The 115,343-nt window shown below is 32.7% G+C and carries 128 protein-coding genes (1 of these 128 running past the window's edge); 98 read left to right on the top strand and 30 right to left on the bottom strand.

Translation table 11 applies throughout. The annotated features are described in order from the left end of the window. On the top strand, positions 1–614 hold the 3' end of the coding sequence (locus KA824_RS05035; RefSeq protein ID WP_107385091.1) for an amino acid permease. Its footprint begins 775 nt before the window's first position; 614 of the gene's 1,389 nt are visible here — the last part of the coding sequence; the start codon falls outside the window, past its left edge; its stop codon occupies positions 612–614. Positions 615–840: 226 nt separating this feature from the next. After that, the gene (locus tag KA824_RS05030) at positions 841–2,280 is read left to right on the top strand and encodes an alkaline phosphatase (RefSeq protein ID WP_107385090.1); all 1,440 of its coding nucleotides are present in this window, start codon (positions 841–843) and stop codon (positions 2,278–2,280) included. A 129-nt stretch (positions 2,281–2,409) separates the two neighbouring features. Here KA824_RS05030 and KA824_RS05025 read toward each other — a convergent pair whose 3' ends face one another. The 5 genes from KA824_RS05025 to KA824_RS05005 all read right to left on the bottom strand — a co-directional run bounded on the left by KA824_RS05025 (position 2,410) and on the right by KA824_RS05005 (position 7,141). Beyond that, on the bottom strand, positions 2,410–3,285 hold the full coding sequence (locus tag KA824_RS05025; protein ID WP_107385089.1) for a MurR/RpiR family transcriptional regulator: 876 nt from the start codon (positions 3,283–3,285) through the stop codon (positions 2,410–2,412). Between the two features lie 3 nt (positions 3,286–3,288). Continuing rightward, a complete protein-coding gene (locus tag KA824_RS05020) occupies positions 3,289–4,728 on the bottom strand; it encodes a PTS transporter subunit EIIC (protein ID WP_107385088.1) in 1,440 nt (479 codons plus the stop codon). Positions 4,729–4,771: 43 nt separating this feature from the next. Continuing rightward, the gene (murQ, locus tag KA824_RS05015) at positions 4,772–5,659 is read right to left on the bottom strand and encodes an N-acetylmuramic acid 6-phosphate etherase (RefSeq protein WP_107385087.1); all 888 of its coding nucleotides are present in this window, start codon (positions 5,657–5,659) and stop codon (positions 4,772–4,774) included. A 6-nt stretch (positions 5,660–5,665) separates the two neighbouring features. Further along, complete coding sequence (locus tag KA824_RS05010) at positions 5,666–6,715, bottom strand: MupG family TIM beta-alpha barrel fold protein (protein ID WP_107385086.1); 1,050 nt, start codon at positions 6,713–6,715, stop codon at positions 5,666–5,668. 96 nt (positions 6,716–6,811) lie between these two features. Beyond that, entirely contained in the window at positions 6,812–7,141 is a 330-nt protein-coding gene (locus KA824_RS05005) for a hypothetical protein (RefSeq protein WP_107385085.1), read from the bottom strand. Positions 7,142–7,257: 116 nt separating this feature from the next. Here KA824_RS05005 and KA824_RS05000 point away from each other — a divergent pair, with 116 nt between their 5' ends. Further along, positions 7,258–7,989 carry a CPBP family intramembrane glutamic endopeptidase gene (locus tag KA824_RS05000; protein ID WP_107521366.1) on the top strand — a complete coding sequence of 244 codons (732 nt, stop codon included), beginning with the start codon at positions 7,258–7,260 and terminating at the stop codon, positions 7,987–7,989. A 31-nt stretch (positions 7,990–8,020) separates the two neighbouring features. On the opposite strand, the gene KA824_RS04995 is transcribed toward KA824_RS05000, so the two are convergent. After that, positions 8,021–8,713, bottom strand: a complete 693-nt coding sequence (locus KA824_RS04995; RefSeq protein WP_019468333.1) for a helix-turn-helix transcriptional regulator — start codon at positions 8,711–8,713, stop codon at positions 8,021–8,023. Between the two features lie 528 nt (positions 8,714–9,241). Here KA824_RS04995 and KA824_RS04990 point away from each other — a divergent pair. From KA824_RS04990 to KA824_RS04960, 7 genes are all read left to right on the top strand, one after another. After that, a complete protein-coding gene (locus KA824_RS04990; protein WP_107385139.1) occupies positions 9,242–10,033 on the top strand; it encodes an inositol monophosphatase family protein in 792 nt (263 codons plus the stop codon). Between the two features lie 122 nt (positions 10,034–10,155). Further along, positions 10,156–11,115 carry an LCP family glycopolymer transferase gene (locus KA824_RS04985; protein ID WP_308811669.1) on the top strand — a complete coding sequence of 320 codons (960 nt, stop codon included), beginning with the start codon at positions 10,156–10,158 and terminating at the stop codon, positions 11,113–11,115. Positions 11,116–11,384: 269 nt separating this feature from the next. After that, positions 11,385–14,339 carry a formate dehydrogenase subunit alpha gene (gene fdhF, locus KA824_RS04980; protein ID WP_107385141.1) on the top strand — a complete coding sequence of 985 codons (2,955 nt, stop codon included), beginning with the start codon at positions 11,385–11,387 and terminating at the stop codon, positions 14,337–14,339. Beyond that, the gene (locus KA824_RS04975; RefSeq protein ID WP_107385142.1) at positions 14,339–14,803 is read left to right on the top strand and encodes a helical membrane plugin domain-containing protein; all 465 of its coding nucleotides are present in this window, start codon (positions 14,339–14,341) and stop codon (positions 14,801–14,803) included. Before fdhF ends, KA824_RS04975 begins: the two co-directional genes overlap by 1 nt. A 125-nt stretch (positions 14,804–14,928) precedes the next feature. Further along, a complete protein-coding gene (locus KA824_RS04970; protein ID WP_181187396.1) occupies positions 14,929–15,213 on the top strand; it encodes a hypothetical protein in 285 nt (94 codons plus the stop codon). A gap of 26 nt (positions 15,214–15,239) precedes the next feature. After that, positions 15,240–16,016, top strand: coding sequence for an N-acetylglucosaminidase (locus KA824_RS04965; protein WP_107386434.1), 777 nt, complete (start codon positions 15,240–15,242; stop codon positions 16,014–16,016). A 116-nt stretch (positions 16,017–16,132) separates the two neighbouring features. Next, positions 16,133–17,257, top strand: coding sequence for an FAD-dependent monooxygenase (locus KA824_RS04960; RefSeq protein WP_107384155.1), 1,125 nt, complete (start codon positions 16,133–16,135; stop codon positions 17,255–17,257). A gap of 386 nt (positions 17,258–17,643) precedes the next feature. Here the strand turns inward: KA824_RS04960 and KA824_RS04955 are convergent, their stop codons facing one another. The 5 genes from KA824_RS04955 to KA824_RS04935 form a co-directional block, all read right to left on the bottom strand. Beyond that, positions 17,644–18,600 carry a 2-hydroxyacid dehydrogenase family protein gene (locus KA824_RS04955; protein ID WP_181187381.1) on the bottom strand — a complete coding sequence of 319 codons (957 nt, stop codon included), beginning with the start codon at positions 18,598–18,600 and terminating at the stop codon, positions 17,644–17,646. Between the two features lie 163 nt (positions 18,601–18,763). Further along, positions 18,764–19,081 (bottom strand): DMT family transporter, encoded by a 318-nt coding sequence (locus KA824_RS04950; protein ID WP_107384153.1) that lies wholly within the window; start codon positions 19,079–19,081, stop codon positions 18,764–18,766. Continuing rightward, the gene (locus KA824_RS04945; RefSeq protein WP_107384152.1) at positions 19,081–19,401 is read right to left on the bottom strand and encodes a DMT family transporter; all 321 of its coding nucleotides are present in this window, start codon (positions 19,399–19,401) and stop codon (positions 19,081–19,083) included. The genes KA824_RS04950 and KA824_RS04945 overlap by 1 nt, the downstream gene beginning before the upstream one ends. A 269-nt stretch (positions 19,402–19,670) precedes the next feature. Continuing rightward, on the bottom strand, positions 19,671–20,138 hold the full coding sequence (locus KA824_RS04940; protein WP_107384151.1) for a CHAP domain-containing protein: 468 nt from the start codon (positions 20,136–20,138) through the stop codon (positions 19,671–19,673). A 313-nt stretch (positions 20,139–20,451) separates the two neighbouring features. Beyond that, positions 20,452–20,814, bottom strand: a complete 363-nt coding sequence (locus KA824_RS04935) for a DUF4870 domain-containing protein (protein WP_107384150.1) — start codon at positions 20,812–20,814, stop codon at positions 20,452–20,454. A gap of 253 nt (positions 20,815–21,067) precedes the next feature. On the opposite strand from KA824_RS04935, the gene KA824_RS04930 reads away from it, so the two are divergent. Together KA824_RS04930 and nhaC are read left to right on the top strand one after the other, a co-directional pair. Continuing rightward, the gene (locus KA824_RS04930; RefSeq protein WP_181187382.1) at positions 21,068–22,138 is read left to right on the top strand and encodes an NAD/NADP-dependent octopine/nopaline dehydrogenase family protein; all 1,071 of its coding nucleotides are present in this window, start codon (positions 21,068–21,070) and stop codon (positions 22,136–22,138) included. 37 nt (positions 22,139–22,175) lie between these two features. Next, a complete protein-coding gene (gene nhaC / locus KA824_RS04925) occupies positions 22,176–23,576 on the top strand; it encodes a Na+/H+ antiporter NhaC (protein WP_107384148.1) in 1,401 nt (466 codons plus the stop codon). Between the two features lie 806 nt (positions 23,577–24,382). Here the strand turns inward: nhaC and KA824_RS04920 are convergent. Next, on the bottom strand, positions 24,383–25,117 hold the full coding sequence (locus KA824_RS04920; protein WP_107384147.1) for a CHAP domain-containing protein: 735 nt from the start codon (positions 25,115–25,117) through the stop codon (positions 24,383–24,385). A gap of 499 nt (positions 25,118–25,616) precedes the next feature. Between KA824_RS04920 and KA824_RS04915 the strand changes: the two genes are divergently transcribed. From KA824_RS04915 to KA824_RS04900, 4 genes are all read left to right on the top strand, one after another. After that, complete coding sequence (locus KA824_RS04915; protein ID WP_107384146.1) at positions 25,617–26,669, top strand: LLM class flavin-dependent oxidoreductase; 1,053 nt, start codon at positions 25,617–25,619, stop codon at positions 26,667–26,669. Between the two features lie 13 nt (positions 26,670–26,682). Then, positions 26,683–27,042: a DoxX family protein gene (locus KA824_RS04910; RefSeq protein WP_107384145.1), complete on the top strand. Its 360-nt coding sequence runs from the start codon at positions 26,683–26,685 to the stop codon at positions 27,040–27,042. Between the two features lie 614 nt (positions 27,043–27,656). After that, the gene (locus tag KA824_RS04905) at positions 27,657–28,001 is read left to right on the top strand and encodes a transcriptional regulator, SarA/Rot family (RefSeq protein ID WP_107384144.1); all 345 of its coding nucleotides are present in this window, start codon (positions 27,657–27,659) and stop codon (positions 27,999–28,001) included. A 174-nt stretch (positions 28,002–28,175) separates the two neighbouring features. Then, positions 28,176–29,258 carry a PTS sugar transporter subunit IIC gene (locus tag KA824_RS04900; RefSeq protein ID WP_210133242.1) on the top strand — a complete coding sequence of 361 codons (1,083 nt, stop codon included), beginning with the start codon at positions 28,176–28,178 and terminating at the stop codon, positions 29,256–29,258. Positions 29,259–29,606: 348 nt separating this feature from the next. Here KA824_RS04900 and KA824_RS04895 read toward each other — a convergent pair whose 3' ends face one another. From KA824_RS04895 to KA824_RS04880, 4 genes are read right to left on the bottom strand one after another with little or no spacing between them, the layout of a single operon-like run. Beyond that, positions 29,607–30,308: an amino acid ABC transporter permease gene (locus KA824_RS04895; RefSeq protein WP_107384142.1), complete on the bottom strand. Its 702-nt coding sequence runs from the start codon at positions 30,306–30,308 to the stop codon at positions 29,607–29,609. A gap of 12 nt (positions 30,309–30,320) precedes the next feature. Then, complete coding sequence (locus tag KA824_RS04890) at positions 30,321–31,007, bottom strand: amino acid ABC transporter permease (protein ID WP_107384141.1); 687 nt, start codon at positions 31,005–31,007, stop codon at positions 30,321–30,323. Next, the gene (locus KA824_RS04885) at positions 31,004–31,858 is read right to left on the bottom strand and encodes an amino acid ABC transporter substrate-binding protein (protein ID WP_107384140.1); all 855 of its coding nucleotides are present in this window, start codon (positions 31,856–31,858) and stop codon (positions 31,004–31,006) included. The genes KA824_RS04890 and KA824_RS04885 overlap by 4 nt, the downstream gene beginning before the upstream one ends. After that, positions 31,848–32,603, bottom strand: a complete 756-nt coding sequence (locus KA824_RS04880) for an amino acid ABC transporter ATP-binding protein (protein WP_107384139.1) — start codon at positions 32,601–32,603, stop codon at positions 31,848–31,850. Before KA824_RS04880 ends, KA824_RS04885 begins: the two co-directional genes overlap by 11 nt. 149 nt (positions 32,604–32,752) lie before the next feature. Between KA824_RS04880 and KA824_RS04875 the strand changes: the two genes are divergently transcribed. The 4 genes from KA824_RS04875 to KA824_RS04860 all read left to right on the top strand — a co-directional run bounded on the left by KA824_RS04875 (position 32,753) and on the right by KA824_RS04860 (position 36,570). Beyond that, a complete protein-coding gene (locus KA824_RS04875) occupies positions 32,753–33,904 on the top strand; it encodes an acyl-CoA dehydrogenase family protein (RefSeq protein ID WP_107384138.1) in 1,152 nt (383 codons plus the stop codon). Positions 33,905–34,131: 227 nt separating this feature from the next. Beyond that, the gene (locus KA824_RS04870) at positions 34,132–35,049 is read left to right on the top strand and encodes an ABC transporter substrate-binding protein (protein ID WP_107386202.1); all 918 of its coding nucleotides are present in this window, start codon (positions 34,132–34,134) and stop codon (positions 35,047–35,049) included. A 189-nt stretch (positions 35,050–35,238) separates the two neighbouring features. Next, on the top strand, positions 35,239–35,787 hold the full coding sequence (locus tag KA824_RS04865) for a biotin transporter BioY (RefSeq protein WP_107386203.1): 549 nt from the start codon (positions 35,239–35,241) through the stop codon (positions 35,785–35,787). A gap of 30 nt (positions 35,788–35,817) precedes the next feature. Beyond that, complete coding sequence (locus KA824_RS04860) at positions 35,818–36,570, top strand: GNAT family N-acetyltransferase (protein WP_107386204.1); 753 nt, start codon at positions 35,818–35,820, stop codon at positions 36,568–36,570. A 319-nt stretch (positions 36,571–36,889) separates the two neighbouring features. Here KA824_RS04860 and fdhD read toward each other — a convergent pair whose 3' ends face one another. Further along, entirely contained in the window at positions 36,890–37,678 is a 789-nt protein-coding gene (gene fdhD, locus KA824_RS04855) for a formate dehydrogenase accessory sulfurtransferase FdhD (RefSeq protein ID WP_107384134.1), read from the bottom strand. 167 nt (positions 37,679–37,845) lie between these two features. Between fdhD and KA824_RS04850 the strand changes: the two genes are divergently transcribed. From KA824_RS04850 to KA824_RS04805, 10 genes are all read left to right on the top strand, one after another. After that, positions 37,846–38,862 carry a LacI family DNA-binding transcriptional regulator gene (locus KA824_RS04850; RefSeq protein WP_107384133.1) on the top strand — a complete coding sequence of 339 codons (1,017 nt, stop codon included), beginning with the start codon at positions 37,846–37,848 and terminating at the stop codon, positions 38,860–38,862. Positions 38,863–38,961: 99 nt separating this feature from the next. Next, positions 38,962–40,122: a galactokinase gene (locus KA824_RS04845; protein WP_107386205.1), complete on the top strand. Its 1,161-nt coding sequence runs from the start codon at positions 38,962–38,964 to the stop codon at positions 40,120–40,122. 29 nt (positions 40,123–40,151) lie between these two features. Then, positions 40,152–41,144, top strand: a complete 993-nt coding sequence (gene galE / locus KA824_RS04840; protein ID WP_107384131.1) for a UDP-glucose 4-epimerase GalE — start codon at positions 40,152–40,154, stop codon at positions 41,142–41,144. Between the two features lie 3 nt (positions 41,145–41,147). Further along, positions 41,148–42,638: a UDP-glucose--hexose-1-phosphate uridylyltransferase gene (gene galT, locus KA824_RS04835; protein WP_107384130.1), complete on the top strand. Its 1,491-nt coding sequence runs from the start codon at positions 41,148–41,150 to the stop codon at positions 42,636–42,638. Between the two features lie 106 nt (positions 42,639–42,744). Then, the gene (gene modA / locus KA824_RS04830) at positions 42,745–43,530 is read left to right on the top strand and encodes a molybdate ABC transporter substrate-binding protein (RefSeq protein WP_107384129.1); all 786 of its coding nucleotides are present in this window, start codon (positions 42,745–42,747) and stop codon (positions 43,528–43,530) included. 12 nt (positions 43,531–43,542) lie between these two features. Then, positions 43,543–44,214 (top strand): molybdate ABC transporter permease subunit, encoded by a 672-nt coding sequence (modB, locus tag KA824_RS04825; protein WP_107384128.1) that lies wholly within the window; start codon positions 43,543–43,545, stop codon positions 44,212–44,214. Further along, positions 44,214–44,819 carry an ATP-binding cassette domain-containing protein gene (locus KA824_RS04820; RefSeq protein ID WP_107384127.1) on the top strand — a complete coding sequence of 202 codons (606 nt, stop codon included), beginning with the start codon at positions 44,214–44,216 and terminating at the stop codon, positions 44,817–44,819. Before modB ends, KA824_RS04820 begins: the two co-directional genes overlap by 1 nt. Positions 44,820–44,898: 79 nt before the next feature. Beyond that, positions 44,899–45,729: an MBL fold metallo-hydrolase gene (locus KA824_RS04815; RefSeq protein WP_107384126.1), complete on the top strand. Its 831-nt coding sequence runs from the start codon at positions 44,899–44,901 to the stop codon at positions 45,727–45,729. Positions 45,730–46,005: 276 nt separating this feature from the next. Next, on the top strand, positions 46,006–47,010 hold the full coding sequence (locus tag KA824_RS04810) for a ThiF family adenylyltransferase (protein ID WP_107384125.1): 1,005 nt from the start codon (positions 46,006–46,008) through the stop codon (positions 47,008–47,010). Positions 47,011–47,021: 11 nt separating this feature from the next. Then, positions 47,022–47,522, top strand: coding sequence for a MogA/MoaB family molybdenum cofactor biosynthesis protein (locus KA824_RS04805; RefSeq protein WP_107384124.1), 501 nt, complete (start codon positions 47,022–47,024; stop codon positions 47,520–47,522). A 62-nt stretch (positions 47,523–47,584) separates the two neighbouring features. Here KA824_RS04805 and moaC read toward each other — a convergent pair whose 3' ends face one another. Further along, a complete protein-coding gene (moaC, locus tag KA824_RS04800) occupies positions 47,585–48,064 on the bottom strand; it encodes a cyclic pyranopterin monophosphate synthase MoaC (protein WP_107384123.1) in 480 nt (159 codons plus the stop codon). A gap of 64 nt (positions 48,065–48,128) precedes the next feature. Between moaC and KA824_RS04795 the strand changes: the two genes are divergently transcribed. The 7 genes from KA824_RS04795 (at position 48,129) to KA824_RS04765 (ending at position 53,033) form a co-directional block, all read left to right on the top strand. Further along, the gene (locus KA824_RS04795) at positions 48,129–49,388 is read left to right on the top strand and encodes a molybdopterin molybdotransferase MoeA (RefSeq protein WP_210133241.1); all 1,260 of its coding nucleotides are present in this window, start codon (positions 48,129–48,131) and stop codon (positions 49,386–49,388) included. After that, positions 49,385–49,870: a molybdopterin-guanine dinucleotide biosynthesis protein B gene (gene mobB, locus KA824_RS04790; RefSeq protein ID WP_107384121.1), complete on the top strand. Its 486-nt coding sequence runs from the start codon at positions 49,385–49,387 to the stop codon at positions 49,868–49,870. Before KA824_RS04795 ends, mobB begins: the two co-directional genes overlap by 4 nt. Beyond that, the gene (locus KA824_RS04785; protein ID WP_107384120.1) at positions 49,871–50,317 is read left to right on the top strand and encodes a molybdenum cofactor biosynthesis protein MoaE; all 447 of its coding nucleotides are present in this window, start codon (positions 49,871–49,873) and stop codon (positions 50,315–50,317) included. It begins immediately after the preceding gene. Between the two features lie 2 nt (positions 50,318–50,319). Continuing rightward, positions 50,320–50,553 carry a molybdopterin converting factor subunit 1 gene (gene moaD, locus KA824_RS04780; protein WP_019468087.1) on the top strand — a complete coding sequence of 78 codons (234 nt, stop codon included), beginning with the start codon at positions 50,320–50,322 and terminating at the stop codon, positions 50,551–50,553. A gap of 7 nt (positions 50,554–50,560) precedes the next feature. Further along, positions 50,561–51,169, top strand: a complete 609-nt coding sequence (mobA, locus tag KA824_RS04775; protein ID WP_107386208.1) for a molybdenum cofactor guanylyltransferase MobA — start codon at positions 50,561–50,563, stop codon at positions 51,167–51,169. Between the two features lie 12 nt (positions 51,170–51,181). Further along, positions 51,182–52,204, top strand: a complete 1,023-nt coding sequence (gene moaA, locus KA824_RS04770) for a GTP 3',8-cyclase MoaA (protein WP_107384118.1) — start codon at positions 51,182–51,184, stop codon at positions 52,202–52,204. Between the two features lie 481 nt (positions 52,205–52,685). Beyond that, on the top strand, positions 52,686–53,033 hold the full coding sequence (locus KA824_RS04765; RefSeq protein ID WP_019468084.1) for a transcriptional regulator, SarA/Rot family: 348 nt from the start codon (positions 52,686–52,688) through the stop codon (positions 53,031–53,033). Positions 53,034–53,314: 281 nt separating this feature from the next. On the opposite strand, the gene KA824_RS04760 is transcribed toward KA824_RS04765, so the two are convergent. Both KA824_RS04760 and KA824_RS04755 read right to left on the bottom strand, forming a co-directional pair. Continuing rightward, positions 53,315–54,523 (bottom strand): MFS transporter, encoded by a 1,209-nt coding sequence (locus tag KA824_RS04760; RefSeq protein WP_181187383.1) that lies wholly within the window; start codon positions 54,521–54,523, stop codon positions 53,315–53,317. Position 54,524: 1 nt separating this feature from the next. After that, positions 54,525–54,959: a MarR family winged helix-turn-helix transcriptional regulator gene (locus KA824_RS04755; protein WP_107386332.1), complete on the bottom strand. Its 435-nt coding sequence runs from the start codon at positions 54,957–54,959 to the stop codon at positions 54,525–54,527. 228 nt (positions 54,960–55,187) lie between these two features. On the opposite strand from KA824_RS04755, the gene KA824_RS04750 reads away from it, so the two are divergent. The 3 genes from KA824_RS04750 (at position 55,188) to KA824_RS04740 (ending at position 60,904) form a co-directional block, all read left to right on the top strand. After that, positions 55,188–55,949 (top strand): VOC family protein, encoded by a 762-nt coding sequence (locus KA824_RS04750; protein WP_107385094.1) that lies wholly within the window; start codon positions 55,188–55,190, stop codon positions 55,947–55,949. A gap of 365 nt (positions 55,950–56,314) precedes the next feature. Further along, complete coding sequence (locus KA824_RS04745) at positions 56,315–57,565, top strand: lipid II:glycine glycyltransferase FemX (RefSeq protein WP_107385096.1); 1,251 nt, start codon at positions 56,315–56,317, stop codon at positions 57,563–57,565. 168 nt (positions 57,566–57,733) lie between these two features. Then, entirely contained in the window at positions 57,734–60,904 is a 3,171-nt protein-coding gene (locus tag KA824_RS04740; protein ID WP_107517933.1) for an efflux RND transporter permease subunit, read from the top strand. Positions 60,905–61,216: 312 nt separating this feature from the next. Here the strand turns inward: KA824_RS04740 and mspA are convergent, their stop codons facing one another. Both mspA and KA824_RS04730 read right to left on the bottom strand, forming a co-directional pair. Continuing rightward, positions 61,217–61,534 (bottom strand): membrane stabilizing protein MspA, encoded by a 318-nt coding sequence (mspA, locus tag KA824_RS04735; RefSeq protein ID WP_107386330.1) that lies wholly within the window; start codon positions 61,532–61,534, stop codon positions 61,217–61,219. Positions 61,535–61,597: 63 nt separating this feature from the next. After that, a complete protein-coding gene (locus tag KA824_RS04730; RefSeq protein WP_019468077.1) occupies positions 61,598–61,774 on the bottom strand; it encodes an SE1832 family protein in 177 nt (58 codons plus the stop codon). Between the two features lie 146 nt (positions 61,775–61,920). Between KA824_RS04730 and KA824_RS04725 the strand changes: the two genes are divergently transcribed. Next, positions 61,921–62,829: an AEC family transporter gene (locus KA824_RS04725; protein ID WP_107383911.1), complete on the top strand. Its 909-nt coding sequence runs from the start codon at positions 61,921–61,923 to the stop codon at positions 62,827–62,829. Positions 62,830–62,946: 117 nt separating this feature from the next. Here KA824_RS04725 and KA824_RS04720 read toward each other — a convergent pair whose 3' ends face one another. The 3 genes from KA824_RS04720 to KA824_RS04710 form a co-directional block, all read right to left on the bottom strand. Next, on the bottom strand, positions 62,947–63,738 hold the full coding sequence (locus tag KA824_RS04720; protein WP_181187385.1) for a glucose 1-dehydrogenase: 792 nt from the start codon (positions 63,736–63,738) through the stop codon (positions 62,947–62,949). A gap of 84 nt (positions 63,739–63,822) precedes the next feature. Continuing rightward, positions 63,823–64,680 (bottom strand): RhaT/GlcU family sugar-proton symporter, encoded by an 858-nt coding sequence (locus tag KA824_RS04715; RefSeq protein ID WP_019468635.1) that lies wholly within the window; start codon positions 64,678–64,680, stop codon positions 63,823–63,825. Between the two features lie 190 nt (positions 64,681–64,870). Further along, positions 64,871–65,740: a GNAT family N-acetyltransferase gene (locus KA824_RS04710; protein WP_107383909.1), complete on the bottom strand. Its 870-nt coding sequence runs from the start codon at positions 65,738–65,740 to the stop codon at positions 64,871–64,873. A gap of 122 nt (positions 65,741–65,862) precedes the next feature. On the opposite strand from KA824_RS04710, the gene KA824_RS04705 reads away from it, so the two are divergent. After that, positions 65,863–68,001, top strand: a complete 2,139-nt coding sequence (locus KA824_RS04705; RefSeq protein ID WP_107383908.1) for a DNA topoisomerase III — start codon at positions 65,863–65,865, stop codon at positions 67,999–68,001. 111 nt (positions 68,002–68,112) lie between these two features. Then, entirely contained in the window at positions 68,113–69,447 is a 1,335-nt protein-coding gene (locus KA824_RS04700; RefSeq protein WP_040029981.1) for an NCS2 family permease, read from the top strand. A 129-nt stretch (positions 69,448–69,576) separates the two neighbouring features. Here KA824_RS04700 and KA824_RS04695 read toward each other — a convergent pair whose 3' ends face one another. Further along, entirely contained in the window at positions 69,577–69,969 is a 393-nt protein-coding gene (locus KA824_RS04695; protein ID WP_107383907.1) for a hypothetical protein, read from the bottom strand. A 351-nt stretch (positions 69,970–70,320) separates the two neighbouring features. On the opposite strand from KA824_RS04695, the gene rpsJ reads away from it, so the two are divergent. The 36 genes from rpsJ to KA824_RS04515 all read left to right on the top strand — a co-directional run bounded on the left by rpsJ (position 70,321) and on the right by KA824_RS04515 (position 90,302). Next, positions 70,321–70,629 (top strand): 30S ribosomal protein S10, encoded by a 309-nt coding sequence (gene rpsJ / locus KA824_RS04690; RefSeq protein WP_002482611.1) that lies wholly within the window; start codon positions 70,321–70,323, stop codon positions 70,627–70,629. Positions 70,630–70,656: 27 nt separating this feature from the next. Continuing rightward, the gene (rplC, locus tag KA824_RS04685; RefSeq protein WP_019468640.1) at positions 70,657–71,316 is read left to right on the top strand and encodes a 50S ribosomal protein L3; all 660 of its coding nucleotides are present in this window, start codon (positions 70,657–70,659) and stop codon (positions 71,314–71,316) included. A 27-nt stretch (positions 71,317–71,343) separates the two neighbouring features. Beyond that, on the top strand, positions 71,344–71,967 hold the full coding sequence (gene rplD / locus KA824_RS04680; RefSeq protein WP_019468641.1) for a 50S ribosomal protein L4: 624 nt from the start codon (positions 71,344–71,346) through the stop codon (positions 71,965–71,967). Next, entirely contained in the window at positions 71,967–72,242 is a 276-nt protein-coding gene (gene rplW, locus KA824_RS04675; RefSeq protein ID WP_019468642.1) for a 50S ribosomal protein L23, read from the top strand. Before rplD ends, rplW begins: the two co-directional genes overlap by 1 nt. Positions 72,243–72,270: 28 nt before the next feature. Then, positions 72,271–73,104 carry a 50S ribosomal protein L2 gene (gene rplB, locus KA824_RS04670; protein WP_107383906.1) on the top strand — a complete coding sequence of 278 codons (834 nt, stop codon included), beginning with the start codon at positions 72,271–72,273 and terminating at the stop codon, positions 73,102–73,104. A 64-nt stretch (positions 73,105–73,168) separates the two neighbouring features. Beyond that, positions 73,169–73,447, top strand: coding sequence for a 30S ribosomal protein S19 (gene rpsS, locus KA824_RS04665; protein WP_019468644.1), 279 nt, complete (start codon positions 73,169–73,171; stop codon positions 73,445–73,447). Positions 73,448–73,474: 27 nt separating this feature from the next. Continuing rightward, positions 73,475–73,828, top strand: a complete 354-nt coding sequence (gene rplV, locus KA824_RS04660; protein WP_019468645.1) for a 50S ribosomal protein L22 — start codon at positions 73,475–73,477, stop codon at positions 73,826–73,828. A gap of 23 nt (positions 73,829–73,851) precedes the next feature. Continuing rightward, positions 73,852–74,505, top strand: a complete 654-nt coding sequence (gene rpsC / locus KA824_RS04655; protein ID WP_019468646.1) for a 30S ribosomal protein S3 — start codon at positions 73,852–73,854, stop codon at positions 74,503–74,505. 2 nt (positions 74,506–74,507) lie between these two features. Next, positions 74,508–74,942 (top strand): 50S ribosomal protein L16, encoded by a 435-nt coding sequence (gene rplP / locus KA824_RS04650; protein ID WP_019468647.1) that lies wholly within the window; start codon positions 74,508–74,510, stop codon positions 74,940–74,942. Beyond that, a complete protein-coding gene (gene rpmC, locus KA824_RS04645; RefSeq protein WP_002482620.1) occupies positions 74,932–75,141 on the top strand; it encodes a 50S ribosomal protein L29 in 210 nt (69 codons plus the stop codon). Before rplP ends, rpmC begins: the two co-directional genes overlap by 11 nt. A 26-nt stretch (positions 75,142–75,167) precedes the next feature. Continuing rightward, complete coding sequence (gene rpsQ / locus KA824_RS04640) at positions 75,168–75,431, top strand: 30S ribosomal protein S17 (protein ID WP_019468648.1); 264 nt, start codon at positions 75,168–75,170, stop codon at positions 75,429–75,431. A gap of 30 nt (positions 75,432–75,461) precedes the next feature. Further along, positions 75,462–75,830, top strand: a complete 369-nt coding sequence (gene rplN, locus KA824_RS04635; RefSeq protein ID WP_019468649.1) for a 50S ribosomal protein L14 — start codon at positions 75,462–75,464, stop codon at positions 75,828–75,830. 41 nt (positions 75,831–75,871) lie between these two features. Then, a complete protein-coding gene (gene rplX, locus KA824_RS04630; protein WP_107383905.1) occupies positions 75,872–76,192 on the top strand; it encodes a 50S ribosomal protein L24 in 321 nt (106 codons plus the stop codon). A 22-nt stretch (positions 76,193–76,214) separates the two neighbouring features. After that, positions 76,215–76,754: a 50S ribosomal protein L5 gene (rplE, locus tag KA824_RS04625; protein WP_026034769.1), complete on the top strand. Its 540-nt coding sequence runs from the start codon at positions 76,215–76,217 to the stop codon at positions 76,752–76,754. A 21-nt stretch (positions 76,755–76,775) separates the two neighbouring features. Then, positions 76,776–76,961, top strand: a complete 186-nt coding sequence (locus tag KA824_RS04620; protein WP_002482625.1) for a type Z 30S ribosomal protein S14 — start codon at positions 76,776–76,778, stop codon at positions 76,959–76,961. A 31-nt stretch (positions 76,962–76,992) separates the two neighbouring features. Next, entirely contained in the window at positions 76,993–77,391 is a 399-nt protein-coding gene (gene rpsH, locus KA824_RS04615; RefSeq protein WP_019468652.1) for a 30S ribosomal protein S8, read from the top strand. 27 nt (positions 77,392–77,418) lie between these two features. Then, positions 77,419–77,955: a 50S ribosomal protein L6 gene (gene rplF / locus KA824_RS04610; RefSeq protein ID WP_019468653.1), complete on the top strand. Its 537-nt coding sequence runs from the start codon at positions 77,419–77,421 to the stop codon at positions 77,953–77,955. Between the two features lie 31 nt (positions 77,956–77,986). Then, positions 77,987–78,349, top strand: a complete 363-nt coding sequence (gene rplR / locus KA824_RS04605; protein WP_107383904.1) for a 50S ribosomal protein L18 — start codon at positions 77,987–77,989, stop codon at positions 78,347–78,349. Between the two features lie 20 nt (positions 78,350–78,369). Beyond that, entirely contained in the window at positions 78,370–78,867 is a 498-nt protein-coding gene (gene rpsE, locus KA824_RS04600) for a 30S ribosomal protein S5 (protein WP_181187386.1), read from the top strand. 16 nt (positions 78,868–78,883) lie between these two features. Further along, positions 78,884–79,063: a 50S ribosomal protein L30 gene (rpmD, locus tag KA824_RS04595; protein ID WP_002482630.1), complete on the top strand. Its 180-nt coding sequence runs from the start codon at positions 78,884–78,886 to the stop codon at positions 79,061–79,063. Between the two features lie 16 nt (positions 79,064–79,079). Beyond that, positions 79,080–79,520, top strand: coding sequence for a 50S ribosomal protein L15 (gene rplO, locus KA824_RS04590; RefSeq protein ID WP_019468656.1), 441 nt, complete (start codon positions 79,080–79,082; stop codon positions 79,518–79,520). Next, a complete protein-coding gene (secY, locus tag KA824_RS04585) occupies positions 79,520–80,812 on the top strand; it encodes a preprotein translocase subunit SecY (RefSeq protein ID WP_107383903.1) in 1,293 nt (430 codons plus the stop codon). The genes rplO and secY overlap by 1 nt, the downstream gene beginning before the upstream one ends. 17 nt (positions 80,813–80,829) lie before the next feature. Beyond that, complete coding sequence (locus KA824_RS04580; protein ID WP_019468658.1) at positions 80,830–81,480, top strand: adenylate kinase; 651 nt, start codon at positions 80,830–80,832, stop codon at positions 81,478–81,480. 173 nt (positions 81,481–81,653) lie between these two features. Then, positions 81,654–81,872: a translation initiation factor IF-1 gene (gene infA / locus KA824_RS04575; protein WP_001118443.1), complete on the top strand. Its 219-nt coding sequence runs from the start codon at positions 81,654–81,656 to the stop codon at positions 81,870–81,872. Positions 81,873–81,903: 31 nt separating this feature from the next. Further along, positions 81,904–82,017: a 50S ribosomal protein L36 gene (gene rpmJ / locus KA824_RS04570; protein ID WP_002482634.1), complete on the top strand. Its 114-nt coding sequence runs from the start codon at positions 81,904–81,906 to the stop codon at positions 82,015–82,017. Positions 82,018–82,038: 21 nt separating this feature from the next. Continuing rightward, positions 82,039–82,404, top strand: a complete 366-nt coding sequence (gene rpsM, locus KA824_RS04565) for a 30S ribosomal protein S13 (RefSeq protein WP_210133240.1) — start codon at positions 82,039–82,041, stop codon at positions 82,402–82,404. Between the two features lie 23 nt (positions 82,405–82,427). Beyond that, positions 82,428–82,817 (top strand): 30S ribosomal protein S11, encoded by a 390-nt coding sequence (gene rpsK / locus KA824_RS04560; protein ID WP_019468660.1) that lies wholly within the window; start codon positions 82,428–82,430, stop codon positions 82,815–82,817. Positions 82,818–82,893: 76 nt separating this feature from the next. Next, positions 82,894–83,838 carry a DNA-directed RNA polymerase subunit alpha gene (locus KA824_RS04555; RefSeq protein WP_019468661.1) on the top strand — a complete coding sequence of 315 codons (945 nt, stop codon included), beginning with the start codon at positions 82,894–82,896 and terminating at the stop codon, positions 83,836–83,838. Between the two features lie 18 nt (positions 83,839–83,856). After that, entirely contained in the window at positions 83,857–84,225 is a 369-nt protein-coding gene (rplQ, locus tag KA824_RS04550) for a 50S ribosomal protein L17 (RefSeq protein WP_019468662.1), read from the top strand. A 626-nt stretch (positions 84,226–84,851) separates the two neighbouring features. After that, a complete protein-coding gene (locus KA824_RS04545; RefSeq protein WP_019468663.1) occupies positions 84,852–85,664 on the top strand; it encodes an energy-coupling factor transporter ATPase in 813 nt (270 codons plus the stop codon). Then, positions 85,661–86,524, top strand: a complete 864-nt coding sequence (locus KA824_RS04540; RefSeq protein ID WP_107383901.1) for an energy-coupling factor transporter ATPase — start codon at positions 85,661–85,663, stop codon at positions 86,522–86,524. The genes KA824_RS04545 and KA824_RS04540 overlap by 4 nt, the downstream gene beginning before the upstream one ends. Continuing rightward, positions 86,514–87,320, top strand: coding sequence for an energy-coupling factor transporter transmembrane component T family protein (locus KA824_RS04535; RefSeq protein WP_107383900.1), 807 nt, complete (start codon positions 86,514–86,516; stop codon positions 87,318–87,320). Before KA824_RS04540 ends, KA824_RS04535 begins: the two co-directional genes overlap by 11 nt. 3 nt (positions 87,321–87,323) lie before the next feature. Next, positions 87,324–88,130 carry a tRNA pseudouridine(38-40) synthase TruA gene (gene truA / locus KA824_RS04530; RefSeq protein ID WP_107386077.1) on the top strand — a complete coding sequence of 269 codons (807 nt, stop codon included), beginning with the start codon at positions 87,324–87,326 and terminating at the stop codon, positions 88,128–88,130. A 202-nt stretch (positions 88,131–88,332) separates the two neighbouring features. After that, entirely contained in the window at positions 88,333–88,770 is a 438-nt protein-coding gene (rplM, locus tag KA824_RS04525; RefSeq protein WP_107383898.1) for a 50S ribosomal protein L13, read from the top strand. A gap of 19 nt (positions 88,771–88,789) precedes the next feature. Further along, a complete protein-coding gene (gene rpsI, locus KA824_RS04520; protein WP_019468668.1) occupies positions 88,790–89,182 on the top strand; it encodes a 30S ribosomal protein S9 in 393 nt (130 codons plus the stop codon). Between the two features lie 247 nt (positions 89,183–89,429). Further along, positions 89,430–90,302 carry an alpha/beta hydrolase gene (locus tag KA824_RS04515; RefSeq protein ID WP_107383897.1) on the top strand — a complete coding sequence of 291 codons (873 nt, stop codon included), beginning with the start codon at positions 89,430–89,432 and terminating at the stop codon, positions 90,300–90,302. Between the two features lie 79 nt (positions 90,303–90,381). Here KA824_RS04515 and KA824_RS04510 read toward each other — a convergent pair whose 3' ends face one another. Next, complete coding sequence (locus tag KA824_RS04510) at positions 90,382–91,377, bottom strand: LLM class flavin-dependent oxidoreductase (RefSeq protein ID WP_107383896.1); 996 nt, start codon at positions 91,375–91,377, stop codon at positions 90,382–90,384. A gap of 143 nt (positions 91,378–91,520) precedes the next feature. On the opposite strand from KA824_RS04510, the gene KA824_RS04505 reads away from it, so the two are divergent. The 6 genes from KA824_RS04505 to KA824_RS04480 all read left to right on the top strand — a co-directional run bounded on the left by KA824_RS04505 (position 91,521) and on the right by KA824_RS04480 (position 96,959). Continuing rightward, positions 91,521–92,528, top strand: a complete 1,008-nt coding sequence (locus KA824_RS04505; RefSeq protein WP_107383895.1) for an NADP-dependent oxidoreductase — start codon at positions 91,521–91,523, stop codon at positions 92,526–92,528. Positions 92,529–92,545: 17 nt separating this feature from the next. Next, positions 92,546–93,553 carry a zinc-binding alcohol dehydrogenase family protein gene (locus KA824_RS04500; protein WP_107383894.1) on the top strand — a complete coding sequence of 336 codons (1,008 nt, stop codon included), beginning with the start codon at positions 92,546–92,548 and terminating at the stop codon, positions 93,551–93,553. A gap of 342 nt (positions 93,554–93,895) precedes the next feature. Beyond that, positions 93,896–95,488, top strand: coding sequence for a BCCT family transporter (locus KA824_RS04495; RefSeq protein WP_107383893.1), 1,593 nt, complete (start codon positions 93,896–93,898; stop codon positions 95,486–95,488). Between the two features lie 116 nt (positions 95,489–95,604). After that, positions 95,605–96,141, top strand: a complete 537-nt coding sequence (amaP, locus tag KA824_RS04490; protein WP_107383892.1) for an alkaline shock response membrane anchor protein AmaP — start codon at positions 95,605–95,607, stop codon at positions 96,139–96,141. A gap of 12 nt (positions 96,142–96,153) precedes the next feature. Next, the gene (locus KA824_RS04485) at positions 96,154–96,393 is read left to right on the top strand and encodes a DUF2273 domain-containing protein (RefSeq protein WP_019468675.1); all 240 of its coding nucleotides are present in this window, start codon (positions 96,154–96,156) and stop codon (positions 96,391–96,393) included. 59 nt (positions 96,394–96,452) lie between these two features. Next, positions 96,453–96,959 (top strand): Asp23/Gls24 family envelope stress response protein, encoded by a 507-nt coding sequence (locus KA824_RS04480; protein ID WP_107383891.1) that lies wholly within the window; start codon positions 96,453–96,455, stop codon positions 96,957–96,959. Positions 96,960–97,031: 72 nt separating this feature from the next. Here the strand turns inward: KA824_RS04480 and KA824_RS04475 are convergent, their stop codons facing one another. Beyond that, complete coding sequence (locus tag KA824_RS04475; RefSeq protein WP_181187387.1) at positions 97,032–98,981, bottom strand: IucA/IucC family protein; 1,950 nt, start codon at positions 98,979–98,981, stop codon at positions 97,032–97,034. A 100-nt stretch (positions 98,982–99,081) separates the two neighbouring features. On the opposite strand from KA824_RS04475, the gene KA824_RS04470 reads away from it, so the two are divergent. The 7 genes from KA824_RS04470 (at position 99,082) to KA824_RS04440 (ending at position 107,905) form a co-directional block, all read left to right on the top strand. Beyond that, positions 99,082–100,257, top strand: a complete 1,176-nt coding sequence (locus KA824_RS04470; protein ID WP_107383889.1) for an MFS transporter — start codon at positions 99,082–99,084, stop codon at positions 100,255–100,257. Continuing rightward, on the top strand, positions 100,254–102,011 hold the full coding sequence (locus KA824_RS04465; protein ID WP_107383888.1) for an IucA/IucC family protein: 1,758 nt from the start codon (positions 100,254–100,256) through the stop codon (positions 102,009–102,011). Before KA824_RS04470 ends, KA824_RS04465 begins: the two co-directional genes overlap by 4 nt. Positions 102,012–102,013: 2 nt before the next feature. Then, a complete protein-coding gene (locus KA824_RS04460) occupies positions 102,014–103,075 on the top strand; it encodes an alanine racemase (protein ID WP_107383887.1) in 1,062 nt (353 codons plus the stop codon). Between the two features lie 94 nt (positions 103,076–103,169). Beyond that, positions 103,170–104,180: an ABC transporter substrate-binding protein gene (locus tag KA824_RS04455; RefSeq protein ID WP_107383886.1), complete on the top strand. Its 1,011-nt coding sequence runs from the start codon at positions 103,170–103,172 to the stop codon at positions 104,178–104,180. A gap of 12 nt (positions 104,181–104,192) precedes the next feature. Further along, positions 104,193–105,227, top strand: coding sequence for a FecCD family ABC transporter permease (locus KA824_RS04450; RefSeq protein WP_107383885.1), 1,035 nt, complete (start codon positions 104,193–104,195; stop codon positions 105,225–105,227). Further along, on the top strand, positions 105,224–106,186 hold the full coding sequence (locus tag KA824_RS04445; protein ID WP_107386484.1) for a FecCD family ABC transporter permease: 963 nt from the start codon (positions 105,224–105,226) through the stop codon (positions 106,184–106,186). The genes KA824_RS04450 and KA824_RS04445 overlap by 4 nt, the downstream gene beginning before the upstream one ends. Before the next feature lie 345 nt (positions 106,187–106,531). Further along, a complete protein-coding gene (locus tag KA824_RS04440; RefSeq protein WP_107385332.1) occupies positions 106,532–107,905 on the top strand; it encodes a YjiH family protein in 1,374 nt (457 codons plus the stop codon). 98 nt (positions 107,906–108,003) lie between these two features. Here KA824_RS04440 and KA824_RS04435 read toward each other — a convergent pair whose 3' ends face one another. Together KA824_RS04435 and KA824_RS04430 are read right to left on the bottom strand one after the other, a co-directional pair. Then, complete coding sequence (locus KA824_RS04435; RefSeq protein ID WP_107385333.1) at positions 108,004–108,321, bottom strand: heme oxygenase; 318 nt, start codon at positions 108,319–108,321, stop codon at positions 108,004–108,006. A gap of 184 nt (positions 108,322–108,505) precedes the next feature. After that, positions 108,506–108,766: a SunI/YnzG family protein gene (locus tag KA824_RS04430; protein ID WP_107385334.1), complete on the bottom strand. Its 261-nt coding sequence runs from the start codon at positions 108,764–108,766 to the stop codon at positions 108,506–108,508. Between the two features lie 176 nt (positions 108,767–108,942). On the opposite strand from KA824_RS04430, the gene KA824_RS04425 reads away from it, so the two are divergent. The 6 genes from KA824_RS04425 to KA824_RS04400 all read left to right on the top strand — a co-directional run bounded on the left by KA824_RS04425 (position 108,943) and on the right by KA824_RS04400 (position 114,908). Beyond that, positions 108,943–109,443: a metal-dependent hydrolase gene (locus KA824_RS04425; protein ID WP_107386485.1), complete on the top strand. Its 501-nt coding sequence runs from the start codon at positions 108,943–108,945 to the stop codon at positions 109,441–109,443. Between the two features lie 115 nt (positions 109,444–109,558). Then, the gene (locus KA824_RS04420) at positions 109,559–110,746 is read left to right on the top strand and encodes a UTP--glucose-1-phosphate uridylyltransferase (protein WP_107385228.1); all 1,188 of its coding nucleotides are present in this window, start codon (positions 109,559–109,561) and stop codon (positions 110,744–110,746) included. An 18-nt stretch (positions 110,747–110,764) separates the two neighbouring features. Continuing rightward, the gene (gene trhA / locus KA824_RS04415; protein ID WP_181187389.1) at positions 110,765–111,448 is read left to right on the top strand and encodes a PAQR family membrane homeostasis protein TrhA; all 684 of its coding nucleotides are present in this window, start codon (positions 110,765–110,767) and stop codon (positions 111,446–111,448) included. Between the two features lie 248 nt (positions 111,449–111,696). Next, a complete protein-coding gene (sdrM, locus tag KA824_RS04410) occupies positions 111,697–113,040 on the top strand; it encodes a multidrug efflux MFS transporter SdrM (RefSeq protein ID WP_107385226.1) in 1,344 nt (447 codons plus the stop codon). Positions 113,041–113,226: 186 nt separating this feature from the next. Then, complete coding sequence (locus tag KA824_RS04405) at positions 113,227–113,682, top strand: SepA family multidrug efflux transporter (protein ID WP_107385225.1); 456 nt, start codon at positions 113,227–113,229, stop codon at positions 113,680–113,682. Positions 113,683–113,843: 161 nt separating this feature from the next. Further along, complete coding sequence (locus KA824_RS04400) at positions 113,844–114,908, top strand: Mrp/NBP35 family ATP-binding protein (protein ID WP_107385224.1); 1,065 nt, start codon at positions 113,844–113,846, stop codon at positions 114,906–114,908. The last annotated feature ends 435 nt before the right edge of the window (positions 114,909–115,343 follow it).

The following is a 115,343-nucleotide window of genomic DNA, read 5'->3' as shown; positions in this document are numbered from 1 at the left end:
CTTGGGATGAATTAGGAAATATCGGCAGTCCATTCGTTGCAACATTTGCAAAAGTAGGTATTACATTTGCAGCAGGACTCATTAACTTTGTAGTTTTAACGGCAGCGATGTCTGGATGTAATTCTGGTATATTTAGTGCTAGTCGAATGACGTTGAACTTATCTCAAAAAGGAATGTTACCTAAGTTTTTCCGTAAAGTTATGAAAAATGGTGTTCCTATTTGGACAGTAACTGCAATAGCAATTGGTATTTTAATTGGCGCATTATTGAACGTTATTTTGCCTTTATTCATTAAAGGCGCGGACAGCATTTTTGTTTATGTATACAGTGCCTCAATTTTACCAGGTATGGTACCGTGGTTTATGATATTAATTAGTCATTTAAGATTCAGAAAAAATCACAGTGAAGAAATCAAGAATCATCCGTTTAAAATGCCAGGCGGTGCAATAACAAATTATATTACAATGGCGTTCTTTATCATGGTGTTAATAGGCATGTTATTTAATAAAGAAACAGTCGTTTCAGTTGTTATTGGTATCGTATTCTTAGGTTGTATGACATTGTTCTATTACCTGAAGGGCTATCATAAATTAAGTGATGATAAGCAAATTTAAATAGTAAAACAAAACGTAAAACAGTAGGTCGTTTTACAATCAACTTTTAAAAAGCCATAAATGATACATTAACTTGTATCATTTATGGCTTATTTTGTTATCGACAATATCGTAAATATGATTACACTAATGTTTTACAAAAAATTAACAATATAAAAATACTCACTCAAAACTCGTGCTTTAGAATAAAGTTGAGGTCATAATACATATCTAAAGGAGTTATTATATGAAAATACTTAATAAACTAGCTACTGCTACAATTGCAGGGACGATTATTGCCGGTTCATCATTAGGGAGTGGACAAGGGATTTATGCAGCTGGGAAAAAAGATGAGACTAAAGATGCAAATCAGAATTCTGATGTAGCTTACATGGGCAATACAAAAAACCCTAAAAACGTCATCTTTTTAGTTGGAGATGGTATGGGTCCTTCGTATAATGCTGCTTATCGCTATTTTGCAGACAATCCTGATACTAAAGAAATGGATCAAACTGCTTTTGATAAATATCTAATAGGTAGTCAGCGTACAAATCCAAATGATCCAAAAGAGAATGTTACTGATTCTGCAGCCGGTGCAACCGCATTTAGTTCAGGACAAAAAACATATAATGGTGCTATTGGTGTCGACGCTAATAAAAATAATGTTAAAACGGTTTTAGAACAAGCTAAAGAAAATGGTAAATCAACTGGTTTAGTATCTACTGCTGAAATCACAGATGCTACACCTGCTGCATACGCATCACATGTAGATGATCGTGATAAAAAGAATGAAATTGCTAAACAATTTTACAATGACAAAATTAATGGCAAACATAAAGTAGATGTACTTTTAGGCGGGGGTGCTGAGTATTTCGGTAAAGATAACGGCAACTTAAAAAATAAATTTAAAAAAGATGGTTACGATGTAGTTACTAATAAAAATGAACTACAAAACTCTAAAAATAAACAAGTATTAGGATTATTTGCAGATAATGATATGCCGTTACAGATAGACGCACCAGATAAAAATCCAAAATTAGTGGATATGACAGATAGTGCTGTAAATAAATTAAAACAAAATGACAAAGGGTTCTTTTTAATGGTAGAAGGCGCTTCTATTGATAAATCAGGCCATCCAAATGATGTAACAGGGGTAATGTCTGAAATGTCTGGATTTGAAAAATCATTTGAATATGCTATGAATTATGCAAAAGACAATCCAGATACGCTTGTGGTAGCTACTGCAGATCATTCTACAGGTGGGATGTCTATAGCGAAAGGTAAAGATTATGTTTGGAATCCAGATGCCATTCACCAAATGAAACATTCAGGTAAATACATGACTGAAGAAATCAGCAAGGGTAAAAATGTGGAGAAAGTGATTAAAGATGGTTATGGTTTTGAAGTTTCACAAGATCAAATTGATAAAATAAAAGACGAAGCTAAAAAACTTAAAGATCTTAAAAAAGACGAAAAAGCATATGAAAGTCAATTACAAAAAGTTCAAGATGCTGTACAAAAACCGATAAATGACAAATCTAATACTGGTTGGACTACAAATGGTCATACAGGAGAAGATGTAAATACTTATGCATATGGTCCTGGTAGTGATAAATTTAAAGGAAATATTGATAATACTGATAATGCCAAAAATATTTTCGACTTTTTCCAAAAAGATGTAAAATAATGATGTAATAAACAAATAATGTTAACTTCAGATTAAAAAAAGAGAACGACCTAGAAATCCTTTATAAAAATGCGATTTCTAGGTCGTTCTTGTTTATTATGTTATTTAAAATGTGATGTTAGCATTGTTTTAGTGTTTAAATTGGATTTTAGATAAATGTTTACGGTAATTATCAAGCGCCATTTTTGACTGTGTGATTGAATCCAATGAGCGTTGATAATTTAAAGCGATAAATCGATAATACAGAATATCTACAGTGAAAAGTTGTGCAAACAAAGATGTTGTTGCGGCCATGCGCAGTTCATTTTCATCTGTTTGACCATAAATTAAAGTATAATCAGAAATTTTAGCTACAGGGTTATTGTTCGAACTTGAGATCGTAATGATAGGTATATTATAGTCGGTAGCAACTTTTGCCATAGATTGCATTTCACTATGACTACCTTGGTTGGTCACGAAAATAATACAATCTTGTTCATCATGTGTAGCCATGGTAGTCATTAATAAATGCGTTTCTTGTATTAAGCGCACATTTAAACCTATTCGAGACAATTTTTGATATAAATCTGTGACAATGACGAGTGATGCGCCATAACCAAATAAGAATATAGTACGCGCATGTTTCAATGTATCGCAGATGTCATCGATATGAGGTTGCTCAATTTGTGACGCAACACAACTCATTGTGTCGGTTGCTCTAGCTAACATTTTAGATTTGATAATATCGACTGATTCATTATCAATTAATTCCATATGATTATTGTTAATTGCATCTTCAGGCAAATAACGTGAAATTGTAATTTTAAGTTCTTGAAAGCCTTTTTCTGTGATTTTTTTGCTAAAACGTACAATTGAAGCAGTACTTGTATTAATTTCATTTGAAAGATCTTGGACAGACATATTAATAATACGATGCGGTTCATTTAAAATAAAATCAGCAATTTTCTTTTCACTTTTTGTAAAAGTTTCATAGATATTATCAATTTTATAAAGTACGTTGGTCATAGTTTAACCACCTAAGTTATCAGATTCTCTCATTGATTTTGTTGTACCTAAAAAGAAGGTGAAGAGGAAACCACCGATGTAAGCAGCGATTAATCCTGCAATATATCCTAAGTACATATGATCTGAAATCAAAGGTAACAATGAAATACCACTTGGTCCAATAGCATTGGCACCGATGTGTCCAATACCACCAACTACTGCGCCACCAATACCTCCACCAATACATGCTGTAAAGAATGGTCTACCAAGAGGTAACGTAACCCCATAAATTAAAGGTTCACCAATACCGAGGAAACCAACAGGAAGTGCACCTTTAATTGCATTTCTCAAAGTAGTATTTTTCTTACATCTTACCCAAAGTGCTAATGCGGCGCCAACTTGTCCTGCCCCTGCCATGGCAGCAATAGGTAATAAGTAAGTAGCACCAGATTGATTTATCATCTCAATATGAATAGGCGTAAATATATGATGTAATCCTAACATAACTAATGGTAGGAAGAAAGCACCAATGATAAAGCCACTAAAGACGCCACCGATATCAATAACACCATTGACTACGGATACTAAACCATCAGAAACAAAGCCAGCTAATGGCATGATGATAAAGATTGTTGATAAGCCGATAACGAACAAAGTAATCGTAGGTGTTACGATGATATCTATGGCATTTGGTACAATTTTATGTAATCTCTTTTCTACGAGACTTAATAACCAAACTGCAAAGATAACACCTATTATACCACCTTGTCCTGCTTGTAAAGGTTCACCTGTGAAAATATTAGTAATCATATTTTCTTCCGTTAAACCTGTTAATAACGTTGTCCCTCCAATAACACCACCTAAACCTGGTGTTGCACCAAATTCTTTTGCAGCGTTTATACCCGTGAAGATTGCTAAATAAGCTAACATACCATCTTTAATTACATTAAAAACAGTGACAAGTTGTGTGATCCATGCGCCAGATATGACCTCGGCCGCAAGTAAATTGCTTAAAACTGCACCAATACCACCAATTAAACCTGCACCAATAAATGCTGGAATCAATGGGATAAATATATTTGCGATTGTTTTTAATAGTTTATTGAACTTACCGCGTTTTTGTTTGCTTTGAAAAGCCGCCTTGTTTTCTTTAGCTCTTGCTTCAGTTTCAGCTTTATAATTTTTATCATGGTGTGAAATGGTTTCACCTAAACGCACACCACTCATTTCAGATATATGGTCAGCTACCTTATTAACTGTGCCAGGCCCAACGACAACTTGTACACGGTCGTCTTTGACCACACCTATAACGCCGTAAGTAGATTTTAATTTATCATAGTCAACTTTATTTTCATCGTGCACTTTAATTCTAACGCGCGTCATGCAATTTATAACATTTTCCATGTTCTCTAAACCGCCAACTGCATTTACAATGTTTTCTGCAAGTTTTTGTTCTTTAGTCATCGTAAAACCCTCCTATATACATAAATTATTTTAAGTACTTGGTTTAATCTCTGATTGCTTGCTTAACGATGTGGTTATTGTTGTCTAAACGCTGTTTTGCGTCTGCTTTTGATGTATCACACATATGCATAACGATAGCAACTTTAAGGTTATGATCTGCGGCATTATATAGCTTCTCAGATTGTTGATATGATGTGTCACAGATATCTTGTACGATGCGTATAGAACGGTCAATTAATTTTTGGTTTGTAGCTTTTACATCGACCATGAGATTATCATATACTTTACCGGCACCAACCATTGTGATAGTTGAAATCATATTAAGTATCAATTTTTGTGCTGTTCCTGATTTTAATCTAGTGGAACCTGTTAATACTTCAGGGCCTACATTAACTTCAATTGCTTTTGTAGCTATTTTACTTATTTTAGTATTTGTATTGCATGCAATTGAAACGGTGTGTGCACCAATGCTATTTGCATATTTTAATCCTCCGATAACATAAGGTGTATTACCACTTGCAGCAATACCGATCACAACGTCTTTTTCATTAAGGTGAATATGATGTAAATCTTCTTCTGCCAAAGAAGTGCTATCTTCAGCACCTTCAACAGCAACTGTCATTGCTCTTTGACCACCTGCAATTAATCCAATCACTTCATCTGGGGACGTATTGAAGGTGGGGACACATTCAGCAGCATCAAGCACACCTAATCTTCCACTCGTTCCAGCCCCCATATAAATTATTCGACCACCAGCTCTAAATTGTTTTGTCGTGATTTCTATGACTTTAGTTAATTCTGGTATGATTTTTCTAATTTGTTGAGGAACCTTTTGATCTTCATCATTCATTGTTTTAAGAATTTCTGTAATAGACATTTCATCTAAATGCATTGTAGCTTTATTTCTGGATTCAGTAGTTAAATCACTCATTAATTTCTACTCCCTTGTTTTAATAATAAATTTAAAAGTATCATTTGGCTTCATGCAATGAACCAATCTGCGCTCAGACTCACAAATTTTACCTATAACATTAACATGCGGATGCGCTGGTAAGTCAGCTTTCAAGAGTTGTAATTCTCCTTGATAGCGTCCGTTCAGTTTATTATCAATTGTCACAGTACCTGTATCTCGATTTGTCGTATTAAAAGTATTCATTTCACTTGTACAATAGTGTCTAGCTTCTTGTGATCGAATTACATCTTGTGGGTTGTCTGAGCGTACAGTGTGCGTTTGCTGTAATATCGTAGTCGCTTGAATATCAAATAAATCAACTGTGAATGTGAATGTTCTATGGCATAATACATTCATTAATTGTTCGTCTAGTGGCGTATTAAGTTTAGAATCGCCAATCAAAATTTGTGTTGTCTGATGATCTAATAGTAGTTGTGCACTTTCAATAGGGTGTTGTGTTCTTGTTGATTCTATAGTTGGTAAACCTTTGAATAAAGGTCCACGCTTTGTTGTACCTGAGATAAAACCGTAAATTGTTGCGTTTGGATTATACTTTAAAATTAGTGAGTTTTGATGATGTGCAAATTTAGTTGTTAAACCTGTATCTGGCCGTGGGTAATAATTATGGCAGTAACATAAATGCGTAAAGTCTTCGAGTTTTTCATAGAGTTGTTGAAGTAGTGATTCGGAAAGTATGCTTGCATTTAAACAACAGTCAAAACCGTGTTGAATGATGTCATTAATAATTTCTATAGAAGTACTGTGATCAATACGAATCATAAATTGAGCATGATGATATGATTGCAGGAATTCATAAAAAGAATGATTCAGCAATGAAGGATTGATATCAATCATATACGTAAGATGTTTGTCTGATAAATAATTTAAAAGTTCTCCCAAATAGCGATATTTAGATGCTTCATCTTCCTCTGGAATTTGAACAGATGTGAAAATGGTAGTATATCCTAAAGCAATCATTCGTCTAATATACGATTTATCAATGGGTTGTCCTAAATAAATGGAAAAGCCATGCATGTTATCACTCCTATATTGCTGTAATCGATTTCATTTTACAATACATGAAAAAGTATTACAATTTTAAATTTAAAAAAATATCATTTTGAAATATTATTACAAAAATGTTTGTAATAACTTGTGTGTTTCTAATAATTGATTTTGTAAGGTATCAAGATACTTAATTGTATTGCCGATAGTGAGTTCTTCAATAGGGCTCTGATCATGTATTAAAAGGAATTGGTAATAATTATAATGTGGCAAAGAAAAGCGTTGTAAGGATATGTCTGAGAATAGGATGAGCTCGTCTTCAATAAATTGTTGGATATCTTGTTTGTATTGTTGTTTCTTTTTATTTTGAGTAACGATGGCAAATTTATATGTTTCAATTAAATTGAGTAGTTTATGAATGTGTTGAGCGAGTTGATGATATTCTAAGTTATACATAAAACGGATCCTTTCATATAAAATTTAAAATGATGAATATGATTTTCTGGAATTGTTAAGAATGGTAGGATATACAATATAAAATTTAAAAATGATTTTAAAGGGAGCTGTTGAAAGTGGAAAGAACAAAATATCGTTTTAAAGATATTGTGTGGAAAGACTTTTCTCTGATTGCGATTTTAATTGTAAGTATGATTGTTTTTACATTGGTTGGTATTTTATTTAGTTTCGTTTATGTAGATCATTTAACAGAAAAAATAGTGATAAAGTTAAGTGTTGTTATACAACTACTCTCATATGTTGTCACTGTGTTTAGTTTTTATTTTTTACATATTAAAGACTTTAAAATGCATTTGAAGAAAAATACAGCATTTATAAAGCAACATTATTTATTTCTGATTACAGTAACAATTATAATGATGATTTGTAGTGCAATTTATAACATGACTATGCAAATGTTACCTGATGACATTGGTTTTAATGAAACTCAAAACGAGCTAGAACTAATGAATTTGTTTGATCAACCTTCATTTTTGCCATTTACATTTTTATTGATTGTAATTGGAGCGCCATTAGTGGAGGAAATATTTTTTAGACATTTACTGATAGGTGAACTAGGGAAGAAATTTAATGCTATTGTTATGGGGATTATTTCAGCTATTCTATTTTCATTAATGCATGTGATGGGAGCGGAATCTCCATTAGAAATAGGGAGTTATATAATTTTAGCAATTGCTATGGTATATGCATACATCAAATCAGGATTTAAATTAATAGCAAGTGTAAGTATACACATGCTTAATAATTTAATTTCATTTATTTTTACGCTTATTACGTTATATACATAATGTGAACCCTTGAAAAAATCCCATTGAGTTTTTAGGACTCAGTGGGATTTGAAAATTGTTGATAGTTATTGATAGTAATATCTTGTGTTTTTATTTTTTTCTCAAAAGAATATGAAATATCATGGATATCAACAATAGGTATTTCATTTGTTTTACCGAGACCAATTTCAAAAATAACTGCTTTCCATAATCCGTCTGTACATAATAATCCGATAAAAATTACATTTTCAGTAATAATGTCGTTATCTTTATTATACTCCATTGCCATCACATTTCGTTCAGTGCAATAGATTAAAACCTCTGAAAAGATGGGTGGCAAGTCAACATGCGTTTGTTGATTAAATTTTATATACCGGTCGAGCTTTTTAAGCGCTCGTCTCATTTTCGTATAAGGTAAATTTAAACATTTTTTTATAATTGCGTTTATCTCTTCTTTATATGGAAGTGTTGTATATGATTGACTTTCATTCAATACTAAGAATAAAGCAGTAAGTTGATTGTCAGTTAATTCAAGCTCATAACTATTAGGTGTTTCTTGAAGTTGATAACCGCCTAATTTGCCATGTTTTGCTAGAATTTTTACCCCTTGATCTTCTAAATCTTGTATATCTCTTAAAATCGTACGTTTTGATACATCTAAGTCTATCGCAAGTTCTGAAGCGGTAATTTGCTTATTTTGCTGTATTGCTTGTACCAATTTATTTTGCCTTTCGCGTTTATTCATTAGAAAGTCACCTCCCAAATGATTACATATTACATTCATTATAGCATAAAAGTGACAATGACGACATTTATAAAGTTTTAAAAAAAGTTATAGAAAACGCTTACATTTTCTGATTGTTTATGTTAGTATAATAATTAGTAACAAGGGGGTAGCGAAAAGATAACAAAGGGGTAGGCTATTACATATAGTTTTGTTAATATCTTTTTCGTACGAGTTACTAAGCAAACATCTTCAATATTTATTACTTACTTTCCTTTCTATTTAGAGGCTGGGGCAAATTAATTGTCTCAGCCTCTTATCGTTTTATTGGATTTCATCTTTGTCAGGATGATTGCAATGAAATGATTTTAAAATAAATTCGATTTCAGTCCTATTCCTTTATTTATGGTATTGAGTCTATATTGAACAATAATTAATGGTAAAGGTTTGTTACTGTAATTATATTTATATGATAAAATAAAACAAATTATACATATTAAATAATTAAAATGAAAAAATTTATTGATTCGTTTAAAGAGGGGGTCTCAAATGAATAAAGAAGCGTTATTAAACATTGATAATTTAGTAAGAGATTGGCTAACAACATTAGATGATATTATTCCACAGTTAATCAAAGAAATGGTTACTTCAACGAAACAAAATCGATTTGATTTAGTGACCAATGTAGATAAATCTATTCAACAAAATTTCGAACAATTTTTACAGCAACATTTTCCAAGCCACCAACTCTTCGCTGAAGAAAAATCAAATGATGACATCTTAGCAAAAAAAGGACATGTATGGGTCATGGATCCGATTGATGGTACTACAAATTTGGTTAAGCAACAAGAAGATTATTGTATTATTTTGGGCTACTTTGTCGATGGGGAACCTGCACTATCATATATCTATGATTATCCACACGGCAAACTTTATAAAGCAATCAAAGGGCAAGGCGCATATATGAATGGTAATTTATTGCAACAGCCTGAAGCTATTCAATTAAAAGATGCAATTATTTCATTTAATACATTGGTGATGAATGATGATACGATTCATGAACTCAATGATGCTTCTTTTGGATATCGTTTCATTGGCTCATGTGGTTTAGATTCCGTGCGTGTGATTTTAGGGCAATTTGGTGCGCATGTAAATACTAATCCCAAACCATGGGATATTGCTGCACAATTTTTATTCGCTGAAGAATTGGGATTAAAAATGACGACATTAAATAATACAACTTTAGATTTTGCGAAAGCAGGACCTTTTATTATTAGTAATAAAGCTTGCCATAAAGAAATGTTGACGATTCTAAATTCAGGATCTGGATATCAAAAATAATTATTTAAAATTATTAATTATTTAACAATAGGTCTTAAGCACCATGTTTATTAAATAAGTTTACTATATAATTTATAATTAATTGAAATAGAAAATCGAATACAGAATGGAGAATGAAAAAGGTGAATCGTTCTAACAAATATAATAAAAAGAAAATGGGGTTGCCCACGAAAGTATTTTTGTGGTTCTTGGGTATATTGCTAATCTTAGCAATTTTAGCCGTTGTTTATTTAGGGTTTAAAATATTTTCTGTTGGTGGGGCAATACATAACCCATTAGATAGAGATAAATCATCTTTGAGAGAAGAAAAAGCTAATCTTAATAATGGAGATCCTTTTACGATTGCTTTATTTGGCGTAGATTCAGATGCTAAAAGGGATGCTGAAGGTGGGGGACAACGTAGTGATACGATTATGGTGTTATCTATCAATCCTGAGAAGAAATCCTCTGAAATTGTGAGTATACCTAGAGACACTCAAGCGGATATTGTAGGTAAAGGTACAACTGAAAAAATTAATCATGCGTATGCTTATGGTGGGCCTGACATGGCTGTGAAGTCAGTAGAAAAACTATTGAATGTGCCAATAGATCACTATGCAACGGTAGATATGGACGGCATGAAAGATATGATAGATACCGTGGGTGGTATTGATGTCACTAGTAACGCTACTTTCTCATATGATGGATTCCAATTTAATGAAGGACAAAAGTCTCATATGGAAGGAAAAGAAGCAATGGCATTTATAAGAAGTCGTAAAGAAGAAGGCGCTGGTGGCGACTTTGGTAGACAAGAGCGTCAGCAATTAGTGATACAAGGTCTAGCCAACAAATTAACGAGTATCAGTTCAGTTACACATTTTAATTCGTTGATGAATCACGTTGAAGACAATATGAAAACAGATTTGACTTTAGGAGAGTTAAACAAAGTTAGAGGTAATTATAAAGATGCAAACGATAACGTGCACCGTCATCAATTAGAAGGTCAAGGCGGGATACAAGATGATGGGCTTTATTACTTTATACCTAGCCAAAGCTCGTTATCTGAAATAGAAAGCGATATAAAAGATAATTTAGGTATTTAGTTTAATAAATACACGCAATCAATTACATTGGTTGCGTGTATTTTTATTTTTGTCATTAAAATAATCAATACTCAGCGAAAATATTTAGCACTATAAAATAATATTTATATTAAGCAGGCGAAAAATAGTGGAAAGCCTTAACATTTTATTGATTTACATATACAATATAAATAACATTACCAAAAAGTGTGGGGCTTTTAGGATGGAATGTTATCAAACATCTTTGATTCATAAACATGGGCTTTATAAAATTAATAGGGGTGAATAGTATGCAAGAACATTTAATTATTACATTAGATGGCAAAGATTATCTTGTGGAACCCGGAACAAACTTACTACAATTTATTAAATCACAAGATACGTTTGTACCTTCTATATGTTATAACGAATCGCTTGGTCCTATAGAAACTTGTGATACGTGTACAGTAGAAATAGACGGTGTGATGCAACGTGCTTGTAGTACGACGATAGATAAACCAATGATTGTTAATACACAAAATGATAACGTACAAACAAGTCAAAAAGAAGCTTTAGACCGTATTTTAGAAAAACATATGCTTTATTGTACAGTATGTGATTATAATAATGGTGATTGTGAAATTCATAATACAATGGATCAGTGGGGTCTCGAACATCAAACATATGAATACAAGGAAAAACCATATGAAAAAGATTATGGTCCGTTCTATCGTTATGATCCAGACCAATGTATTCTATGTGGGCGCTGTGTTGAAGTTTGTCAAGATGTCCAAGTCAACGAAACTTTAACGATTGATTGGGAACGTCAACAACCGCGTGTCATTTGGGATAATGATACAACAATAAATGATTCATCATGCGTTGGGTGTGGTCAGTGTGCGACGGTATGTCCTTGTAATGCAATGCTAGAAGTCAACATGGAAGGTAACGCTGGCTATATGACAGATTTAGAGCCAGGATCACTTGCTGCGATGATCGATTTAACTAAAAAAGCAGAACCAGGTTATGGACCGCTATTTGCGGTATCTGATTCGGAAGCAGCGATGCGTGAAGAACGCATCGAAAAAACTAAGACTGTATGTACATATTGCGGTGTTGGTTGTTCATTTGACGTTTGGACAAAAGGTAGAGAAGTATTGAAAGTACAACCTCAACATGAATCTCCAGCAAACAAAATTGCAACGTGTGTGAAAGGTAAATTCGGTTGGGATTATATTGATTCAGAAGAAAGATTAACTAAACCATTAGTACGTAAAAATAATCAATTCGAAGAAGTAGAGTGGGATGAAGCACTACAAGTGATTTCTGATAACTTTAACAAGGTAAAAGCTTCTCACGGCTCAGATGGTCTAGCATTCATTTCTTCATCTAAAGCGACAAATGAGGAATCATATTTAATGCAAAAACTTGCGAGACAAGTGATTGGTACAAATAACGTGGATAACTGTTCTCGTTACTGTCAAGCCCCTGCAACCAAGGGATTATTTAGAACGGTAGGACATGGCGGTGACTCTGGTTCAATCGAAGATCTTGAAATTGCTGACATGGTTGTTTTAATAGGGACAAACACTGCAGAAGCGCACCCAGTCATCGCTTCTCGTATTAAACGTGGACATAAATTATATAATAATACTTTAAATGTGTTTGATATACGTAAACATGAAATGGCTGAAAGAGCTGATAACTTCTATCAACCTAAACCAGGTACTGATTTAGTATGGTTATCAGCTGTGACAAAATATATTATAGATAATGACTTACACGATAAAGCTTTTGTTGATGAATGGGTAAATGGCTTCGATGAATATCATAAATCTTTAGCTCCATATACGATGACATTTGCCGAAGATACAACAGGTATTTCGCAAGAAGCGCTCATTGATTTTGCGCATCAAATGGTTAATGCTGAAACAGTGTCAATTGCCTGGGCTATGGGTGTAACACAACAAGATATTGGTAGTGACACGTCTACTGCAATATCCAACTTATTATTAGCTACAGGTAACTATAGAAAACCAGGTACTGGTGCATATCCGCTTCGTGGTCACAACAACGTACAAGGATGTAGTGATATGGGGAGTATGCCTGATCAATTCCCTGGTTACCAAAAAGTGGTAGATGATGAAATCCGCGCTAAATTTGAAAGAGAATATGGTGAAACATTACCAAGTGTTCCTGGCAAAGATAACCATCAAATGATGGAAGGCATTCATGCTGGTGAAATTGACGCTTTGTATTTATATGGTGAAGATACAGGTATCGTTGATTCAAATATTAATTATGTACAAGCTGCACTTGAAAAAGTTGGTTTTTTAGTCGTACAAGATGAATTTTTCACTTTCACTGCTTCATATGCAGATGTAGTTCTACCGGCATGTCCATCACTAGAGAAGACGGGTACTTTCACCAATACTGAACGTCGTATCCAACGCTTATATCAAGCACTTGAACCTAAAGGTGAATCAAAACCAGACTGGGTCATTATCCAAGATGTAGCTAGAACATTAGGTTATGATTGGAATTACACAAATCCAAGTCAAATCATGGATGAAATTGCTAAATTAACACCATCTTATTCAGGTGTTAATTATGACAGATTAGATGGATACAATAGTTTACAATGGCCTGTTGCTGAAGACGGCACAGACCAACCAACATTGTATTTAGATGGATTTAACTTTGAAGACGGTAAAGCGAATTTCTATCCTTTAACATTTGATAATTTCTTTAAAGTTAATGAAGAATACGATTTACATGTTAACAACGGACGTTTATTAGAGCATTTCCACGAAGGAAATATGACATATAAAGTACCAGGTCTTGCGTATAAAGTTCCTCAACCGTTCGTAGAGGTATCTCCAGAACTAGCAAAAGAAAGAGATATTCATGAAGGGGCAGAGGTTAAGTTGATTTCAGACAGTGGTGAAGCTGAATTGATCGCACACGTAACAGATCGAGTGAAAGGGAAAGAAATTTATATTCCATTAAATAACAATGCCATGATTAATGGCGATCAAGGCGCTATTAACTTATTGACAAATAGTGATGTGGATAAAGATACAGATACACCTTCTTATAAACGTACAAGTTGTCGAATGGAAGTTAAAACACGCAGAGGAAAATCACCATTGAACCCAACAAACTTCCGAGTAAATAAACAAAGACAACCACAGTATAGTGTACGTGTTGAAGACAAATGGAAACGTGATGATTACACTTTCCCAGGAAGTCAGGTGAATAAATAATGGCTGAGAGAATAACGAAAATTAAACGCATGCAAAAGTCTGAAGAACAAATTAAACAAGAAAGTTTAGCAGAAGTTACCGATGCAATTGCAGCAAATAAAGATAGTATCATGAAAGCTATTAATATTATTAGCACGTTAGACGATGCCAAAATACTAGATGCGCTATCAGGTATCGTCAATAGTCGAGGTGTTATCGCTAATAAATTCGCAGTTGAATTAAATAAAGAACAATACACAGGATTGATTACCAATATGGCATCACTTGTTTTCCTTTTAGGTGATTTGAATGTCAAAGATTTGAGCATTATGTTAAATAAAGTAAATAAAGGCTTAAGTGTTGCAAATCAAGCTAGTCCAAACCAAAAAACATCTATTACTGGTTTAATGAGTGTACTTAAAGATGATGAAATGAATCGTAGTTTAACTTATATGTTAAATATGCTCAGAGGTATGTCTAGATAATAAAATGAAGTGCATATATTATATGAAAAAGCTCTTATTGTGAATTTTATTCACATAAGAGCTTTTTGCTATTATAAATGACATATTGAAAATTAAGTAAATATGATACAATTTCAATGAATAGAATGATTGATTTAGAATTTAGTTACAAGGAGTGGAGACTTATTAATCCGAAATTAATTAAAACCATGGCTATTATTTCAAATATATTTTTAGTCATTGGTATTATATTTTTAATTACTTTAAATGTTGTGATGGCAATTACAATGTTTGTTGTTTCTTTGACAATTAGCTTAGTAATTTTCAACACATTATTTAGAAATCGAAAGGGCATGCGTATTGCAATTAACGTTTCCTTTATAATCGTTCTTATTGCGGTTATTTTTGCCTATTTCACATTAACTCAATAAAATGCAATGCAGGGAGATTTTAAAATATGAATGAGCGTGTTAAGCAACGTATACCGTTAATATTATTAATATTAATTATCGCTATATTTGTGATTTTATTAATAATAAATGAAACATCTTTATTTGAGAAACAAAAGACCCATACTTTTAATGAAGCGGTAGATAAACAAGTAAGCTCAGATGCATTAAATATGAAAGAACAAGAAGGTAAATTTATTAAAGCTTCTACTGCAGATGTGAAAAAAGCAATGGAAGTTAATAGTGATCAAGACGATTTAAATCATATGGATATTTCTGAAAAAGTATCTATGTCCGAAGACGAGATAAATAAAATTTTAAAAAATAAAGGTATATTAAAAGGGAAAGGTAAAACTTTCCTAAAGGCACAAGATAAGTATGATGTTAATGTTTTATATTTAGTGAGTCATGCCCTAGTTGAAACAGGTAATGGTAAATCAGAATTAGCAAAAGGTATTAAAGATGGAGATGAAAGATATTATAACTTTTTTGGTATAGGTGCATTTGATGAAAATGCAGTACATACTGGTAGTAGCTTTGCAAAAAAACAATCGTGGACATCCCCTGAAAAAGCAATTATGGGTGGTGCTCAATTTGTAAGGAAAAATTACTTTGATAATAAACAAATATCACTTTATCAAATGAGATGGAATCCTAAGACACCTGGTGAGCATCAATATGCAAGTGATGTGGATTGGGATGACAATATCGCTTGGTTTATGAAACATTTTTATAAAAATTCAGGCATTAAAAAAGATGACATCAACAAAGATTATTATTTGTAGTGACATCAACAAAGATTACAACCACAATTTTTAGAAACTTACATTACATTTTGTTATGTTATTATACAAATGTGAATATAATATTAAAAGATTAGGGAAAGTTGGAGTGAATAAAGATGAAAATAGCCATCGTCGGTGCAGGTATAGGTGGTTTAACTGCAGCAGCTTTATTAATAGAGCAAGGTCATGATGTAAGTGTATTTGAAAAAGAAGATACAGTATCTGAATTAGGTGCTGGTATTGGCATTGGTGGTAATGTCATTGAAAAACTAAATGGTCATGATTTAGCAAAAGGACTGAAAAACATTGGACAAGTTATTGATGTGATGGAAGTTCGGGATGAAAAAGACAAACAATTATCAAAACTTAAGTTGAAAAAAAACACTGTTAATTTAACAATGTCACGCCAAAGTTTATTAGATGTGATTAAATCTTATGTGCCTGATAGCGTAATTTTCACAAATCATAATGTAACAGGAATTGAAAATGGGGACTTGAAAGTGACCTTACAATTTTCTGAACAAACTTCACAATCATTTGATTTATGTATCGGCGCTGATGGTATCCATTCAAATATAAGGCAAGCATTAGTACCAAATAGTAAACCAATTTATCAAGGATACACAGTATTCAGAGGCTTAGTTGAAGATATTGATTTAAAAGATAACCACATTGCTAAGGAATTTTGGTCTACAAAAGGTAGAGTGGGTATTGTGCCATTATTAAATAATCAGGCTTATTGGTTTATTTCAATTTCTGCCAAAGCACATGATACTAAAATACATGCTTTTGCGAAACCACATCTACAGGCAAGATTTAATCATTTTCCTAATGAGGTTAGACAAGTTTTAGATAAACAAAGTGAAACAGACGTATTATTACATGATATGTATGATTTAAACCCATTGAAATCATTTGTTTATCAACGTGTTGTGCTTTTAGGTGATGCTGCTCATGCAATGACACCTAACATGGGGCAAGGTGCTGGTCAAGCAATGGAAGACGCTATTGTTCTCGCGAATTGTGTGCAATCATATGATTTTGATTTAGCTTTGGAACGCTATGATAAATTACGTGTGAAGCATACAAAAAAAATAGTGAAGCGCTCTAGAAAAATAGGGAAAACTGCGCAAAGAACAAATAAATTTGTCGTTAAAGTGAGAAATAAAATTGCTAAAATCCTTCCTGATCGATTACTATCCAATCAGACAAAATTTATTTATAAATCGAAAGAAAAGTAAAACATATATTTAGAACAAAACGCTCAATATCATAAAGGCCGTAAATGTATTTTAGAAAAATACATTTACGGCTTTTTATCTAAATTGACTATTATTTTGTTAACTTTACTAAGGTGATAATCTAGTTTGTCATTTTCAATGCTTAAATTATGTCATATAGAACTATCTGATTAAATTTAATTTGCTCTTAATTTTTATTGCATAAACAACCTTGCAAATAGAAAAACACTTCCGTGCTATTCATTTAAATAAATAGCACGGAAGCGTTTTTATTTTAATCCTATTAATTGCGGGAGTTTATAACTGTTTTCAATAGAAACTGGTATTTAAACATAAGTCAAAAATGAAGATATCTCAGTGTCTATGTTTTGTTAAATAATCAGTGATTAATTAACGACAAATTTAGGTTCTTCACCATTAAGTTTACTTATTGTGTCATTAGCTACAATTTTTGACATCATATCACGAGATTCAAACGTAGCATTACCAATGTGAGGTGTAATAACAACATTATCTAATGATTTCAGTTCATCATTAATTTCAGGTTCAAATTCAAACACATCTAATGCCGCGCCTTCGATATCTTTATTTTTCAATGCTTCTACTAAAGAGGCTTCATTTACGATAGGGCCTCTAGCTGCATTAATGAGATAACTTGTTGGTTTCATTAATTTGAATTGTTCAGTGTCAAATAAATGGTGTAAATCAGGATTATATGCAGCATTAATTGTAATAAAATCTGAGTGCTGTAAGAGTGTATCAAAATCAACATATTTAGCGCCTATTTCACGTTCTTTATCAACTTTTTGATGAGGTCCTGTGTAAAGTACGTTCATATCAAATGCTTTCGCACGTTTTGCCACTGCGCTTCCAATTTCTCCTAAACCAATGATTCCTATTGTTTTACCAGAAACTTCTCTGCCACGGAAGAATAATGGTGCCCATCCGTCAAATCCGGTTGTACGACATAATTTATCGCCTTCAGGAATACGTCTCGCTACAGCTAATACAAGTGCGAAAGTTAATTCTGCTGTAGAGTTTGTTGAAGCTTTTGGTGTATTTGTTACATCAATTTGCTTTTGGCGTGCGTGTTCAACATCTACGTTATTGAAACCAGCGCCATAGTTTGTGATGATTTTTAAGTTTGAGCCTGCATCAATCACATCTTTATCAACATTAGTAGATAGAAGGCTGATTAAAGCGTCGGCATCTTTAACGCCTTGGATCAATGTTTCTTTATCAATAATTCCTTTACCTTCATACATATCGACTTCATAATCTTGTTCTTTTAGCAAGTTATACCCAACTTCTGGTATTGGGCCTGCAATGAAAACTTTTACCATGTATAATCACTTCCTTTACCTAAAGTATAGTAAATTTTATATAAGTAAACAAACTTTTACATTGCTCTCAATTATAACAAAGTACATATTACATATAATTATAGTTCTAAAATAAAGTGATTATTTTATTATCGTAGATATTGCGTTAATTTAAAAAGTTATTTTAGCCAACAATTTTCAAACCAACAATTGCTAAAACAATGATAACAATAAAGAAAATACGTTTGATATTTTTAGATTCATTATAGATGAGCATGCCAGCTAGCGTGCCACCACCTGTACCGATACCGCTCCATACAGCATAAGCAGTCCCCATAGGTATACCCATTGTCATCGCTAGTTTAAGTGTGCTGAAACTACAAATAAAGGCAACTGCTAAAAGCACAACGAATGCTTTCTTTTTAGTACGAGCAATTTCATTTAGAATAATGACACCAATAACTTCTAGTAAACCAGCCATAAATAGTATGATCCATGCCATTATTGTTCAGCCTCCTCTGTAGTTAATTTAAGACCGATAATTCCAATTACAAGTAAGATAACTAATGCTATTTTCGCAATGTTAAAATGGTCTCCGAAAAACATCATATCAACCAGTACCGTTCCAATTGCACCAATACCTACAAATACAGCATAAACAGTTCCAACAGGTAACGATTTACAAGCTGAAATGACTAAATAGAAACTCAATATTAAAATAATAATCGTACCAGCCCAACTCAAGAATGAGTCAGCAGTGTTTAATCCAGTAACCCATAATATTTCTATAATTCCTGCTACGATAACTTTAAGCCACTGCATTTGGTTCAACCTCCTTTTTGCATGAAACGCTATTATTTTCTCAAACTTTTAATTAGCCTGCAATATGTAGACATCATTTCAATATAAAAAAGCCTAAGACATTAAAGAATGTCTTAGGCTTTTATAAGTTACTACTTATTTATTGAAAACGAATTGCTATTGGCATTTTTAACATAAACAACCATATTTATCATACGTATAAAGTCGCCATTTAAGCACATGACTTTATATTACATATGCCTCCCAATAGTGATTATTTAATGGCAATATTAGTTAAGGTGGATATAATTATATGAACTAGCTTCGCCAGCTGAAATTGTACGTTCACTTACTGAGTATGGTCCACCATTATAGTTCATTTCAGAAACATTTACAGAACCATCACTGTTTACATTTTCAACGTATGCTACGTGACCCATGCTACCTTCACTAGATTGTAAGATAGAACCTGCCTCTGGAGAATTGTTAACTGTATATCCTGCTGAAGATGCTGCAGAAGCCCAATTATTTGCATTTCCCCATGTAGAACCGATTTCGCCACCTGTTTTATCAAATACATACCAAGTACATTGTCCAGCAGTGTATAAGTTTGCACTTGAACCTGATGTAGCTTGTGTTGTGTTTTGATTAGCTTGTGTAGTTTGTTCAGCTGCATTTGCTTCATTTCCGTGATCTAAACCTACAATTGCTGCGCCGATACCTGCTGTCAATGTTGTTGCTGTTACTATTTTTTTCATAATAAAAAAGTCCTCCCAAATTTAATTCATCTATTATTTTAATAAAATTTATTTTTATAATTACTGCGTTAGTTTCAACGACAATTTATACAATAACAGAAGATCATCACTTTGTGTGGATTGTTACGTATTTGTAAAACAATTAAAAAGACCTCACATATTGTTGTAATAAACAACACGTGAGGTTACAAAAGCGAATATTGTTGTAATATGGTAAAAAATGCGCAAGTATAAGGTTTAAATACATAATATACACATCTGCTGGATTTGTATATTACAATGAGTGTAAAGAATCACAAAATTTTGATTAAAATTATTTGAAAAATCTAATAGATAGCGGTGGTAAATAATCTTCACCATTATACGCTTTTACTGCTGCTACAATTGTAAAAATAAAGTTTAAAATTGCGATGATAGGAAATAGAATAAATCCTATGAGAATGAACATCAAAATAGTTGAAACGGTTAACCAAATAACATATGAAATTAGGAAATTAAAATAATTTTTACCTGCTCTATCAACGAATGCTGAGTCTTCACGTTTAATAAGCCAAATGATTAGTGGTGCTAAAAATGTAGTGAAAAAACTAAGTACATAAATTAATGTTGCCATCAATCTTGAATCACTATTAGGTTCTTGATTTAATACTTCACGATTTGAGTAAGCTTCAGTCATTATTATTCCTCCTTTTAACTTACTATTACTATAACAAAACCAAAAATGAGTTGTACATTATTTGAAAAATTTTATAAAAAAGACTGTTTACAATGTTGCGATATTGTTAAAATATAGAAATGCACATAAACAAGTATTTAATTGAAAAAATTAAATAGGTTGTATGCCAGTGTTTATCATTTTTCTTAATAGGTTATACATGAGAGTAATGTTTAACACGAAAAATTTGATGTTTAAAGAAAGAAGGGTGTTTATGAAGATAGCTATCGTAGGATCAGGTAATGGTGCTGTTACTGCAGCACTAGATATGGTTAGCAAAGGACATGAAGTCAAGTTATATTGTAGAAATCAATCTTTAGATAAATTTGATAAAGCCATTGAACAAGGTGGTTTTACATTTAATAATGAAGGTGAAGAAACCTTCGTAAAATATACTGACATAAGTGACGATATGGAATACGTACTTGAAGGTGCTGATGTTGTACAAGTTGTTATACCATCATCATTCATTGAACATTATGCACATACTATGGCACCATTTATCAAAGCACATCAATTAATATTCTTTAATATTGCTGCTGCAATGGGATCAATACGTTTTATGAATGTACTAGAAGATATGCACATTGATGTAATGCCTAAGTTTGCTGAAGTAAATACATTAACTTATGGTACACGTGTCGATTTTGAGGCAGCGCGTGTCGATTTATCTTTAAATGTTAGAAAAGTACATTTTTCAACATATGATAAAGAAGAGTTAAGTGATAGCTTCGATACAATAGAAAAATTGTATCCTTATATTGTAAAAGAAGAAAGCTTGTGGAAAACAAATTTAGAAAATGGTAACCCTGAAGTTCACCCTGGGCCAACGTTATTAAATGTAGGAAGAATTGATTATGCTGACACGTTCGCTCTGTACGAAGAAGGGATTACGAAACATACTGTGCGCTTATTACATGCAGTAGAGTTAGAAAGACTAACATTAGGACGTAAATTAGGATTTGAGTTATCATCTGCAAAAGAAGCTCGAATTGAACGTGGTTATTTAGAAAGACAAGATGAGGATGAACCACTTAACCGTTTGTTTAATACGAGTCCCGTATTTTCTCAAATTAAGGGACCTAATCATGTGAAGAATCGTTATTTAACAGAAGATATTGCACATGGTTTAGTACTTTGGTCAAGTTTAGGACGGGAAATTGATGTACCAACGCCTAACATTGATGCGATTATTATTATTGCATCTACAATATTAGAACGTGACTTCTTTGAAGAGGGATTAACGATAGATGAGTTAGGAAAAGATAAGTTAGGATTGTACTAATTATAATATTCATTCATATAAATAAGGGGAAATGTGTATGAAAAGACAACCAACTTTTTTAGAATCAATTTCAACGATCATAGTGATGATTATTATTGTAATTACTGGTTTTGTTGTGTTTGATATTCCAATTCAAGCATTACTTATTCTTTCTTCAGCTTATGCTGCAATTATTGCGAGACGAGTAGGTTTAAAATGGAAAGATTTAGAAGAAGGCATTACCAATCGCTTAGCAACAGCAATGCCAGCGATATTTATTATATTATCTGTAGGTATTATCGTAGGTACTTGGATGTATTCTGGAACAGTACCTGCACTGATTTATTATGGTTTAGAGTTTTTAAACCCTAATTTGTTTTTAGTATCAGCATTTATTATTTGTGCAATTACCTCAGTTGCTACTGGAACGGCATGGGGGTCAGCATCTACGGCAGGCATAGCACTGATGGCGATAAGTGCACAACTAAATATTCCAGCTGGGATGGCTGCAGGTGCAATCATTGCAGGTGCAGTATTTGGTGATAAAATGTCACCACTATCAGATACGACCAATTTAGCAGCATTGGTAACTAAAGTAAATATCTTCTCACATATAAGAGCGATGATATGGACAACGGTGCCAGCATCTATAATTGGATTAATTGTATGGTATTTTGCTGGTTTACAATTTAAAGGTAGCGCGAATACTTCGCAAGTTAATGCGATGCTTAAGGAGCTATCAACGATTTATAACATCAACTTTTTTGTATGGTTACCCTTAATCATTATCATTGTATGTTTATTGCTTAAAATTTCCACGGTGCCGTCGATGTTAATTTCCAGTGTAAGTGCGATTGTTATCGGCGCATTTAATAATGGGTTTAATATGACAGATGGCTTTAAAGCCACTTTTGATGGATTTAATAAAAGTATGGTACCCAATTTACACGGCTCATTATCCGATAAAGCTGTTAATTTAATAGAACAGGGCGGTATGATGAGTATGACTGAAATTGTAGTTACTATTTTTTGTGGTTATGCCTTTGCTGGTATAGTGGAAAAGGCAGGATGTTTAGATGTGATATTGAAGAAAATATCTAGTAATATCAATTCAGTGGGTACTTTAATTCTTGCCACAGTTTTAGGTGGATTAATGATGGTGTTAGCTGCAGGTGTTGCTTCTGTGGTAATAATTATGGTTGGTGTATTAATGATGGATATGTACAATAAAATGGGCTTGGATCGGTCAAATTTATCCAGAACATTAGAAGATTCAGGTACAATGATTATACCATTGATACCATGGGGCACTTCTGGCATTTATTATACTCAACAATTAGGTGTTTCTGTTGATCAGTTCTTTATTTGGGCTGTACCTTGTTATTTATGTGTCCTATTTGCGATATTTTATGGCTTTAGTGGCATTGGCATAAAAAAAGCTAAAGCTAGCGAAGGATAAAAATTATATATTAGCAACATGCTAAAATATAATAAAGCGTAGTAATATATTCAAACTTTAAACTTGTTTATATTACTACGCTTTAGATAGATTTAAGTGAAATTAATAATAATATGTTTATGGGATAGATAATTCGGCTAAACAAAACTATGGATGAGGTGGTTCCGTATTAAATATAGTGTTTATTGTAGCGATAATACTTTATTTTAAGGAATACATCAATATTTCAATATAGGTAAAGATTTTAAATATCCTTCTATTATCTATTTTATAGTCGGTTTTATATTGTATATTGTAGCGATGGTACAGTATAAAACCGATTTATCTGGAAAATACAATAATGATATATGTATCGTTACATGTCAATAAGTAAAGTATTAATTGAAAATTTTTATGACTATACTTCAGTTTAATCTATAATGATAGTAATGTTATATTTACAAAAATATAGGTTTGAATGAAATTGCTAAATTGAGATACTATTCGATGAATAAATGTTTTATTGCTTTTAAAGTGTCTGGGACGAATCAATGATGTCCTAGACTTTTTTTATTTTGTTGCTTATATTGTAGAATGCTTCAATGTCAAAATAGTTTCATTTTATAAAACACCTGAGTCGTCAGCAATTTTAAAACCGTTTTAAATGAAGACATTGTTCAAATATATATCACGAATGCCATTATGTTATCGAAACAATATCTAAAAGTGAAATAAGAAAGCGCCAATTTCTATATTATTACAATAGAAATTGACGCTTATTTTTAGCCAGTGATTTTGTATCCTACCCGCTTATATATTTACGATTATTAGTGAATGTAGTTATAGCTTGAAGCTTGGCTAGCTGAAATTGTACGTGAAGTAACAACACCAGGACCTTGGCCATAGTTCATTTCAGATACACGGATTGAACCGTCACTGTTTACACTTTCAACATATGCTACATGTCCCATAGCACCAGTTGAAGATTGTAAGATTGAACCTTGTGAAGGTGAGTTATTTACTGTGTAACCTGAAGCAGCTGCAGCGCTTGCCCAGTTGTTAGCGTTACCCCAAGTTGAACCAATTTTACCGCCAACTTTATCAAATACATAATAAGTACATTGTCCAGAAGTATAAAGGTTGCTAGAAGAACCTGAAGTACTTGAAATAGAACTTGATGAACTTGATGGTGCGCTAGTTGTAGTTACTTTGATGTTGCGGTCTGAAGTTGAGTTTGAAGCAGCTCCACCGCCACCTGTTGTATTGTTAGCTGTATATGATTGAGTTGAATTACCATATGTAGAACCGTAATTACTGTTTTGACCATTATTTGTAGCACCATTATTATTTGAATGAGCTTGGTCAGCTTGACTTGGATTCCAATTACCTTGCCAAGTATAGTGGTAATTACCTTGTTGATCTATAGTATATGAATAACTATAAGAAGTTGGATCATTAGGGTTATAACCATTATTGTTTTCAGCAGCATCTGCTTCGTTTTGTGCAAATGCAAAAGTAGCGATTCCTGCAGTAGCGATTGTAGCTGTAGCGATTTTTTTCATTGTAAAATATCCTCCTAATAATTATAAAGCATTTAATTTATTATCTCAGTCTCTAAATGACAATAGTTTAATATAGTTTTTTTCGTTGTTTTAACGACAAGCAATACTTTATCAGATAATGGTCGATTTGTGTGCAATGTTATCATTTTGTAATTTAACTCTAATAATTAATCATTAGATGTAACAAAAAACATTAACTTTTTATAGGCCTAAATGCCCATTATAATCGTATTTTACGGTCATTTAAGTGTAATATTGCACTCTAATTTATTACAAATCTGTAAAATAACAGAAAATTACAAATGCTAATAAATGCTAAAATTTAGTTATTTAAATAATATATTATTTTCTAAAGAGAAAGATTATTTATTTTTGAAAGAATTGAGAATAATTGATACAAATGTTTGCATGATATTAATGAGCAATGATATTGACAGTTTATTTGAAAGGTTTTAAGATAATGAGTATAAAAAATATACTTGATAAGCGAGGTGAATGAATGAAAATTGAGATTGGCTTAACATCTTTTGCTGATAATAGTGAAATTTTCACCGATAAAGGTAAAGAACCTGCAATTAGTAATGCTCAGAGGATAAGGAATATAATAGAAGAAATTGAAATTGCAGATCGTTATGGTCTTGATGTTTATGGATTAGGAGAACACCATCGACCTGATTATGCTGTTTCTGATCCAGTTACAGTATTAGCTGCAGCTTCTAGAAATACAAAGCAAATTAAATTGAGTAGTGCTGTTACTGTATTATCCTCAGATGATCCTGTAAGAGTTTATGAAAGGTTCTCAACATTAAATGCAATTTCAAATGGTCGTGCTGAAATAATGGTAGGAAGAGGTTCATTTATAGAATCATTTCCATTATTTGGATATAACTTAAATGACTATGAACAGCTATTTAATGAAAAGATTGAATTATTGATGCAAATTAATCAAAATGAAATTGTAAATTGGACTGGTCAACTGAGAGCGAACATACAAAATTTAGGTGTGTATCCTAGAGTTGAGCAAGGTGTTTTACCTATTGCTATAGCCACAGGTGGAACGCCAGAATCTTCATTGAAAGCAGGAGCATTAGGATTACCTATCACTTATGCTATAATTGGCGGTGACCCTAAAAGATTCCGTAGAAATATTGATATGTATAAATCGATAGCTGAATCTTATGGTCACGATGTGAGTAAATTACCGATTGCTACACATTCTTGGGGTTACATTGCTGAAACGGACGAACAAGCTTTTCGTGAATTTTTCCCTTCAGTAAAAGCAAGCCATGATGTATTAGCTAAGGAACGTGGGTGGCCACTATATGATGAAAATAGCTTCATACGTGAAGCAGGACCGCATGGGGCATTATATGTTGGTAGTCCAGAAACTGTAGCTAATAAAATTATTGAAACTGTTGAAACATTAGGTTTATCTCGCTTTATGTTGCATACCCCTGTGGGCTCAATGCCTCATGAAAATACAATTAACACCATTAAATTATTAGGTGAGCGGGTAAAACCTATTGTAGATAAATATTTTGAAAACAAATAGAAGGAGAGTAAAAATGATATTACGTTATTTAACAAATTTAAAATTAGCAAAAGAATTATATGGTGCGGCAAAACCTAAATTAAAAGGTGACAAATCTATGAAAGATACCTTTACTGAAGTGTTTAATTTGCCAGCAAATGCAGTACCTTTAGCTGGTGCTTTAGAAGGATTAAGTGCAGTATTTTTCGTATTAAGCTTTGCAAGTAAAAGACTATCACGCATTGCTTCACTATTAACTATTACAGTGCTAGGTGTAGCAGCGTATAAACACTTTGAAGCTGGTCATGGTAAAGCAGGTGCAAAACATGCACTTGATTTAACAGGATTAGCAGCACTTAGCTTATTAGATACTTTAGATTGTAAAAAGAAATAATTAATCATTAAAATATCAGCTGGATATGGATATAATAAAGCGTTTCGTTTTAAATGAAAAAGTAAAAATGATAGTTAACACAACTTGGGACTTTAATAAATGTCTCAAGTTGTTTTTTATTTATCGGCAGACGCCTAGTGAGAAAACGCTTGTACATAGTGATAGTAGAAATAGTAAAAAGCGAATCGTTCAATTTGAAAATGATTATTTGATAGTTATGCGTTTAAAATGAGTATATGCTACATATAGATGCATTACGTTAGACTTGTTGATTTAAATTTAGTTGGTTGTCTTATGTAACCATATTTGTAATTGATATTTCAAAGTATATTTAGTTTGCTTTTGTGGAGTTCAATTTATTAAATTAACGTCAAATACTAATAATTTTAAAAATTTATAAGAGGTATTAATGAATTTTTAGTAACAAAAAGGATATATGTAGCACTAAATTTTAATAATAAAAAGTGGTATTAAAAAAATAGTAGCAATTCCTAATATTTTTCATAGTAAGCCATATTGAATTCAATAGCCTAAATAGGATAAAATTATATTACATAAAGACAGGCACACTTTGAAATATATTAACATCATGAAAAAACATAAGGAGTGGTTTTATGGAAAAATTAAAAGAACTAAATGAACTAATAACTTTGTATCAAAAAGGAAAGCAGTTTTTCAAAGAAACTAAAAAATATCACAAATTAAATTATGAAGAAATATTTATTTTGAATTATATACATGAATGTCAATCTTATGAAGTTACTGCGAAAGAAATTGCACAATATTCAGAGTTAAAACCGTACTATTTAACGAAGGCACTACAAAAATTAATTAAAATGGGCTATTTGAGTAAAAAGAGAAGTGATATTGATGAACGTACAGTTGTTGTATATATAAATGAAGCGCAACATCAAAAAATTGAACATATGATAAAAACATTACAAGATTATCTCAAGTAACTTGTTTTGGAAAATGAGTCGTGTTACATATATAAAAAAACGAATATTCTGAAAAGTGTAATTTTATTTTATTAATTATATATTGAACTAAAATATTATTTGAGTAAAACTTTAAATGTGATATACTAATATTTGTTAAATGAAAGCGCATACAAATATTAGAAGGGTGTTATTATGAATTTACTTTTAGGGGTTATATTTTTAGGTATTGTTTTATGTTTGTTTACACTTTTTACTAGTAAGGCTCCAAATGGTGGAAAAGCAATGGGAGCCCTGGCAAATGCTGCAATAGCTTCTTTTTTAGTGGAAGCATTTCATAAATATGTTGGTGGCGATTTACTAGGGATTCCATTTTTAGGCCAGTTAGGTGAAGCGGCAGGCAGCTTAGGTGGTGTTGCTGCTGCTGGTTTGGTTGCTTTAGCAATGGGTGTATCTCCTGTATACGCATTTGTTATTGCAGTTGCATGCGGTAACATGGATTTACTACCAGGTTTTGTTGCAGGTTACATAGCAAGTTTTGGTATGAAATGGATAGAGCAAAAATTTCCGGATGGTTTGGATTTAATAGGTTCAATTATTATCATTGCACCTATTACACGAATTATTGCAATCGGTGTAGCACCTGTTGTAGATGCAACATTATTGCAAATAGGTAATATCATTAAAGAATCGACAACGTCAAGCCCAGTACTAATGGGGATAGTACTAGGCGGCATTATAACAGTAGTAGCTACTGCACCTTTAAGTTCGATGGCATTAACTGCATTATTAGGACTAACAGGTACACCTATGGCAATTGGAGCATTGGCAGTTTTTGGGTCATCATTTATGAATTTTGTTTTGTTTAAGCGAATGAAGTTTGGTGATCGAAAAACAACGATTTCTGTCGCTATTGAGCCATTATCACAAGCGGATATTGTTACTGCAAATCCTATTCCTGTCTATGCGACTAATTTTATAGGCGGTGCAGTATCAGGCGTAATTATCGCAATGTTTGGACTCGTTAATGAAGCTACAGGTACGGCTACGCCAATTGCAGGTTTAATGGTGATGTTTGGCTTTAATAATGCATTAACTGTGATAGTTGTTGCGTTATTATGCGCGATAGGTAGTGCTATTTGTGGTTACTTAGGATCGATTGTATTCAAAAATTATCCTATTATTACTAAAGATGAATTACAAAACGGTACAATGCCTAAAAAAGTTAAAAATTATTATAAAAGAAAAAGACAGTATGCCGAACGTTTGGCAATGTAGTTGTCTAATGATTTAGGTATGCTAAAATCCAAAAATTTAAATAAGACTGAAATATCAATCTCAGTATCAAGCCCGCTAATACATTATTTTTAAAATGTATTAACGGGCTTTTTTCATGTTCATGTTTTTTATCCTTATAGAGTAGCAACATCTCGACGTTGTTTGGTAGAACAGAACATCGAGCGTCTCTCCTGAAATATTCACTTTACATATGATTAACTTATATATTTACTTATAACAAATAAGACACTTCGTATTACATACGTTAACTTTAAAAGTATAGCTAAGTTAACGTAGTATTGAAAATTGATAAAATGACAAATCTAAATGAGTATACAATTTCGTAATTTATGCTGAAGTTTTTGCATACATATATTGAGTTGAACGGTTTTCTATTTTTGAAAATATCAATTCTAATACAATGGCAAGTAACCAATAAAATATTGCAGCTACACTATATACTGTTATAAATCGGTAGCCTTCATTGGCGATAACATGACTGACTGCCATAATTTCAGTAACTTGTACCGCAAATGCTAAAGAAGTCCCTTTGATAAGCATGATAAATTGATTTTCAATATTGGGAAGTGCATAACTGAATGCTTGTGGTAGTATAATTTCTTTGTACGTTCTTATTGTTGAAAGCCCTACAGTTTGAGCGGCTTCAATTTGGTCAGTGTCGACTGAAAGTAATCCACCTTTAATAGATTCTGACAAATATGCAACAGCATGTAACGAAAAAACAATAAAGGCAATAATTAACGGTGAGAAAATATCAGGATTAATTGTCAATGTGAATTTTTCATTACCCCACATCACTAATTTTGGTAAGCCGTAATACATAATAAATAATTGAACAATAAGCGGTGTGCTCCTAAAAAAAGAATTATATATCACTACAAGTTGAGAGATTAATGGAATATTTTTGGTTTGAATAAAGGCAAATAAAGTGCCGATGATTAAACCTACGATCATTGCTACAATTGAGATGATGATTGTATTAGGTACACCTTTAAGTACTTCTGAAAAAGTATAAAGTATAAATGACAAAATAATGCCTCCTTAGATGCGATATGGTTTTTGGGCGTGTTTATTGATGAGTGCAAATATAGTTTGTATGATAAGGGCGATAATCCAGTAAATAATGGATATAACGATATAAACTTCTAACATACCTAGCCCATAATTATTTCCAATAATTAATTTAACTTGGCCCATCATATCAATAATCCCAATTGTAAAAGCTAAAGATGTGTCTTTGATCAGTTCAATAACTTGTGTCGTCAAGTTTGGGATGCTATTACGCAACGCTTGAGGAATAATAATTTCCTTTAAAATCCGTGGATAAGATAAACCGACAGAAAGTCCTGCTTCAATTTGACTATAATCTACTGATTGGTATCCAGCCCGTATAATCTCTGATAGGTAAGCACCTGTATGTAATGTAAATGCTAAAATTACAAAAAACAGTCTACTGAAATGATTAATATCGATTTGGATGAATAATAATAATTGTGGCAATGCAAAATATGCCAAAAAAAGTTGTAAAATTAAAGGCGTACTTCGAATAAAAGACAGATAAATCCGGACAATAGGTGATAATATTTTCACTTTTTTGATACGAATTGTTGCTAGTAAGCATCCCAGTATTAAAGCGAAAAAGAGTGACAATATAAAGATTAATAATGTTATGGGTAATTGCTGTAAAACTTGTCTAAATAAATCGACCCAATCAACAGAATTTGTCATGATTGCACCTCCAATTTATCTTTTTGCTTGTTTATTTCATCCAAATCATCAAATACATTAACATCAAAGTACTTTTCAGAAAGCTTCTGTAATTTGCCTTCATCTATCAGTTCTTGAGTAGCTTCGTCAATATCGTCATGTAATTTTTGATGTTTTTTATTATAGACGATATGCAATGATTCTTTTTTTATGATGCCACCAATTTTGACATCAGCATTGATTTGTTTTTGAATTGCATTATAAGTGTTCCAGTTTAAAATCATGGCATCACGTCTGGCATTACTAACCATTTTTAAATTATCCCCGTTAGAAGGCTCTTGAATGGTATCAATATCAATTTTTGGAGAATGTGTATTATTATACTGAGATAATATAGAATATAACCCGCCACTCGGTGCCATCGGTGTTAATTTTTTTTCAGGTAGGTCATTAAGTGTATGTATATCAGAATTATTTTGGTGAACAACAATCAAAGGTAAGGCGTAACTATAAGGGACGTCTTGGTAGAGAAACTGTTTTTCGCGTTCAGGTGTTTTAAAAAACCAATTAATTCCCATATCAAACTTTCCGGCGCCAATACCTACAAGATTAGATTCTTCTTCACCAACTTCATATTTAAATTGGTATTGAGGTAACTTTTTTTCTAGTAGTTTTAGATAGTCTATATCTAAACCAGCAAATTCATTTTGTTTATTTGTATACAGATAAGGTGGATTAACTTCTGCAGATATTGCTACTTTGATTTCTTCTTTTTTATTCTGATTTGATGATTTTTGCGCTTGACTACATCCGCTGAATAATACCGTAATCAAAAGTGTAATCATTAAAAAGCGTAACTTATTATTTTTCATAAAAGTCACGCTCCATTTCTACGGTGTTTAAGAAACGGTTAATTCTTTTGGAATCTGAAGACGCTAAAACAGATTGTGGTGTACCTTGTTTTAATATTTTACCTTCATCTATAAATAAAATTTGATCAGCAATCGCTTTAGCAAATTGTATTTCATGAGTGACAATAACCATGGTCATCCCCTCTTGTGCAATAGACTTGATAAGCGACAATACTCCTTGAATTGATTCAGGATCTAATGCAGATGTAGGTTCATCTAATAACAATACATCTGGATTAAGCGCTAAAGCACGGATAATCCCTATACGCTGACTTTGACCTCCAGATAGTTGAGAAGGGTATTTATCCTTTTGATTTAATAAATTAAAACGTTCTAAATAAGAGATGGCTATTTCATTTGCCTGCTTAACGGGCATTTTTTTACCATGTATCAAACCAACTGTAATATTTTCAAGTATTGTTTTGTTTTTAAATAAATTATAGTTTTGGAATACCATCGCAGATTTCTTTCGTAACTGTGAGATGTCTTTTTTTGAATGTTTATCGGCGACAAATCTTTGGTTGTCAATTTGAATTGTGCCTGATTTTGGTATGGCTAACGCGTTCAATGTTCTTAGCAGTGTCGTTTTACCTGATCCACTTGGACCTATAATAGCTGTCACAGTACCCTTATTTTGTGAAAAGCTAACGCCATTTAGAACAGTATGGTCTTTATATTTATGTATTAAATGTTCAACTGTAATCATTTTAAACCCCCAGAATATCAATAAATACAAATTATCACATTAATCCTTATCGGTAAAGTAAGATTTTAGATAGTTTAAAGACTTTTATTCGTTATAAGCGAGTGTTACACTAAGATTAATAGATAAAAGTCTAAAATGAGGTGGACACTGTGAATTATTCTGCATTAATACATACAGAGATACAAAAAAAATGGATAGATAAATTTGATTCAATAAAAGAACAATTTAAAGAAAAAGCTGAGTATAATGATAAACATTCAAGATTTCCATATGAGAATATTGATTGGTTGGTAAAAGAAGGCTATACGCTATTAACGTTGCCTAAAGCTTATGGTGGTGAGGGTGCGACTGTTGAAGATATGGTTGTACTACAGACGTATTTAGGAGCAATAGATGGAGCAACTGCACTTTCAGTTGGTTGGCACCTTAGCGTTGTTGGACAATTATATGAACAACATGCTTGGGAACAAGATATGCTAGAGCGCTTTGCAGTAGCAGTGAAAAAAGGTGCATTAGTTAACAGAGCTGTCAGTGAAGCTGAAACAGGCAGCCCTACACGTGGGGCAAGACCTGCTACACATGCAATAAAAAAAGACAAAGGTTTTGTGATTAATGGGGTCAAAACATTTACTTCAATGAGTAGAAGGTTAAGCCATTTTATTGTAAGTGCCTATTATGAAGAAATAGATACTGTTGGGTTTTTCTTGATATCTGAAGATACGCCTGGTGTTGAGATTGCAGACAATTGGAATATGGTGGGTATGCGTGCAACTGAAAGTCATGATTTGATTTTAAATGATGTTTTCATTCCAGAAGAAAATTTTGTTGAAATAAGAGGCGCTGGTGGTAAAAAACCTAATGGTTGGATATTACATATTCCTAGTACTTATTTAGGTATTGCACAAGCAGCGAGAGACTATGCTGTTGATTTTGCAAAAAATTATAGCCCTGCAAGCATTGATGGTGTGATTGGGGATATATCGACCGTACAGCAAAATGTCGGTAAAATGGAATCCTTACTATTGTCAGCTCGTCACTTTTTATGGAGTACTGCAGCTTTATATAATCAGCAACAAGACATACCAATTTGGAATGAAACTTCAGCAAGTAAAGTGTTGGTGATGAACCAAGGTTTAGAAGTGATAGACATTGCCATGCGTATAGTGGGTGCTAAGAGTTTAGAGATGGAGCGTCCATTACAACGTTACTATAGGGATATGCGAGCTGGACTCCATAATCCACCTATGGAAGACATGGCTTATACTAATATTGCTCATAGTGTATTAGGTCACTTCAAATAAATATAGAAAACATGGCCTGTTTTTAAAGTAAATGAATACTTTGAACAAGCTTTATATTTTGGAATGAGTATAAAAATCAATTATTATAGTTGATTTTATAACTCATTCCTTTTTTTATTTTTTAAAATAATAAAAATTTTAGGTTTTCTTAGGTTTTCTATTGTACAAATTTTATAATCATTATATAATTCAATGGTAATGATAATCATTTTCAACGGAGGGACCTTATGAAAAAATTAATATTTCCAATTATTGTAATGGTTTTAATATTAGCTGCTTGTGGGAAACAATCTGAAAGTGGCTCAGATAGTAAAAAAGAAGATACAAAAGCTTATAAATTAGATAGCGGAAAGAAAATTGATATACCTAAAAATCCAGAACGTATTGCAGTTGTTGCACCTACATATGCAGGTGGAATTAAATATTTAGGAGGCAATATTGTAGCAGTAAATGAGCAAGTCGATAGCAGTAATATTTTAAAAGATAAATTTAAAGATGTTGAAAAAGTTGGAGAAAATGATGTTGAAAAAGTTGCTAAAACAAAACCGGATTTAATCGTAGCTTACTCTACAGATAAAAACATTAAAAAGTATAAAAAGATTGCACCGACAGTAGTTTACGATTATGGTAAGCATAAATATTTAGACCAACAAAGACAATTAGGTAAATTACTTGGAAAAGAAGATAAAGTAAAAAAATGGGAAGAAAAATGGAAATCACAAACTGAAAAAGATGGTGAAGCAATCAAAGAGAAAATTGGTAAAAATACAACAGTATCAATTTTTGATGAATTCGATAAAAAACTTTACACATACGGTTCTAACTGGGGTCGTGGTGGTGAAGTCATTTACCAAGCTTTTGGATTAAAAATGCCTGATAAACTTAACGAATTAGTTAAAAAAGAAGGCTGGGCTGAAATTAAACAAGAAAAAATAGCGGATTATGCTGGTGATTATATTGTTTCTACAAGCGAAGGTAAATCAAAACCAGGTTATAAAAAAACCGATCTTTGGAACAATTTATCTGCAGTTAAAAATGATCATGTCATAGAGGTACAAGCAGAAACTTATTGGTATAACGATCCTTATACATTGGAATTTATGAGAAAAGATTTGAAAGAGAAATTTTTGAAATCTAACTCATAAAGCGTTGATTATAGTAATTTTTTAAAGGTTTAATTAGATATCATCAAAATAAAACATGAGTTTTGGACGAAGTAAAGTTGTCCAGGCTCATGTTTTTGTTTATTAAAAGGGTATAGTTTTATTGTAAACTTTTTGTTTTTAATAGTTTACATTTGTGGTATAATTTTTTTCATTAAAGGAGGTTTGATGATGTCAACGAAATATTTAGTTTATACTGCTTTAATGACTGCAATTATTGCAGTTTTAGGTTTTGTACCTGCAATCCCGTTACCAATAATGCCTGTTCCAATCGTTTTACAAAATATTGGTATATTTCTAGCTGCTATTCTATTAGGTCGTAAATATGGAACATTGAGTATTGTTGTTTTATTACTTTTAGTAGTTGCTGGCTTACCGTTGCTATCAGGTGGTCGTGGTGGTATTGGTGTATTTGCAGGGCCATCAGCAGGTTTTTTATTTATGTATCCTGTTGTTACATATCTCATTGGACTTGTAAGAGACTTATATTTGAAAAGAATCAACTTTATTGTATTATTGATAACGACAGTAGTGATAGGGGTCGTTTTATTAGATATTGTTGGTACGATTATAATGGGACTTATAACGAATTTACCGATTTCTAAATCTATTATGCTTTCTTTTGTATTTATGCCTGGTGATATTATTAAAGCTCTGATTGCCAGCTTAATTGGTAATATCATGTTAAATCATAGTCGATTTAAACAATTACTTAAGTAGAATCAGTTTCGATAAAGGGGAGTGAAAATGATGGCAAACATTACTTTAAACAATATTTTCCAACCCGGGAATATTTATGCTGAAGATGAAGATAAAGTAATTTATTTAACTCCTCAAATTCCTTTAGTATTTGATGCAAATAAATGGGTGTACAAACAAATGCCTTCAATTAAACAATGGAAAGCAGATATTGCTACACAAACACATATGCATAAGCAACAGAGTTCTAATCATTTAACCTTTACTTTTCCTGAAAATATAGAATTGGATCAACAATGGATAGCATTAATTAATCAAGAACAATTTGAATTAGGTCTAATGGAGTTATATGCGATTGAACCTCAAAATTTCGAAAAATATGTAGATTCTGAAATCGAAGTTAAAGTGGTGGATGAGAATACCATAGATGATTATATAAGTGTTCATAGCCAGTTCGCAGCACCATATGGTGAGGAATATGTCAGGGAAAGTTCTAATATGATTAAAAACCAATATATTAATGATGCTAAAACACGTCTTATAGCTTATAAGCAAGGTGTTCCGGCTGGTATATTAGATTTGATTATAGATGAGACAACTGTTGAAATTGATGGTTTTGGCGTATTAGCATGTCATCAAAGGCAAGGTGTTGGTAGCGTGATGCAAAGTTTTGTCGCAGAATTAGCCATGCAAAAACCATTGATACTGATTGCCGATGGAGAAGATAGTGCTAAAGAAATGTATGTGAAGCAAGGTTATGTATTTATAAGCTTTTGCTATCATATTGTAAAAGAAGATATTTGAATAAGCTCCAATGTTTTTTACTATAATATAAAAAGTATTTTCACATAGTGAAGATATTAGCGTGTCGACAAAGTCTCCAACTTTGTCGACATTTTTTATGCACGATTTCTGAAGGCATAGCTTCATACTTTCATATTTGACTAATGCTTTTTTGTATGTGTCTGCACCAATTCACACTCAATATTTTAATAGTGAATGAGTATACGTGTTTTATAATATTGCATAACTCAATGGATAAAAAACAAACCTTAGGTGACATATCACATAAGATTTGCCTGTAATTTGATATTTTCACATAGTGAGGAATACTTTTTAATCATTATGATGTTATGCGTTCTGGATGGCTATAAACATTAAAATTACCATCCCGAATAAAACCAATTGCTGTAATATTTAAATCATTGGCAAGCGTTACAGCTAATGTAGTTGGTGCGGATTTAGATAAAATAACACCAACGCCAATTTTCGCAGCTTTAATAAGAATCTCAGAAGATATGCGCCCACTAAAAATTAATACTTTATCTCGCACAGGTATATGTCGTTGTATACAATAACCATAAAGTTTATCTAAAGCATTATGTCTACCAATATCTTGTCTGTGTTCAAAAAATGTCTCTCCATCACTAATGGCAGCATTATGTAGGCCACCAGTTTGTTTGAAAATTTTACTTGCGCTTTGTAAACGTGTCATCATATTAAGTACTTGGTGAGGGGTAAGTTTAATTTTAGACATAGATGTTTTCGCTATAGCAGCATCATTGTGGAAATAAAATTCACGACTCTTACCGCAACATGATGCAATCATACGTTTAGTAGAGTATTCAAAACGGTCATTAAGTGATTTAGTTAATTCTACATGGGCAAACCCTTTACTGTCGTCTATTTGGATAGATTTTAAATCATCACTTTTTAAAATAGCACCTTCTGAAGCTAAAAAACCTAAGACTAATTCTTTCATATGATTTGGACTGCAAATGACTGTAGCAAATTCTTCTCCATTGACCATGATTGTCAGTGGGAATTCTGTGACGTAGTGATCTGTTGTTTCAATAAGTTTGCCGTTTTCATATCTAACAATATGTTGATTTGTCAAAACATCTTCATTCATAGTATTTATCCCCCAGTTCCTATTCACTAACTATTTTAGCGTATTTTTTGTTGCAAAAAAAATAAACTGTATTCATAAACATACTTATAACTATAATATATGTTTGATATATATCATGCTTAGAAGTAAACTTATAGTAAACACGAAGTTGAGAGGTGACTCGATGAATGGCTAGTATAAGAGATATTGCGAAAGAAGCAAAGGTCAGTCCAGGTACGGTTTCTCGTGTGTTAAATAACGACCCTACCTTATCTGTCGCTAAAGAAACGAGAAAAAGAATATATGATATAGCAGATAATTTTCAATATAAAAAGTCTGAAAGAAAAAATAAAAGTATACAAATTATTACTTATGCATCACGAGCCAAAGAAATGTCTGATCCGTATTATCGTGAGATTAGACTTGCCATTGAAGCGGAGGTGAAACGTTTAAATCTATCATTAAAAAGAACGCTTCGTATTGATAGTGAACATGATCCTATTGATTTCACTAAAATAACAAAGGCTGGTGCAATTATTGTTGTGGGGAATTTTGCTTCAGAAGCTATTTTAGAATTACAGAGTTACAATCAGAATATTGTGGTTATCAATAACGCTAACACACCTAAATCTGTTGATGCTGTTTATTCAGATTTATATGACGCTATGATTCAATTATTAAACGATATAGATCGTTCAGGTTTAAACGATATTGTTTATGTTGGTGGTACGCATACAATAAAAAATCTTACTGGTATGCCAACATTGAATAGTCCAAATATCCAAGATAAGCGATATAGCGCATTTACTGACTGGTGTGACAAGCATCAAAGAAAAGGTAGATTATTAATGAATGGTTGGAATAAAGAAGATGGTATAAATGCAGTAAACGAATTATTACAAAACCATCATTTACCTCAAGTTTTTATCGCAGGTAACGATATGATTGCTATAGGTATATTGCAACAATTACAACTAAAAAAATACACTTTACCTGATGATATTAAATTGATAAGTTTTAATGATTTAGAAGTCATTCAGTATGCAGTTCCTTCTATCAGTAGTGTACATATACCAATAGAAGATTATGGAAAAATAGCAGTAAGAATGGCTGAAGAGAGAATAAATAAAACAAGACAAATTGCCATACATGTTATAGCAGAAGCACAATTAAAAGAAAGAATGACTTTTAAAGTTAACAAGTAATGTATATTGACAAAACATTTAGTAAACAAGTAAACTTTATTTAAGTTTACTAAGGAGTTCGATTTTGGTTTATATCGTTTTTTAAAGGAGCGGAATATTATGTTAGAAGCTATGCGCGAGAAATTTGAAAGAATATTTGACAAACAGCCTGAAGTGAGTGCATTTGCACCAGGAAGAATTAACTTAATTGGAGAACATACTGATTATAATGGAGGTTATGTTTTTCCAGCTGCAATTGAATTAGGCACGTATGGTTTAGCGGTTAAACGAGAAGATAATTTGGTTCGCCTATATTCTAATAATTTTGAAACGGTCGGTATGATCACCTTCGATTTAGACCATTTAGATTTTGAAAAGGAACATGATTGGGCGAATTATCCTAAAGGTGTTATTAAATATTTAGTAGAAGCTTTTTCAGAAATTAAACAAGGCTTTGATATTTTGATAGAAGGTAATATTCCAAATGGCGCTAGTCTTTCATCTTCTGCATCAATAGAATTATTAACCGGTTGGCTGATAAAACAGTTATTTAACTTGAATTTAGAGAGATTAGAACTCATTAAGATAGGTCAACGTACTGAAAATCAATTTATGGGTGTCAATTCAGGAATTATGGATCAATTTATAATAGGTATGGGGAAAGCAGAACACGCCGTATTACTAGATACTGCAACGTTAAAATATGAATTTGTACCGGCAAAATTTGGAGACTATGTCATATCGATTATGAATACCAATAAACGTCGCTCATTAACTGAAAGTAAATATAATGAACGCAGAAGTGAATGTGAATCTGCGCTGTCATCATTACAACAAAAGTTAAATATTGAATCTTTAGGTGAATTAACGATGGACCAATTTAAAGCACATCAAATGCTTATTGAAGATGACGTAAAACGTAGAAGAGCAAAACATGCCGTTTCAGAAAATGAACGTACGAAACTTGCTTATCAAGCATTATCCGATAATAATTTTGAGAAATTTGGGCAATTATTAAATGATTCACATGCATCTTTAAAAGATGACTATGAAGTAACAGGTATTGAACTTGATACGTTGGCAGAAACAGCTCAACAAGTAGAAGGTGTGCTCGGTGCAAGAATGACAGGCGCAGGTTTTGCAGGTTGTGCAATTGCGTTAGTGCACAAAAATCAAATCCAAGCATTAGAAGATAAAGTTACAAAAAAATATATAGAAAAAATTGGTTATGAACCATCGTTTTATCATGTCGGCATTAGTGATGGCGTAAAAACAATTTAAAATCAAATTAAAAAAGGAAGGGTTTTTTCATGGGTGTACTAGTATTAGGTGGCGCAGGTTATATTGGAAGTCATGCAGTAGATCAATTAATTCATAGAGGTTATGATGTTGTTGTTGTAGATAATTTAGGCACTGGACATAAAGCAGCAATACACGATAAAGCAAAGTTTTACGAAGGTGATATTCGTGATAAGGCATTTTTAGAAAACGTATTTAATAACGAAAATATTGAAGGTGTATTTCATTTTTGTGCATATTCATTAGTTGGTGAATCTGTTGAGAAACCACTAAGCTATTTTAATAATAATGTTAATGGTTTACAGGTATTGTTAGAAGTTATGTATGATCATGAGGTAGCGCATATTGTTTTCTCATCAACTGCAGCTGTATATGGTGAACCAGATTCTGTACCAATTACAGAGGATGATTCTAAAACGCCAACAAGTCCTTATGGTGAAAGTAAATTAATGATGGAAAAAATGATGCATTGGAGTCATGAAGCTTATGGTGTGAATTATGCTGCACTACGCTACTTTAATGTTGCAGGAGCAAAAGAGGATGGCACAATTGGTGAAGACCATAGACCTGAGACGCATTTAATTCCGATTGTATTACAAGTAGCTTTAGGACAAAGAGATGAACTAACTGTTTTTGGCGATGATTATGATACGGAAGATGGCTCTTGCATACGAGATTATTTACATGTCGTTGATTTAATTGATGCGCATATCTTAGCGTTTCAACATTTGAAAAATGGAGGAGAATCAGGTGCATTTAACTTAGGTAGTAGCCAAGGATATTCTGTGTTTGAAATTTTAGAAGCAGCAAGAAAAGTTACAGGTAAAACAATAAATGCAGTTGTCGGTGAAAGAAGAGCCGGAGACCCTAGCAAATTAATTGCATCAAGTAATAAAGCACAGCAAGTATTAGGATGGAAACCTAAACATGATGATATACATGATATTATTAGTTCTGCTTGGCAATGGCATGAAAAGCACCCTAACGGATATCAGGAGGTATAATGCATGTTATTGAATAAATACGCTGTCCAATTATTTGTATCTCACGCTATTGCACATGGGGATTATGAAGCGGAAGACGCCATTTATATTCAAAATAGGTTGCTGAGTATTTTAAATGCTTCAGGCATAGATGATACAACCACTTCCAAATTTAATTCAGAGACAACTGCACTTGAGATAACACAACACTGGATTCAAGAAGCAATCAGTTCCAAATGTATAGATGACGCATTATATAGCAAAGAAATCATTGAAGCACAAATATTAGATTTAATCACACCTCGTCCATCTGTACTGAATCAAAAGTTTTATGAATTATATCAACAGAGTCCGAAGAAAGCGACAGACTATTTTTATAACATAACCAAACGCAATCATTATGTGAAAGAAGATGCAATTGCGCATAATATAAATTTCAACACAGCAAGTGAGTATGGTGATATGGAAATAACAATCAATCTATCCAAGCCAGAAAAAGATGCTAAACAAATTGCCAAAGCGAAAGAAGCGCCTGCAACAGATTATCCTAAATGTGCACTATGCATGGAAAATGAAGGGTTTAAAGGCTCTGTAATACAAGCAGCGAGAACAAATCATCGTATCATCAGATTGAACTTAGGACAAGAACAATGGGGATTTCAATATTCTCCATATGCCTATTTTAAAGAGCATAGCATCGTTTTATCTCAATCACATGTTCCTATGAATATAGATAAGCAAACATTTGTACAACTGTTGGATTTTGTAGATAAATTTCCACATTATTTTATTGGTTCGAATGCAGATATTCCGCTCGTTGGCGGTTCGATTTTGACGCACAATCATTATCAATCGGGTAGACACACATTTCCGATGGACAACGCTAAGGAACTGCACAGCTTTAGTTTAAAACAATTTCCAACAGTAGCAGCTTCGACTTTGTATTGGCCAATGAGCGTCATTCGTTTGAAAAGTGAAGATAAAAACGACTTAGTGGCGGCGGCAGAATTTATTAGAAAAGCATGGAATAATTATTCAGATGAAACTGTAGATATAAGCGCATACAGTAAAAATGGCGAGCGTCATCATACTGTAACGCCTATTGCACGTTATAGGGAACAACAATATGAACTTGATATTGTTTTAAGAGATAATCAAACATCGGAACAATATCCAGATGGTGTCTTTCACCCTCATAAAGACGTACAACATATTAAGAAAGAAAACATTGGATTAATAGAAGTTATGGGTACTGCAATTTTGCCTGGTAGATTAAAACAAGAATTACAACAGGTTAAGGCATTTTTATTAGGTGATCAACAACAAACGTTAGGTATACATCAACCATGGGCAGAAGACATGACACAACGATATGATATTAATGAAAAGAACGTAGAGGAAATTATTGAAAAAGAACTTGGTTTTAAATTTAAACGCGTACTAGAGGATGCAGGTGTATTCAAAAACACACCACAAGGTCAAAACGCATTTAAAACGTTTATTACATCGCTATAATAAATATTTTGAAAATTGAGCTATACAAAGTCATTTTTACTTTAGTATACGCTCTTTTTTTTTGAAATAAAGAGGCATATAATTATATGAAAAAGGAGGCAATTAAATGAAAAGAACTTGGCATTTTTTAATTATTGCTACTATTATGATTTGTATGTTAATAACTGGGTGCTCTAATAGCGAAAATAATCATAGTGAAAAAGATGCTAACAATAAGGTTGATAATAAGAAAGAAATACATATTTCAGCTGCAGCAAGTTTAACAGATGTCACTAAAGATTTAGAACAAGCATTTAATAAAAAACATAAAAATGCTAAAATCACATTTAATTATGGCGGATCAGGAGCCTTGAGACAACAAATAGAGAAAGGGGCACCTGTAGATGTATTTATGTCTGCAAATACAAAAGATATTGATGCATTAGGTAAACAAGCTCAAAACAAATATGAATACGCACAAAATGATTTAGTGCTTATAGGTGAATCTAATAGTACATATAAGAATGTGTCTGATTTAAAGCAAGGTGAAAAGTTGGCAATAGGCGAGGCTAAATCCGTGCCTGCAGGTAAATATGCTGAGCAATACTTAAAAGATCATCAATTGTATGAGGATGTTAAATCTCATTTAGTTTTTGCAAAGGACGTGCGACAAGTATTAAATTATGTTGAAAAGGGCAATGCCCAATTAGGTTATGTTTATAAAACAGATTTATATCAAAGTCAAAAAAATGGTGATAGTAATGTGAAAGAAATTCAAACAGTTGAGTTAAAACAGCCTATCACATATAAGTCAGCGACGATTTCAGATAAAAAGTTAGCCACAGCATGGGTTGAATTTTTAAAAACAGATGAAGCAAAAGAAATTTTAAAAAAATATAAATTCAAAGTATAGGAGGTAGCAGAAATGCCAGATGTCACGCCATTTTGGATATCATTGAGGGTCGCGGTTATCAGCACGATTATCGTTACGATATTAGGTGTTTTTATATCAAGATGGTTGTATAAGCGTCGTGGCTTTATAACAAGACTTTTAGAAAGTTTCATTGTTTTACCAATCGTGTTACCTCCAACAGTGATGGGTTTTATTTTACTGATTATATTTTCACCTCGTAGTGTGGTTGGTAGTTTTTTTAGCGATTTTTTACATTTGCCAGTTGTATTTACTTTAACTGGTGCCATATTTGCATCTATCATTGTAAGCTTTCCGTTAATGTATCAGCATACTGTACAAGGTTTTCGTAACATAGATCCCAAGATGTTGAATACAGCAAGAACAATGGGCGCAAGTGAAAGTAAAATATTTTTTAAATTGGTTTTACCGTTATCTAAGCGTTCAATACTTGCTGGTGTAATGATGAGTTTTGCACGGGCAATTGGAGAATTTGGTGCTACGTTAATGGTAGCAGGTTATATTCCTAACAAAACCAACACTTTACCTTTAGAAATATACTTTTTAGTAGAGCAAGGGAAAGAAAATCAAGCATGGTTATGGGTGATTGTATTGGTTGCATTTGCGGTTACTGTAATTGGTACAATCAATCTATTGAATAAAGATGGTTATCGGGAGGTTCGTTAATGCTAAATATATCTTTGAATCATCTTTTAAATAGTACGCAATTACATGTAGAAATAGATGATACTACACCTAAAATCTATGCCATTAAAGGACCTTCAGGCATAGGTAAAACAACAATTTTAAATATGCTTGCTGGTTTACAACAACCAGACCAAGCGTTTATAAAGATTAACGACCATATATTGACAGACACTACTTCAAATGTTGATGTGAAGATTCAAAAACGCAATATCGGTTATTTATTTCAAGATTACCAATTATTTCCAAATATGACTGTGTTTCAAAATATCACTTTTATGACACAGAACTCTCAGCACATAGATAATTTAATGAATCAACTAAATATTGTTCATTTAAAAGATAAATTTCCAATTCGCTTATCTGGTGGTGAATCCCAACGTGTTGCATTAGCTAGAACTTTAAGTACTAAACCAGACTTGATGTTACTAGATGAGCCGTTTTCTAGTTTAGATGATGTAACGAAAGAAGAAAGTATTTTGTTAGTAAAACGAATTTTTAAATTATGGAATATACCTATTATCTTTGTTACACATTCGCAATATGAAGCTGAAATACTGGCACACGAAATTATTAATATAGGGTGATAGGTGATATGCAACTATAATTTATGAGAGGTTGAGTAATAAATGTAATCACATTTATAAATAAGTAGGGGTTGATGCAATGATTATCGAATGTTTAGGAATTTCTGGGGGTATACCAACACTTTATCAATCAGTTTCACAGCATAAAGATGCACAAAAACGAACAGGGCCTGGTATCTTCATTCATGATTTACAATTACTAATTGACACTTCAGAAGATATATTTCAACAACTAAGACAATCAAAAATTTATGATATAAAATATGGCATTTACTCTCATTGGCATCCAGATCACACGATGGGGATTAGAATATGGGAAACACTCAATTTTGATTTTATTCACAAAGTACCTAAGTCCAAAACGTCAACGGTTTATATTACAACTCAAGAAGTGGAAGATTTTAAAGCATATTTTGCGCGTTGGGAATATGTTCAATATTTAGAATCATTAGGCGTAATTAACCTAGTAATTGTTGACAATGATGCAGAAATTAATTTTGATGACACAAAGGTAGAATGGATTCAATTAGCAGAACAATTCGCGTTTGGTTTTTATTTAACTACAAATACCAAACGTATACTTATTATTCCAGATGAAATTAAAGGCTTTCGACCAACGGAGAAATTGAAAAATGTTGATGTTGCTATTTTACCTTTTGGTAGCAATGAAGTTAATCCTATAACTAATGAACGTATTCATCCAGAAGGTATGTTAAATGCTTTAGGAGAGGCTACATTTGATGAATGTGTGACTATTGCTAAAGCTATTAATGCTAAGCATACATATTTTACTCATATTGAAGCTACTGAAAGTTTAACGAAGGCACAAATTAAACAATTAGAAGAGCAATTAGAAGAAGATGGTTTAAAATCAACCATTGCATTTGATGGATTAAAAATTCAAATTTAAATAATGATTAGTGACTTTAATGTCAAAAATCAAAGTATCAGTAATCACCATAAATGTATCATTATATCTTTTGAAACTGTTTTGCGATAAAGAGTAGGAATATGAAATCACTATCTAAATTTGATTTCGTTCTTACTCTTTTATTTTGTTAAGTTTTACATTGGTAATATGAATAAAAGTGGCATATAGGATTTTTGCATAATGAATTTAAACCGTTGTTACATAGACCTTCAAGATTTATAATGAAAATAATGACGCAAAGTGAGGGGTTTCATAGTGAGTGTAGAACGTTATTCTAGACAAATGTTATTTAAACATATAGGAACATCTGGGCAAGAGAAAATTATGAATGCACATGTGTTAATTATAGGTATGGGAGCTTTAGGGACGCACCTAGCAGAAGGATTAGTAAGAGCTGGTGTAGGTGAACTAACAATTGTAGATAGAGATTATATTGAATATAGTAATTTACAACGCCAAACGATGTTTACAGAAATGGATGCAGCAGATAAATTACCAAAAGTAGTTGCAGCAGAACGTAATTTAATGGCTATACGTCAAAATTTGAGATTGCATTTACACATTGCACATGTCGATCGGTTATTTTTAGAAACATACGCGCAAGATGTACAACTTATTTTAGATGCAACAGATAATTTTGAAACGAGACAATTGATAAATGATTTTGCCTATAAAGCTGCTATACCTTGGATTTATGGTGGTGTGGTACAAAGTACTTATGTGGAAGCGACGTTTATACCTGAACAAACACCTTGTTTTAACTGTTTGATTCCACAGCTACCTGCAATTAATATGACTTGTGATACAGTAGGTGTCATTCAGCCAGCAGTCACTATGACGACTAGTTTACAATTAAAAGATGCATTGAAAATATTAACAGGCGCAACAATTGCACCTAAAGTTACTTACGGTGATATCTGGGAAGGCACACATTTTACATTTGGATTTAAAAAATTGCAAGATAGCGCTTGTAAAACTTGTGGCACACAACCAACATATCCGTATCTCAATACAACACAAAGGCAATTTGCAACTTTATGTGGAAGGGATACTGTTCAATATGAAAACCCTGAAATTTCCCAGGAAATGTTGGAGACATTTTTGCAACGACAAGAGATTCCATATCAACGGAACCCTTACATGTTACATTTTGAATATAAAGCACATAGAATAGTTAGCTTTAAAGGCGGAAGGTTATTGATTCATGGTATGACTAACCCACAACAAGCGATGACGTTAATCAACCAATTATTTGGCTAAGGAGGTTCAATATGCATACAAATGTTAAACTTGATAGAAATATTAAATGTGCAGTATTAACAGTTTCTGATACAAGAGATTATGAAACAGATAAAGGTGGTAAATTAGTTAAAGAGCTAATCTCTACATTAAATGTTACGATTTCTGAATCGCATTATAAGATTGTTAAAGATGAGCAAACAGCAATTACTCAGCAAATTGAGCAATGGTTAGCAGAAGATATTGATGTGATTATCACTACAGGTGGAACTGGTATAGCACAAAGAGATGTAACGATAGAGGCTGTATCCAGTTTGATTACTAAAGAAATCGAAGGGTTTGGAGAATTATTTAGATATTTAAGTTATGCAGAAGATGTTGGAACACGTGCGTTATTATCTCGAGCTATTGCAGGTACCGTAAATGATAAATTGATTTTTAGTATACCTGGCTCTACGGGCGCAGTGAAATTAGCATTGAATAAGCTCATTAAACCAGAACTGAATCATTTAGTTCAAGAGATTACAAAATAATTAGAGCCCAACGTTTATATGTTCGTCGGACTCTATCTCTTACATATTAATATTTAAGACAATTATCTTTTGTAATCACCAGATTTGCCACCTGTTTTTGAGAGTAGGTAAGTTTCGCCAATGACCATGCCTTTATCTAAAGCTTTTGTCATATCATAAACTGTAAGTGCTACAGCTGAAGCGGCAGTAAGTGCTTCCATTTCCACACCAGTTTTTCCAGTTGTAGAGACGGTTGCCTGTATATTTAAAATGAATGATTGTGCTTTTTTTTGCCAATCAAATGTGATATCTATACCAGTTAAAGGTAACGGGTGACACATCGGTATAATATCAGCTGTATTTTTTGCTGCCATAATACCAGCAATTTGAGCAGTATTAAGCACATTTCCTTTTTGGTTAGTGTGATCAACGATTTGTTCATAAATCGCTGGATTTACCGTTATACTTGAATGCGCAGTAGCTGAACGTTTTGTTATGTTTTTATCAGAGACGTCTACCATTTTCGCATTCCCTTGTTTGTTAATATGCGTAAATTCAGTCAAAGTATCCCTCCTAATCGTGTTCTAGTATATCATGAAATTATTAATTATAAGGAGTAGATTTGCGATGTCTGTAGAGAAAAGAAACCCAATTCCAGTGAGTGAAGCAATTCAACGTGTGATAAACCAAGAAATTTTTATGGATAAAATCACTTTACCTTTAGCAGAAAGCTTAAATTACATTTTAGCTGAAGATATTATAGCGACCCATGAAATACCAAGGTTTGATAAATCACCATATGATGGTTTTGCGTTAAGAAGTATTGATACAAAAGGTGCAAGCGGTGACAATCGCATTAAATTTAAAGTTATTGACCACATTGGAGCGGGGTCAGTTTCAACTAAAACAGTTGGAGCATTTGAAGCCGTGAGAATTATGACAGGTGCACAAATACCTGAAGGTGCTGATGCCATCGTTATGCTTGAACAAACTGTCGAAGGAGAACAAGATTTTACAATAAGAAAAACATTTAGCGAAAATGAGAATATTTCGTTAAAAGGTGAAGAGACAAAGGTTGGAGATATTTTATTAGAAAAAGGTCAATGTGTTAATCCAGGGTCTATAGCTGTTTTAGCAACATATGGCTATACAGAAGTTCCGATTTTTGAAAAACCTAGCGTGGCTGTGATCGCTACAGGAAGTGAATTATTGGATGTTGGAGATGATTTAGAACCAGGAAAAATTCGTAATTCAAATGGCCCTATGATAACTGCTTTAGCTAAAAAGCATCACTTAGAAGTCAATGCTTATAAAATTCAACAAGATGATTTGAATAGTAGTATTCAAGTGATGCGTGAAGCTATGGCTGAGCATGATATTATAATCACTACTGGCGGTGTATCTGTAGGAGATTTCGATTATTTGCCTCAAATTTATGAAGCGGTCAATGCGCAAGTCCTGTTTAACAAAATTGCCATGCGTCCCGGTAGTGTAACTACAGTAGCTGTTGCTAATAATAAATATTTATTTGGATTATCAGGTAATCCATCTGCTTGTTTCACTGGATTTGAACTCTATGTCAAACCTGCAATACAGCACATGATGGGCGCCAAAGCTATATATCCACAAATTGTACAAGCTACACTTATGGAAGACTTTAAAAAGCCAAATCCGTTTACAAGATTTATTCGTGCAACAGTGACTTTTAATGGTAAAGAGATGACAGTGGTACCATCAGGATTTAATAAGTCTGGTGCAGTAGTAGCTATTGCACATAGCAATGCAATGATTGTGTTACCAAGTGGTACAAGAGGATATCAAAAAGGTCACACAGTTGATGTCATTTTAACTGAATCGCAAACATATGAAGTGGACACTACGCTATGATATTACAAATTGTAGGTTATAAAAATTCAGGGAAAACAACATTGATGACACATGCAGTGAAATTTTTAAAATTGCATGGTTTTTGCGTAGCAACGATTAAACATCATGGTCAACATGACTTAAACCTATCAGATATTGAACTTCAAACGGATACTGTTGATCACATGAAACATTTTAATGCTGGTGCGGATCAAAGTATCGTTCAAGGGCACCATCTACAACAAACAGTTACACGAATTGAAAAACAAAGACTGGATGAAATCATTGATAAATCTGTTACAATAGACAGTGACATCATTTTAGTAGAAGGATTCAAAGAAGCAAATTATGATAAAGTGCTGATATATCGTGATAATGCTGATTACCAACAGCTAAATAAATTATCAAATATTCAGTACGATATTAATATTGAGCAACCATTAGCACTTCAAAAATTTGAACAATGGTTATTATCTTTCGTTAATGAAAAAGGAATGGATTGAATGAAACAATTTGAGGTTATAAACGAGCCAATAGCAACAGAACAATATCGTCAGTATGTTCTCAATGAACATCAAGGTGCCGTTGTTATTTTCACAGGTCATGTACGTGAGTGGACACAGGGAGTCAAAACAGAATATTTGGAGTATGAAGCTTATATACCTATGGCAGAAAAAAAGTTGGCACAAATAGGTGATGAGATTTCACAAAAGTGGCCGGGGACAAAAACGGCTATTGTTCATAGAATTGGGCCACTAGCGATATCAGATATTGCAGTATTGATAAGTGTTTCTTCGCCACATAGAAAAGATGCTTATCGTGCTAATGAATATGCAATTGAACGTATTAAAGAGGTAGTACCCATTTGGAAAAAAGAAATTTGGGAAGATGGTGCTGAATGGCAAGGTCACCAACATGGTAGCCATGAGGATGCAGTTGGAGGAGAATAGTTATGAAAGTATTATACTTTGCGGAAATCAAAGAAGTTTTGGGTAAAAGTTCAGAAGATATTGACTTAAGTTATGATATTACCGTTGATGAATTTGTAACAGATTTGTTTGAGCGTTACCCTAATATTAATAACAAAAAGTTTCAAATTGCAGTTAATGAAGAATTTGTCAAAGGTGATGATATCGTAACGTCTAATGATACTGTAGCGTTGATACCACCAGTTAGTGGAGGGTAATAGACATATGAAAGCAATTATACTAGCTGGAGGACAATCAGAAAGATTTGGTAAACCAAAAGCGTTTGCAAAGATTAACTATCAAATGTTTTACAAACGTATCATTGAAGTTTTAGAAGCTACTAATATGTTTAATGAAATAATTATTAGTACTAATGAAACGTTAGCACATGAATTTGATCATGATAAGATTGTTATCGATCATGCTAAAAACAAAGGTAAAGGCCCACTGGTTGGTATTTACTCAGTAATGAGACAACATTCAGACGAAACACTTTTCTTTGTCATATCTGTAGATACACCTATGATTACACAAAAAGCAATAAGTAAATTGTATCAATTTATGGTGGAACATTTAATAGAAGATCAACTAGATATCGCCGGTTTCCAAGAAGATGGAATGCCCATTCCAACGATGGCTTTTTACAGCCCGCATACTCTATCTTTTATAGAATCAGCATTGGAATCAGGCGATTACAGCCTTAAGAATGTCTATTCAAAAGTCAAAAGTGATTGGTTAGATGTGCGTGAAATTGGTTCATCTGATTATTGGTACAAAAATATTAACTATCAACAAGACTTAATAGATTTACATCACGACATTATGAATAGATAGGGGGCTAATCAGATGGTAGAACAAATAACTGATAAACTTGGACGTCCAATTCGAGATTTGAGGTTGTCAGTTACAGATCGTTGCAATTTTCGTTGTGACTATTGTATGCCGAAAGAAATATTTGGTGATGACTTTGTTTTCCTACCCAAAGATGAATTACTCACTTTTGATGAAATGGTACGTATCGCTAGAGTTTATACACGTTTAGGAGTCAAAAAAATACGTATTACAGGTGGAGAGCCTTTATTAAGAAGAGATTTATATAAATTAATATATGAGTTGAACCAACTTGATGGTATAGAAGATATTGGTTTAACCACTAATGGTTTATTATTAAAAAAACACGGCCAAAAATTATATGATGCTGGTTTAAGACGTATTAATGTGAGTTTAGATGCGATTGATGACAAAGTGTTCCAAGCTATAAATAATCGAAATATTAAAGCTTCTACGATTTTACAACAAATAGATTATGCGGTCTCAATAGGTTTTCATGTAAAAGTAAATGTAGTTGTTCAAAAAGGTGTGAATGATGATCAAATTTTACCTATGATTCAATATTTTAAAGATAAAGATATTGAAATACGTTTTATTGAATTTATGGACGTCGGTAATGATAATGGTTGGGATTTCAGTAAGGTTGTAACAAAAGATGAAATGTTAAAAATGGTAGAGTCATCATTTGATATTGAACCTGTGGAACCCAAGTATTTTGGTGAAGTTGCAAAATATTATCGACATAAAGATAATGGTGCTAAATTTGGTCTGATTACAAGTGTGTCTGAATCATTCTGTTCTACATGTACACGTGCGAGATTATCATCAGATGGTAAGTTTTATGGTTGTCTATTTAGTACCGTGGACGGGTTTAATGTGAAATCATTTATGCGATCTGGTGTGTCAGATGAGGCACTGTTTGAACAGTTTAAAGCTTTATGGAATATTCGTGATGATAGATATTCAGATGAACGTACAGCGCAAACAGTAGCCAATAGAAAACGTAAAAAAATCAATATGAACTATATTGGTGGCTGATTTATTAGGAGATAGCATTTATGAGAACTGAACATTTGACCATGATAATCAGCTATTAACTATTTAAAAAGTTTAAATAACTAATAACTTTATAATTATAATCACTATTGTGATTATTCTAAAAAAATATTATGAGTAGGAAATAATTCAATGTTTCAATTTGAATTATCTTCTACTCTTTTTTATTATAATTTGAACTCATATCTTATGTGAAATGATTTCAAAAATGTGGAAAGATATTTTTATATGAAAATGTATTATACATAAGTATTTTTTTAACGATTAAAGATAATGAACAATAGAAAAATATTACCATAATCAATTGTAGCTATATAAAAACTTTACAATAGTAAAATTTATTTATCTGTTTCTTTTAAAATAATAGATTTAATGAAGAAAGTGTTATATAATATTTTAAAAGCTTATTCATTATATAAAGCCATTACTAACAATGAAAGTAAATCATGAGGAGGCCAAATTTATGGAAAGTAAAGCATCATTTTATATTACATCTGAGAGGGCTTTAAGTCAGTTAAAACATTGGTTGAAGTCAGTTCACCGTTTATCTATCGAAGAATTTGTAGTGTTGTTTAAAGTTTATGAAGCTAATAAAATTAGTGGAAAAGAATTAAGAGACACCTTACATTTTGAAATGTTATGGGACACTAGTAAAATAGATGTGATTATAAGAAAGATTTATAAAAAAGAGTTGATCTCAAAAGTTCGATCAGAAACAGATGAAAGACAAGTGTTCTATTATTACACTGATGAGCAGTTAAAAGTAATAGATGATATTATAAAAGAAATTGAAAACATAAAAGTTGCTTAATCACTAAAGTTACAATTAGATAATTATCAATGACAATGATATAAATAAGAGATAAGCCAAGTGCTATAATAGCATTTGGTTTTTTTAATAAACTTAAAATATACGATCATTCAAATTGAATAATAACCTTGAAATAACTATTATTCAAATTTAAATATATAAAGTAATACTGGATGGTTCATAATTAAAATGAGTACAAAAAAACTGCCAACAAAAATAGTTTTGTTGGCAGCTAAAGCAAATAATTTACAGTAACCTTAACTTATTGTTTTATGAAAAAATTAATAAGCATTCATGTGTTTTACTTTTCTACCGTGAACGAAGTAATAAATAACACCAGTAATTAAAACCAATACGCCCATAATAGCGTATAATTGAGCGAATGACACTGTAGATGTTACAAAGCCTAATACATAAGGTCCAAAACCTAATCCTAAGTCTAAACCGATAAAGTAGGTTGAGGTAGCAATACCATATTTAGCTGGTGGAGATACTTTGATTGCAATGGCTTGCATACAAGATGAAATATTGCCGTAACCAGCGCCAAGGAGTAACCCAGCAAGAATTAATAACCAACTATTATTTGTAATACTTAATGTTAAAAATGTAAGGATTAAAAAGACAAAAGCAGGATAAGCGATGACGTTTTCGTTTTTGAGGTCCATCATTCTACCAGCAATTGGTCTTGTAATGAGTGATGCAATAGCATAAAAAATAAAGAAATAACTAGATACTGTAACTAAATTGATTTCTTGGGCAAAAAATTGTAAAAATGTCAGGATAGACGAATAAGATAATCCTGCAAGGAGCATAATAATTGCCACAGGTAATGCTTCTTTGGCGATGTAATTATTAATATTAAATTTTTTGCTTTCAGTTGTTTGTGTTTTCGGGATATCACTAGTGATATCGATATCTAACTTAATAAAAAATGAAATGATAAAACTGATGATACCGCACATTAAACAAAGCAAAAATAGCAATTGAATTGGGAATGTATTAATAAGTAAAAGGCCGAAAAATGGGCCGATTGCAGCGCCTATAACTAAACTTAAAGAAAACAAGCTAATACCTTCACTTTTTCTCTCTTGTGGTGTTGCATAAGCAGCAATTGTCCCCGTTGCTGTCGTAGTAACCCCAGTAGCAATACCATTAACTAATCTCGTGAACATTAGAACAGCTAAGGCATCTTCTATAAAATAAAACAATTGTGTGATGATTAATAAGATTAAACCAATGATTAAAATACGTTTAGGACCTATTTTATTAACATACTTTCCAGTGATAAATCGTCCAATTAAAGAACCGATAATAAATAATCCAGACACGAGTCCCGCCATACTGTCTGACGCATGATATTCAGTTTTTGTATAACTCGCTATGATGACGATAAGCAAATACATGCATAAGTAAACTAAAAAGTTTGTAATGAAATTGATATTAAAATTTTTCGTCCAAATTGGTGACTTCATCGATGCTGTTTGATTCATGTTAAAATTCCTCCATTTCTAAAATTTGCGCGTGAATAAGTTGAAGTGATTTTGTAATATGTTCAATTTCTGAAACTGATAAACCTGTATTTTTAATAATTTCGTCTTGCACTTTATCTACACGTGAACTGATGTTTTTATAAAGGTTTTCTCCTTTTGGAGAAAGTGAAAGCCATTTTTCTCGTTTATCTGTACCTGTTTCAACAGTTAATAGAGATTTTTCAGAAAGTACTTTTAATATTTTTCTTGTGGTAGGCTTCTCAATAGAGCGTCGTTTTGAAATTTGTACTAAAGTGGTTGGTGCATTGTAGGAAATATCTTTTAAAACGAGCCATTGTGCAGGATATAGATCAAATGATTCAAAGATAGGTTGGAACATTTTTGTATACGGTCTATAAATTGCGATGATGTTATCAAATACAAATTTATTTTGCATGAAAGCATACCTCCGAAAATGGTTAGCAAAGCTAACTTAATTTTGAACAAGTTATATTTTAGCCTATTTGGACAGGGAAAGCAATACCTATTTATTAAGTGATGCTTTTGATATCTGAATAAAGATAAATTTATAATTGCAATTTAAATCATTATAATGGGTTATCAGAAGTAAACATGTATACAATTTGTTAAAATAAATGTAAAGGAAAATTAGGGGGATAAAGGTATGCAAGATTTAAAGTTAGATCATATCGTTCATTATGTACAACAATTAGATAATTTCAAATTCCCAGGTCATTTATTTACACTATATCAAGGTGGTAAACATGAGAAATTAGGCACATACAATCGTTTAGCCTACTTAAATAATGCTTACATTGAATTATTAGATATTTATAAACCAGAGAAATTGCAAAAAATTGTAAAAAGTGAAGAAGGTCGAGTGTCATTTCCTTCGAAAATTGTTCAAGATCATTATAAAGAAGGATTAAAAACAATAGCATTTCAAACGCAAGATATTACCAAATTAAAAGAAACGCTGGAAGCACAAAGTATAGATGTCATAGGTCCTGTTGAAATGCAACGAGAAAACACAAAAGGAGAAAAGACTACATGGCGCTTGTTATATATAGCTGATCCTGATTATAGGGTGAAGCCGCCATTTTTTATTCAATGGAATGAAAATATTGAAGCAAGAGAAGAAAAGTTAAAACCATTACGCCAAAATGCTTTTAGCATAAAAAGTATTGAAATTAATAGCACAGAAAGAGCACATACGGTTGAAAAATGGCAACAGTGGTTTGGAATGGAAATCGTGAACAACACAGAAACATTCACGACATTAAAATTGGAAAACGATGATATTGTATATCATATATATGATGGTGAATATTCGGGTTATAAAGCAGTTACTTTGAAAGATGATAATACAACTTCACCATATACATTAATCATTAGAGGGCTTAAGTACAAAGTTGAAGCAGATTAATAAATGTAAACATACATACTATGTGCAATAACAATGATGTGTATCAAAGAAATTATTAGTGTTAAAATAGTTAAGTAAGTTCCCCATTTATTGTTATTAGATAAAAGTAGTAAATAACCCGTTACTACAAATGTAAAAACAGCGAGAATAATTCTTAAACTTAAATATGAAACATTAAAAGTTGTATTAAATGTTTGGATTACAAAAATTAAATTTATTAAAAAAAGTAATGACAAGATAATGATACGCACAAAAACACCTCATTTCGTATATTATTATATCAAATAATGGGAAATGATGTGAAAGAATGTGTGAAGCAATGTATAATAACAAAGTATGTAATGGTAAAAGGAGATATCAGGTTTATGGAAAAGATGAATATAACGAACCAAGCGCATGATGCCTTTGTTAAAGCGCACCCTCAAGGTGACTTATTGCAATTAACAAAGTGGGCAGAAACAAAGAAATTGACTGGCTGGTACTCAAAGCGTATCGCAGTAGGTGAAGATGGTGAAATTTTAGGTGTGGCGCAGTTATTATTTAAAAAGGTTCCTAAATTACCTTATACGCTATGCTATATTTCAAGAGGTTTTGTAACGGATTATAGTAATAAATTAGCATTAGAAACATTGCTAGAATACGCAATTCAAATTGCAAAAGAAGAAAAAGCTTATACAATTAAAATCGATCCCGATGTTGAAGTAGATAAAGGTGCTGATGCACTAACACATTTAAGATCATTAGGGTTTAAACACAAAGGTTTTAAAGAAGGACTTTCGAAAGATTATATTCAACCAAGAATGACAATGATAACACCGATTGATAAAAACGATGATGCGTTAATTCAAAGTTTTGAAAGACGTAATCGTTCAAAAGTAAGGTTAGCATTAAAGCGTGGTACGAAAGTAGAACGTTCTGATAGAGAAGGTTTGAAAACATTTGCAGAGTTAATGAAAATCACTGGCGAAAGAGATGGCTTTTTAACTAGAGATATTAGCTATTTCCAAAACATATACGATGCTTTACATCCAGATGGAGATGCGGAATTATTTTTAGTGAAATTGGAACCTAAACCAGTCCTTAAAGATTTACGTCAAGACATCGCACAATTAGAAGCGGAAAAAGTAAAGCTGGCTGACAAAAAACAAGATAAAAAGACATTAAATAAAATAAACGATGCTGACAATAAAATGAAAAAAACACAAGAACTTATTAATGAAATGGAAGCGTTAGAAGCTAAGCACCCAGAGGGATTATATTTATCAGGTGCATTGCTAATGTTTGCTGGAAATAAATCCTACTATCTTTATGGTGCATCATCTAATGACTACCGAGACTTCTTGCCAAATCATCACATGCAATTTGCTATGATGCAATACGCTCGAGAACATGGCGCAAAAACATATGATTTTGGTGGTACAGATAATGATCCAGACAAGGAATCAGACCATTATGGATTATGGGCATTTAAGAAAGTATGGGGAACGTATTTAAGTGAAAAAATAGGTGAATTTGATTATGTGTTAAATAAACCATTATATCAAGTTATTGAAAATGTTAAGCCGAAGTTGACTAAGACTAAAATTAAGCTTTCACGTAAATTAAAACGTAAATAGTTTTGTTTGTAGTTTTGTAAAAAAGTAGACACGTTATAAAGTTTTAATATGCAACTTAAACTTTATAACGTGCATTTTTTATGAGTTTAGAAAATACATAGATATGATTATACATAAAGAAAATAAATGCAATATCGAATTAAAATGTTATTTGAGAGGAGAAAAGATATGATAAAAAAACTATTGCAGTTTTCGCTAGGAAATAAATTTGCAATCTTTCTTATGGTATTGCTGGTCATTTTAGGCGGTGTTTATTCAAGTGCGAAAATGAAACTTGAATTATTACCTGATGTTGAACCTCCAGTGATTACTGTACAAACAACCATGCCAGGTGCTACACCAGAAACGGTAAAGGATGACATTAGTGATAAAATTGATGACCAAATAAGGTCAATGGCAAGTGTGAAAAATGTTAATGCACAATCTATTCAAAATGCTTCTATGGTTTCTGTTGAATATGAAAATGGCACAGATATGGATAAAGCTGAAAACGATTTAAAAAAAGAACTTGATAAAATAAAATTCGAAGAAGGCGTTGAAGAACCAGAGTTAACAAGGAATTCAATGAATGCTTTTCCAATTGTAGCTTATTCTTTTACTACAAATGATAATAATTTAAAAGATACAACCAAAAAAGTTAATAAGCAGTTACTACCTAAACTTCAAACAATCAATGGCGTACAAAATGCACAATTGAATGGACAGACATCGAGAGAAGTTTCAATTAAATTTGACCAAGAAAAATTGCAAGATAGAGGATTGACTGTAGATAGTGTGGAACAATTCTTAAAGGGTGCAACTAGTGAAACCCCATTAGGTTTATTTCAGTTTGGTAAAACTGAAAAGTCGGTAGTAATTGATGGCCAATTCACTTCAGTAAATGCATTGGAAAACCTTGAAATTCCATTATCAGCTTCAAGCATGAGTGCTCAAGGTGGCAACGAAGGAAGTGCAAATCAGAGTTCTGGTGCTCAAAGTTCATCACAAGGCGGTAACATGGCAACAGCAATGCCTAGTTCAGATGCTCAAGACGGAGAAAGTAGCATGCCTTCTGTTAAACTCAAAGACATTGCAAATATTTCAGTAGGTGATGAACGACAATCAATTTCTAAAACAAATGGCAAAGATGCAGTCAATGTACAAGTGACGAAAGCACAAGATGCTAACACTGTTAAAGTAGCGAAAGACACGAAAAAAGAAATTGATGAATTTACCAAAGATAATAAAGATATAAAAGCTACAAAAGTTATGGATACTGCGAAACCTATAGAAGACTCACTATATACAATGATTGAAAAAGCAGCACTCGGCACGATTGTTGCCATAATTGTTATATTATTATTTTTAAGAAATATTAGAACAACTGCAATTTCAGTCGTCTCAATACCGATGTCTATATTAATTGCAATGGTTGCATTGAAATTAACAGATGTATCATTAAATATATTAACACTTGGTGCACTAACAGTTGCAATAGGTAGAGTTATTGATGATTCAATTGTTGTAGTTGAAAATATTTATAGACGTTTATCAGATAAAAAAGAACCATTAAGTGGTAATAAGCTCATTATTAGTGCGACGAGTGAAGTATTTAAACCGATAATGTCGTCGACAATCGTTACCATTATAGTCTTTCTACCATTGGCATTTGTCAATGGATCAGTAGGTGAGATGTTTAGACCATTTGCATTAGCGATTGCGTTTAGTTTACTAGCTTCTTTACTTGTTTCGATTACCATCGTACCTTCTTTAAGTGCTACTTTTTTCAAAAAAGGTGTTAAACAACGTAAAGAAGAAACATTAGGTTTGGTAGGAAGAGGATATAAGCGTATACTGCGCTGGTCATTAGCGCACAAATGGATTGTAATGATTTTAAGTACGGTTATTTTAATCGCTAGTATTGGTTTAGGTGCAGCAAAATTAGGCACTAGCTTTATCTCAACTGGGGAAGATAAATTTATGGCATTAACTTATACACCTGAACCGGGTGAAACAGAAAAAGAGGTATTAGCACATGCTGAACAAGTACAAAAGTATTTGAACAATAAAGATAAAGTTAAAACAGTTCAGTATTCCGTTGGTGGATCAACTCCAACAGACCCTACAGGCAGTTCAAATAGCATGGCTATCATGGTTGAATATGATAGTAATACACCTAATTTTGATGAAGAACCTGATAAAGTTTTAAAACATATCAACAAATATCAGCATCCTGGAGATTGGGCAAATCAAGATATGGGCACAGGTGGAACAAATAATGAATTAGCAGTTACAATTACTGGACCATCTCTTGATGCAATAAAAGGAACTGTCAATAAAGTCGAAAAAGAAATGAAAAATATTCATGGTATAGCTAATGTTAAATCTGATTTATCTCAAACATACGAACAATATAATATCAAAGTAGATCAAAATAAAGCCTCTAGTTATGGTTTGTCTGCATCTCAATTAGCTATGACATTAAATCAGAATACACCTGAGCAAAGTGTCACAACCGTAAAGGAAAATGGTAAATCGATAGATGTGAAAATTAAAGAAGATAAAGAAACGGATTGGACAGAAGAAAAACTTGAAAACACTGAAATACAAACAGCTACTGGTCAAGCTATTGAATTAAGTGACATCGCAACATTAGAAAAAACAACGACGCCAAATAAAATAGAAACTAAAGCGGGAGACTATACGTCAAAAGTTTCTGGAAAAGTTACAAATGATGATGTTGGTGGGACTTCACAGAAAGTGTTATCGAAATTAAATACAATAGATAAACCTAATAACGTAGACGTCAACATGGGAGGCGCAAATGAAGATATAGGTAACGCAGTAACCCAATTATCTATGGCGATGTTAGCAGCAATTATAATAGTTTATTTAGTGCTTGTGTTAACATTTAAAGGCGCATTGGCACCTTTCACTATATTATTCTCATTACCATATACAGTTATAGGTGTTGTAGTTGCTTTAGTAGTAACTGGTGAGACAATTTCTGTACCGAGCATGATTGGTATGCTTATGTTAATTGGTATTGTTGTAACCAATGCAATAGTTTTAATTGACAGAGTGATAAATAAACAACAACAAGGTATGGAAATGCAAGCAGCATTGTTAGAAGCAGGTGGAACACGTATCAGACCAATTCTCATGACAGCATTAGCAACTATTGGAGCGTTGATGCCTATGTTATTTGGTGAAGATAGTTCTATCATTATTTCAAAAGGTATGGCAGCAACTGTAGTAGGGGGATTGATTTCTTCAACCTTATTAACTTTAATAGTCGTACCAGTAATATATGAAATATTATTTACTTTTAAGGCGAAAATCTTGAGAAAACGAAAATAGAATAAAATATAATGCGGACGTACGAGATTACCTACCTTTAAAGATTTCGTATGTCCGCACTTATATAATTAGGCGTTTGGAAATATAAATGATGTGAGTTTCTTTCTAAGTTGATTAAGTAATGATTACTGTGAGGTATGAAAGATAATATTTTTTGGAAAGTACAAGACCATGCCCTGTTCGAGGTAAGCGTGGAAAGCATTACGAAGTATAAATATATAAAATTAGCCCCGATAAGTTTCTTATAATTAGAAAGCTTTTCGGGGCTGATTTTATATATGTTACGTTATCGTATCTTTAAAATAATGTTTTTTAATATAAAACTAAAGTCAAAATAACATAAATTACAAATAAAATAACGCTCATAATGTTTAAAATTTGAACGGCTTTTTGATCATTTTTGCTGTTTTTGAAAGCTGTAATTTCTACATTACTTATGATAAGCAGTAGTACAATAAAGACCCACCAATTTATTGCAGGGAATGATAAAGTTGTAATAGCTACTACGAATAATAAAAGTAAAGACATAATAATACGTAAAATACGCGTTATAATGGTGTTCATTTTAAATATACTTATGTAACTTACGATTAAATATAACACTGGCAAAAATATAAGATACAGTTGCATTTATTACATCCTTTCTATGTTCGCCCTTAATCTTAGCATGTAAATTATTGATTTACTAGGATGTTATTTATTTTCTTTTTGTCTAATTTCTGAACGTACTTCTGACATTTCTTGCTCTATCTTTTCAAGTTGTTTAACTAAAGGGTCCACAGATTGATTGACTGATTCTCTTTTTTCGAGGTCGCCTTGTAATCTAACGTAATCATGTTTCAGTTCTGCTAATTTGTCATTTAAATCCATTCCATTACCACCTTTTTGTCTAATGTAAGCGTTTCGTATATAAATTAAATTATAACATGGATTCGAAAGCTTCTAAAATGGTTGCTACTTATGTTAAAGTATGAAAATAGAATGAAAACAGATGATTGGATGAAAGAAGGATTAATGTGACCCAACAATTTATCATTATTATTTTACTAATTGCACTAGGTTATACACTTAAACGCATAAATTACTTTAAAGCTAATGATAGTCAAGTTTTTTCAACACTCGTTTTAAACGTAACATTACCTTCTTTAGTGATTGTTAATTTAAATGGTGCAAGTTTAGATTTGTCACTATCAGTACTACCGATATTGATGATTTTGTATGGTGTTATCGCTAAGGTCATCGTAATTTGGTTTTTCTTAAAATATGATAATCATATCCGTGGTACAGTTGGAATGATGACTGCTTCGCTAAATATTGGTTTATTTGCTTATCCACTTGTAGAAGCGATTTGGCCTAAAACAGGAATGATATATTTTGGAATGGCAGATATTGGTGGCGCTGTGATTATGTTTGGTGTTACATACTTTGTTGGAAGTTATTTCAGCAGTGCTGGTGATAACTTTGACTTTAAGTATTTAGGCAAAAATTTACTAAAATCGGTTCCTTTAATGACATATATCATCATGTTTATTTTGAATATGCTTAATATTCATTTTCCAGAACCTGTAATTAAGTTTTTCTCAGTATTATCTGGTGCTAACATGCCATTATCAATGATCTTATTGGGCTTAATGCTCAACTTTAGTATCGATAAGCGTTTCTTACCTATCGCTTTGAAATATTTAGGTTTACATTATGGATTAGGTGTCATCGCAGGATTGTTGGTTTATTTCTTTTTACCTGTTGATAATAATATGATTAAAACAACATTACAAGTTGCTTGGTTATTACCAGTAGGTGTTGCTATTATACCTTATTCAATTCAATTTAAGTATAAGACGTTGCCGCTTGTTGGTATGGTGAGCAACTTAACGATTTTAATCAGCATTATTATTTTATATATATATCAAGCATTATTTGTTTAATTGATTATTTGTAAGGCTTTAAATATAAAAAAGAGCTAATCCGTTACGGATTAGCTCTTTTATTTTGAGCAAAGATATTAATGGCTAAGTTCATTTTTTGAATGGAACGTGAGGAATTTATCCTTTACCTCCCATAAATGCTGGGTAATTAGTCATGCCACCATCAACATAAATAGTTGTTCCATGAATATAACTTGCTAAATCAGAGGCAAGAAATCTTGCTACGTTTGCTACTTCATCTGCTTCACCAATCTCTTTTGCTGGAATCATTTCTAATGTTTCTGCACGAGTTGTTGGATCTGAAAATTTTTCTTTTGTATGTTCAGTTACAATTGCCCCTGGTGAAATATTATTAATGCGGATGCCATATTGAGCATATTCCATAGACATTGTTTCCATCATTAATTTCAAACCGCCTTTACTTGCAGCGTAATTTACATAGTTAGGCCAAGGAATCTTGTCATGTACACTTGAGGTATTAAGAATAACACCCTTCTTATCTTCTTTAAGAAATTGATTAACTGCTGCTTTGGCACCTAAAAATGCGCCAGTTAAGTTAATATCAATTACTTTTTGCCATTCATCTAAAGGCATTTCATGTGTTGGTATTGCTTTTTCAAATCCAGCATTATTAATCATGATATCTAATGTACCAAAATGATTTACAGTAGTTTGGATGAGATGATCAATATCATTCTCTTTAGAGATATCTGCTTGAACTTTTATCGCTTTACCACCAGCGTTTTCAATTAATTTAATTGAGGATTCCATAGCGTCCATATGACGTTCGGATCTGTAATTTAATACAACATTCGCTTTTTCTTCACCAAATTGTTCTACCATCGCTTTTCCAATACCACTACCAGCACCTGTAATAATAACTACTTTTCCTGCTAAATCTTCAAACATTTAAGATTCCTCCTAGTTATTCGGCATAAATTTAGTTTTTATAAAAGTTTATAAGTCGAATAAAATTTTATAATAATGCTTTATCTAAGCTTTAATGTTACCTAAAACAAAGGCAGCTATAACGATTAAAATGATACCCGTCCAAATGCCTATCATCTGACGTTTATCTTTTCGTTCACCTAAAAGGAATATACCGCCAAGTGTAGAAACAATTACTAATAATTGTGAAAATGAGAAGCTTGTCGCCACACCTACTTTGGGTTGAGAATAGAACATAAACAAGTTACCTATACCCCAAATGACACCTGGTATTAAGTTCCACACGGTACTTTTAATAGTAGTCTCATGTTTAGCAGATAATATTAATCCACCGATTGCCATACCAATAGATTGGAAGAATAGGGCATTCATGCCATCAACACCAAAAATTTGTGCAACCACAACATAGACGACATAACCAACAGTGGAAATTAACAAGATAGGAATTGCTTTACCAAAGTTTTTAGTACTTTCTGAAGCTTCATTTTTTCCTTTAATTGATGTAAGTGCAATACCTCCAACAAGTAAAATCATTGCAACTAGGCCAAGTATAACTTGCGTACCCGTGCTCCATTCACCTAGGAATATAGCACTAAATAAAGTAGTACCTACAAGTTGTAATCCTGTTGAAATTGGCATTGTTTTAGATACACCAATTAAACTGACTGATTTTAATTGATAACCTTGTCCCAATGCCCAAAAAGCACCAGATATTAAACCTACAATAATTACGATGGGGTCATCGAATTTTGTATTGCCAGTAAGTAATAATAAGATACCTATGATAAGTGCACCGAAAGTAGTCCCTCTAATTTGATTGTAAGGGCCACCACCAACTAGCACATTAATTAAAACAACACTCCCCCAAAATAACGCTGGGAGTAGGGCAATTAATAAATCCATAACTAAGCTTCACTCACTCTCTATTTAATTTTACTTTCCTTCTATAAAACAATCACTGAAGATTGCCCTAGATACTCATTTTAAAGTAAAGGCATCGAATAGTAAAAATATTAGATTACAGTTCAGCTTTTTAATTTTTAAAATAGTGTGTGTATATATTAAAAATGTAAAAATGTAGAACGCTTACAATTTAAATGTATGCCGCTACGTATTTGAATTTTTTATATTCATAATTAATGTTAAAACCTAATTCATTGAAACGCTCAACAAGCGTAGTATTTTTACTGCGTATTTTAAAATATATCTTATCAATATCAAATGTTGAAAAAGCAAAATGTAAAGAATATGAGAGTAAATCAAAAGCAATTCCCATTAACCTGTAATCAGAGTGAGAAGAAAAATATTTGATTTCAGCTACATTGTTATTTTCAGCGATTTCAAGATATAAATAGCCTTTTAATAACCCTTCAGACATGAATATAAATAGACGATGGTATTCATCTAATGATTTTACAATTTCGTCAGCAGTCATTACATCATGTTTGAATGTTTGATTGTGTAATTTACTAAAATAACGGTAATACGCAGGTTGGTATTCAATAATATTCTGTTCATTACCAACGTCGCCAATATCTTTCGTAGAAATGAGATAATAATCAGTAAAACTATAGGATGCACCTAAAGATTTCATAAATGGTAAATATGTTTGCTCATGTTCTTCAAATGAAAAATTAAAATTTGCAGTATCAGGTTTACTTTGCGCTAATGCATCGAAAAGTTGTGTCATCTCATCGATAGAAGGCTTGATGCTTTTGTCTATGAATGGTCCTAATACTTTATATTTATTGTCTTCGTATTTTAAAGCCAAAAGCAGCATTGTAATTTCATCTTGATTGTTCACTTGTGCAAATACACCTGGGTCTTGTATTGCATTGGTAATAACGGTCCTAATGTCATTATGCATTTGTGGCAATTTATACAAATAGGAAGCAGATTGATAGTTAGCATTATTCAAAAATTCCAAGATTTGATCGACATCGTTCGGATTTGTTGTTTTCATATAATACCTCCATATGATGAACTATTAAGTTAATTATAAGAACTTTTTCATGTAAATGGAAGTTTTGATGTGCTATATACATGTTACAATAAGAATATCATTGAAATTGAAAGGACGAAATTATGAAATCACTCATTATTGCTGAAAAACCGTCTGTAGGCAGAGATATTGCGCAAGCATTAAATATAAATGATAAACGTAATGGCTACTTCGAAAATAATAAGTATATTGTCACTTGGGCACTGGGGCATTTAGTTACAAATGCTACACCAGAACAATACGATGATAACTATAAAGAATGGAAGCTTAACGATCTCCCTATTATACCTAAACGTATGAAGACCGTTGTCATAAGCAAAACTAAAAAACAATTTTCTATTGTACAATCATTAATTAATAATAAAAATACAAAAGACATTATTATCGCAACAGATGCTGGTAGAGAAGGGGAACTTGTTGCGCGTTTAATTTTAGATAAATCTCATAATAAGAAACCTATCAAAAGATTGTGGATTAGCTCAGTAACTAAAAAGGCAATTAAGGATGGTTTTGCAAAATTACAAGATGGTCGCAAATTTAATAATTTATATTATGCAGCGCTTGCTCGTAGTGAAGCAGATTGGATTGTTGGTATCAATGCAACTCGTGCATTAACAACAAAATACGATGCGCAATTGTCACTTGGTAGGGTTCAAACGCCGACGATACAACTTGTTCAAATGAGACAAAATGAAATTAATCACTTTATACCGCAAACTTATTTTAAGATGAATATCGTTGCCGAAGGCCTCACATTCCAATGTATGACGCCGGAGTCTAGTAATGATAAATCAGTTTTTGAAAAGATAAAAAGTGAAGTTATTGATAAAGAAGGTTTGGTTGAAAGTATTAATAAAAAACATAAAAAATCATATGCACCTAAATTGTTTAATTTAACAGATTTACAACAAGAAGCCTATAAACGCTATCACTTTGGTCCAAAAGAAACATTGAATGTTTTACAGACATTATACGAAAGACACAAACTTGTAACTTACCCACGTACAGATTCTAACTATTTAACTGACGATATGGTAAGTACACTTAAAGATAGAATTCAAGCGATCATGGGAACATCATTGAAAGAAATTGCAAAATCTCAAATAGCACAATCATTTTCAACAAATGAAAAATTTATAAACAATCAAAAAGTATCTGATCATCATGCAATTATACCGACAGAAGTACGTCCTGATATGAATCAGCTCTCACAACGTGAAACAAAAATTTATCTGATGATTGCTCAAAGATTTTTAGAAAATCTTATGCCACCACATGAATACGAAGCTGTATCAATCAATATCGCAGCAGGGAATTATAAATTTGAATTTAAAGATAAAGTTACTAAAAAGTTAGGATTTAAAGCGATTTATGAAACTGAAGCAGCAGTCAACAAACAAATAGATAAAATAACCAAATCATCTAAATTGCACATAACACATCCTAAAATCGAACAACATGAAACAACACCACCATCATATTTTAATGAAGGTACTTTATTAAAAGCGATGGAAAGCCCTCAAAAATTCTTTAAATTAAATAATAAAAAATATAACGAAACATTGAAAGAAACAGGTGGGATTGGAACTGTTGCTACTAGAGCAGATATCATAGAAAAGTTATTTAACATGAATGCAATTGAATCTCGTGATGGTAAGATAAGAGTTACATCTAAAGGAAAGCAAATACTAGAACTTGCACCACAAAAATTAACATCACCATTATTAACTGCTGAGTGGGAAGAAAAACTATCATTAATAGAGCAAGGTAAATATAATGCCACTCAATTTATTTCTGAAATGAAATCTTTCACACATGAAGTCGTTAATGAAATCAAAGAAAGTGAACAAAATTATAAACACGATAATTTAACAACGACGGAATGTCCTACATGCGGCAAATTTATGATTAAAGTTAAAACTAAAAATGGTCAAATGCTCGTTTGTCAGGATCCTAAATGTAAAACTAAAAAGAATATTCAAAGAAAAACCAATGCACGTTGTCCAAATTGTCACAAAAAAATGATGTTGTTTGGAAAAGGCAAAGAAGCAGTTTATCGTTGTGTATGTGGCCATACTGAAACACAAGCACAAATGGATAAACGTCACAAAAACAAAAAATCAGATAAAGTTAACAAAAAAGATTTGAAAAAATATATGAATAACGATGATGGATTAGAGAACAATCCATTCCAAGATGCACTAAAAGGATTAAAATTTTAAATTAATCGAACGAAAAGTATAAATTTTAACAAGGAGTTCGTGTTTGCTATTGTAAAATAATGTAATTGGTATTAGAATGTGTAGGTATTTTAAAAAAAGGAGAACTAAACCGTGAAAAAGTATTTCAAGTTTGAAAAGCATAAAACAAACTATAAGAAAGAGATACTTGGTGGGCTTACAACTTTCTTGTCAATGGCATATATATTAGCTGTCAACCCTCAAGTACTTAGTTTAGCAGGCGTAAAAGGTGTTTCAGAAGATATGAAAATGGACCAAGGCGCTATTTTTGTTGCTACAGCATTAGCGGCGTTTGTCGGTTCTTTATTTATGGGTTTGATAGCTAGATATCCAATTGCCTTAGCACCTGGCATGGGCTTAAACGCATTTTTCGCATTTACAGTGGTATTAACAATGGGTATTCCATGGCAAGTTGGTTTGACCGGCGTGTTATTCTCTGGTGTGGTTTTTGCAATTTTGACTATGACTGGTTTAAGAGAGACCATTATTAACGCAATACCCTATCAAATGAAAATGGCAGTTTCAGCAGGTATTGGTTTATTTATTACTTTTGTTGGATTACAAAGTTCAGGAATCATCACTAATAATGATTCTACATTAGTAACTTTGGGTCATATCACTGATGGCCCTGTATTGTTAACGATATTCGGTATTATAATAACAGTGATATTATATGCTGTTAGAGTACCTGGTGCGATATTTATAGGTATGGTCTTAACATCTATTTTAGGAATGCTTACAGGACTAATACATACGCCAAGTGGCATAGTGGGCAAAGTCCCTAGTATTGAGCCTACTTTCGGAGCTGCTTTTGAAGCATTTAAAGATCCTAGTCAATTGTTCACAGTACAATTTTTAATTGTAATTTTAACGTTTTTATTTATAGACTTCTTCGATACTGCAGGTACACTCGTTGCGGTGGCAACACAAGCAGGTATGATGAAGAATAATAAATTACCTAGAGCTGGTCGAGCATTATTTTCTGATTCATTAGCAACAATAGTTGGTTCGATTTTTGGGACGACAACAACAACTTCCTATATTGAGTCAACGTCAGGTGTCGCTGTAGGAGCTCGTACAGGATTTGCTAGTGTTGTTACAGGCTTTTGTTTCTTATTAGCGATATTTTTCAGCCCTTTAATGGAAGTAGTAACAAGTGCAGTGACTACACCAGCGCTTGTAGTCGTAGGTGTATTAATGGCTGCTAATTTTGCGGAAATAGACTGGAAAAAATTCGAAGTTGCAGTACCGGCATTTATCACGATTATTATGATGCCGTTATCTTATTCAATCGCAACTGGTATTGCTTGTGGCTTCATCTTTTATCCAATAACAATGTTGATTTCTAAAAGACATAAAGAAGTCCACCCAATCATGTATGCTTTAATGATACTGTTTATATTATATTTTGTATTTGTTCACGGCTAAATAAAAAATCCCTTTGCAGTCGATCCATATCGAAGCAAAGGGATTTTTTATACGTGTTAATTATCTGTATTCAGTTTATAAAAAAGTCGTGTTTCTTCATTATAATATAATAATCATGGCTGTATAACTTTAAAATTTATTATTCTCTTGCTTTTGTTGCGTGTAAACAACTTTTGCATGCTTGTTTGGGACATAAAGCGGCGTAGAGAAAATAATCAAAACAAAGAACAACATCAAGAAAAATAAAACCCAATGGACAATCATCCCAACAAAAGGTATGAATGCTATAAAAGAACCAATAACACCTAACAATGGTATGATTAACATTGGTTTAATAGAATTTTGTTTATCAACTATTAATATAATCACGATTATAAAATAAAGTAATGCATTGATTAATAAAGGCTGCCAACCAAAACTGAAAATGATACTACCACCTAAAAATGGGATGCCATAAATAAACTCGCCAACAATTAATATTAAACTAAGGATTATAAGTGTCGTACGGATACCACTTTTCATTAATATTCACTCCTAACTAATAATAGTATAAACGAAATAAATCAAATGAAAATAAAAAAGGGCAAATAAACATTTAAAATAACAAAAACTAAAAATTTCCTAAAAGTGGTTGAACTGAATAAGTAGTTCAAGTATAATAACAAGGTATGTGTTAGGCAAATAGTAAAAACTTTTGCAGAAAAGCTTGATAAATCACTGCTTTTCATGTAACATATCTAATGTTGGACTTTAAGAACACGCGATGAAGCGAAAGGTTACTGACACACCCGGCCGCTTTGCCATGGCGCTGTGTGAGATAGTTTTCGTGGAGAAGTCTATCACTTAAATGTAGACGAATAAGGAGGGAAAATTATGGCAAAACAAAAAATCAGAATCAGATTAAAAGCTTATGATCACAGAGTTATCGATCAATCTGCAGAAAAAATTGTTGAAACAGCAAAACGTTCTGGTGCAGATGTGTCTGGACCAATTCCGTTACCGACTGAAAGATCAGTTTATACTGTAATTCGTGCCGTGCATAAGTATAAAGATTCACGTGAACAATTCGAACAACGTACACATAAACGCTTAATCGATATTGTTAACCCTACACCTAAAACAGTAGATGCTCTTATGGGCTTAAACTTACCATCTGGTGTAGACATCGAAATCAAATTATAATAGAAAAAATTAGGAGGTGGACTTTCGATGACCAAAGGAATCTTAGGAAGAAAAATCGGGATGACACAAGTTTTCGGAGAAAACGGTGATTTAATCCCTGTAACAGTAGTAGAAGCTAGTGAAAACGTAGTATTACAAAAGAAAACTGAAGAAGTAGATGGCTACAATGCAATCCAAGTAGGCTATGCTGATAAAGCAGCTTACAAAAAAGGAAGCAAGTCAAGCAAATATGCTAACAAGCCAGCTGAAGGCCATGCTAAAAAAGCAAGCTCAGCACCTAAGCGCTTCATTCGTGAATTCAGAAACGTTAATGTTGATGAATACGAAGTAGGTCAAGAAGTCTCAGTTGATACATTTGAAGCTGGTGACATCATTGATGTAACTGGCGTATCTAAAGGTAAAGGATTCCAAGGTGCTATCAAGCGTCATAACCAAGCACGTGGACCAATGTCACATGGTTCTCATTTCCATAGATCACCTGGTTCAGTAGGTATGGCATCTGATGCTTCAAAAGTTTTCAAAGGACAAAAAATGCCAGGACGTATGGGTGGAAACACTGTAACAGTCCAAAACTTAGAAGTAGTTCAAGTTGACACTGAAAACAATGTTATCTTAGTAAAAGGTAATGTACCAGGTCCGAAAAAAGGATACTTAGAAATCTCTTCATCAATTAAAGGTAATAAATAATTATAGAGCGAAAGGAGGAAATGCATAATGGCAAATTATGATGTATTAAAAGTAGATGGAACTAAATCAGGTTCAGTTGAATTAAACGATGCAGTATTTGCAATCGAACCAAACAATAACGTTCTTTTTGAAGCAATTAATTTACAACGTGCTTCATTACGCCAAGGTACACATGCTGTTAAGAACCGTTCAGCAGTACGTGGTGGTGGACGTAAACCATGGAGACAAAAAGGTACAGGACGTGCGCGTCAAGGTACTATTCGTGCGCCACAATGGCGTGGTGGTGGTATCGTATTCGGACCAACACCAAGAAGCTATGCTTACAAAATGCCTAAGAAAATGCGTCGTTTAGCATTACGTTCAGCATTATCTTTCAAAGCACAAGAAAATAGCTTAACAATTGTAGATGCATTAAGTTTTGAAGCTCCAAAAACAAAAGAATTCAAAACTGTACTTTCTAACTTAGAACAACCTACAAAAGTGTTAGTAGTTACTGAATCTGAAGATGTAAATGTTGCACTTTCAGCACGTAACATCCCTGGTGTTCAAGTAACAACTGCACAAGGTTTAAACGTTCTAGATTTAACAAGCGCTGATAGTGTAGTAATCACAGAAGCAGCTGCTAAAAAAGTTGAGGAGGTGCTCGGATAATGGAAGCAAGAGACGTTCTTAAGCGCCCCGTAATCACTGAAAAATCTTCAGTTGCAATGGCTGAAGACAAATATACATTCGATGTTGATACTCGTGCTAACAAGACACAAGTAAAAATCGCTGTAGAAGAAATCTTTGATGTAAAAGTTGATAGTGTAAATATCATTAACTACAAACCAAAGAAAAAACGTATGGGCCGTTACCAAGGCTATACAAACAAACGACGCGTAGCAATCGTTAAATTAAAAGAAGGATCAATCGATCTATTTAACTAAAAAATTACCAATAAGGAGGTAAACGACAATGGCTCTAAAAAAATATAAGCCAATTACTAACGGTCGTCGTAATATGACTAGTTTAGATTTCGCAGAAATTACGAAAACTACTCCTGAAAAGTCATTATTACAACCGCTACCGAAAAGAGCGGGACGAAATCACCAAGGTAAATTGACTGTTCGCCATCATGGCGGTGGACATAAACGTCAATACCGTGTAATTGATTTCAAACGTAACAAAGATGGTATCCAAGCAAAAGTTGATTCAATTCAATACGATCCAAACCGTTCAGCAAATATCGCATTGTTATTTTACGCTGATGGAGAAAAACGTTATATTATTGCACCTAAAAACTTAAAAGTAGGTCAAGTACTTGAAAGTGGTGCTGAAGCAGATATTAAAGTAGGTAATGCCCTACCACTACAAAATATTCCAGTAGGTACTGTTATTCATAACATCGAGTTGAAACCTGGCAGAGGTGGACAAATTGCTCGTTCTGCTGGTGCTAGTGCACAAGTATTAGGTAAAGAAGGAAAATATGTATTAATCAGATTAAGATCTGGCGAAGTTCGTATGATTCTTTCAACTTGTCGCGCTACTATTGGTCAAGTTGGTAATATCCAACACGAACTTGTTAACGTTGGTAAAGCTGGACGTTCAAGATGGAAAGGTATCCGTCCAACAGTTCGTGGTTCTGTAATGAACCCTAACGATCACCCACACGGTGGTGGTGAAGGACGCGCACCAATCGGTATGCCTTCTCCAATGTCACCTTGGGGCAAACCAACACTTGGTAAGAAAACACGTCGCGGTAAAAAATCATCAGATAAACTTATCGTTCGTGGACGTAAGAAAAAATAAAAATAACTTATTTGGGTGTGCGGCTTAAACGCTGCACGCACATAATAAGAAGGGAGGCGCCACTATGGCTCGTAGTATTAAAAAAGGACCTTTCGTTGACGATCACCTAATGAAAAAGGTAGAAGCTCAAAGCGGAAGCGAGAAAAAACAAGTAATCAAAACTTGGTCACGTCGTTCAACTATTTTCCCTGATTTCATCGGACATACATTCGCTGTATATGATGGACGTAAACATGTGCCTGTATTTGTAACAGAAGATATGGTTGGTCATAAACTTGGAGAGTTTGCACCAACACGTACATTTAAAGGTCACGTTGCAGACGATAAAAAAACAAGAAGATAATATCTAACAGGTAGAGGAGGAATTGGAATGGAAGCAAAAGCGGTTGCTAAAACAATAAGAATCGCACCTCGTAAAGTTAGATTAGTATTAGATCTAATTAGAGGCAAAAGCGCTGGTGAAGCGATAGCGATTTTAAAATTAACAAACAAGGCTTCATCACCAGTAATTGAAAAATTATTAATGTCCGCTTTAGCTAATGCAGAACATAACTATGATATGAACACAGATGAATTAATAGTTAAAGAAGCTTATGCTAATGAAGGACCAACTTTAAAACGTTTCCGTCCACGTGCACAAGGTAGTGCAAGTGCGATCAACAAACGTACAAGCCACATTACAATCGTCGTAAGTGACGGTAAAGAAGAAGCTAAAGAAGCTTAATAAAATCTTAAGGAGGGAACACTGTGGGTCAAAAAATTAATCCAATTGGACTTCGTGTCGGTGTAATCCGTGATTGGGAAGCTAAATGGTATGCAGAAAAAGACTTCGCATCATTATTACACGAAGATTTAAAAATCCGTAAGTTTATTGATAACGCATTAAGTGAAGCATCAGTTTCTCATGTAGAAATTGAACGTGCAGCTAATCGTATCAACATCGCTATTCACACTGGTAAACCAGGTATGGTAATCGGTAAAGGCGGTTCAGAAATCGAAAAACTTCGTAACAAATTAAATTCATTAACAAATAAAAAAGTACACATCAACGTAATTGAAATCAAAAAAGTTGATTTAGATGCTAAATTGGTAGCAGAAAATATTGCGCGTCAATTAGAAAACCGTGCATCATTCCGTCGTGTACAAAAACAAGCTATTACAAGAGCGATGAAACAAGGCGCTAAAGGTATCAAAACACAAGTATCTGGTCGTTTAGCTGGTGCTGATATCGCTCGTGCAGAACAATATTCAGAAGGAACTGTTCCACTTCATACACTACGTGCTGACATAGGCTATGCACACGCAGAAGCAGACACAACTTATGGTAAGTTAGGTGTCAAAGTGTGGATTTATCGTGGAGAAGTTCTTCCTACTAAGAACACTAGTGAAGGAGGAAAATAATAATGTTACTACCAAAACGTGTTAAATATCGTCGTCAACATCGTCCTAAAACAACTGGTCGTTCTAAAGGCGGTAACTATGTAACATTTGGTGAGTATGGTTTACAAGCAACTACAACGTCTTGGATCACATCTCGTCAAATCGAATCAGCTCGTATTGCAATGACTCGTTATATGAAACGTGGCGGGAAAGTTTGGATCAAAATCTTCCCACATACACCTTACACTAAAAAACCTTTAGAAGTTCGTATGGGTGCTGGTAAAGGTGCCGTTGAAGGCTGGATTGCAGTTGCAAAACCAGGTAGAATTTTATTTGAAGTTGCAGGCGTAAACGAAGAAGTTGCGCGTGAAGCATTACGTTTAGCTAGTCACAAACTTCCAGTTAAAACTAAGTTTGTAAAACGTGAAGAATTGGGTGGTGAAACAAATGAAAGCTAAGGAAATTAGAGACTTAACCACTTCTGAAATCGAAGAACAAATCAAATCTTCAAAAGAGGAGCTTTTTAACCTACGCTTTCAGTTAGCTACAGGTCAATTAGAGGAAACTGCACGTATTCGTACAGTAAGAAAAACGATTGCACGTCTAAAAACTGTTGCTCGTGAAAGAGAAATTGAACAAGGTAAGGCTAATCAATAATCAAATTGAAAGAGGAGGTTACTAAAGTGAGCGAAAGAAATGATCGTAAAGTTTATGTAGGTAGAGTCGTTTCCGATAAAATGGATAAAACAGTAACTGTACTTGTTGAAACATACAAAACACACAAACTATATGGCAAACGAGTAAAATACTCTAAAAAATACAAAACACATGATGAAAACAACTCAGCTAAATTAGGGGACATCGTTAAGATTCAAGAAACACGTCCTTTATCAGCAACTAAGCGTTTCCGTTTAGTAGATATTGTTGAAGAATCAGTAATTATTTAATAAACAGTAAAGATAAAGGAGGTTTAACTCATGATCCAACAAGAAACACGATTAAAAGTAGCAGATAACTCTGGTGCACGTGAAGTACTTACAGTCAAAGTATTAGGTGGATCTGGTCGTAAAACAGCGAACATTGGTGACGTTATCGTCGTTACTGTTAAACATGCTACACCAGGCGGCGTTGTCAAAAAAGGTGAAGTAGTTAAAGCTGTTGTTGTACGTACTAAATCAGGTGTACGTCGTAATGACGGTTCATATATCAAATTTGATGAAAATGCATGTGTCATCATTCGTGACGACAAAGGCCCACGTGGTACTCGTATTTTTGGACCAGTTGCACGTGAATTACGTGAAGGTAATTTCATGAAAATTGTATCATTAGCTCCAGAAGTACTTTAATAAATTATTTATAAATATATAAATTTAAGGAGGTGCCACACATGCATATCAAAAAAGGTGACAACGTAAAAGTTATCGCAGGTAAAGACAAAGGTAAAGAAGGTAAAGTAGTAGCTACAGAACCTAAAAAAGACCGTGTCGTTGTGGAAGGTGTTAACACTATTAAAAAACACCAAAAACCAACTCAATTTAATCCTGAAGGTGGAATCTTAGAAACAGAGGCAGCAATCCATGTTTCTAATGTACAATTATTAGACCCTAAAACGAATGAACCAACTCGCGTAGGTTTCAAATTCGAAGACGGTAAAAAAGTTAGAATCGCTAAAAAATCTGGCGAAGAAATCAAATCTAATAATGAATAACTAATTGAAAGGAGGATCCACTGTGAATCGTTTAAAAGAAAAATTTAATTCTGAAGTTACAACGGACTTAGTCAAAAAATTCAACTATAGTTCAGTAATGGAAGTACCAAAAATAGAAAAAATTGTAGTGAACATGGGTGTTGGTGATGCTGTACAAAACTCTAAAGTATTAGATGATGCTGTAGAAGAATTACAAGCTATCACTGGTCAAAAACCATTAGTAACTAAAGCGAAAAAATCTGTCGCTACATTCCGTTTACGTGAAGGTATGCCAATCGGCGCTAAAGTAACTTTACGTGGTGAAAGAATGTATGACTTTTTAGATAAATTAATTGCGGTATCACTTCCACGTGTTCGTGACTTCCGTGGTGTATCAAAATCAGCATTTGACGGTAGAGGTAACTACACTTTAGGTGTTAAAGAACAATTAATTTTCCCTGAAATCGACTATGACCGAGTAAGTAAAATACGAGGAATGGATATCGTTATCGTAACAACTGCTAACACTGACGAGGAAGCTCGTGAATTGTTAACACAATTCGGTATGCCATTTCAAAAATAATCTCTAAAGGAGGCTAATTAAGTGGCTAAAACTTCAATGGTTGCTAAGCAACAAAAAAAACAAAAGTTCCAAGTACGTGAATATACGCGTTGTGAACGCTGTGGTCGTCCACATTCTGTATATCGTAAATTTAAATTATGCCGTATTTGTTTCCGTGAATTAGCTTATAAAGGCCAAATCCCTGGCGTTCGTAAAGCTAGCTGGTAATAGAAAAAAGTCTGAAAGGAGGCAACATTCAATGACAATCAACGATCCAATTGCAGATATGCTAACTCGTGTAAGAAACGCAAACATGGTGCGCCATGATAAGTTAGAATTGCCTGCATCAAATATCAAAAAAGAAATTGCTGAAATATTAAAAAGTGAAGGTTTCATTAAAAACGTAGAATACGTTGAAGACGATAAACAAGGGGTTATTCGTTTATTCCTTAAATATGGTCAAAACAATGAACGTGTTATCACTGGATTAAAACGTATCTCAAAACCAGGTTTACGTGTTTATGCTAAAGCAAACGAAGTGCCTAAAGTGTTAAATGGTTTAGGTATTGCATTAGTTTCTACTTCTGAAGGTGTAATCACTGATAAAGAAGCAAGAAAACGTAATATTGGTGGAGAAATCTTAGGTTACGTTTGGTAATAATTAATAACAAGGAGGTGCGATAACATGAGTCGTGTTGGTAAAAAAATTATTGACATCCCTAGTGACGTTACAGTAACTATCGAAGGAAATACAGTTTCTGTTAAAGGTCCAAAAGGTGAATTATCACAAACAATGAATGAAAGAATGACATATAAGCAAGATGAAAACACATTAGAAGTTGTAAGACCAACTGATTCTCAAAATGACAGAACAGTTCATGGTACAACTCGTGCTTTGATTAATAATATGATTCTAGGTGTTAAAGATGGCTACAAAAAAACACTTGAACTTGTAGGTGTAGGTTACCGTGCTCAAATGCAAGGTAATGATCTAGTATTAAACGTTGGATACTCACACCCAGTTGAATTTAAAGCTGAAGATGGTATCACTTTCGGTGTTGATAAAAACACTACAGTAACTGTAGAAGGTATTTCAAAAGAACAAGTTGGAGCTATTGCTTCAAACATTCGTTCAGTAAGACCTCCAGAACCTTATAAAGGTAAAGGAATTCGTTACCAAGGTGAATACGTTCGCCGTAAAGAAGGTAAAACTGGTAAATAATAAATAACTTTCAGAAGAAAGGAGTAATAAAATGATCAGCAAAATTGATAAAAACAAAGTGCGTTTGAAAAGACATGCTCGTGTCCGTAACAAATTATCTGGCACTGCTGAAAAACCACGTTTAAATGTTTATCGTTCAAACAAACACATTTATGCACAAGTTATCGATGATGTTAATGGTAAAACATTAGCACAAGCTTCAACACAAGAAAAAGATCTAGCTAATGAAACTGGATCTAAAGTTGATTTATCAGCTAAAGTCGGCGAAACAATTGCTAAAAGAGCGAATGAAAAAGGCGTAAAAACAATTGTATTTGACCGCGGAGGATATTTATATCACGGACGTGTTAAAGCATTAGCAGATGCAGCTCGTGAAAATGGTTTACAATTTTAATTTAAAGGAGGGACATTTACATGGCTCTTAGAGAAGAAGCGAAAGAATTTGAAGAACGCGTTGTTACAATTAATCGTGTTGCAAAAGTTGTAAAAGGTGGTCGTAGTTTCCGTTTCAGCGCTTTAGTAGTAGTTGGAGATAAAAACGGTCGCGTTGGATTCGGTACTGGTAAAGCACAAGAGGTACCTGAAGCAATCAAAAAAGCAGTTGAAGCAGCTAAGAAAAACTTAGTTGAAGTTCCACGTGTCGAAGGTACAACTCCTCACATGATCACTGGACAATTCAGTTCAGGTAGTGTATTAATGAAACCAGCAGCTCCTGGTACTGGTGTTATTGCGGGTGGTCCTGTTCGTGCAGTATTAGAACTAGCAGGTATCACTGATATCTTAAGTAAATCTTTAGGTTCAAACACACCAATCAATATGGTGCGTGCAACAATTAATGGATTACAAAACCTTAAAAATGCTGAACAAGTTGCGAAATTACGTGGCAAGTCAGTAGAAGAATTATATAATTAAGGAGGGAAAATAAGTTATGGCTAAATTACAAATTACCCTCACTCGTAGTGTTATAGGTCGTCCAGAAACACAACGTAAAACTGTTGAAGCTTTAGGTTTGAAAAAAACAAACTCTTCAGTAGTTGTTGAAGATAACCCTGCTATTCGTGGGCAAATCAACAAAGTAAGTCACTTAGTGACAGTAGAAGAAAAATAATTAAGGAGGTGCCGAAATGAAATTACATGAGTTAAAACCAGCAGAAGGTTCTCGTAAAGTTCGTAACCGCGTAGGTCGTGGTGCAGCTACTGGTAACGGTAAAACTAGTGGCCGTGGACAAAAAGGACAAAAAGCGCGTTCAGGTGGTAGTATTAGACCAGGATTTGAAGGTGGACAATTACCTTTATTCCGCCGTTTACCAAAACGAGGTTTTACTAACATTAACCGCAAAGAATATGCTATTGTTAACTTAGACCAACTTAATAAATTTGAGGATGGTACTGAAGTAACTCCTGCTTTATTAGTAGAATCTGGTGTAGTTAAAAGTGAAAAATCTGGTATTAAAGTACTAGGTAGTGGTTCACTTGACAAGAAGTTAACAGTGAAAGCTAACAAATTCTCTGCTTCTGCAGCAGAAGCTATTGATGCTAAAGGCGGAGCACACGAGGTGATCTAATGTTTCAAACGCTTGTGAGCTTCTTTACTACAAAAGAAGTTCGTAACAAGATCTTTTTTACGCTCGCAATGTTAGTTATTTTTAAAATAGGTACTTATATTCCAGCACCTGGCGTAAATCCAGCTGCTTTTGACAGTCAACAAGGTTCTCAAGGTGTCACTGACTTACTTAACACGTTTGGTGGCGGAGCCTTGCAGAACTTTTCTATCTTTGCCATGGGTATAATGCCATATATTACTGCATCAATTGTGATGCAGTTATTACAAATGGATATTGTTCCAAAGTTTTCAGAGTGGGCAAAACAAGGTGATGCAGGTAGAAAAAAACTTAATAACGTAACCCGTTATTTTGCGATTGTACTTGCTTTTATCCAATCAATAGGAATGGCGTTCCAATTTAATAATTATTTGAAAGGTCAACTTATTATGGATCAGTCCGTAATAAGCTACCTAACAATAGCTGTTGTGTTAACAGCTGGTACAGCGTTTTTAATTTGGATAGGTGAACAAATCACTCAATTCGGTGTTGGTAATGGTATTTCCATCATTATCTTTGGAGGTATTTTATCTTCATTACCTTCATCATTAATCCAGTTTTACCAACAGTCCTTTGTAGGACAAGATGATACAACTTTAGCATGGTTAAAAGTTATTGGATTAATTGTTGGAATGGTATTGCTAACGGTTGGTGCAATATTCGTACTACAAGCTATTAGAAAAATACCAATTCAATATGCGAAAAAACAGTCTGCACAACGATTAGGTTCACAAGCAACATATTTACCTTTGAAAGTTAACTCTGCAGGGGTTATCCCAGTCATCTTTGCAATGGCGTTCTTCTTATTACCAAGAACATTAACTTTGTTCTTCCCTGATGCAAGTTGGGCGCAAAAAATATCTGACGTTGCAAATCCATCAAATAATATAGGGATGATTGTTTATGTGATTCTTATTATTGCATTCACATATTTCTATGCATTTGTACAAGTCAATCCTGAAAAGATGTCTGATAACCTTAAAAAACAAGGCAGTTATGTTCCGGGTATTAGACCTGGCGAACAAACAAAAAAATATATTACTAAAGTTCTCTACAGATTGACCTTTGTAGGATCAATATTCTTAGCTGTCGTTGCTATACTACCAATCATTGCTACTAAGGTGATGGACTTACCACAATCGATACAAGTCGGTGGTACAAGTCTACTTATCGTAATTGGTGTTGCGATTGAAACAATGAAGAGTCTTGAAGCTCAAGTGAGTCAAAAAGATTATAGAGGCTTTGGTGGTAGATAAATTGTAGGAGGGCACTTATGAATATCATTTTAATGGGTTTACCTGGCGCAGGTAAAGGAACTCAAGCGAGTGAAATTGTTAAGAAATTCCCAATTCCACACATATCTACTGGAGACATGTTCAGAAAAGCGATTAAAGATGAAACTGATTTAGGAAAAGAAGCTAAATCGTACATGGATCGTGGAGAATTAGTCCCTGATGAAGTTACTGTGGGCATTGTTAAAGAAAGAATTTCTGAAGACGATGCAAAAAAAGGATTCTTACTTGACGGCTTTCCTCGTACTATTGAACAAGCAAAAGCATTAAGTGAAATCATGCAAGAACTAGATAGAAAAATTGATGCTGTTATCAATATAGAGGTACCTGAAGAAGAATTAATGAACCGCCTTACTGGTCGTAGAATTTGCGAAAAATGCGGGCACACTTATCATCTTGTATTCAATCCTCCAAAAGTTGATGGCATTTGTGATATTGACGGTGGTAAATTATACCAACGTGAAGATGACAACCCAGAAACAGTTGCAAATCGTTTAAATGTCAATGTAAAACAATCTAAGCCAATCCTAGAATACTATGATAATGAAAATGTATTGAAAAACATTGATGGTTCAAAAGATATTAATGAGGTTACTTCAAACGTAATCGATATTCTTGAGAACCTAAAATAGTATCAACTTTGTACGGTCTATGTAATGCCAAGAGTATAAACGAAAAAGAGTGACAATGCGATATAGTAATTCATTTTAATTTTGTTGAACTTATTAACAACACTTATAGACTCGTATGGTTATAGTTGATCTTAGACGATAACCAACTATTGTAAAAAGGGGGAAGTTAATAAATGGCTAAGCAAGATGTTATTGAATTAGAAGGTACAGTATTAGATACTTTACCAAATGCAATGTTTAAAGTAGAATTAGAAAATGGTCATGAGATTTTAGCTCACGTAAGTGGTAAAATCAGAATGAATTATATTCGAATTCTACCTGGCGACAAAGTAACTGTAGAAATGTCTCCGTATGATTTAACACGCGGAAGAATTACGTATCGTTATAAATAATCGTCACTCCATAATATAGGGAGGTATTAAAATGAAAGTAAGACCATCAGTAAAACCAATTTGCGAAAAATGTAAAGTCATTAAACGTAAAGGTAAAGTAATGGTAATTTGTAGCAATCCAAAACACAAACAAAGACAAGGTTAATAAAGAGAGGTGTAAATAATTATGGCACGTATTGCAGGAGTAGATATTCCACGTGAAAAACGTATTGTTATTTCTTTAACTTATGTATATGGTATCGGTACTACTACAGCTCAAAAAATTGTTGAAGAAGTTAATGTATCTACAGATACTCGCGTTAAAGACTTAACTGATGACGAATTAGGTCGTATCCGTGAAGTAGTAGACAATTATAAAGTAGAAGGTGACTTACGTCGTGAGCAAAACTTAAACATTAAACGTTTAATGGAAATCTCATCATACCGTGGTATCCGTCACCGTCGTGGTTTACCAGTACGCGGACAAAAGACAAAAAACAATGCTCGTACTCGTAAAGGCCCAGTTAAAACTGTAGCTAACAAGAAAAAATAATAGGTAAAGGAGGCAAATTTTAAATGGCACGTAAACAAGTATCTCGTAAACGTAGAGTGAAAAAGAATATTGAGAATGGTGTGGCACACATCCGCTCAACATTCAATAATACAATCGTAACTATTACTGATGAATTTGGTAATGCTTTATCATGGTCATCAGCAGGTGCACTTGGATTTAAAGGATCAAAAAAATCAACACCATTTGCAGCACAAATGGCATCAGAAACTGCAGCTAAAGCAGCTATGGAACATGGTTTAAAAACTGTTGAAGTTACTGTTAAAGGTCCTGGCCCAGGTCGTGAATCAGCGATCCGTGCATTACAATCAGCTGGATTAGATGTAACTGCAATCCGTGACGTTACTCCAGTACCACATAATGGTTGTCGTCCACCAAAACGTCGTCGCGTATAATATTATCGTTATTGTCGCAAGTCACTGAGAAACACAGTACAATTCAAGTCGACGTAATCAAGGAGGATATTTGTAAATGATTGAAATCGAAAAACCTAGAATTGAAACAATTGAAATTAGTGAAGATGCTAAATTCGGTAAGTTCGTTGTTGAACCACTAGAACGTGGCTACGGTACTACACTAGGAAACTCCTTACGTCGTATCCTACTATCTTCATTACCAGGTGCAGCCGTTAAGTACATCGAAATCGAAGGTGTATTACATGAATTCTCAGCAATAGATAATGTTGTAGAAGATGTTTCAACAATTATTATGAACATCAAAAAGCTAGCATTGAAAATTTATTCTGAAGAAGATAAAACATTAGAGATTGATGTAAAAGATGAAGGCGAAGTTACTGCAAGCGACATCACGCATGATAGTGATGTAGAGATTTTAAATCCTGAGATTAAAATCGCAACAGTATCTAAAGGTGGACATTTAAAAATCCGTCTTGTTGCTAATAAGGGTAGAGGTTACGCATTAGCAGAACAAAATAACACTAGTGATTTACCAATTGGTGTAATTCCAGTGGATTCACTATATTCACCAGTAGAACGTGTTAACTATACTGTAGAAAACACACGTGTAGGTCAAAGTAGTGATTTTGATAAATTAACTTTGGATGTTTGGACTAATGGTTCAATTACGCCACAAGAGTCTGTTTCTCTAGCGGCAAAAATCCTAACTGAACATTTGAACATCTTCGTTGGATTAACTGATGAAGCACAAAATGCTGAAATCATGATTGAAAAAGAAGAAGATCAAAAAGAAAAAGTACTTGAAATGTCTATAGAAGAATTAGACTTATCTGTCCGTTCATATAACTGTTTGAAACGCGCAGGTATTAATTCTGTTCAAGAATTAGCTGATAAATCTGAAGCAGATATGATGAAAGTGCGCAATTTAGGACGCAAATCATTAGAAGAAGTTAAATATAAACTTGAAGATCTAGGCTTAGGTCTTAGAAAAGAAGATTAATAAAAAGGAGGTTAACTCATGGGTTACAGAAAATTAGGTCGTACTTCTGATCAACGTAAAGCGATGTTACGTGACTTAGCTACTTCACTTATTGTTAGTGAACGTGTTGAAACGACAGAAGCACGTGCAAAAGAATTACGTAGTGTTGTTGAAAAATTAATCACTTTAGGTAAAAAAGGAGATTTAGCATCTCGTCGTCAAGCTGCTAAAACTTTACGTAATGTTGAAGTCTTAAATGAAGATGAAACTACACAAACTGCACTTCAAAAATTATTTGGTGAAATTGCTGAACGTTATACAGAACGTCAAGGTGGTTACACACGTATCCTTAAAGTAGGCCCTCGTCGCGGTGACGGTGCTGAATCAGTAATTATAGAATTAGTTTAATTTAAATACACATACTACTATGTATAAAGCAAATGAGTGCAACGATAATGTTTGCCACATACAAATATTGTCTAGCTCAGAGTACCCCATCAAACTTAATAAATTTTAAAGCGTGAACTCAAATATGATGGGGTGCGCGCTTTTTTTGTTAGTCCCCCTTAATTCGAAGAATTTAGGGGGACTTATGCAATTGCGAAGCAATAGCGAACTGCTGAGCCTTAATTCAAAGAATTTAGGGGGACTTATGCAATTGCGAAGCAATAGCGAACTGCTGAGCCTTAATTCGAAGAATTTAGGGGGACTTATGCAATTGCGAAGCAATAGCGAACCGCTGAGCCTTAATTTGGGTAAGGTAAAGGAATACATTCATAGAGCCAATGCATAAGAAGTTCTAACTAGGCAATATTTTGTTCATAAATTTAAAAGTAGATAAATTGCTAAGAAACAATAATTGTTAACTATTTATATTAATGAGAAGTGTATTTTATGCTCAAAATTATCTTTATGCGTGTCTCAATAAATAAAATTTAAAAGAGAAATTAATGAAGATGAAGTGCTTATTTATCGTTTTTCATGTAAAATGATTAAGTATATGATTAATATTTTTGATTTAGGAGATAACTGGTATGATAACGCAAGCAGAAGAAATAATTAAATTTGATCATGTATCTTTTAAATATAATAGCGATGAACCACTTGCGTTAAATGATGTATCATTTAGCATTCCTAGAGGCAAATGGACCTCTATAGTAGGTCATAATGGTTCAGGTAAATCAACGATAGCAAAACTGATGATAGGCATTCAAAAACCTTTTGAGGGCCAAATATATTTAAACGGTGTTAGTATCAATGACGATAACTTAAATAAGTTGAGACAGCATATAGGAATTGTATTTCAAAATCCAGAAAATCAATTTGTTGGGTCTACTGTGGAATTTGATGTAGCATTTGGTTTAGAAAATAATGCTATGACTTACGAGAAAATGCATGAAATTGTGCCTAAAGCATTAGCGGATGTAGATATGCTGGACAGAGCTACATATGAGCCGCAATCACTTTCTGGTGGCCAAAAACAGCGTGTCGCTATCGCAGGTGTTTTAGCATTAAATACAGATATCATCATATTAGATGAAGCGACGTCTATGTTAGATCCAGAAGGTAGAACAGAATTAATTTCACTCATACATCGTTTAAAGGAAGAAAAAGATGTGACAATTATATCCATCACTCATGATTTATCTGAAGCTATAGATGCGGATCATTTAGTTGTTTTAAACCAAGGCTTTCTATATCAATCAGGTTTGCCTCAAGTTATTTTTAATAAAGGAGAGGCATTAACACAAATAGGTTTAGATTTACCGTTTGCAATGAGAATGAGCCAACAACTATTAGGTGTTACTGACTATATTTCTTATGAAGGGTTGGTAAGCAAATTATGACTGTTAAATTCAATCAAGTGTCCTATGTTTATCAAAAAGGAACACCTTATGAACATCTTGCATTGAAAGAGATTGTAACTACTTTTGAACAAGGTAAGTATTATGCAGTGATTGGTCAAACAGGCTCTGGTAAGTCTACATTAATACAGCATATTAATGGATTGCTAAAACCGTCACATGGCGCTTTAGAGGTCAATGAGGTCATGATTACGCACAAGACTAGAGATAAATATTTAAAGCAAGTGCGTAAGCGTGTAGGGGTAGTATTCCAATTTCCAGAATCACAACTTTTTGAAGACTCCGTGGAACGAGAAATTTTATTCGGACCTAAAAATTTTAATATGCCACTTGAAGAAGTAAAAACACGAGCATTTCAATTATTATTAGAGTTCGGTTTTAATAGGGATATACTTGAACAATCACCTTTCCAAATGTCGGGAGGTCAAATGAGAAAAATAGCAATTACTTCTATATTAGCTATGGATCCAGATATTGTTATTTTAGATGAACCTACTGCAGGACTTGACCCTAAAAGTAGAAATCAAATCATGGAAATGTTAAAGAAACTTCAGCTTGAACAAAATAAAACAATCATATTAGTTACGCATGAAATGAATGATGTTGCAAAATATGTTGATGAAGTGAAAATTATTAAACATGGCAAGTTAGTGGAAAGCTGTTCTCCAAGAAAATTGTTTAATGCTGACGACTATGTTAAAGATATGCATTTAGATGTACCAGACATCGTCAAATTACAGAGAGATATTGAAGCAAAGCATCAATTTAAATTTGAGCGCACGGCATTAACCGAATCAGAATTCACTGAGATGTATAAGGAGTGGCAACAACATGAGAGATAAGTTTATTATAGGACGTTATCTTCCATTAGACACTTTTGTACATCGTCGTGATCCACGTGCCAAATTAATATTTGTATTTTTATTTATCATACTAATATTTTTTGCACATTCATTTATCACTTATTTATGGTTATTCTTGATCATTGTAACCATGATGAAAGCAGCGCACATAAAATCTTGGTTTTTAATAAAGGGATTAACACCTATATGGATTTTTCTGATTTTCACCTTTTTAATGCATTTGTTTTTAACTAAAGGTGGTATGCGTATATTTGAGATAGGGTTTATTTCAATTGATACTCAGGGCGTTTTAGAAGGTATTTATATTGTGTTGAGGCTAATGTTTATCATTATGGTATCTACGATCATGACTTTAACGACAAGTCCATTAGATCTTACTGATGCGTTTGAACGATTATTATATCCATTAAAGTTGATAAAAGTTCCTGTACATTTACTGAGTATGATGATGTCAATCGCTTTACGTTTTATTCCAACTTTAATGAATGAGCTAGATAAGATTATCTTAGCACAGAAATCAAGAGGTTCTGAAATCAGTTCTGGGGGGTTAATTAACAGAGTTAAAGCATTTATTCCTTTATTGATACCCTTATTTATCTCAGCTTTCCAAAGAGCAGAAGATTTAGCCATTGCAATGGAAGTCCGTGGTTATGAAACAAACAAACAGCGAACAAGTTATCGTCAATTAGACTGGCAATGGTCTGATAGTTTGTTATTGATTTCAATTATACCAATAGCAATAATATTATTTGTGTTAAAGTATATGGGAGTGTAAAGAATGGTTCGTGTTTTAGTAAATATTTCATATCAGGGTAGTCAATTCTTAGGTTTTCAAATTCAAAATAATGGTAGAACCGTACAACAACAATTTGAAAAAATACTTAAACGCATGCACAAACGACATATTAGAATACATCCTAGTAGTCGAACTGATCGTGGCGTGCATGCATTAGAACAATATTTTCATTTTGATACAGAGCTTAACATTTCACCAGATCAATGGCGATATGCGATGAATCGGGCATTGCCTGATGATGTTTATGTGAAAGATGTTTCATTTGTAGATGAATCATTCCATTGTCGTTATGATTGTGTCGGTAAAACTTATCGCTATAAAGTTTATCAATCACCTAATAAAAATCCATTTGAATGTGGTTTAAAAAATCACGTACCAGAAAGTTTAAACTTTGAAAAAATGTCACAAGCTGCCAATTTGTTTATTGGTACACATGACTTTACTGGATTTTGTTCCCAAAAAACAGAAGTTGAAAGTAAAGTCCGTACGTTATATGAAAGTAAAATAGAAAAAACAGAATATGGTTTTGATTATGTCGTTACTGGTTCGGGATTTTTATATAATATGGTGCGTGTGTTAGTAGCATTTTTAATTGGAGTAGGCAAAGGGAAATTCCAACCTGAGGTAGTTCCACAATTATTAATTGCTAAAGATCGCAATAAAGTTCCGTTCACTGCACCAGCTGATGGATTGTATTTGGAACATATATATTTATCCCCCGAAGCACTGAAAAGAGACTTTGGTGAAGATATAAAAATATATCAAAAAAAATCTACACAAAATAGTTGAATTACATTGACAAAACCCCATAAAAATTATACGATAACTAACGGTATTGTTTTATATCACCCCACGATAAGCCCCGGAATCTTATTGTGTAACAAGATATAGAAGCACGTAGAAATTATAAATTAACAAAATAAATGAATTTAAGTTTAAATATCACTTTAATTAGACAAGAAACATTTATTTATTCTAGGAGGACAATTATATGCGTCAAACATTTATGGCTAATGAAGCAAACATTGAGCGCAAATGGTATGTTATTGATGCTGAAGGTAAAACACTTGGTCGTTTATCATCAGAAGTAGCTGCTATTCTACGCGGTAAAAATAAAGTAACTTATACACCACACGTTGATTCAGGTGATTATGTAATTATCATCAACGCTGCTAAAATTCAATTCACTGGTAATAAAGAACAAGACAAAATGTATTACCGTCATAGTAACCACCCAGGCGGAATCAAATCAATCTCTGCTGGTGAGTTAAAAGCTACAAACCCAGAACGTCTACTTGAAAACTCAATTAAAGGTATGTTACCAAGCACACGTCTAGGTGAAAAACAAGGCAAAAAATTATTTGTATATGGTGGCGCTGAACATCCACACGCTGCACAACAACCAGAAAACTACGAGTTACGTGGTTAATTAAAAGGAGGAAATTACATTGGCACAAGTTGAATATAAAGGCACAGGCCGTCGTAAAAACTCAGTAGCACGTGTACGTTTAGTACCTGGCGAAGGTAACATTACTGTTAACCACACTGATGTACGTAGCTACTTACCATTCGAATCATTAATCTTAGACTTAAACCAACCATTTGATGTTACAGAAACTAAAGGTAACTATGATGTATTAGTTAACGTTCACGGTGGTGGCTTCACTGGACAAGCACAAGCTATCCGTCATGGTATTGCACGTGCTTTATTAGAAGCAGATCCTGAATATAGAGGTTCATTAAAACGCGCTGGATTACTTACACGTGACCCACGTATGAAAGAACGTAAAAAACCAGGTCTTAAAAAAGCTCGTCGTTCACCACAATTCTCAAAACGTTAATTTCCCAAATGTTGTTGCGAATATTTTTCGCTCACAGATTTGGTACATTAATTGCTTAGGTAATTGATGTCAAACAGAAGAAACGTTTCAAACTTCCCATATTAATATGGGAAGTTTTTTTGTTTTATAAATAATCAAAAATGTATACAACTTTTGTACTCGTAAAAATAGAAAGAATTTGTTTTATTTTAGTAAGTTCAAATAGTATGAAGTATAATAAAATAAAACAGTATTAGAGGTTATACATATGACATTCAACAAACTAAATCATCACTTAAAAAAATTGAGTATCGTATTAATATTAATTATTTTTTCTAGCATTATTCTTTTGGTCATGAACCAAGTGTTTAACAAAACGTTAATTAAAAACATGTCCAGTGAAACATCAGTACCGACATTTTATTTACATGGTTATTCTGGAACAACTCAATCAGAAAAATACATGGTAAATTCGGCAGTCCAAAATAATATTACAAATGACGTTGTTGAAGCTAAAGTTTCATCAAATGGAAAGGTGACATTTAATAAAAATATATCTAACAATATGAAGCGTCCAATTATAAAAATTATACTTGAAGATAATGAAAATAAAAATTTAGAAAAAAATGCACAATGGATCAAAAATGTTATGATAGCTTTTAATGCAAAATATCATTTTAAAAAATTTAATTTTGTTGCACATTCAATGGGAAATCAATCTTTTAGTTATTATATGTTAAAGTATGGTGATGATAGTGTTTTACCTAAGTTGAATAAGCAAGTTAGTTTAGCTGGAAACTTTAACGGAGAAGTAGATATCAATGGTTTAGACTTAAATATACATTTAGACAAAAATGGCAAACCCAACAAGATGTTAAAAGAATACCGCGATTTATTATCCATGCAAGCACACTATCCTAAAAACGCTGAAGTTCTTAATATTTATGGTGATTTAAAAGACGGGACGCATTCTGATGGTAGAGTAACGAATGTATCATCAGAATCGTTAAGGTACTTATTATCAAATCATGTTAAAACTTATAAAACATACAAAATTTATGGACCTAAAGCTGAACATAGCGAGCTTCATGATAATGAAAAAGTTACAGATCAAATTAATGCATTTCTTTGGGAATTATAAATAAAAAAGATAACTCTATTATATTAGAATTATCTTTTGAACAGTTATGAAGTCACTATATTTACTCATTATAAAAAACTTAAAATTGATTGTTTTCAATTGCTAATAATTGTAACACGTTTTTGCGGTTTGACTCCCCATAAACATGTGGTTGAATCATTACTTCATCCGCATTGTAGTTATGTGCGATTGCTTGTAATTGTGTGTAAACTTCATTTGGTAAACCACTGATAAAGCGTGGTTCATTTTGCCTCATTTTTTCAAGTTCTCTAGTAGATGGTTGTCTTTGTTGAGCAAATGTAATTGATGGATAGTGACTAGGTTGTTTTAAATAGTTAATACGCAATAACCATAGATGAAAAGCTTGTTCCAATTCTTTAATCTTTTGAATGTCATTTGCAGTGATTACAAAAGTTGAAATAATAACATAAGGTGTTCGGTTTGGATGAAGTTTTGAAAATAGTTTTCGATAATCATCGATGGATTGTTTAACCTTATCTTTATTCTTACCCATTAAAGCAGTGACAAAGGGTAAACCAAGTTGTGCAGCGAGTTCAGCGCTATTTTGGCTTGTGCCCAATAAATGCATATCAGGTTGTGTATTGATTAAAGGTGTAGCGTATAATCCAAGAAATCTTTGTCTTTGAATGTCATCATTAAAATAGTTTGTTAAATCCACAATTTGTGTTTTAAAATCAACGTTGGTTGTTTTGTTTTCATTTAATGCTTGATTTACATTTTTAAAACTCATAGAACGGCCAATGCCTAAATCCACTCTGCCGGGATGACGTCCTTCTAGTATTTTAAATACTTCTGCTACTTTATATGCACTATAGTGAGGAAGCATAACACCACCACTGCCTATGCGAATCGAATTTGTATTTTCTAGCAAAGTCATCATTATCATTTCAGGAGCACTAGAAGCAACTGACAATACTTTGTGATGTTCAGCAACCCAAAATCGATAAAAACCTAGCGATTCTGCAAATTGAGCTAATTCAACAGAATGATTTATCGCTTGAGTAGTATCGCTGCCTTCAAATATTGGAACATAGTCTAGTATACTTAATCGCATATTACACTCTCCTTCATTACAATCATTTAAGTGCTCCATTTTATTTATCATAACACGAGGACAAAATATCAAATAAGCGATTTGATTGATTGCATAACTTCATCACTATAGAATAGAAGAAAATATGAAATGGAGGCAAAATAATGAAAACAGAAAGCATTGTATTAGCAAAACGCCCAGAAGGCATACCTTCTGATGATGTATTTAGATACGAAACTATTGAAATAGATGAGCCTGGTAATGATGAGATTCAAGTTGAAGCGATATATATTTCGGTAGATCCATATATGCGTGGCAGAATGGATGATAGTAAATCTTATATACAACCATTTCAATTAGATGAACCATTGGCAGGACATATTGTTGGAAAAGTAGTGCAATCCAACGCTGACACTTTTGAGCAAGGTGATTATGTATTAGGTATGTTACCTTGGCAAAAATATACAAATGTATCAGCTCAAAAAGTTACGAAAATTACTCAGAGAGACATTCCACTTTATTTATATCTAAGTGTATTAGGTATGACTGGTCAAACGGCATACCATGGTCTGCTAAAAATCGGCCAACCAAAAGAAGGAGAAACTGTTGTTGTATCTGCAGCTTCAGGGGCTGTCGGTTCAGTAGTAGGTCAAATAGCTAAATTAAAAGGTGCGCGTGTGGTTGGTATTGCAGGCGGAACAACCAAAACGAAATATTTAACTGAACAATTAGGATTTGATGCTAGTGTAGATTATAAAGCTGATAACTTCTCAGAACAATTAGCTCAAGCAGTTCCAGATGGTGTAGATGTTTATTTTGAAAATGTTGGTGGACACATTGCAGATGAAGTAATGAAACACTTAAATCAATTTGCTAGAATTCCAGTATGTGGTGCAATTTCTGGCTATAATGATAAAAGTATTGAGCACGGACCACGTATTCAGCCGATTTTGATAAAATCACAAGCACTTATGAAAGGATTTGTTGTTGCAAATTTTGCTGATGACTTTAAACAAGCGAGTCAACAGCTTGCTCAGTGGGTAAATGAAGATAAAATAAAAACAAAAACTTCGATCGTAGAAGGATTTGAAAACGTGCCTAATGCATTTAGAAATTTATTTACTGGAGATAATTTTGGTAAACAAGTGGTCCAAGTTTCAGACAATTTATAAGTAAAGGAGATGCACATATGAAAGCAATTGCTGCAGATAGACCGTTTACATTAGATGAGGGTAATCAATTTTATGAAATGGATATAGAGAAGCCAAAGCCTCAGCAATATGAATTATTAGTGCGTTTAACTGCTATTAGTGTGAATCCAGTAGATACGAAAATTAGACAATCGTCTATAAATGAGTCGCCAAGAATTTTAGGATATGATGCTGTAGGTGTTGTAGAAGCTATAGGCGAAGATGTTAAACAATTTAAGATTGGCGATGAAGTTTATTATTCAGGTTCACCTTCGTATCAAGGATCGAATCAGACATATCAACTTGTTGATGAACGATTGGTAGCATTGAAGCCGAGTAATATTAGTGATGTTGAAGCGGCAAGTCTCCCTTTAACTGGTTTAACAGCTTCAGAAACGCTTTTTGATGTTTTTAATATTTCTCATAATCCAGAAGAAAATAAAGGCAAGTCCATATTAATAATTAATGGCGCAGGTGGCGTAGGCAGTATCGCAACACAGATAGCAAAGTATTACGGGCTACACGTCATCACCACTGCATCTCGCAATGAAACGTATAATTGGTCAAAATCATTAGGTGCAGACATCGTGTTGAATCATAAAAATAATCTGACAGATGAATTTAAAAAATATGAAATTAGTGAAGTAGATTATATATTTTGTACTTTTGATACGGACTTGTATTACGAAAAAATGATTGAATTAGTAAAACCACGCGGTAAGATTGCTACAATTGTTGCTTTCAACAATAAGCAAGATTTAAATTTATTGAAGCCTAAAAGTGTAACCTTTACACATGAATATATGTATTCAAGACCGTTAAATAAAACAGAAGATATGTCTATTCATGGTACCTATTTAAAAGATATCACTAACAAAGTAGAATCAGGCGACTATAAACCAACAGCAAATGAAGTGTTAAAAGGATTAACAGCAGATAATATTTATGAAGCGCATAAAAAAATGGAAAACCACAGCATGGTTGGCAAATTAGTTATTTCTATTTAGTAAAAGTGCACGATGTTATAAATATGAACACTGCTATTGAGAAATTCTTATTGTTAAGCAATACTATAAAAGTTTAACAGCTTTCAATAAAATAGCTGCTACAAAGGAGCAAAGACAATCAAAACAGTATATTTGATTGTTATTTTGCTCCTTTATTTTTTCAAAGTAACGGTTTCTCACAATATCAATATCGAAAATTATTACTTTTGAATATACGCACAATTTAAGATATAAAATGTATAAATTAAAGTGTTAAATACAATTAAATTCATAAATTACGCATATTACCACGATGTAAGGGTATATATGACACATAAAGTAAAGGGAGAGTGTCATGTTAATATGCGTCTTAAAAAATTAACAGTAGTTTTTTGGGTAGCGCTAACGATTTGTACGCTATTTGTTATTTATGGCGCAATTGCGCCTAAACAATTAGAATCGGTTACACAAGCGATTACCAATTTTATTGCAGTAAATTTTGGATGGTATTATTTACTATTAGTATTAGCTATTTTAGTTGTATCTATTTATTTATTATTTTCTAGATATTCAACAATAACTTTAGGAGAAGAAGGAGAAGACCCAGAATTTTCACTAAAATCATGGTTTGCAATGTTGTTTAGTGCGGGTATGGGGATTGGTTTAGTATTTTGGACAACAGCTGAACCTATCAGTCATGCATTTACATTAACACCGATACATAAAGCAGGAACACAAACTGCTATAAATGAAGCGATGCAGTTCTCATTTTTCCACTGGGGTATACATGCATGGGCAGTGTACGGAATTGTTGGACTTGTGTTTGCATACTTTAATTTTCATAAAGGTTATCCTGGATTAGTGAGTGCTACATTAAGACCAGTTTTAGGAGAAAAGATGATGCGTGGGCCAATAGGTGGCGCAATCGATGTGCTTGCAATTATCGCCACAGTGACTGGTGTTGCTGCGACACTTGGATTTGGTGCATTACAAATTAATGAAGGTCTAAATTTTTTATTTAAAATACCTTCTAATTTTGGTACACAAGTTGTGATTATTGTTATTGCTACAGTGTTATTTACGTGGTCTGCTTGGTCAGGTATTGATAAAGGCATTAAAAACTTAAGTAATATTAATATGTTTTTAGCTTTTGTAGTATTAATCGCATTATTTTGTGTCGGACCTACGTTAAACATTTTAAATACGTTTACTAACTCATTGGGAGATTATATTGCTAATTTCTTTAACATGAGTTTACGTATTCCACAATCAGGTGGGGAGAAATTCCAATGGTTGCAACAGTGGACAATTTTCTACTGGGCATGGTGGGTCTCTTGGGCACCTTTTGTTGGCATATTCATTGCTCGAGTTTCTCGAGGTAGAACAATTAAAGAATTTATTTTAGGTGTACTTTTTGTACCTGCACTTGTTTGTTTTTTATTCTTTGCAGTGTTCGGGGCGTCAGCGATTTATTTACAGCAAAATGGCATTGCCAACATTGCTAAAGAGGCAACTGAAACTGCAACATTTGCAACACTTGAGCATTTTCCATTAGGATTTTTACTCAGTATTATTACACTCATTGTAATTATGATTTTCTTTGTTACTTCAGCAGACTCTGCAACTTATGTGCTAGGTATGTTGAGTTCTAAAGGGAGTATTAATCCATCTGGCGTAGTAAAAGTAAGTTGGGGTGTTATTTTAGCACTATTTGCTATGATTATGATTTATACAGGTGGTACACAGTCAATACAAAACTTATTAATCATAGCAGCATTACCTTTTTCAATCGTTATTATCTTTATGATTTGGTCGTTATTCAAATCATTATCAATTGAAAAACCACGGCCTAGCAATAAATTACTTGTTTCAGATGAAAAATATTTACAATATCGAAAAGCGAGTCAAGACCATGAAAAAAATAGTCAATCACAAACGCATCACGACAGTAATTAAAATTATTTTACCAAATACATTATAATTTCAATTTAAAATGTTTTTACTTTTATTTAACGGGGTATAAAGATGTATGACATGTACATATAATTTAACTATAGGAGGTGTCATACGAGGTGAAGCGAATTAAAAATTTTATACTGGGTCTATTAATCGTAGTCATCGTTGGTTTTTTACTATTTATGTATATCAAAGATTCTAGAATTAGTGAGTACCAAGACTACTTCAAGCAATTTAATTGGTTTGAACCGACGCTTATTGGCTTAGCAGCCCTACTGATTTTAATAGGTCTAATACTTGTATTTAGCTTGTTTAAACCTACGTACAGAAAACCTGGACTTTATAAAGACTATGAAGATGGACATATTTATGTATCAAGAAAAGCAGTTGAAAAATCTGCATACGATACACTTGTAAAATATGACCAAATTCGTCAACCAAATGTTATAGCGAAACTATATAACAAGAAAAAGAAATCACATATTGCTTTAAAAGCGGATTTCTTTGTTCCAGGTGATGTTCAAGTTGGTTCATTGACAGAAGAAGTAAGAAATGACATTAAACAAAATGTTGAGCATTTCACAGAATTACCAGTTTCAAAATTAGAGGTTAATGTTAGAGATCAAAAAGCCTCAGGCAAACGTGTGTTGTAAGGGAGGGTTATCATGGCTAACAATAATAACCAACAAAGACAAGATTCTACACAAGAAGTTGTTGATTTTTTCAAAACGTTTAAATGGAGAATAATTGGATTTTTAGCATTTCTAATTATCGCTATCTTATTTTTAACGTTAGGTTTCTGGAGTACAATATTAATAATTGTTTTATGTTTAATTGGTATTGGTATTGGGTATACTAAAGACCGTAAGCAGGATTTTTTGAATTTCTTAAATCGATGGAGTTAATTAATTTAAAATAGTAAATTAATCATTTTAAAATCTTATATAAAAAAGGAGAATTAATTATGGCAGTAGATAATAATAAAGCAAAACAAGCATATGATAATCAAACTGGAGTAAAAGAAAAAGAGCAAGAACAGCAACAACAGCAACAACAACAGCAACAAGAACCAGAATTCACTAATAAGTTAACTTTCTCAGACGAAGTTATTGAAAAAATTGCTGGTATTGCTGCACGCGAAGTAAATGGTATTTTAGAAATGAAAGGCGGCTTCGTTGATAACATTTCTAGTTCATTTGGTAGCAGTAACAACGTAACACAAGGTGTTAGCGTTGAAGTAGGCGAAAAACAAGCGGCAGTTGATTTAAAAGTTATTTTAGAATATGGTGAATCTGCACCTAAAATCTTCCGCAAAGTGACAGACTTAGTAAAAGAACAAGTTAAATATATTACTGGTCTTGAAGTTGTAGAAGTGAATATGCGTGTTGAAGACGTGATGACTAGAAAAGAATGGTCACAAAAAAATGAAAAAAGCCAAGATTCAAACAACGAAAATAAAGGCTTACAATAATGCTTAATACAAAACTACCGGTAAAGTAATTACTTTACCGGTAGTTTTTTTGTACGTTCATATAGCGTATTTTTATTCCTGATATAATGGATTGCTAACCTTGATATAAGTATAATAATCCGCTTCATCTGTGAGGCGCATCGTTGTAACACATTTATAATCTATTTTTGGTGCCAATAGAATTGATTTAATATTTTCTACGCGTTGTTGGTCATCTATATCATTTGCAATAACTTTTAATTTAGCAATTAAAATATCATGGATCAATTGCCAAAGTTGAGTTTCAAAATTAGAGTGCTCACTTGATTTTGTAATACTGACAATTAATTCACCGAGATGATTTTGAATACTTGAGTAAAAAACTTTATTGAATACTGTTTGAGGTTGGTCAGATAAAATTAAAGATTTTTCATGAAATTTTGCAGTACTATAGCCCATCTTATTTAAGTGCATTTGATCTATACGTAGCCCTTCAAAATCACGTAAATAAAGTGTATCTAAAAGCCCATCTTCGGTAAATGTAGCGATTGAATTTTGTAGATGCGCTTCAAGGGCGATTCCGTATTTCACATATAGAGGAATCGTGATATCTATTAAGGCTTGGCTGTATTGTTGTATCCAAGATAAAGCAGCTATTTCAAAGGTCGGAAGTTTATTTTTTTCTTTATATTTTTTAATTAACGAGACAATTAATGGTTCATCATTATATATAGTTGAAGTAACTAATGCTGAAGGAATGATGGGTGTAGTATCATTTTTGATCAATTGATAAATATTGGTTCTAAATAATGTACCTAGTTGTTCACTTCTTTTTGTTCTGATAGTTGTCTCATCCAATGAGTTATAAAAATGAATACCGGCAAGCTCATCAATTGTATCAGCGTTTATATGCTTAAACAATGAATCATTTTGTTTAATATCATTAAGGATACGTGTTACCTGTGGCCCATTTATTGTAGTTTGTTCAGATAATGTTCTTATCTCACCAGTAATATGAACATTAGTTGATAACTTAATATGAGGTAATTTTTCAGGATATTTGGGCATTAATGTTCTAAATGATAGTCCTGCGTAATATGATTGTTGATAATCAATTGGTATCACTTTCTTGGTATTTAATTCTGCTTTGTACTCCTGTAATAATATATGGTCGTATTGCCATGGATGCACGACCATTACGTAATATTGATTAATTTGATCACGACCAACATGATTCATAACAGCTGCTTCTAACCCTTCAAACATTCTAAAAAGTAAATCATTTTCTTCTTCAATATAAGTTTGAGCTTTTGCTATTGATTTATGTATTAAAATAAATTGTAAGGATATGGCATTACCAAATTCCGCTGAATAATTAATTACAGTTTCTGGTGTCATTCCTTTTCGTAATTTAGCTCCCGGATGAATTGGGTGTCCTTCAATAACAAACTGTTCAGAACTCAAATAACTATCCTCTGAATTTATAATTAAATCATATAAACTTTTTTTATTGTTTTCTAATGTGTATGCTTGATAGCTTAATGCAATTGCCATATTTGTGACACTATTGTTCAAATCTTCATAAAATTGAGTGCTAGCTTCATTATCAAGTTCTGGCGATATTGTTAAAATAATGTTTAATATTTCATTTGGATGTTGTACCCTATTGTAACTGCCATTGTGTTCAATATAAAATGGCCCTTGAACATCTAAGCGATCAAATGCATGTTCTCCTGTTATAGTTGCATATAGTGTCTTATTAAGTTTAGGAAACGCAATGGATAACAATTTACTGTTTGCTGGTAAGTGTTCAATGTTCAAATCTTGATTAGAAATAACCTTACTGTGGCTCCGACTTTCTACTAAATTTTCCCTATGTAATGAAGAAATTAATCTTTGAGATATTTTATCTCGACTTTCTAAAAGCATATTTAGGAACAATTTTGCCCATTGTTCATTGATTGATGATAAATAATCAAATGCATGTTGTTCGTCATTGTTAATATTATTTAAAAAATTGTTGTTAATACTTTTTGAATTCATAAAGCACCTCTAAAAATTATTTTACAAAAGTATAAGATATTTGTATAATCCATAATATCGATAATGATAATTATTATCAATTAAAAAGTCAGGTGAAATTATGGCAAAGTATTTTTTCCCAAGTTCGTTCCTATTATTTTTAGGAAATTGGATTGGACATATCACTTTAAATTGGTATGTGTATACGTTATATCATAACGCAATTCATCTTGGACTCATTAATTTTTTCCGTCTTGTACCTATTTTACTCATAAGTGTATGGGCTGGTGCATTAGCAGATCGATGTAATAGGGGGAAATTATTGAAAATAACTATCTCTTCTTCTTTCTTACTTACCACTTTATTGTGTGTCTTAATCTTTCAAGAATGGGATATACCGATTGTAGTATTTTTATTATATTCATTGGGTAGAGGTATTATGAGTGCAATAGAAACGCCAGTTCGTCAATCTGTACTACCAGATTTGACGAAACGTTTAACAACAACACAGGTTGTTTCGTACCATTCATTTATTATTAATATTTGTAGATCTATAGGTCCTGCTATAGCAGGTTTAGTAATGGCGAGTTATAACGCAGAAATAAGTTTCATTATACAAGCGGTATGTTACTTAATATCTTTAATGCTGTGCTTGCCTCTCAAGATTGAACAACCGAGAGATAATGAAGCACAAACACAAATGAGTATTAAATTTGTGTTTGAATACTTTAAAGATAATAGTGTTGGCACTAGGATATTTGTAACATCTTTATTTATAATGGCTAGTGGTTTTACATATACTTCATTATTACCAGTTTTAACAGATAAGACGTTCCCTGAACAAGTAACGATGTTTGGGACAGCAATGACATGTTGTGCAATAGGTGGTATTATTGCGACGATGATTTTACCTAATTTACTAGAAAACATCTCTATGGTGAAGATGTATTATTATAGTTCGATATTATTTGGCGTTTCTTTATTAGGTAGTATTAGCCAGAATATTGTTGTTTTTTTTATTTCAGTTTTCTTAATTGGTCTGTTCAGTCAATGGATGCGTACCACTAATAGGATTTATTTTCAACATCGTGTTAAATCAGAACATCGAGGGAAAATACTAAGTGTTGTAATGATGGATAGAGGGATGATTCCCCTAGGTGCCATGATCATGAGTTTTTTAACTGAGTACATAGGTATTATAGAAACCTTCATTATTATGGGATTAAGTACCTTAACGATTGCATTAATATTTGGCACGATTAACAGACAAAGAACAAATGGAGGCAATGTTGTATGATGCATCATATATGGAAATTAGCAGATTTAAATATTCAACACCGCATGTTTAATGCAATTCTTAAAGAACATATTTTTCCTGAGCAAATGTTCTTTAAGTCTTTTGATAAATGCCTAGAACTTCAATACAAAGGACAAGCATTAAATGTTAACTATATAAGAAAGAGTCCTTTAATGCGTTATGTCTTTGAAGGTGAGATACGTTATATTAAAGGTGACGCAAGTTTTAATATTGAATCTTTGGAACAATTGCTTGAATTATTAACAAATCAATTTGATATCCCTATTAGTACTAGACTAACAGCAGAGTTACAATCAAGCCGAGAAGGACTAGCGATGAGTTATGAACATTTTAATAATAGACAATCTAACATTCGTGATAGTTTGAATTTTTCAAGGATGCCAATTACGATCAACTTTTTTACATGGCTCCAACATATGAAAGAAGATAATGACGTTAATGATTTAATTTATTCTGAAAGTCTTGTAGTGGAGGGGCATCCAACGCACCCTTTAACTAAAACAAAGTTACCCTTAACGAATGAAGAAGTTAAATTATATGCGCCTGAATTTGAAAAAATTATTCCATTGAAAATCATGCTTATCCATAAACAATTTTGTATAGCAACTGCGATGGAAGACGATGAACAATATATCATCAATCAAGTCATTCCTGAATATAAAGTTAAAATAAAAGCATTTCTAGATTCACATGATTTAGATTTAGCAGATTATCGAATTATATTTGTACATCCATGGCAATATGAAAATGTTATTCCACAACAATTTGGACATTGGATAGAAACACAACGTCTTGTAGCGACACCGTTTGACTTAGAATCCAAAGCAACACTGTCTTTTAGAACAATGGAGCTACTCAATAAACCATTTCATGTCAAATTACCAATAAATGTTCAGGCGACAAGTGCAGTGAGAACCGTTTCAGCAGTAACAACCGTTGACGGTCCTAAATTAAGTTATGAGCTGCAAGATATGATGGATGTGTATCCTCAATTAAAGGTCGCGTTGGAGCCCTATGGTATATATGCTGATACAGATGAAGATATCGCACGCCAATTAGCTTGTATTGTGCGCTATCAGCCACAAATTTCAAACACTGGTCTCACGATAGTAACTGGAAGTTTGGTCAATAGAAATCCTGTAGATAATCAAATCATTGTCGATAGTTATATAGAATGGCTTGGTCTAAAGTTAACCAAAGAGACAATTAAAAAATTTATTAGTAATTATGCATTAACACTTATAAAACCATTAATAGCCTATATCCAAGATTACGGTGTTGCATTAGAAGCGCACATGCAAAACACAATTGTTAATTTGAACCACGATTTTAAAATGAAGTTTATGATCAGAGATTTAGGAGGTTCAAGAATTGACTTAGATACGTTAAAAGCTCAATTACCTAACATTAATGTTACTAATAAAAGTTTAATCGTCGAGAATATTGAAGCGGTCATAGCAAAATTTCAACATGCTGTCATTCAAAATCAAATTTCAGAACTAATACATCATTTTACGCAATATGATGGTATTGAAGCAGACGAACTATTTGACCTTGTACGCGAAGCAGTTGAACAATCCATTGATTCTAAAAAAGCACATGCACACATACTACGACAAACCTTATTTGGAGCTAAAATAAATGTGAAAGCATTGCTACGTATGCGAATGGAAGGTAAGGTTAAAAATTATTTAACTGTAGATTTAGATAATCCTTTAAGTAATGAGGTGTAATTATGGCAAAAATCAACATAAATCTTTCTAAAATTAAATACAACGCCATGACATTAAACACACTTTTAAAACAACATCACATTGCTTTTACACCTGTGATTAAATGTGTAGCGGGTGATAAAACAATCGTTGAAACGTTGAAAAGTATTGGCATTACACATGTTGCAGACGCAAGGATCAGCAATATTCTAAAAAGTACAGATGAAGCCATATCTTATACATTAATTAGAAATAGTAACCATGATGAATTAGAAAATGTAGTACGCCACGTTGACATGAGCATCCAAACTGAATTAAAAACAATACGACAAATCAATGAAATCGCAAGTAATTATAATGTGAAACATAAAATATTATTAATGGTTGATTGGAAAGATGCTAGAGAAGGTGTGCTGACTTACGATGTAATTGCTTATATTAGAGAAATTATTAACATGCATCATATTTCCCTCAAAGGATTGGCTTTTAATTTTATGTGTTTTAATGCTATTGCTCCAACCGAAGAGGACGTTGAGATGATCAATCAGTTTATAACTTCAATCGAGAAAGAAACACATATGAAATTTGAAATAATCTCAGGTGGCAATTCTAGTATGCTATTACAAATGCTTTATAACGATTTAGGAAAAATTAATGAATTAAGAGTTGGAGAAACTTTGTTTAGAGGAATTGAAACGACTACAAATAATTCATTTGCTACTTTATATCAAAATGCCATCATTTTAGAAACAGAAATTGTTGAAATCAAACCACGTATTAACATGAATGATGGAGAACACTATTTACAAGCAATTGTAGATATAGGAAATTTAGACACAGACGTTAATGACATTAAACCATTACATCATCAAGTGAAAGTTTTGGGTGCGACGAGTGACCACCTTATGATAAATTTATTAAATAATGATCATTACCGTATCGGAGATAAAATACAGTTCAGTTTAGGTTACAAAGCTTTAGCACAAAGTATGTTTGTACCTAATTTAGCTAAAGATTATCAGAGTGATGATGTTATTGAAAAAATGTGTTATATCAAAAATATGAGAATATTGAATAAAATTTGATTTTTATCAAATTTTAATAAAAAAATTATTGACATTGAGAATCGTTATCAATAAAATTAGATGTGTAATGATACATATCTAAGGAGTGAAAACGATGAAGCAGAGATCTAAATGGATGGGTCTATTATTAATCACATTAACGCTTATCCTGTTAGCGGCTTGTGGTAAAGTTAGTGATAATGGTTCTGACCAATCTAAAAAGGACGACAAAAGTAAAAACGGCACAACGATTAAGCATGATGGAGGAACAACTAACATTGATAAAAAACCTAAACGTGTAGTTGCACTTGAGTTTTCATTTGTTGATGCATTAGCGGCATTGGATATTAAACCGGTTGGTGTCGCTGATGATGGTAAAAAAGATAGAATTTTAGCACCGATTCGTGAAAAAATAGGTGATTATCAATCAGTGGGTGCACGTAAACAACCAAACCTGGAAGAAATTAGTAATCAGAAACCAGATTTAATTATCGCAGATAGTAATAGACATAAAGGCATACAAAAAGATTTAGAAAAAATTGCCCCTACGATAATGTTACCAAGCTTTGATAGTGATTATAAAGACAACTTAGAGGCATTTAAAACAATTGCTAAAGCTACAGGTGAAGAAGATAAAGGAAAAGAAAGATTAAAAGAACATAATGAGTTAATGGATAAATATAAGAAAGAAATAACAATGGACAAATCTCAACCAGTATTAGCTACAGTAATTGCCAAATCTGGTTTGCTTGCACACCCAGAAAATACATATGTAGGTGAATTATTAAAAGAATTAGGTTTTAACAACGCGCTTAATAAAACTGAAACAGATAATCTATCTAAGTATTTAAAAGGACCATACTTACAACTAAATTCAGAAGTGCTTTCAGACATTAATCCAGGACGCATGTTTATCATGGTGGACAAAGGAAAAGCTGATCCAAACTTGAAAAAGCAAGAAGAAGAGCCAGTTTGGCAAAGTTTAGATGCTGTTAAAAATGATAGAATTGCTATTGTAGATAGAAATACTTGGGCTCGTGCAAGAGGTATCATTTCTTCTGAAGAGATTGCTAAACAGTTAGTAGAGATTTCAAAAGATGAAAAAAATGATAAACAACAAAAGTAAGGTGAACGGTAAATGACTAAGTCTAATAGCATTAACCAAACCAAAACTGAAGACAAGAAAAATAACAAACGCACAGCACTCACATTTATTGTGAGTGTGTGTGCGCTTTTTGTCATTATTTATTTTAATTTAAGTATAGGCGCATCTCATATTACTTTCAATGACTTTAATGATTATTTTTTTGCGCATTCACAAACGAAACAAACTTTTTTAATACATAATGTACGAATACCAAGAATGTTAGCTGGTTTATTCATAGGTGCAGCGCTAGGGTTAGCAGGATTGTTAATGCAAGCGATGACTAGAAATCCTTTAGCTTCTCCTCAAATATTTGGCGTGAATTCAGGTGCATCTTTCGTGATTGTATTGATTACTATGATTGTGCCATCGTTGTCATCTTATGCAACGATATTAGCTTTTATAGGTGCCTTTATAGGTGGTCTAACTGTCTACGCTTTATCTGGCTCAACTAGAGGGATGACTCCAATTAAGTTAGCGCTTGCCGGAATGGCAATCCATTTATTTTTTTCAAGTATGACACAGGGTATTATCTTATTAAATGAAGATGCAACATCAACAGTGATGTTTTGGTTAGTAGGATCTTTATCTTCGATTACATGGACACAAGTATTAGGTATCTTGCCATGGTTGATACTTGCATTTATCTGTACAGTTATCATAGCTAAACAATTGACAATCATGGAATTAGGTGAAGATTTGGCCACCTCATTAGGCCAAAATGTTAAATTGATAAGAATGATCATTGGTATCTTAGTCATTGTGTTGGCAGGTACTTCTGTTTCAATCGCAGGTCCAATTGGTTTTGTAGGACTGATAGTGCCACATATTGTTAAACACTATATTAAAACAGATTATAGATTAATGGTGCCTTTAACGATGATTATCGGTGCAAACTTATTATTATTATCTGACGTTTTAAGTAGATTGATTGCCTTTCCTTTTGAATCACCTGTAGGTATAGTAACGTCATTTATAGGTGCTTTTTATTTCTTAGCATTTACAATAAAAGGGGTGAGAAGGCTATGAGGCGTCCATTCATATTTCGCTATTTGTTAGTTACAGTATTGTTATTGATTGCGTCAATTGCGTCCCTTTCAATAGGTGCTGTTTTAATCAATCCGTTTGAAGCGGTAAATAGCCTTTTTACGCAAAATAATTTTATAATTAACGAGTATAGAGCGCCAAGAATGTTTTTGGCATTAATTGTAGGTAGTAGCCTTGCTATTTCCGGTGCATTGATACAGGGCGTAGTAAGAAATGCTCTGGCTTCTCCTGATGTGATAGGTATTACCAAAGGTGCAAGTTTATCTGCCGTTACAATCATCATGTTATTTCCATCAGCGCCTTTATTCATATTGCCATTTGGATCATTTGCAGGCGCATTAATCATAAGTTTAATTTTAACTATATTAATATCAAGATTTAATGTAAAGGGCTCTAAGTTAGCATTAATTGGTTTAGCGATAGGTGCAATATGTACAGCAATTGTACAATATATGCTCATACGTAACCCGCTTGACGCTAACACGGCATTAGTCTGGCTAACAGGTAGCTTATATGGTCATAGTATGTCAAATGTGTGGGTGATATTACCTTGGTTTATTGTTGCGTTACCGGTGATATTTTATTATTGTCATCAACTAGATATTTTGACATTAGGAGATGAGATAGCGATTGCACTCGGGGCAAAAGTGAAAAAGGTAAAAGCAATTCTTTTATTTTTAGCTGTCATCCTAGCAGGTGCTTCAATATCAGTAGTTGGTGGACTGAGCTTTTTAGGTCTCATTGCACCTCACATAGCTAGACAATTAGTTGGTCATAAACATAAGCATATTACGCTTATGTCTGGCTTATTAGGTGCTTTAATTTTAATGATAAGCGACAGTCTAGCAAGAGGCATCCATCCGCCAATTGATATTCCTGTTGGTGTCATTGTCGCAATTGTTGGTGTACCATATTTTCTATTTTTATTGAGAAAATTATAAATTTAATATATAAAAGATTGAAAACGAAAGCGCTTTCATTTAAAGTAGAGGCTGAGACAACATGCATTTGTACCAACCTCACTTCATATTGACAGAAAATGACTGAACTGAAAACGCGCTTTAGATTAAGTTTTTCAATTCTAGTCAACCTTATCGGGGTGGGACGACGAAATCTATTTAATAAAATTAGATTTCTGTCCCACTCCTTTTATTAGCTATAAAAAGAAATGACATTAAAAAGACATTAAAATTTGATTTACATATTTATACAAAATAGGTTATAATTATTGCTGTTGCTTTTTAAAGTGTTTATGAAAATATATACACACCTAAGGGGTGAACGAAATGGACGATTATAGTAAAGCACAAATTATCAAAGGAAGATTAAAATTCATTTTGATGTCAGTTTTGGGGATTATTCTATTTTTGATTCCTATAACCGTGACTGAAGATGGTGAAAAGCAAACGACTTTACCAGTGGCATTTTTAGCAGGTCTATTAAAAGATTTATTAGGTGATGCGATGCCAGTGATTATTGTAATAATAATTACTATTTCAGGTGTTTTATCTATCATCTGTTCGACGGTATTGAAAAATAAATTGAAACCTGATGGATTAATGAATAACGCATTTAATGTAAAATTTGTATGGCTTATTTTAAGGGTTTTAGCCGTTATTTTTGTCTGGATGACATATTTGAAAATGGGCTCAAAAGCAATTTATTCAACTGATACTGGTGGTTTAGTGTTCGAAAGTTTATTACCAACGCTTGTATCTGTGTTTTTCTTTGCGGCACTTTTTTTACCTTTATTAATGGAATATGGCTTATTAGAATTATTAGGACCGATTTTCAGACCAATCATGAGACCACTATTTACGCTGCCAGGACGTTCGACAGTAGATAATTTAGCATCATTTATTGGCGATGGGACAGTTGGAGTTTTAATAACAAGTAGGCAGTATGAAGGTGGATTTTATTCTAGACGTGAAGCGACAGTGATAGCTACAACTTTCAGTGTAGTATCATTAACATTTGCAATTGTTGTTGCAGAAACAGTACATATGCAAAATCATTTCTTTTATTTTTATTTATCAGTAATCGTATCATGTATTGTATGTGCCTTGATTTTACCTAGAATATGGCCATTGAGTAAGATTAAAGATGAATATTCCAAAGAAGTATCTGAGGAAATGAGAACTGAGAAGTTACCTGAAAATAAAACTGCGTTGAAACATGGATTTGATATGGCTACAGAAACAGGAATTAGAGCACCAGGATTCAAATCGTTCTTTAAATCTGGATTTAAAACTGTTATAGATATGTGGTTCGTTATATTACCAGTTGTAATGAGTGTTGGGACTTTAGCTACAGTCATTGCGACTTATACTCCAATATTTGCAATCATTGGTAAACCTTTTGTACCTTATTTAGATTTATTGCAAATTCCAGAAGCTACACAGGCTTCAGAAACAGTTTTAATAGGTTTTGCTGACATGTTCTTGCCTTCTATTTTAATTGAAGGTGTGGGCAATGACATAACATTGTTTGTCATTGGTGCTTTGAGTATTACGCAGTTGATCTATTTATCTGAAGTGGGTGGCGTCATATTAGGATCTAAAATACCAGTTAGTATTTTTAAATTGTTTGTTATTTTCTTGATTAGAACAATCATCGCTTTACCAATTATTGCTTTAATGGCACATCTTTATTTTAATTAAATAAAATAAAACACACATGAACTCATATTTGAAATTTTTAGAGGTAACCTACCTTTAAGTCATTTCTCATATTTGTAAATGTGTGTTTTTTAATTAGATTAGTGAAGTTCTGTTAAAACAGTAGCTTTGACAATTTTATTTCCTAAAATAGGAGATGGCTCATCTTGTTGGGAATTATTGTTTTGACTATGCGCTTCTTTAAAAGCGTCACTTTTTAGCCAACCGTTGAAAGCTGCCTCATTTTCCCACCAAGTATTAACATACATTTGGTCGTAATCTGCTTCGTCATCTATTAACCATACTTCAATATGATGAAAGCCATCTAAATCTTGAATTTTTCCGCCTTGTGTAAATTTTGGTGCTAGTTTTTCAGCAAACCCTTTCTTAACATCTATTCTATTAGTAACAACATACATATTATTCACCTACTTTCTAATTGATATTTTTAGTATAGCATTTAACTAAACCTTTATATGATTGAAAGCCATTGTTCAATATTCACTTACTCTGTATATTGAAAAAGAAGTGAAATTCTATTTATCAGAATTTCACTTCTTTTTATAATCAATTAGATTTATTAAATTAAACTTTTAGTGATTATTATTTTGTAATTTCATTATAAACTTTTTGATCATTTTGCGTGTATATAATGTATTCATGATTATCAGTATCAATGATAACACGATTTGTTTTTCCAAATGTAGAACCAATACGTGAAACTTTTTCTCTATCTAATTTTGGAACTGCATGGATATTTTGATCTTGAGAAACATTTTTAATTTCACTTGTTGGAATCTTAATATCAGCGACTCTCCATTGAATTCTTACTTCATTGTTATCTTTTTTTACTGTCATTGCCATATCGCGAACACATCCTTTAAATTATTTATAGCTATAGCATACAATAAAAAGTAATCGTTTTCAAGTGATTGTGTGATACTTTTAATCATTATGTCATACTATTTTATTTTACGAAAGTATGTTCGCATTTTCTATAATTTTATGGTAAAATTTAGCCGAGAAAAGGGGCAATGCACATGACAGGTAAAACACACACATCATGCGGTTTATTAGTAGGCGCATTAACTATAGAATATTACCAAACAGATTTATTTACATCGATTACAATTATGACGCTTGCAGTTATATCAAGCTTATTACCTGATATTTGTCACACGCAAAGCAAGGTTGGAAGACGTTTCAAAGTATTGAGTTTTTTAGTTCGTATACTGTTTGGTCATAGGACATTTACACACTCGTTATTATTCCTTTCTATAATTAGTATCCTTTTATATTTTATTCAAACACCAGAGTATTATTTGGTTTCAATTATCCTTGGTTTGCTTTCACATGTTATACTAGATATGTTAACACCTAGAGGTGTAAAATTATTATATCCAATACCGTTAACGATTAAATTCCCCTTAGTTTTTAAAACAGGTGGCTTAGTAGACTTATCGTTAGCAGGCGCGCTTTCAATAGGTGCGCTTTACGTATTATTCAAATCATTTTTTAATAATCTCTTTTTAAATTTTTAGTGATTATGGTTGTGATTATAATTGTAATAATATAAAGTGCATATAGTGAAATTATATATTCCTATTAGATATAAGATATTATTTTTATCTATTTTGAATATAAAGGAGAGAGAACATGTTAGATAAGAAAGAGTTAGCAAAGTTTAACCAAGAACATCTAATAGAATTTGAAAAATTAATGAGTAATAATGAAAAAGAACAATTAGCTAGTCAAGTTGATCAATTAGATTTAGCTTACATTCAAGATTTATATCGTGATTTGTATTTAAATAAACAAATGATAGATGATATATCTTCAGTAAATGAAGTGAAATACGATATAAAAGAAAATTTTTCAGATGAAGAAATTAAACAATTTGAAGATGTTGGCATAGAAGCAATTAAAAAAGGTAGATTTGCAGTAGTTTTAATGGCAGGTGGACAAGGCACACGTTTAGGATACAAAGGACCTAAGGGTGCATTTGAGATTGAAGGTGTGAGCTTATTTGAACTACAAGCACGTCAATTATTAGAATTGAAAGAAAAAACGGGTGTTTATGTAGATTGGTATATCATGACAAGTAAAATAAATGATAGTCAAACCCAGTTGTTTTTTGAAGAAAAAAATTATTTTGGATATGACAAAGAACATGTACACTTTTTTATTCAAGATAATATCGTCGCATTATCTGAAGAAGGCAAACTTATTTTAGATGTTGATAGTTCTATTTTGGAAACTCCAAATGGTAATGGTGGCGTATTTAAATCACTCAAAAAAGCAGGATATCTTGAAGATATGACAGAAAATGGTGTTGAATATATCTTTTTAAATAACATTGATAATGTTTTGGTAAAAGTGCTAGATTTATTTTTTGCAGGTTATACTTTCCAAAATAGTATGGATATTACAACGAAATCGATTCAGCCCAAGCATGGGGAAAGCGTCGGAAGGTTAGTTACAAACGAGGATAAAGATACAGTGCTTGAATACTCAGAATTGGAAGCAGAAACTGCAAATCAATTAAATAATGCAAACATTGGTATACATATGTTTAAGCTACAATTTATTAACACTGCTGTAGATAATCATTTGCCATATCATTTAGCAGTAAAACAGCTTAAACAATTGGACGATGATTTTGGCGTTATTGAAAATCCTGCTTTAAAATTTGAATTATTTTATTTTGATATCTTCCAATATGCTCATAGTTTTATAACATTACAAGTACCGAGGGACGAAGAGTTCTCACCATTAAAAAACAAAGAGGGCAAAGATAGTGTGGAAACCGCTACAGCTGATTTAAAACGTTTAAATAGGATCTAAGAAAAGGTGATTACACTAATGACTAAACCATTAGAGATTAAAAGCAATAAAGTCACTAAATCATTTAAAAACATCATACCATTAACTTTTGGAGAAGAAATTGGTAATGCAGTATCACATGGCGTAGCTGCCTTTGTTACTTTATGCGCATTGCCATATGCAGCATTACAAAGTTATTTTGCACATGGTGTTTTAGGCTCTTTTAGTGTTTCTGTCTATGTAATAAGTATTTTTTTAATGTTTCTATCTTCAACGGTCTATCATACAATGCCTAATTATTCTTCACATAAATTTATACTTAGAATCATTGATCATAGTATGATTTATATTGCCATTGCTGGAACCTATACACCAGTGTGTCTAGTACTAGTAGGTGGTTGGATAGGCTGGACAGCAATGATTGTTTTATGGGGTATAACGCTTTGGGGCATACTCTATAAATCTTTAGCTAAACATGTCAATCATAAGCTTAGCTTAACGATGTACTTAGTGATGGGATGGATCGGCATAATATTTTTACCCACAATTATTTTCGATACTAGCTTGAAGTTTATGTTATTTATACTATTGGGCGGTATAGCCTATACATTAGGTGCGTGGTTCTATGCGCAAAAAGATAGACCTTATTTTCATATGATTTGGCATTTGTTTATTTTAATAGCTTCTGTTTTTCACTTTATAGCTATTTTATATTTTATGTAATCATTGAATAGATGGACCATTTAAATGTAAAGTATGATTATTTTACAAAATGAATAGGATTAAAAAAGCACTCAAATAAGGGAGCGAGAAGTAAATCAAAAAAGGTTCATTTGATTATAATTCTCGCTTTCTTTTTAATCCCTTTTTATAGGGCAAAAGAAGTAATTTGCAGCAAACCTATTGAACTTAGGCACAATTAGTGATTTAGTAATGATTGATAATGAAAGTATCGTGTTAGGAGATTAATTATGAATATAAAAACATTTGGTGTTGTTGTTGCATTAATATTAATTATGTTTATGTCTGCAATTGAAACATCAATCGTTTCATTAGCATTGCCTACTATAAAAGAAGATTTAAATGTGACTGGTTCAATATCACTCATATTTTCAGTCTATTTTATAGCAATTGTAATTGCTAATCCAATTGTAGGTGAGTTGTTGGACCGCACTAAAATCATATACATAACACTATTAGGATTAGTCTTTTTTACGATTGGAAGCTTTTTTTCAGGTATAAGTAGTACATTTGGTATATTAATTATCTCGCGCTTTATTCAAGGATTAGGTGCAGGAATAATGATGGCTTTGAGTCAAATAGTTCCAAAGCTTGCTTTTGCAATTCCATTAAGATATAAAATCATGGGGATTGTGGGCAGTGTGTGGGGTATATCAAGTATCATAGGTCCCGTCCTAGGCGGTGGGATTTTAGAATTTGCTACATGGCATTGGTTATTCTTTGTCAATATACCTATCGCTATCGTTGCGATGTTATTGGTAGTGTTTACATTTCATTTTGAACATGAACAAACGACAACTTCACATAAATTAGATATTAAAGGGCTTATGTTATTTTATCTGTTTGTTTTCTTTTTAATGTTTACAGTAATGAATAGCAGTCATTGGTATTTAAATTGTATTTCGTTTATTGTAGCGATAGCTATGGGTATGATCTTAATTAAAAATGAAAAGGGCGTAGCGGCTCCATTTTTCCCTGTTAAAGAATTTAACAAAACAATTATACTTGTTTTCATCACAGATTTTTTATATGCAATGATATTGATGGGATATAATTTATATATGCCGATATATCTTCAAGAAGAACTCGGACTATCACCATTACAAAGTGGGTTTGTTATTTTTCCAATTTCCTTTGCTTGGTTAGTGTTAAATTTCAACTTAAATAGGTTAGAAGCAAAAATGTCTAGAAAAGGCTTGTATATATTTGCTTTTACATTATTAACAATATGTGGCATTTTTATATTTGCAGGTACAAAAACACCAATATTTATAGCGTTTAGTTTATTGCTGGCTGGTATTAGTTTTGGAACAGTTTATACGAAAGATAGTGTAATAACTCAAGAAGAAACTTCCCCACAGAATATGAAGCGTATGATGTCATTATATACATTAACAAAAAGTTTAGGTAATTCTATCGGCTCTACAATTATGGGTACGGTTTATGGTTTAACAATCGCATTTATTCATTTACCAATACACAATGTGATTTTACTCAGTTTTATCATCTTAATCGTACTGTTTGTACTTTGGAATACACTGTATAAACAAGATGATCGCAAATTCAATTCTTAGAATAAAAACAAAAAGTTATATGTATTTTAATTATTAAGCAAGTATTGAAGTTTAGTGAATTTTAATACTTGCTTATTTGTATTTGGGTGTATGTTGTTATAATGGTAAAATAAGAAACAGTTTTTAATTAAGGATTAATGTGAAATAAGCAGAAAATAAATTAGGTGAAGGGGAGGACAGTAAGCAATGAAATATATAAAGTATTTATTTACGACGCTTATTGTGCTTTCGGTATTTATCATTTCTGGCGCTATATTTTTAGCATTCTTAGGATTTGGCTTATATGGATTAAGCCGTATCCTTATATTTTTTCATCTAGCATACTTTGGTTATAATAAAAGCTTTTATGATAACTTAATTTATTACGGCAGTTATATCGTATTAGGTTATTTTACTTTATTTATTATTGAGAACTTAATGGATTATTTCAGAAAAAAATTACCAGATAATCCCTATTTTCAAGGAATAACTTATCATTTAATAACATTTGTTGTTACAACGTTATTATTCTATTTTATTGTTCACATTCATTATGCATATATAGATATTGATTTTTGGGTGATTGTTGTAATTATGGGTATTCTATTTATATGTAAAGAAGTCTTTTATCCTGATAGCAAAAATCTTAATCAGAATAAATAGTTGATGATATAAGTGCTAAGAGGTGGTTAAGTGACCGTTGAGCTAACTGCTTTTGTATTACCAAGATTATATTTATACTAAGTGTAAACTACTTAAGCAAAATTAAGTTATGTTTGTTAGAATATTAGTGGATATATTTATATAATAGAGGGGGACGCTTTGTGTTAACGATAGAGCAAGTTAAAGAACTTGTTGGAGAACTTAAGGATCCAATTATTAATGTTCCTTTAAAGGAAACTGATGGAATCGTAGAGGTAACAACAAAAGATGAGATAGAACATGTAAGTGTTAAAGTGGCTATGGCTCAATTAGGAGGACAGCCACAGTTAGATTTACAAATGGCTATTGTGGAAGTGCTTAAAGAAAATGGCGCGAATACTGTTGGAATAAGATTTGAGGAATTACCGTCTGATGTTGTTGAACAGTATAGAGGTAACAGTGATGACCAACCGCAAACAATAGAAGGTTTACTATCAAAGGATAATCCTGTTGAATTTATAGCAATCGCATCTGGTAAAGGGGGCGTTGGTAAATCCACTGTAGCTGTAAACTTAGCCGTTTCATTAGCAAGGGAAGGTAAAAAAGTTGGACTCGTCGATGCTGATATATATGGTTTCAGTGTTCCAGATATGATGGGTATAGACAAAAAGCCAGAAGTGGATGGCAAAGAGATTATACCAGTTGAGAGACATGGAGTTAAAGTCATTTCGATGGCATTTTTTGTAGAAGAAAATGCGCCAGTTATATGGAGAGGACCTATGTTAGGTAAAATGTTAACTAACTTTTTTGTTGAGGTACGTTGGGGAGATTTAGATTATCTTCTTTTAGACTTACCTCCAGGTACAGGTGATGTCGCTTTAGATGTTCATACAATGCTACCATCTAGTAAAGAAATTATTGTTTCTACGCCGCATCCGACTGCAGCTTTTGTTGCAGCAAGAGCAGGTGCAATGGCTAAACATACAGAACATTCTATTTTAGGTGTTATAGAAAACATGTCATACTTTGAAAGTAAAGAAACTGGTAATAAAGAATACGTGTTTGGTAAAGGTGGCGGTGAAAAGTTAGCTGATGAGTTGCAAACAGAACTTTTAGGTCAATTACCATTAGAACAGCCATCATGGAATCCAAAAGATTTCGCACCTTCTATTTATCAAGCGGATGATCGACTAGGTAAAATATATCAATCAATGGCAAAACAAATCATCGACAAAACAAAAAAATAGATTATTTATAGAACTGGGTAGAAATTTTTAATTCTGCTCAGTTTTTCTCTTGCAATTTTTTGAATTGCTGTTAGAATAATTTCTTGTGACCAATGAAAGCACGATTAAGTAGCTTGAAAAGTTTGTTGCAAAAATATATTTAAACTATTGACTTTTTATTATGAAGTTGATAATATATAAAAGTCGTCAAAATGGCAAAACATTATTTTAAATAAATTTTTAAAAGTGTAAAAAATATACTTGAAAAAAAGATATTAATAATTTAATATTGTTAAAGTAATGTTAAATGATTGTTAAGCAAATGAAATCTTTGTTGACAAAGTGTAAACAAAGATGATATAGTAGTAAAGCAATTATTTATTTAAATGAACATTGAAAACTGAAGTGCAATATGTCAACGTTAATTCCGATTTCAACATTAAATGTTGAATCAAA

Origin of the sequence: Staphylococcus sp. GDY8P198P (assembly GCF_017891615.1) — a bacterium.
GTDB classification, from domain to species: Bacteria; Bacillota; Bacilli; order Staphylococcales; family Staphylococcaceae; genus Staphylococcus; species Staphylococcus cohnii.
The sequence above is the reverse complement of the archived record's forward strand: the minus strand, read 5'-3'. Positions and strand labels throughout refer to the sequence as shown.

Coding starts and splice junctions, on each gene's coding strand:
- mspA (WP_107386330.1), bottom strand. CDS start 61,534: ATGCAACTGTATCTTATATTTTTGCCAGTGTTATATTTAATCGTAAGT.
- KA824_RS05005 (WP_107385085.1), bottom strand. CDS start 7,141: ATGTATAACTTAGAATATCATCAACTCGCTCAACACATTCATAAACTA.
- KA824_RS04435 (WP_107385333.1), bottom strand. CDS start 108,321: ATGTATGTTGTTACTAATAGAATAGATGTTAAGAAAGGGTTTGCTGAA.
- KA824_RS04785 (WP_107384120.1), top strand. CDS start 49,871: ATGAAACAATTTGAGGTTATAAACGAGCCAATAGCAACAGAACAATAT.
- moaD (WP_019468087.1), top strand. CDS start 50,320: ATGAAAGTATTATACTTTGCGGAAATCAAAGAAGTTTTGGGTAAAAGT.
- KA824_RS04465 (WP_107383888.1), top strand. CDS start 100,254: ATGATGCATCATATATGGAAATTAGCAGATTTAAATATTCAACACCGC.
- rpsH (WP_019468652.1), top strand. CDS start 76,993: ATGACAATCAACGATCCAATTGCAGATATGCTAACTCGTGTAAGAAAC.
- KA824_RS04480 (WP_107383891.1), top strand. CDS start 96,453: ATGGCAGTAGATAATAATAAAGCAAAACAAGCATATGATAATCAAACT.
- rplN (WP_019468649.1), top strand. CDS start 75,462: ATGATCCAACAAGAAACACGATTAAAAGTAGCAGATAACTCTGGTGCA.
- KA824_RS04475 (WP_181187387.1), bottom strand. CDS start 98,981: ATGAATTCAAAAAGTATTAACAACAATTTTTTAAATAATATTAACAAT.
- KA824_RS04540 (WP_107383901.1), top strand. CDS start 85,661: ATGACTGTTAAATTCAATCAAGTGTCCTATGTTTATCAAAAAGGAACA.
- sdrM (WP_107385226.1), top strand. CDS start 111,697: ATGAATATAAAAACATTTGGTGTTGTTGTTGCATTAATATTAATTATG.
- KA824_RS05020 (WP_107385088.1), bottom strand. CDS start 4,728: ATGACTAAAGAACAAAAACTTGCAGAAAACATTGTAAATGCAGTTGGC.
- KA824_RS04455 (WP_107383886.1), top strand. CDS start 103,170: ATGAAGCAGAGATCTAAATGGATGGGTCTATTATTAATCACATTAACG.
- KA824_RS04715 (WP_019468635.1), bottom strand. CDS start 64,680: ATGGATTTATTAATTGCCCTACTCCCAGCGTTATTTTGGGGGAGTGTT.
- KA824_RS04510 (WP_107383896.1), bottom strand. CDS start 91,377: ATGCGATTAAGTATACTAGACTATGTTCCAATATTTGAAGGCAGCGAT.
- KA824_RS04915 (WP_107384146.1), top strand. CDS start 25,617: ATGAAAATTGAGATTGGCTTAACATCTTTTGCTGATAATAGTGAAATT.
- KA824_RS04730 (WP_019468077.1), bottom strand. CDS start 61,774: ATGGATTTAAATGACAAATTAGCAGAACTGAAACATGATTACGTTAGA.
- rpsE (WP_181187386.1), top strand. CDS start 78,370: ATGGCTCTTAGAGAAGAAGCGAAAGAATTTGAAGAACGCGTTGTTACA.
- mobB (WP_107384121.1), top strand. CDS start 49,385: ATGATATTACAAATTGTAGGTTATAAAAATTCAGGGAAAACAACATTG.
- KA824_RS04860 (WP_107386204.1), top strand. CDS start 35,818: ATGGCAAACATTACTTTAAACAATATTTTCCAACCCGGGAATATTTAT.
- KA824_RS04755 (WP_107386332.1), bottom strand. CDS start 54,959: ATGCAAAATAAATTTGTATTTGATAACATCATCGCAATTTATAGACCG.
- KA824_RS05025 (WP_107385089.1), bottom strand. CDS start 3,285: ATGACCAACGTACTTTATAAAATTGATAATATCTATGAAACTTTTACA.
- KA824_RS04975 (WP_107385142.1), top strand. CDS start 14,339: ATGGCTGAGAGAATAACGAAAATTAAACGCATGCAAAAGTCTGAAGAA.
- rplV (WP_019468645.1), top strand. CDS start 73,475: ATGGAAGCAAAAGCGGTTGCTAAAACAATAAGAATCGCACCTCGTAAA.
- rpmJ (WP_002482634.1), top strand. CDS start 81,904: ATGAAAGTAAGACCATCAGTAAAACCAATTTGCGAAAAATGTAAAGTC.
- KA824_RS04505 (WP_107383895.1), top strand. CDS start 91,521: ATGAAAACAGAAAGCATTGTATTAGCAAAACGCCCAGAAGGCATACCT.
- KA824_RS04580 (WP_019468658.1), top strand. CDS start 80,830: ATGAATATCATTTTAATGGGTTTACCTGGCGCAGGTAAAGGAACTCAA.
- KA824_RS04500 (WP_107383894.1), top strand. CDS start 92,546: ATGAAAGCAATTGCTGCAGATAGACCGTTTACATTAGATGAGGGTAAT.
- murQ (WP_107385087.1), bottom strand. CDS start 5,659: ATGAGTGATTTAACTACTGAATCCAGAAATAAAGCTACAATGCATTTA.
- fdhF (WP_107385141.1), top strand. CDS start 11,385: ATGCAAGAACATTTAATTATTACATTAGATGGCAAAGATTATCTTGTG.
- KA824_RS04495 (WP_107383893.1), top strand. CDS start 93,896: ATGCGTCTTAAAAAATTAACAGTAGTTTTTTGGGTAGCGCTAACGATT.
- rpmC (WP_002482620.1), top strand. CDS start 74,932: ATGAAAGCTAAGGAAATTAGAGACTTAACCACTTCTGAAATCGAAGAA.
- KA824_RS04935 (WP_107384150.1), bottom strand. CDS start 20,814: ATGACTGAAGCTTACTCAAATCGTGAAGTATTAAATCAAGAACCTAAT.
- KA824_RS04945 (WP_107384152.1), bottom strand. CDS start 19,401: ATGCAGTGGCTTAAAGTTATCGTAGCAGGAATTATAGAAATATTATGG.
- KA824_RS04940 (WP_107384151.1), bottom strand. CDS start 20,138: ATGAAAAAAATAGTAACAGCAACAACATTGACAGCAGGTATCGGCGCA.
- KA824_RS04850 (WP_107384133.1), top strand. CDS start 37,846: ATGGCTAGTATAAGAGATATTGCGAAAGAAGCAAAGGTCAGTCCAGGT.
- modB (WP_107384128.1), top strand. CDS start 43,543: ATGCCAGATGTCACGCCATTTTGGATATCATTGAGGGTCGCGGTTATC.
- KA824_RS04445 (WP_107386484.1), top strand. CDS start 105,224: ATGAGGCGTCCATTCATATTTCGCTATTTGTTAGTTACAGTATTGTTA.
- secY (WP_107383903.1), top strand. CDS start 79,520: ATGTTTCAAACGCTTGTGAGCTTCTTTACTACAAAAGAAGTTCGTAAC.
- KA824_RS04805 (WP_107384124.1), top strand. CDS start 47,022: ATGCATACAAATGTTAAACTTGATAGAAATATTAAATGTGCAGTATTA.
- trhA (WP_181187389.1), top strand. CDS start 110,765: ATGACTAAACCATTAGAGATTAAAAGCAATAAAGTCACTAAATCATTT.
- KA824_RS04905 (WP_107384144.1), top strand. CDS start 27,657: ATGGAAAAATTAAAAGAACTAAATGAACTAATAACTTTGTATCAAAAA.
- rplD (WP_019468641.1), top strand. CDS start 71,344: ATGGCAAATTATGATGTATTAAAAGTAGATGGAACTAAATCAGGTTCA.
- infA (WP_001118443.1), top strand. CDS start 81,654: ATGGCTAAGCAAGATGTTATTGAATTAGAAGGTACAGTATTAGATACT.
- KA824_RS05030 (WP_107385090.1), top strand. CDS start 841: ATGAAAATACTTAATAAACTAGCTACTGCTACAATTGCAGGGACGATT.
- KA824_RS04515 (WP_107383897.1), top strand. CDS start 89,430: ATGACATTCAACAAACTAAATCATCACTTAAAAAAATTGAGTATCGTA.
- KA824_RS04760 (WP_181187383.1), bottom strand. CDS start 54,523: ATGAATCAAACAGCATCGATGAAGTCACCAATTTGGACGAAAAATTTT.
- rpsM (WP_210133240.1), top strand. CDS start 82,039: ATGGCACGTATTGCAGGAGTAGATATTCCACGTGAAAAACGTATTGTT.
- KA824_RS04420 (WP_107385228.1), top strand. CDS start 109,559: ATGTTAGATAAGAAAGAGTTAGCAAAGTTTAACCAAGAACATCTAATA.
- rplF (WP_019468653.1), top strand. CDS start 77,419: ATGAGTCGTGTTGGTAAAAAAATTATTGACATCCCTAGTGACGTTACA.
- rplW (WP_019468642.1), top strand. CDS start 71,967: ATGGAAGCAAGAGACGTTCTTAAGCGCCCCGTAATCACTGAAAAATCT.
- KA824_RS04740 (WP_107517933.1), top strand. CDS start 57,734: ATGATAAAAAAACTATTGCAGTTTTCGCTAGGAAATAAATTTGCAATC.
- KA824_RS04695 (WP_107383907.1), bottom strand. CDS start 69,969: ATGAAAAGTGGTATCCGTACGACACTTATAATCCTTAGTTTAATATTA.
- KA824_RS04965 (WP_107386434.1), top strand. CDS start 15,240: ATGAATGAGCGTGTTAAGCAACGTATACCGTTAATATTATTAATATTA.
- KA824_RS04450 (WP_107383885.1), top strand. CDS start 104,193: ATGACTAAGTCTAATAGCATTAACCAAACCAAAACTGAAGACAAGAAA.
- KA824_RS04820 (WP_107384127.1), top strand. CDS start 44,214: ATGCTAAATATATCTTTGAATCATCTTTTAAATAGTACGCAATTACAT.
- KA824_RS04765 (WP_019468084.1), top strand. CDS start 52,686: ATGGAAAGTAAAGCATCATTTTATATTACATCTGAGAGGGCTTTAAGT.
- KA824_RS04710 (WP_107383909.1), bottom strand. CDS start 65,740: ATGAAAACAACAAATCCGAACGATGTCGATCAAATCTTGGAATTTTTG.
- modA (WP_107384129.1), top strand. CDS start 42,745: ATGAAAAGAACTTGGCATTTTTTAATTATTGCTACTATTATGATTTGT.
- KA824_RS04845 (WP_107386205.1), top strand. CDS start 38,962: ATGTTAGAAGCTATGCGCGAGAAATTTGAAAGAATATTTGACAAACAG.
- rplP (WP_019468647.1), top strand. CDS start 74,508: ATGTTACTACCAAAACGTGTTAAATATCGTCGTCAACATCGTCCTAAA.
- KA824_RS04970 (WP_181187396.1), top strand. CDS start 14,929: ATGATTGATTTAGAATTTAGTTACAAGGAGTGGAGACTTATTAATCCG.
- rplQ (WP_019468662.1), top strand. CDS start 83,857: ATGGGTTACAGAAAATTAGGTCGTACTTCTGATCAACGTAAAGCGATG.
- mobA (WP_107386208.1), top strand. CDS start 50,561: ATGAAAGCAATTATACTAGCTGGAGGACAATCAGAAAGATTTGGTAAA.
- KA824_RS04460 (WP_107383887.1), top strand. CDS start 102,014: ATGGCAAAAATCAACATAAATCTTTCTAAAATTAAATACAACGCCATG.
- rpsK (WP_019468660.1), top strand. CDS start 82,428: ATGGCACGTAAACAAGTATCTCGTAAACGTAGAGTGAAAAAGAATATT.
- KA824_RS04995 (WP_019468333.1), bottom strand. CDS start 8,713: ATGAATAAACGCGAAAGGCAAAATAAATTGGTACAAGCAATACAGCAA.
- truA (WP_107386077.1), top strand. CDS start 87,324: ATGGTTCGTGTTTTAGTAAATATTTCATATCAGGGTAGTCAATTCTTA.
- rplR (WP_107383904.1), top strand. CDS start 77,987: ATGATCAGCAAAATTGATAAAAACAAAGTGCGTTTGAAAAGACATGCT.
- KA824_RS04470 (WP_107383889.1), top strand. CDS start 99,082: ATGGCAAAGTATTTTTTCCCAAGTTCGTTCCTATTATTTTTAGGAAAT.
- KA824_RS04955 (WP_181187381.1), bottom strand. CDS start 18,600: ATGGTAAAAGTTTTCATTGCAGGCCCAATACCAGAAGTTGGGTATAAC.
- KA824_RS04405 (WP_107385225.1), top strand. CDS start 113,227: ATGAAATATATAAAGTATTTATTTACGACGCTTATTGTGCTTTCGGTA.
- KA824_RS04865 (WP_107386203.1), top strand. CDS start 35,239: ATGTCAACGAAATATTTAGTTTATACTGCTTTAATGACTGCAATTATT.
- galE (WP_107384131.1), top strand. CDS start 40,152: ATGGGTGTACTAGTATTAGGTGGCGCAGGTTATATTGGAAGTCATGCA.
- KA824_RS04795 (WP_210133241.1), top strand. CDS start 48,129: ATGTCTGTAGAGAAAAGAAACCCAATTCCAGTGAGTGAAGCAATTCAA.
- KA824_RS04555 (WP_019468661.1), top strand. CDS start 82,894: ATGATTGAAATCGAAAAACCTAGAATTGAAACAATTGAAATTAGTGAA.
- KA824_RS04815 (WP_107384126.1), top strand. CDS start 44,899: ATGATTATCGAATGTTTAGGAATTTCTGGGGGTATACCAACACTTTAT.
- KA824_RS04485 (WP_019468675.1), top strand. CDS start 96,154: ATGGCTAACAATAATAACCAACAAAGACAAGATTCTACACAAGAAGTT.
- KA824_RS04960 (WP_107384155.1), top strand. CDS start 16,133: ATGAAAATAGCCATCGTCGGTGCAGGTATAGGTGGTTTAACTGCAGCA.
- KA824_RS05010 (WP_107385086.1), bottom strand. CDS start 6,715: ATGCATGGCTTTTCCATTTATTTAGGACAACCCATTGATAAATCGTAT.
- KA824_RS04910 (WP_107384145.1), top strand. CDS start 26,683: ATGATATTACGTTATTTAACAAATTTAAAATTAGCAAAAGAATTATAT.
- rpsJ (WP_002482611.1), top strand. CDS start 70,321: ATGGCAAAACAAAAAATCAGAATCAGATTAAAAGCTTATGATCACAGA.
- rplC (WP_019468640.1), top strand. CDS start 70,657: ATGACCAAAGGAATCTTAGGAAGAAAAATCGGGATGACACAAGTTTTC.
- KA824_RS04930 (WP_181187382.1), top strand. CDS start 21,068: ATGAAGATAGCTATCGTAGGATCAGGTAATGGTGCTGTTACTGCAGCA.
- KA824_RS04870 (WP_107386202.1), top strand. CDS start 34,132: ATGAAAAAATTAATATTTCCAATTATTGTAATGGTTTTAATATTAGCT.
- fdhD (WP_107384134.1), bottom strand. CDS start 37,678: ATGAATGAAGATGTTTTGACAAATCAACATATTGTTAGATATGAAAAC.
- rplX (WP_107383905.1), top strand. CDS start 75,872: ATGCATATCAAAAAAGGTGACAACGTAAAAGTTATCGCAGGTAAAGAC.
- KA824_RS04950 (WP_107384153.1), bottom strand. CDS start 19,081: ATGGCATGGATCATACTATTTATGGCTGGTTTACTAGAAGTTATTGGT.
- KA824_RS04750 (WP_107385094.1), top strand. CDS start 55,188: ATGCAAGATTTAAAGTTAGATCATATCGTTCATTATGTACAACAATTA.
- KA824_RS04430 (WP_107385334.1), bottom strand. CDS start 108,766: ATGGCAATGACAGTAAAAAAAGATAACAATGAAGTAAGAATTCAATGG.
- KA824_RS04535 (WP_107383900.1), top strand. CDS start 86,514: ATGAGAGATAAGTTTATTATAGGACGTTATCTTCCATTAGACACTTTT.
- KA824_RS04990 (WP_107385139.1), top strand. CDS start 9,242: ATGAATAAAGAAGCGTTATTAAACATTGATAATTTAGTAAGAGATTGG.
- KA824_RS04890 (WP_107384141.1), bottom strand. CDS start 31,007: ATGACAAATTCTGTTGATTGGGTCGATTTATTTAGACAAGTTTTACAG.
- KA824_RS04885 (WP_107384140.1), bottom strand. CDS start 31,858: ATGAAAAATAATAAGTTACGCTTTTTAATGATTACACTTTTGATTACG.
- rplB (WP_107383906.1), top strand. CDS start 72,271: ATGGCTCTAAAAAAATATAAGCCAATTACTAACGGTCGTCGTAATATG.
- rpmD (WP_002482630.1), top strand. CDS start 78,884: ATGGCTAAATTACAAATTACCCTCACTCGTAGTGTTATAGGTCGTCCA.
- moaA (WP_107384118.1), top strand. CDS start 51,182: ATGGTAGAACAAATAACTGATAAACTTGGACGTCCAATTCGAGATTTG.
- rplM (WP_107383898.1), top strand. CDS start 88,333: ATGCGTCAAACATTTATGGCTAATGAAGCAAACATTGAGCGCAAATGG.
- nhaC (WP_107384148.1), top strand. CDS start 22,176: ATGAAAAGACAACCAACTTTTTTAGAATCAATTTCAACGATCATAGTG.
- KA824_RS04745 (WP_107385096.1), top strand. CDS start 56,315: ATGGAAAAGATGAATATAACGAACCAAGCGCATGATGCCTTTGTTAAA.
- KA824_RS04440 (WP_107385332.1), top strand. CDS start 106,532: ATGGACGATTATAGTAAAGCACAAATTATCAAAGGAAGATTAAAATTC.
- KA824_RS04880 (WP_107384139.1), bottom strand. CDS start 32,603: ATGATTACAGTTGAACATTTAATACATAAATATAAAGACCATACTGTT.
- galT (WP_107384130.1), top strand. CDS start 41,148: ATGTTATTGAATAAATACGCTGTCCAATTATTTGTATCTCACGCTATT.
- KA824_RS04545 (WP_019468663.1), top strand. CDS start 84,852: ATGATAACGCAAGCAGAAGAAATAATTAAATTTGATCATGTATCTTTT.
- KA824_RS04900 (WP_210133242.1), top strand. CDS start 28,176: ATGAATTTACTTTTAGGGGTTATATTTTTAGGTATTGTTTTATGTTTG.
- KA824_RS04920 (WP_107384147.1), bottom strand. CDS start 25,117: ATGAAAAAAATCGCTACAGCTACAATCGCTACTGCAGGAATCGCTACT.
- rplO (WP_019468656.1), top strand. CDS start 79,080: ATGAAATTACATGAGTTAAAACCAGCAGAAGGTTCTCGTAAAGTTCGT.
- KA824_RS04705 (WP_107383908.1), top strand. CDS start 65,863: ATGAAATCACTCATTATTGCTGAAAAACCGTCTGTAGGCAGAGATATT.
- KA824_RS04425 (WP_107386485.1), top strand. CDS start 108,943: ATGACAGGTAAAACACACACATCATGCGGTTTATTAGTAGGCGCATTA.
- KA824_RS04720 (WP_181187385.1), bottom strand. CDS start 63,738: ATGTTTGAAGATTTAGCAGGAAAAGTAGTTATTATTACAGGTGCTGGT.
- rpsS (WP_019468644.1), top strand. CDS start 73,169: ATGGCTCGTAGTATTAAAAAAGGACCTTTCGTTGACGATCACCTAATG.